104 protein-coding genes, 1 tRNA gene and 3 pseudogenes (2 of these 108 only partly in view) are annotated in these 113010 nt (G+C 71.5%); 49 read left to right on the forward strand and 59 right to left on the reverse strand.

The annotated features are described in order from the left end of the window. The 3 genes in view from AQJ58_RS00985 to AQJ58_RS00995 are tightly spaced (each overlapping or abutting the next) and all read right to left on the reverse strand, a layout consistent with a single transcriptional unit that may run on beyond the window. Positions 1-438, reverse strand: partial view of a hypothetical protein gene (locus tag AQJ58_RS00985; RefSeq protein WP_067243878.1) — the start only. It extends 1188 nt beyond the left edge of the window; 438 of the gene's 1626 nt are visible here — the first part of the coding sequence; its start codon is at positions 436-438; the stop codon falls past the left edge of the window. Next, positions 429-1562, reverse strand: coding sequence for a hypothetical protein (locus tag AQJ58_RS00990; protein WP_067243883.1), 1134 nt, complete (start codon positions 1560-1562; stop codon positions 429-431). The genes AQJ58_RS00985 and AQJ58_RS00990 overlap by 10 nt, the downstream gene beginning before the upstream one ends. After that, positions 1513-2547 carry a phosphatase PAP2 family protein gene (locus AQJ58_RS00995; protein ID WP_067243885.1) on the reverse strand — a complete coding sequence of 345 codons (1035 nt, stop codon included), beginning with the start codon at positions 2545-2547 and terminating at the stop codon, positions 1513-1515. Before AQJ58_RS00995 ends, AQJ58_RS00990 begins: the two co-directional genes overlap by 50 nt. A 234-nt stretch (positions 2548-2781) precedes the next feature. On the opposite strand from AQJ58_RS00995, the gene AQJ58_RS01000 reads away from it, so the two are divergent. Then, on the forward strand, positions 2782-3378 hold the full coding sequence (locus tag AQJ58_RS01000; RefSeq protein WP_067243887.1) for a histidine phosphatase family protein: 597 nt from the start codon (positions 2782-2784) through the stop codon (positions 3376-3378). Here AQJ58_RS01000 and AQJ58_RS01005 read toward each other — a convergent pair. After that, positions 3368-4906 carry an NsdA family TPR-like regulatory protein gene (locus AQJ58_RS01005; protein ID WP_067243891.1) on the reverse strand — a complete coding sequence of 513 codons (1539 nt, stop codon included), beginning with the start codon at positions 4904-4906 and terminating at the stop codon, positions 3368-3370. The genes AQJ58_RS01000 and AQJ58_RS01005 overlap by 11 nt on opposite strands. 267 nt (positions 4907-5173) lie before the next feature. On the opposite strand from AQJ58_RS01005, the gene AQJ58_RS01010 reads away from it, so the two are divergent. After that, positions 5174-5578, forward strand: coding sequence for a hypothetical protein (locus tag AQJ58_RS01010; protein WP_067245588.1), 405 nt, complete (start codon positions 5174-5176; stop codon positions 5576-5578). Positions 5579-5630: 52 nt separating this feature from the next. Next, positions 5631-6503 carry a spermidine synthase gene (locus AQJ58_RS01015; protein ID WP_067245590.1) on the forward strand — a complete coding sequence of 291 codons (873 nt, stop codon included), beginning with the start codon at positions 5631-5633 and terminating at the stop codon, positions 6501-6503. 91 nt (positions 6504-6594) lie between these two features. On the opposite strand, the gene AQJ58_RS01020 is transcribed toward AQJ58_RS01015, so the two are convergent. Further along, the gene (locus AQJ58_RS01020; protein WP_067243893.1) at positions 6595-7110 is read right to left on the reverse strand and encodes a hypothetical protein; all 516 of its coding nucleotides are present in this window, start codon (positions 7108-7110) and stop codon (positions 6595-6597) included. Between the two features lie 122 nt (positions 7111-7232). Here AQJ58_RS01020 and AQJ58_RS01025 point away from each other — a divergent pair, with 122 nt between their 5' ends. From AQJ58_RS01025 to AQJ58_RS01065, 10 genes are all read left to right on the forward strand, one after another. Then, positions 7233-7940 carry a response regulator transcription factor gene (locus tag AQJ58_RS01025; protein ID WP_067243896.1) on the forward strand — a complete coding sequence of 236 codons (708 nt, stop codon included), beginning with the start codon at positions 7233-7235 and terminating at the stop codon, positions 7938-7940. Then, positions 7937-9307 carry a HAMP domain-containing sensor histidine kinase gene (locus AQJ58_RS01030; protein WP_067243900.1) on the forward strand — a complete coding sequence of 457 codons (1371 nt, stop codon included), beginning with the start codon at positions 7937-7939 and terminating at the stop codon, positions 9305-9307. Before AQJ58_RS01025 ends, AQJ58_RS01030 begins: the two co-directional genes overlap by 4 nt. A gap of 936 nt (positions 9308-10243) precedes the next feature. Continuing rightward, positions 10244-10387, forward strand: a complete 144-nt coding sequence (locus AQJ58_RS45795; protein ID WP_420712125.1) for a hypothetical protein — start codon at positions 10244-10246, stop codon at positions 10385-10387. A gap of 5 nt (positions 10388-10392) precedes the next feature. Then, positions 10393-10566 (forward strand): hypothetical protein, encoded by a 174-nt coding sequence (locus AQJ58_RS45800; RefSeq protein WP_420712126.1) that lies wholly within the window; start codon positions 10393-10395, stop codon positions 10564-10566. A gap of 174 nt (positions 10567-10740) precedes the next feature. Beyond that, the gene (locus tag AQJ58_RS01040) at positions 10741-12057 is read left to right on the forward strand and encodes an ABC transporter substrate-binding protein (protein ID WP_067243904.1); all 1317 of its coding nucleotides are present in this window, start codon (positions 10741-10743) and stop codon (positions 12055-12057) included. A 20-nt stretch (positions 12058-12077) separates the two neighbouring features. After that, entirely contained in the window at positions 12078-13055 is a 978-nt protein-coding gene (locus tag AQJ58_RS01045; protein WP_067243905.1) for a carbohydrate ABC transporter permease, read from the forward strand. Continuing rightward, positions 13052-13939, forward strand: coding sequence for a carbohydrate ABC transporter permease (locus tag AQJ58_RS01050; protein ID WP_067243906.1), 888 nt, complete (start codon positions 13052-13054; stop codon positions 13937-13939). The genes AQJ58_RS01045 and AQJ58_RS01050 overlap by 4 nt, the downstream gene beginning before the upstream one ends. Positions 13940-13964: 25 nt before the next feature. After that, a complete protein-coding gene (locus tag AQJ58_RS01055; protein WP_067243908.1) occupies positions 13965-15239 on the forward strand; it encodes a TIM-barrel domain-containing protein in 1275 nt (424 codons plus the stop codon). Beyond that, entirely contained in the window at positions 15239-17254 is a 2016-nt protein-coding gene (locus tag AQJ58_RS01060; RefSeq protein ID WP_067243909.1) for a beta-galactosidase, read from the forward strand. Before AQJ58_RS01055 ends, AQJ58_RS01060 begins: the two co-directional genes overlap by 1 nt. 149 nt (positions 17255-17403) lie before the next feature. Continuing rightward, entirely contained in the window at positions 17404-17955 is a 552-nt protein-coding gene (locus AQJ58_RS01065) for a 2'-5' RNA ligase family protein (protein ID WP_234359961.1), read from the forward strand. On the opposite strand, the gene AQJ58_RS01070 is transcribed toward AQJ58_RS01065, so the two are convergent. Both AQJ58_RS01070 and AQJ58_RS01075 read right to left on the reverse strand, forming a co-directional pair. Further along, positions 17945-18136 carry a DUF397 domain-containing protein gene (locus tag AQJ58_RS01070; RefSeq protein WP_067243911.1) on the reverse strand — a complete coding sequence of 64 codons (192 nt, stop codon included), beginning with the start codon at positions 18134-18136 and terminating at the stop codon, positions 17945-17947. The genes AQJ58_RS01065 and AQJ58_RS01070 overlap by 11 nt on opposite strands. A gap of 9 nt (positions 18137-18145) precedes the next feature. After that, positions 18146-19084, reverse strand: a complete 939-nt coding sequence (locus AQJ58_RS01075; protein ID WP_234359923.1) for a helix-turn-helix domain-containing protein — start codon at positions 19082-19084, stop codon at positions 18146-18148. A gap of 165 nt (positions 19085-19249) precedes the next feature. Between AQJ58_RS01075 and AQJ58_RS01080 the strand changes: the two genes are divergently transcribed. Further along, positions 19250-19660, forward strand: coding sequence for an ATP-binding protein (locus AQJ58_RS01080; protein ID WP_067243917.1), 411 nt, complete (start codon positions 19250-19252; stop codon positions 19658-19660). A gap of 187 nt (positions 19661-19847) precedes the next feature. On the opposite strand, the gene AQJ58_RS01085 is transcribed toward AQJ58_RS01080, so the two are convergent. The 4 genes from AQJ58_RS01085 to AQJ58_RS01100 all read right to left on the reverse strand — a co-directional run bounded on the left by AQJ58_RS01085 (position 19848) and on the right by AQJ58_RS01100 (position 24665). Then, positions 19848-21281 (reverse strand): GH1 family beta-glucosidase, encoded by a 1434-nt coding sequence (locus AQJ58_RS01085; RefSeq protein WP_067243920.1) that lies wholly within the window; start codon positions 21279-21281, stop codon positions 19848-19850. Positions 21282-21391: 110 nt separating this feature from the next. After that, positions 21392-22285: a carbohydrate ABC transporter permease gene (locus AQJ58_RS01090; protein WP_067243922.1), complete on the reverse strand. Its 894-nt coding sequence runs from the start codon at positions 22283-22285 to the stop codon at positions 21392-21394. 35 nt (positions 22286-22320) lie between these two features. After that, positions 22321-23331 carry a carbohydrate ABC transporter permease gene (locus tag AQJ58_RS01095; protein ID WP_067243924.1) on the reverse strand — a complete coding sequence of 337 codons (1011 nt, stop codon included), beginning with the start codon at positions 23329-23331 and terminating at the stop codon, positions 22321-22323. 5 nt (positions 23332-23336) lie between these two features. Next, positions 23337-24665, reverse strand: coding sequence for an ABC transporter substrate-binding protein (locus AQJ58_RS01100; protein ID WP_067243926.1), 1329 nt, complete (start codon positions 24663-24665; stop codon positions 23337-23339). A 347-nt stretch (positions 24666-25012) separates the two neighbouring features. Here AQJ58_RS01100 and AQJ58_RS01105 point away from each other — a divergent pair, with 347 nt between their 5' ends. Next, positions 25013-26068, forward strand: coding sequence for a LacI family DNA-binding transcriptional regulator (locus AQJ58_RS01105; RefSeq protein ID WP_067243928.1), 1056 nt, complete (start codon positions 25013-25015; stop codon positions 26066-26068). Here the strand turns inward: AQJ58_RS01105 and AQJ58_RS01110 are convergent. From AQJ58_RS01110 to AQJ58_RS01120, 4 genes are all read right to left on the reverse strand, one after another. After that, positions 26065-26625 carry a GNAT family N-acetyltransferase gene (locus AQJ58_RS01110; protein ID WP_067243929.1) on the reverse strand — a complete coding sequence of 187 codons (561 nt, stop codon included), beginning with the start codon at positions 26623-26625 and terminating at the stop codon, positions 26065-26067. The two genes, AQJ58_RS01105 and AQJ58_RS01110, sit on opposite strands and share 4 nt — an antisense overlap. Before the next feature lie 619 nt (positions 26626-27244). Next, the gene (locus tag AQJ58_RS01115) at positions 27245-27634 is read right to left on the reverse strand and encodes a hypothetical protein (protein WP_067243931.1); all 390 of its coding nucleotides are present in this window, start codon (positions 27632-27634) and stop codon (positions 27245-27247) included. A 383-nt stretch (positions 27635-28017) separates the two neighbouring features. Further along, positions 28018-28185 carry a hypothetical protein gene (locus AQJ58_RS43700; protein ID WP_199844504.1) on the reverse strand — a complete coding sequence of 56 codons (168 nt, stop codon included), beginning with the start codon at positions 28183-28185 and terminating at the stop codon, positions 28018-28020. Further along, positions 28182-28397 carry a hypothetical protein gene (locus AQJ58_RS01120; protein ID WP_234359924.1) on the reverse strand — a complete coding sequence of 72 codons (216 nt, stop codon included), beginning with the start codon at positions 28395-28397 and terminating at the stop codon, positions 28182-28184. The genes AQJ58_RS43700 and AQJ58_RS01120 overlap by 4 nt, the downstream gene beginning before the upstream one ends. A gap of 112 nt (positions 28398-28509) precedes the next feature. Here AQJ58_RS01120 and AQJ58_RS01125 point away from each other — a divergent pair, with 112 nt between their 5' ends. Together AQJ58_RS01125 and AQJ58_RS01130 are read left to right on the forward strand one after the other, a co-directional pair. Beyond that, complete coding sequence (locus AQJ58_RS01125) at positions 28510-29754, forward strand: NsdA family TPR-like regulatory protein (protein ID WP_067243933.1); 1245 nt, start codon at positions 28510-28512, stop codon at positions 29752-29754. Position 29755: 1 nt separating this feature from the next. Next, entirely contained in the window at positions 29756-30076 is a 321-nt protein-coding gene (locus tag AQJ58_RS01130; RefSeq protein WP_234359925.1) for a 4a-hydroxytetrahydrobiopterin dehydratase, read from the forward strand. Positions 30077-30411: 335 nt separating this feature from the next. On the opposite strand, the gene AQJ58_RS01135 is transcribed toward AQJ58_RS01130, so the two are convergent. The 9 genes from AQJ58_RS01135 to AQJ58_RS01170 form a co-directional block, all read right to left on the reverse strand. Next, a complete protein-coding gene (locus AQJ58_RS01135) occupies positions 30412-30636 on the reverse strand; it encodes a hypothetical protein (protein WP_067243935.1) in 225 nt (74 codons plus the stop codon). Positions 30637-30648: 12 nt separating this feature from the next. Continuing rightward, complete coding sequence (locus tag AQJ58_RS01140) at positions 30649-31263, reverse strand: peptidoglycan recognition protein family protein (RefSeq protein WP_234359926.1); 615 nt, start codon at positions 31261-31263, stop codon at positions 30649-30651. Positions 31264-31424: 161 nt separating this feature from the next. Continuing rightward, positions 31425-31682 (reverse strand): hypothetical protein, encoded by a 258-nt coding sequence (locus tag AQJ58_RS01145; protein WP_067243937.1) that lies wholly within the window; start codon positions 31680-31682, stop codon positions 31425-31427. 12 nt (positions 31683-31694) lie between these two features. Next, positions 31695-31859 (reverse strand): hypothetical protein, encoded by a 165-nt coding sequence (locus tag AQJ58_RS43215; RefSeq protein WP_159056204.1) that lies wholly within the window; start codon positions 31857-31859, stop codon positions 31695-31697. A gap of 9 nt (positions 31860-31868) precedes the next feature. Next, the gene (locus AQJ58_RS01150; RefSeq protein WP_067243938.1) at positions 31869-32120 is read right to left on the reverse strand and encodes a hypothetical protein; all 252 of its coding nucleotides are present in this window, start codon (positions 32118-32120) and stop codon (positions 31869-31871) included. A 109-nt stretch (positions 32121-32229) separates the two neighbouring features. Then, positions 32230-32302: transfer RNA gene (locus tag AQJ58_RS01155), tRNA-His, on the reverse strand. Positions 32303-32418: 116 nt separating this feature from the next. Next, the gene (orn, locus tag AQJ58_RS01160; RefSeq protein ID WP_067243940.1) at positions 32419-33021 is read right to left on the reverse strand and encodes an oligoribonuclease; all 603 of its coding nucleotides are present in this window, start codon (positions 33019-33021) and stop codon (positions 32419-32421) included. A 255-nt stretch (positions 33022-33276) separates the two neighbouring features. Further along, positions 33277-34494, reverse strand: a complete 1218-nt coding sequence (locus AQJ58_RS01165; RefSeq protein WP_067243942.1) for a helix-turn-helix domain-containing protein — start codon at positions 34492-34494, stop codon at positions 33277-33279. A 377-nt stretch (positions 34495-34871) separates the two neighbouring features. Beyond that, on the reverse strand, positions 34872-35234 hold the full coding sequence (locus AQJ58_RS01170) for a hypothetical protein (RefSeq protein ID WP_067243944.1): 363 nt from the start codon (positions 35232-35234) through the stop codon (positions 34872-34874). A gap of 342 nt (positions 35235-35576) precedes the next feature. On the opposite strand from AQJ58_RS01170, the gene AQJ58_RS01175 reads away from it, so the two are divergent. Both AQJ58_RS01175 and AQJ58_RS01180 read left to right on the forward strand, forming a co-directional pair. Next, positions 35577-36104, forward strand: coding sequence for a universal stress protein (locus tag AQJ58_RS01175; RefSeq protein ID WP_067243946.1), 528 nt, complete (start codon positions 35577-35579; stop codon positions 36102-36104). A 152-nt stretch (positions 36105-36256) separates the two neighbouring features. Beyond that, positions 36257-36820: a GPR1/FUN34/YaaH family transporter gene (locus AQJ58_RS01180; protein WP_067243948.1), complete on the forward strand. Its 564-nt coding sequence runs from the start codon at positions 36257-36259 to the stop codon at positions 36818-36820. 104 nt (positions 36821-36924) lie between these two features. On the opposite strand, the gene glmS is transcribed toward AQJ58_RS01180, so the two are convergent. Both glmS and AQJ58_RS01190 read right to left on the reverse strand, forming a co-directional pair. After that, positions 36925-38742, reverse strand: coding sequence for a glutamine--fructose-6-phosphate transaminase (isomerizing) (glmS, locus tag AQJ58_RS01185; protein WP_067243950.1), 1818 nt, complete (start codon positions 38740-38742; stop codon positions 36925-36927). Between the two features lie 37 nt (positions 38743-38779). Next, positions 38780-39037, reverse strand: a complete 258-nt coding sequence (locus tag AQJ58_RS01190) for a hypothetical protein (protein WP_067243951.1) — start codon at positions 39035-39037, stop codon at positions 38780-38782. A gap of 186 nt (positions 39038-39223) precedes the next feature. Here AQJ58_RS01190 and AQJ58_RS01195 point away from each other — a divergent pair, with 186 nt between their 5' ends. Next, entirely contained in the window at positions 39224-40786 is a 1563-nt protein-coding gene (locus tag AQJ58_RS01195; RefSeq protein WP_067243953.1) for a purple acid phosphatase family protein, read from the forward strand. 30 nt (positions 40787-40816) lie between these two features. On the opposite strand, the gene AQJ58_RS01200 is transcribed toward AQJ58_RS01195, so the two are convergent. The 10 genes from AQJ58_RS01200 to AQJ58_RS01245 all read right to left on the reverse strand — a co-directional run bounded on the left by AQJ58_RS01200 (position 40817) and on the right by AQJ58_RS01245 (position 53781). After that, positions 40817-41713, reverse strand: coding sequence for a DUF4429 domain-containing protein (locus AQJ58_RS01200; protein WP_067243954.1), 897 nt, complete (start codon positions 41711-41713; stop codon positions 40817-40819). 53 nt (positions 41714-41766) lie between these two features. Continuing rightward, complete coding sequence (locus AQJ58_RS01205; protein ID WP_067243956.1) at positions 41767-43536, reverse strand: IucA/IucC family protein; 1770 nt, start codon at positions 43534-43536, stop codon at positions 41767-41769. Further along, entirely contained in the window at positions 43533-44066 is a 534-nt protein-coding gene (locus AQJ58_RS01210) for a GNAT family N-acetyltransferase (protein ID WP_067243957.1), read from the reverse strand. Before AQJ58_RS01210 ends, AQJ58_RS01205 begins: the two co-directional genes overlap by 4 nt. Next, positions 44063-45352, reverse strand: a complete 1290-nt coding sequence (locus AQJ58_RS01215; RefSeq protein ID WP_067243959.1) for a lysine N(6)-hydroxylase/L-ornithine N(5)-oxygenase family protein — start codon at positions 45350-45352, stop codon at positions 44063-44065. The genes AQJ58_RS01210 and AQJ58_RS01215 overlap by 4 nt, the downstream gene beginning before the upstream one ends. Then, on the reverse strand, positions 45336-46778 hold the full coding sequence (desA, locus tag AQJ58_RS01220; RefSeq protein ID WP_067243961.1) for a lysine decarboxylase DesA: 1443 nt from the start codon (positions 46776-46778) through the stop codon (positions 45336-45338). The genes AQJ58_RS01215 and desA overlap by 17 nt, the downstream gene beginning before the upstream one ends. A 130-nt stretch (positions 46779-46908) precedes the next feature. Further along, entirely contained in the window at positions 46909-47958 is a 1050-nt protein-coding gene (locus tag AQJ58_RS01225) for an ABC transporter substrate-binding protein (protein ID WP_067243963.1), read from the reverse strand. A gap of 87 nt (positions 47959-48045) precedes the next feature. Beyond that, positions 48046-49206, reverse strand: a complete 1161-nt coding sequence (locus AQJ58_RS01230) for an acyl-CoA dehydrogenase family protein (protein WP_067245599.1) — start codon at positions 49204-49206, stop codon at positions 48046-48048. A 5-nt stretch (positions 49207-49211) separates the two neighbouring features. Further along, positions 49212-50153 (reverse strand): hydroxymethylglutaryl-CoA lyase, encoded by a 942-nt coding sequence (locus tag AQJ58_RS01235; protein WP_067243965.1) that lies wholly within the window; start codon positions 50151-50153, stop codon positions 49212-49214. Continuing rightward, positions 50150-52150, reverse strand: a complete 2001-nt coding sequence (locus tag AQJ58_RS01240) for an acetyl/propionyl/methylcrotonyl-CoA carboxylase subunit alpha (protein WP_067243967.1) — start codon at positions 52148-52150, stop codon at positions 50150-50152. Before AQJ58_RS01240 ends, AQJ58_RS01235 begins: the two co-directional genes overlap by 4 nt. Before the next feature lie 14 nt (positions 52151-52164). Further along, positions 52165-53781 (reverse strand): carboxyl transferase domain-containing protein, encoded by a 1617-nt coding sequence (locus AQJ58_RS01245; protein WP_067243969.1) that lies wholly within the window; start codon positions 53779-53781, stop codon positions 52165-52167. A gap of 108 nt (positions 53782-53889) precedes the next feature. Between AQJ58_RS01245 and AQJ58_RS01250 the strand changes: the two genes are divergently transcribed. From AQJ58_RS01250 to tesB, 3 genes are all read left to right on the forward strand, one after another. After that, the gene (locus AQJ58_RS01250; protein ID WP_067243971.1) at positions 53890-54483 is read left to right on the forward strand and encodes an SACE_7040 family transcriptional regulator; all 594 of its coding nucleotides are present in this window, start codon (positions 53890-53892) and stop codon (positions 54481-54483) included. A 149-nt stretch (positions 54484-54632) separates the two neighbouring features. Next, a complete protein-coding gene (locus tag AQJ58_RS01255; RefSeq protein ID WP_067245601.1) occupies positions 54633-55790 on the forward strand; it encodes an acyl-CoA dehydrogenase family protein in 1158 nt (385 codons plus the stop codon). A gap of 36 nt (positions 55791-55826) precedes the next feature. After that, positions 55827-56720 carry an acyl-CoA thioesterase II gene (gene tesB / locus AQJ58_RS01260; protein ID WP_067243972.1) on the forward strand — a complete coding sequence of 298 codons (894 nt, stop codon included), beginning with the start codon at positions 55827-55829 and terminating at the stop codon, positions 56718-56720. On the opposite strand, the gene AQJ58_RS01265 is transcribed toward tesB, so the two are convergent. Together AQJ58_RS01265 and AQJ58_RS01270 are read right to left on the reverse strand one after the other, a co-directional pair. Beyond that, positions 56713-57501 (reverse strand): phosphatase, encoded by a 789-nt coding sequence (locus AQJ58_RS01265; RefSeq protein ID WP_067245604.1) that lies wholly within the window; start codon positions 57499-57501, stop codon positions 56713-56715. The genes tesB and AQJ58_RS01265 overlap by 8 nt on opposite strands. A gap of 62 nt (positions 57502-57563) precedes the next feature. Next, positions 57564-59057, reverse strand: coding sequence for a PucR family transcriptional regulator (locus AQJ58_RS01270; RefSeq protein ID WP_067243974.1), 1494 nt, complete (start codon positions 59055-59057; stop codon positions 57564-57566). 110 nt (positions 59058-59167) lie between these two features. Between AQJ58_RS01270 and speB the strand changes: the two genes are divergently transcribed. Together speB and AQJ58_RS01280 are read left to right on the forward strand one after the other, a co-directional pair. Beyond that, positions 59168-60136 carry an agmatinase gene (speB, locus tag AQJ58_RS01275; protein ID WP_067245606.1) on the forward strand — a complete coding sequence of 323 codons (969 nt, stop codon included), beginning with the start codon at positions 59168-59170 and terminating at the stop codon, positions 60134-60136. Then, positions 60133-61818 carry a thiamine pyrophosphate-binding protein gene (locus AQJ58_RS01280; protein WP_067243976.1) on the forward strand — a complete coding sequence of 562 codons (1686 nt, stop codon included), beginning with the start codon at positions 60133-60135 and terminating at the stop codon, positions 61816-61818. Before speB ends, AQJ58_RS01280 begins: the two co-directional genes overlap by 4 nt. A 142-nt stretch (positions 61819-61960) precedes the next feature. On the opposite strand, the gene AQJ58_RS01285 is transcribed toward AQJ58_RS01280, so the two are convergent. The 3 genes from AQJ58_RS01285 to AQJ58_RS01295 form a co-directional block, all read right to left on the reverse strand. Further along, positions 61961-62641, reverse strand: a complete 681-nt coding sequence (locus tag AQJ58_RS01285; RefSeq protein ID WP_420712133.1) for a DUF7691 family protein — start codon at positions 62639-62641, stop codon at positions 61961-61963. A 76-nt stretch (positions 62642-62717) separates the two neighbouring features. Beyond that, entirely contained in the window at positions 62718-63524 is an 807-nt protein-coding gene (locus AQJ58_RS01290) for an endonuclease I family protein (protein WP_067243980.1), read from the reverse strand. A gap of 212 nt (positions 63525-63736) precedes the next feature. Continuing rightward, on the reverse strand, positions 63737-65863 hold the full coding sequence (locus AQJ58_RS01295) for a glycosyltransferase family 39 protein (protein ID WP_067243982.1): 2127 nt from the start codon (positions 65861-65863) through the stop codon (positions 63737-63739). Positions 65864-66017: 154 nt separating this feature from the next. Here AQJ58_RS01295 and AQJ58_RS01300 point away from each other — a divergent pair, with 154 nt between their 5' ends. The 4 genes from AQJ58_RS01300 to AQJ58_RS01315 all read left to right on the forward strand — a co-directional run bounded on the left by AQJ58_RS01300 (position 66018) and on the right by AQJ58_RS01315 (position 72803). Then, a complete protein-coding gene (locus AQJ58_RS01300) occupies positions 66018-66872 on the forward strand; it encodes a serine hydrolase (RefSeq protein ID WP_067243984.1) in 855 nt (284 codons plus the stop codon). 179 nt (positions 66873-67051) lie between these two features. Beyond that, positions 67052-70771 (forward strand): ABC transporter ATP-binding protein, encoded by a 3720-nt coding sequence (locus tag AQJ58_RS01305; protein ID WP_067243986.1) that lies wholly within the window; start codon positions 67052-67054, stop codon positions 70769-70771. Between the two features lie 160 nt (positions 70772-70931). Then, positions 70932-71282 carry a hypothetical protein gene (locus AQJ58_RS01310; RefSeq protein WP_079078630.1) on the forward strand — a complete coding sequence of 117 codons (351 nt, stop codon included), beginning with the start codon at positions 70932-70934 and terminating at the stop codon, positions 71280-71282. Between the two features lie 102 nt (positions 71283-71384). Next, complete coding sequence (locus AQJ58_RS01315) at positions 71385-72803, forward strand: S28 family serine protease (RefSeq protein ID WP_067243988.1); 1419 nt, start codon at positions 71385-71387, stop codon at positions 72801-72803. Positions 72804-72813: 10 nt separating this feature from the next. On the opposite strand, the gene AQJ58_RS01320 is transcribed toward AQJ58_RS01315, so the two are convergent. Further along, positions 72814-74598: a glycoside hydrolase family 3 protein gene (locus tag AQJ58_RS01320; protein WP_067243989.1), complete on the reverse strand. Its 1785-nt coding sequence runs from the start codon at positions 74596-74598 to the stop codon at positions 72814-72816. A gap of 288 nt (positions 74599-74886) precedes the next feature. Continuing rightward, positions 74887-75804 (reverse strand): LysR family transcriptional regulator, encoded by a 918-nt coding sequence (locus AQJ58_RS01325; RefSeq protein WP_067243991.1) that lies wholly within the window; start codon positions 75802-75804, stop codon positions 74887-74889. Between the two features lie 88 nt (positions 75805-75892). Between AQJ58_RS01325 and AQJ58_RS01330 the strand changes: the two genes are divergently transcribed. Further along, on the forward strand, positions 75893-76834 hold the full coding sequence (locus AQJ58_RS01330) for an EamA family transporter (RefSeq protein ID WP_067243993.1): 942 nt from the start codon (positions 75893-75895) through the stop codon (positions 76832-76834). A gap of 4 nt (positions 76835-76838) precedes the next feature. After that, a complete protein-coding gene (aroA, locus tag AQJ58_RS01335) occupies positions 76839-78074 on the forward strand; it encodes a 3-phosphoshikimate 1-carboxyvinyltransferase (RefSeq protein WP_067243994.1) in 1236 nt (411 codons plus the stop codon). Between the two features lie 313 nt (positions 78075-78387). Here aroA and AQJ58_RS44155 read toward each other — a convergent pair whose 3' ends face one another. Continuing rightward, a complete protein-coding gene (locus AQJ58_RS44155) occupies positions 78388-78633 on the reverse strand; it encodes a LysR family transcriptional regulator (RefSeq protein WP_420712134.1) in 246 nt (81 codons plus the stop codon). Between AQJ58_RS44155 and AQJ58_RS01345 the strand changes: the two genes are divergently transcribed. Further along, a complete protein-coding gene (locus AQJ58_RS01345) occupies positions 78632-79249 on the forward strand; it encodes an RBBP9/YdeN family alpha/beta hydrolase (RefSeq protein WP_067243996.1) in 618 nt (205 codons plus the stop codon). The genes AQJ58_RS44155 and AQJ58_RS01345 overlap by 2 nt on opposite strands. A gap of 403 nt (positions 79250-79652) precedes the next feature. On the opposite strand, the gene AQJ58_RS01350 is transcribed toward AQJ58_RS01345, so the two are convergent. Continuing rightward, a complete protein-coding gene (locus AQJ58_RS01350) occupies positions 79653-80699 on the reverse strand; it encodes a LacI family DNA-binding transcriptional regulator (RefSeq protein ID WP_067243998.1) in 1047 nt (348 codons plus the stop codon). A gap of 293 nt (positions 80700-80992) precedes the next feature. Between AQJ58_RS01350 and AQJ58_RS01355 the strand changes: the two genes are divergently transcribed. The 7 genes from AQJ58_RS01355 to AQJ58_RS01385 all read left to right on the forward strand — a co-directional run bounded on the left by AQJ58_RS01355 (position 80993) and on the right by AQJ58_RS01385 (position 89431). Then, positions 80993-82144: a Gfo/Idh/MocA family protein gene (locus tag AQJ58_RS01355; RefSeq protein WP_067243999.1), complete on the forward strand. Its 1152-nt coding sequence runs from the start codon at positions 80993-80995 to the stop codon at positions 82142-82144. After that, entirely contained in the window at positions 82141-83295 is a 1155-nt protein-coding gene (locus tag AQJ58_RS01360; RefSeq protein WP_067244001.1) for a dihydrodipicolinate synthase family protein, read from the forward strand. Before AQJ58_RS01355 ends, AQJ58_RS01360 begins: the two co-directional genes overlap by 4 nt. Next, complete coding sequence (locus AQJ58_RS01365; protein ID WP_067244003.1) at positions 83292-84122, forward strand: sugar phosphate isomerase/epimerase family protein; 831 nt, start codon at positions 83292-83294, stop codon at positions 84120-84122. Before AQJ58_RS01360 ends, AQJ58_RS01365 begins: the two co-directional genes overlap by 4 nt. 133 nt (positions 84123-84255) lie before the next feature. Then, positions 84256-84630 (forward strand): DUF6507 family protein, encoded by a 375-nt coding sequence (locus AQJ58_RS01370; RefSeq protein ID WP_067244005.1) that lies wholly within the window; start codon positions 84256-84258, stop codon positions 84628-84630. Then, the gene (locus AQJ58_RS01375) at positions 84627-86954 is read left to right on the forward strand and encodes an ICP22 family protein (protein WP_067244007.1); all 2328 of its coding nucleotides are present in this window, start codon (positions 84627-84629) and stop codon (positions 86952-86954) included. Before AQJ58_RS01370 ends, AQJ58_RS01375 begins: the two co-directional genes overlap by 4 nt. Then, positions 86951-87964, forward strand: a complete 1014-nt coding sequence (locus AQJ58_RS01380) for a hypothetical protein (RefSeq protein WP_067244008.1) — start codon at positions 86951-86953, stop codon at positions 87962-87964. Before AQJ58_RS01375 ends, AQJ58_RS01380 begins: the two co-directional genes overlap by 4 nt. 51 nt (positions 87965-88015) lie before the next feature. Then, positions 88016-89431, forward strand: a complete 1416-nt coding sequence (locus AQJ58_RS01385) for a DUF6177 family protein (RefSeq protein ID WP_067244010.1) — start codon at positions 88016-88018, stop codon at positions 89429-89431. Positions 89432-89445: 14 nt separating this feature from the next. Here AQJ58_RS01385 and AQJ58_RS01390 read toward each other — a convergent pair whose 3' ends face one another. Both AQJ58_RS01390 and AQJ58_RS01395 read right to left on the reverse strand, forming a co-directional pair. After that, on the reverse strand, positions 89446-89709 hold the full coding sequence (locus AQJ58_RS01390; RefSeq protein WP_067244011.1) for a hypothetical protein: 264 nt from the start codon (positions 89707-89709) through the stop codon (positions 89446-89448). Next, on the reverse strand, positions 89706-89996 hold the full coding sequence (locus AQJ58_RS01395) for a hypothetical protein (RefSeq protein ID WP_067244013.1): 291 nt from the start codon (positions 89994-89996) through the stop codon (positions 89706-89708). Before AQJ58_RS01395 ends, AQJ58_RS01390 begins: the two co-directional genes overlap by 4 nt. Positions 89997-90164: 168 nt before the next feature. Here AQJ58_RS01395 and AQJ58_RS01400 point away from each other — a divergent pair, with 168 nt between their 5' ends. The 5 genes and pseudogenes from AQJ58_RS01400 (at position 90165) to AQJ58_RS01415 (ending at position 93859) form a co-directional block, all read left to right on the forward strand. Further along, positions 90165-90437 (forward strand): GntR family transcriptional regulator, encoded by a 273-nt coding sequence (locus AQJ58_RS01400; RefSeq protein ID WP_107121934.1) that lies wholly within the window; start codon positions 90165-90167, stop codon positions 90435-90437. A gap of 273 nt (positions 90438-90710) precedes the next feature. Then, positions 90711-91358 (forward strand): hypothetical protein, encoded by a 648-nt coding sequence (locus AQJ58_RS01405; protein WP_199844505.1) that lies wholly within the window; start codon positions 90711-90713, stop codon positions 91356-91358. Positions 91359-91445: 87 nt separating this feature from the next. Beyond that, positions 91446-91613: pseudogene (locus AQJ58_RS40285) on the forward strand (winged helix-turn-helix domain-containing protein); the annotation flags it as partial. Positions 91614-91703: 90 nt separating this feature from the next. Beyond that, the gene (locus tag AQJ58_RS01410; RefSeq protein WP_067244016.1) at positions 91704-93101 is read left to right on the forward strand and encodes an AAA family ATPase; all 1398 of its coding nucleotides are present in this window, start codon (positions 91704-91706) and stop codon (positions 93099-93101) included. Next, positions 93098-93859, forward strand: coding sequence for an HNH endonuclease family protein (locus tag AQJ58_RS01415; RefSeq protein ID WP_067244018.1), 762 nt, complete (start codon positions 93098-93100; stop codon positions 93857-93859). The genes AQJ58_RS01410 and AQJ58_RS01415 overlap by 4 nt, the downstream gene beginning before the upstream one ends. 135 nt (positions 93860-93994) lie before the next feature. Here the strand turns inward: AQJ58_RS01415 and AQJ58_RS01420 are convergent, their stop codons facing one another. From AQJ58_RS01420 to AQJ58_RS01445, 7 genes and pseudogenes are all read right to left on the reverse strand, one after another. Continuing rightward, entirely contained in the window at positions 93995-95218 is a 1224-nt protein-coding gene (locus AQJ58_RS01420; RefSeq protein WP_067244019.1) for an esterase/lipase family protein, read from the reverse strand. 276 nt (positions 95219-95494) lie between these two features. Further along, complete coding sequence (rbsD, locus tag AQJ58_RS01425; protein ID WP_067244021.1) at positions 95495-95884, reverse strand: D-ribose pyranase; 390 nt, start codon at positions 95882-95884, stop codon at positions 95495-95497. Then, a complete protein-coding gene (locus tag AQJ58_RS01430) occupies positions 95881-96780 on the reverse strand; it encodes a ribokinase (RefSeq protein ID WP_067244023.1) in 900 nt (299 codons plus the stop codon). The genes rbsD and AQJ58_RS01430 overlap by 4 nt, the downstream gene beginning before the upstream one ends. 67 nt (positions 96781-96847) lie before the next feature. After that, positions 96848-97711, reverse strand: a pseudogene (locus AQJ58_RS45805) (D-ribose ABC transporter substrate-binding protein); the annotation flags it as partial. A 166-nt stretch (positions 97712-97877) separates the two neighbouring features. Beyond that, positions 97878-98852, reverse strand: a pseudogene (locus AQJ58_RS45810) (ABC transporter permease); the annotation flags it as partial. After that, positions 98842-100410: a sugar ABC transporter ATP-binding protein gene (locus AQJ58_RS01440; protein WP_067244025.1), complete on the reverse strand. Its 1569-nt coding sequence runs from the start codon at positions 100408-100410 to the stop codon at positions 98842-98844. The gene AQJ58_RS01440 and the pseudogene AQJ58_RS45810, both read right to left, overlap by 11 nt. Then, positions 100407-101432 (reverse strand): LacI family DNA-binding transcriptional regulator, encoded by a 1026-nt coding sequence (locus AQJ58_RS01445; RefSeq protein WP_067244026.1) that lies wholly within the window; start codon positions 101430-101432, stop codon positions 100407-100409. Before AQJ58_RS01445 ends, AQJ58_RS01440 begins: the two co-directional genes overlap by 4 nt. 220 nt (positions 101433-101652) lie before the next feature. Between AQJ58_RS01445 and AQJ58_RS01450 the strand changes: the two genes are divergently transcribed. The 3 genes from AQJ58_RS01450 to AQJ58_RS01460 all read left to right on the forward strand — a co-directional run bounded on the left by AQJ58_RS01450 (position 101653) and on the right by AQJ58_RS01460 (position 105791). Continuing rightward, positions 101653-101976 (forward strand): hypothetical protein, encoded by a 324-nt coding sequence (locus AQJ58_RS01450; RefSeq protein WP_067244028.1) that lies wholly within the window; start codon positions 101653-101655, stop codon positions 101974-101976. Positions 101977-102017: 41 nt separating this feature from the next. After that, on the forward strand, positions 102018-104270 hold the full coding sequence (locus AQJ58_RS01455) for an SF1B family DNA helicase RecD2 (protein WP_067244030.1): 2253 nt from the start codon (positions 102018-102020) through the stop codon (positions 104268-104270). Positions 104271-104501: 231 nt separating this feature from the next. Beyond that, complete coding sequence (locus AQJ58_RS01460; protein ID WP_055637269.1) at positions 104502-105791, forward strand: citrate synthase; 1290 nt, start codon at positions 104502-104504, stop codon at positions 105789-105791. Between the two features lie 672 nt (positions 105792-106463). Here AQJ58_RS01460 and AQJ58_RS01465 read toward each other — a convergent pair. The 3 genes from AQJ58_RS01465 to AQJ58_RS01475 form a co-directional block, all read right to left on the reverse strand. Then, the gene (locus AQJ58_RS01465; protein ID WP_067244033.1) at positions 106464-108710 is read right to left on the reverse strand and encodes a heavy metal translocating P-type ATPase; all 2247 of its coding nucleotides are present in this window, start codon (positions 108708-108710) and stop codon (positions 106464-106466) included. 19 nt (positions 108711-108729) lie between these two features. Next, entirely contained in the window at positions 108730-108969 is a 240-nt protein-coding gene (locus AQJ58_RS01470) for a heavy-metal-associated domain-containing protein (protein WP_067244035.1), read from the reverse strand. Positions 108970-109043: 74 nt separating this feature from the next. Next, a complete protein-coding gene (locus AQJ58_RS01475; RefSeq protein ID WP_067244037.1) occupies positions 109044-109994 on the reverse strand; it encodes a PrsW family intramembrane metalloprotease in 951 nt (316 codons plus the stop codon). A gap of 249 nt (positions 109995-110243) precedes the next feature. Here AQJ58_RS01475 and AQJ58_RS01480 point away from each other — a divergent pair, with 249 nt between their 5' ends. After that, on the forward strand, positions 110244-111287 hold the full coding sequence (locus tag AQJ58_RS01480) for a zinc-dependent alcohol dehydrogenase family protein (protein WP_067244039.1): 1044 nt from the start codon (positions 110244-110246) through the stop codon (positions 111285-111287). 52 nt (positions 111288-111339) lie between these two features. Here the strand turns inward: AQJ58_RS01480 and AQJ58_RS01485 are convergent, their stop codons facing one another. Beyond that, the gene (locus tag AQJ58_RS01485; RefSeq protein WP_067244041.1) at positions 111340-111540 is read right to left on the reverse strand and encodes a helix-turn-helix transcriptional regulator; all 201 of its coding nucleotides are present in this window, start codon (positions 111538-111540) and stop codon (positions 111340-111342) included. Positions 111541-111868: 328 nt separating this feature from the next. After that, positions 111869-112795, reverse strand: a complete 927-nt coding sequence (locus AQJ58_RS01490; protein WP_067244042.1) for a sugar phosphate isomerase/epimerase family protein — start codon at positions 112793-112795, stop codon at positions 111869-111871. Positions 112796-112950: 155 nt separating this feature from the next. On the opposite strand from AQJ58_RS01490, the gene iolC reads away from it, so the two are divergent. Next, positions 112951-113010, forward strand: partial view of a 5-dehydro-2-deoxygluconokinase gene (gene iolC / locus AQJ58_RS01495; protein WP_067244044.1) — the 5' end (the start) only. Its footprint extends 891 nt past the window's final position; the window shows 60 of its 951 coding nt (coding positions 1-60); its start codon is at positions 112951-112953; its stop codon lies beyond the right edge, outside the window.

Below are 113010 nucleotides of genomic sequence, written 5' to 3' on the forward strand. Positions count from 1 at the left end.
CCGGAAACGCATCGAGCGGCCGAGGAGGCGGACGTACTCGACGCCGGCGCGGCTCGGGACGATCAGCTGGGGCGCGTCGGCGCACAGCTCGACCTCGACCTTGACGCGTTTGCCCGTCTCCGGGTCGGTCTCGCTCCGCTCGGCGGCCTCCACGGTGTCGGCGTAGGAGTCGAGGTACGGCAGGACGGCGTCGGCGAGTTCGGCGAGGAACGCGAATCGCAGGTCGCGGTCGCGGGGCTGCGGTACGACGAGCAGCCGGGGCGCGTCCCGGTCGGTGCCGACGAGCGCGCCGAGCGGGGCGCCGGCCTCACCCGCGGTGGTCAGCGGCACGAACACCAGCGGCCGGTCGGACAGATGGCGGTGCCGGACGGTGGCCATGGGCTGGGCGCGGCCGGTGGTGACGGCCTCGAGGCGGGCGAGGGCGGCGATCAGCGACATGTCGCCCCCCGGCCGGCGAGCGCCTCGGCGCGCAGCCGCGCGGCCCGGCGCAGGGCGGCCACGGCCGGGTCGTCCGGGTCCCCGGACGCGCCGCGGGCCGCGGCGAGGACGTCCTCGACGGTGCTCAGGCCGCCCAGTTCGGCGCGGAGCGAGCGGCCCAGGGTGGTGACCGCGCCGGCCGCGCGGGAGCGGGCACGGCAGTGGAACGCCAGCTCGCAGGCGGCCAGGCACTCGGGCGCGTAGGCCGCCGGGACCGCTTCGACGGCCGCCGTGAGCTGCTCGGCGGGCAGCTCGGGGGAGAAGCAGGTGCCGTCGGGGAGGGTGTCGGCGATGTCCTGGATGCGGGTGAGGCGGGCGAGCTGGCGGCTGGTGACCGCGCGCTGCTTGCGGATGTCCACGGCGGACGCGGTGGGCAGGTTGGAGAAGTCCTTGGGGCAGACGAGCAGGACCCGGTGGCGGACCCGGGGTGCCGGGTCGAGGCGGGCGGCGACCTCCTCCAGGGCCAGCACGTAGACGGCGGCCTGGCGGGCGGCGGCGCCCACCTTCGCCGGGTCGGCCGAACCGTCCAGCATCGGGAAGGACTTGATCTCCACGACCGTCCAGCCGCCGTCCGGGTGCACCACCACCGCGTCGGGCTCCAGGAAGGCGGTGGAGCCGGCGACGTCGAGGGCCAGCATCGGGTGGTCGAGGAACGTCCAGGTGCCGAGGGCCTGTTCGGTGGCCTCGCGCAGCGCCAGCGCGGTCCGCGCGGTGCGGCCCTCGGGGCCGGAGGCGGTGAGGTCGGGGGTGCTCCTGGTGGTGGGCGGTTCGGCGCCCGGGTCCAGTCGTTCGTGTACGAGCCGCAGCAGTTCCGCGCCGCCGTCCGCCTTCACCTTCGCCTCGAAGGCGTTGCCGCGGGTGAGGGCGAACTGGGACTGGCCGAAGGCCGACGGGGAGCCCAGGGCCCCGGCCAGCGCCGCCTTGTCCACCCCGGCGCCGTCGAGGATCGCGCGCCGCTTGCAGCCGGGGTTGGCGGCGAGGGCCGCGAGGGCACGCGCGTCCAGCGCCTTGGCCGGTACGTCGGGGCCGCGCAGCTCAGCGAGCCGCTGCCGGAGCGCCGTCCCCCGCGTCCGAGGGGGAGGCACCCGGTCCGGTTCCCGCCCCGAACCGTGACTCGCGCTGCCGTGGAATTCGTTCACCCGTCGAAGTCTGGCATCCGCCACTGACATTCGGGGCGCTGGTGTCCGGGGTGGCCGTCGGCGTGGTGTCCGCGGTGGCCGCCGGGGAGGGCGTGGCCGGGGCGGCCGCGGAGGCCGCCGCCGGGGCCGGGATCCGGGCCGCGGGTGACGGGACCCCGGCGGCGGCCGCGGTCCGCAGCCGGTCCGCGGTCCGCGTCACGAGCGGTGTCAGCAGCAGTCCGACGCCCATCACGGCCGCGCCGGCGACCGCGTCGAGGAAGTAGTGGTTGGCGGTGCCCATGACCACGATCGTCGTCAGCAGCGGGTAGAGCACGGCGGCCGTGCGCGCCGTGCGGGTGCGGCCGTGACGCCACAGCATGACACCGCACCACAGGGACCAGCCGACGTGCAGGCTCGGCATCGCCGCGTACTGGTTGGTCATCCCGCCGAGTCCGCGCGGCGCGCTGGCCTCGCCGCCCCACCAGCCCCACGAGCTGTACTGGGCCATGGTGTCCACGAAGCCGTGCTCCGCCGACAGCAGGCGGGGCGGGCAGGTGGGCAGCAGGGTGAAGCCGATCAGACCTATGAAGGTGGACGTCATCAGCCAGGTGCGGGCGGCCCGGTAGCGCAGGCTGCGGGAGCGGAACAGCCAGACCAGGATCGCCGGGGTCACCAGGTAGTGCAGCGACGCGTACCAGAAGTCGGCCGGGACGCCGAGCCAGGCCTCGCTGGTGAACAGCCGGTTCAGCGGGTGCTCGGCGTTGAGGTGGAGGTACTTCTCGATGCGCAGGATCGCCAGGCCGTGGTCGACGGCGGTCGTCACGTCCCCGCGCGCGAGCAGCCGGCCCGCCGAGTAGCAGGCGTACACCAGCAGGATCAGCGGCAGCTCCGTCCACCAGCGCAGCCGGATCCGGGGGGCCGCCTCGGTGCCTGGTGTCTCGGTCTGCGGCATCCGATCGCCTCCCCCTTCGTGTCGCTGATGCGTCGCTGCTGTGTCGCTGCGCCCGTGGTCGCGGGACGTGTCACTTTACGGCGTATGCGCGCGCCCCCCGCGGGGCGCCCCCGGCCCTCAAAGACGCCGGGATCGCCCGCCGGGTTGCCCCGTTTCAGGGTGAGCGATGATGGAGGGGTCCCGCCTCCGCTTTCTCCCCTGAGACGTCCCAGGGATTCCCCGGAAAGGTCCCTCATGGCACCGCGCATCCTGCTGGCCCGGCACGGACAGACCGAGTGGTCGCTGTCCGGCAAGCACACCGGCAGGACCGACGTACCGCTGCTGGAGGAGGGCCGCCGGGGCGCCAAGCTGCTCGGCGAACGGCTGCACCGGACGCCGTTCGACGGGCTGCGGGACGTCGAGATACGCACCAGTCCGCTGGCCCGCGCGCGGGAGACCTGCGACCTCGCGGGCTTCGGCGAGCGGGCGACGCGCTGGGACACCCTCATGGAGTGGGACTACGGCGCCTACGAGGGCATGACCCCGGCCGACATCCAGCAGGTCCGGCCCGGCTGGCTGATCTGGCGTGACGGTGTCCCGGAGGGGGAGTCGCTCGCCGAGGTCACCGCGCGCGCGGACGACGTCGTCGCCTGGGCGCGGTCGGCGGACCGGGACGTCCTGGTCTTCGCCCACGGTCACATCCTCCGCTCCATCGGCGCCCGGTGGCTGGGCCTCCCCCTGGACTTCGCCGCCCGCATCCGGCTGAACCCGACCTCGCTGTCGGTCCTGGGCTGGGCGTACGGCGAACCGGCGATCGAGAGCTGGAACGACCTCGGTCACCTCACGCCGTAGCGCCCGGCCTCGGGCCGGCCGACCGCGGTGTCGACGCGTGCCGGTCCAGGAACTCCTGCACCCCGTCGGCCCGCCGGTGCGGCAGCAGCACCCGCGCCGTGCCGGCCAGCATCCCCTGGATCCGCGAGGACTGGACCTGGCCCAGCAGATCCAGCACCCGCAGGCCCGCCACCGCCGCCTCGCCGGGCCGCCCGCCGCGGGCCAGATCGTCGGCCAGCTCGGCCGTGTACAGCGCGATGTTGCGGGTGAAGTGCGGGTCCTGGAGGTCCGCCGCGCGCCCCGCGTGCCGGGCCGCCCGGGTCCAGTCGCCGAGCGCGGACCAGCACTGCGCCTCCAGGCCGGCCAGCTCGGCCTCGCCGTAGAACGTCATCCACTCGGGGTCGGCGTCCGAGGGGCCCCGCTCGTAGAGGGCGTGGGCCCGGGCGAGGGACTGTTCGCAGCCGGCCCGGTCGGCGAGCCCGGCCCAGCCGCCCGCCTCGCGCAGCGCGAGCAGGGACATCAGCCGGGGGGACCCGAGGGGGCGTGCGACGCGCTGGGCGGCCTGCGCGGCCCGTACGGCCTCGCGGGGGCGCCCGGCGTCGCGCGCGAGGAACGCGGTGTTGCAGAAGGCGTGCGCCTCCAGCGCGTGGTCGCCGCTCATCCGGGCGGTGGCGAGGGCCTCCGCGTAGTGCGAGCGGGCGTCGTCGAAGCGGCCCGAGTCGTGTGCCAGCCAGCCCACGGAGATGGCGAGTTCCCCGGCGCCCGAGTGCAGCCGGTCGGCGGTCGTCTGCCGGGTGGTGCCGGCGTCGAGCAGTGCGTAGGCGGCGCGCAGGGGGGCGGCCGCGCGACGGTAGAGGCCGTCGGCGCCGTGCCGGTCGTCCAGCAGACGGATTCTGCGGACCGCGTCCTCGAGGACACCCGCCTCGCTCGACCCGACGCGGCGCACCCGGCGCCCGGCGGCCGGCGCGGCCGGGTCCCCGCCGTTCGGGCGGGGCCGTGAGGACGGGACGGCGAGGGCCAGGGGGCCCAGCGAGACGGAGGCCACGGTGGCGCCCCCGCCGGTCATGAATGCGCGACGCAGCACGTCGCTCTCCTCGTGGTTGTGGTGCGTGTCGTACGGGGTTTGCGTGTCATACGGCTCACGCGCCCCGCATGTCTCACCCGCCTCCCGCGTCTCACCCGCCTCCCGCGTCTCACTGGTGGTGAGCGCCGGGCTGGTGGGGTGCACGGGGGGCGCGTCCCCGGCGGCGCGCGCTCCTCGTCCGCGGACGGACGCCCGGGGCGCGAACCCCAGGTCGGTGAGCGTCCGGCCGGGGAACATGTGCAGGAAGACCCGCTCGTACGCGTAGTTGGGGCAGCGGATCTCCCCCGCCTCGACCCGCCCGACATAGCGTGCGTCGCAGCTGACCCGCTCGCCGATCTCGCGTGCCGCCCGCCGTACCAGTGCGGCGAACTCGGCCGGCGAGCGTTGTCCGCGCAGGTGCCGGAAGGCGAGGTTGGGCCGTGGTGGCCGGTCGGGCCGGGGTGGGGTCACCGTTGACGACGCCATGGCCGGGTCCTCTCATGCGAACCGTCGAACCATGCCGGAACCGGGGTGACGCAGCCGATGCCCGGCGGTGATCACCTGATGTCCAGCGAGCAAGAACGTACCTGCTGTGATGGGGCGGCCACGCGGTGTTTGGCCACAAACCGGATTTCTCCCCCACGATCTGCCATGAACTGCCATCCTTTGCGGCGGACTTCCGCCGTAGCCGTTGACGCGGTCGTGCGTTGAACGCTGTGGACTGCAGGAGCGGGCTGTGTGGTGGAGGCCGGGATGGAGACCAGCCGGAGCAACGATCCTTGTGCGCCGTCGTCGGCGTTCGGGCCCGCGGGCCCGGCGTGCGACCTGGTGACGGTGCCGACCCGGCAGGGACTGGAGGCGGTCGACATCCTGCGCCGGGGCGCGGCCGAGGCGGTGGGGCCCGTGCTGCACGACGACGGCGGCGACACCCTCGGCTTCCTGGTGCCCCGCGGCACCGCCGCCGCCTGGGACCTGCCGGGAAGCGTCTGCACGGCGACCGAGGGGCGCGGCCTCAGACGCGACCCCGAGCCGCCGGTGGAGGGCTCCGACTGGCTGCTGCCGCCCGGCGAGGCGGACCTCGCGACCGATCCCGCGGTGCTGCGCCGGGCCCTCGGCGAGGCGGCCCGGACCATCGAGGCGGCGGACAACTGCCGGTGAGGTGACCGCCGCGCCGGCGCGAGCCGACCGTGCCGCCTGCGAAGATGCCCTCATGGGGAAGTCCAGGAACACCCGGCGCGAGCGCGGCGCCGACCCGGCGGCCGTCGTCGAGGCCGTCGACGGGGGGCTCGCGGAGCTGCTGCCCGACCGGGACCGGGCGCGGGCCTGGACCCTGCTCATCGACGGGGCGCCGCAGTCGCACGTGGACCTCGACGACCCGGCGTACCTCTCCTTCGAGTACCAGCGCCGCTTCGGCCATGTCGTCGACCTCGCCGCGCCGCCCGGCCGCCCGGTCCACGTCGTGCACCTCGGCGGCGGCGCGTTCACCCTCGCCCGGTACGTGGCCGCGACCCGCCCCCGCTCCACCCAGCAGGTCGTCGAGCGCGACGCCGCCCTGGTCGCCCTGGTGCGCCGGGAGCTTCCGCTGGATCCGGGGGCCCGCATCAGGGTCAGGTCCGTGGACGCGCGGGACGGGCTCGGCAAGGTGCCGGACGGCTGGGCCGACCTCGTGGTCGCCGACGTCTTCAGCGGCGCCCGCACCCCCGCCCACCTCACCTCGACCGAGTTCCTCGACGAGGTGCGCAGGGCGCTGAAGCCGGGTGGTCGCTACGCCGCCAACATCGCCGACGGCCCGCCACTGGCCCATCTGCGCGGCCAGATCGCCACCGCCGCCGCCCGCTTCGCCGAGCTGGCCCTCGTCGCCGACCCCACGGTGCTCCGGGGGAAACGGTTCGGCAATGCCGTGCTCCTGGCCGCTGACCTCCCCCTGCCGATCGCCGAGCTGACCCGCCGCGCGGCCTCCGACCCGCATCCGGCCCGCGTCGAGCACGGCCGCCCGCTGCTCGACTTCACCGGCGGCGCGACCCCGGTGACGGACGCCGCGGCGGTCGCCTCCCCGGCCCCGCCGCCCTCGGTATTCCGCTAGACGATGGTGGTTTTTGTTGGTTCGTGCCGCAGAAGGCTGTCGCTCAGGACGTCTGGCGCTCAGAACATCTGGCGCTCGGGACGTCTGGCGCTCAGAACGTCTGTACGTCGACCCGTGGCGGCCCGTCGTGCCAGGTGCAGAAGACCGACACCCGGTCCGCGCCCGAGGCGAAGTCCACCCGGATCCAGGACTCCGTCTTCCACACCTGCACCGACCAGCCGGCGGCCGGGGTGGCGGACACGAGGGTCGCGTAGGTCCCGGTGAGGTCGAGGACGACCCGGCCGCCGTCGGTGTCGTAGCTCTTGACCGTCCCGGCGGGGCTTGTCTTCGCGGCCGCCGGGGTGCCGGCCGGGCTGCCGCTCCGGGTCGGGGACGCCGAAGGGCGCGCCGCGGAAGGGGTGGGCGAGGCGGACGTGCCGGTAGGGGAAGAGGGGCGGGGGCTCGGCTGCCGGGGGGTGGAGGTCACCTCGCCCACCGTCAGCGGCAGGGCGCGCGGGGGGTCGTAGGCCGTGCCCGCCATCACGGTGTGGACGCCCCACCACGACAGGGTGACCGCGGCGCCCGTGGCGAGCGTCCAGGCCAGTAGGTGTACGAGTCCGCTCCGCATAGCGGGCCATCTTGCCGCACCCTTCGCACGGGTGTCGCACGGACGGGACACCGGTTGTCCACAGAAGCGGAGTTGTCCACAGGCCCCGGCCGGGTTCGAGGGCATGGCGTACGGTGCGGCGCATGGCACGTGTGCTCGTGGTCGAGGACGACCAGTTCGTCCGCTCGGCGCTCATCCGGCATCTGACCGACGCCTCGCACCTGGTGCGCAGCGTCGGCACCGCGCTGGAGGCGCTGCGCGAGGTCGCGCATGTCCGCTTCGACGTGGTGATCCTGGACCTCGGACTGCCCGACCTGGACGGCTCCGAGGCCCTGAAGATGCTGCGCGGCGTCACAGACGTCCCGGTCATCATCGCCACCGCACGCGACGACGAGACGGAGATCGTCCGGCTGCTGAACGCGGGCGCGGACGACTACCTGACCAAGCCGTTCTCGGTGGAGCACCTGTCGGCGCGGATGGCGGCGGTCCTGCGCCGGGCCCGCTCCGGAGCCGGTGCGCCCCCGCCCTCCGGAGTCCTGCGCGTGGGCGGTCTGAGCGTCGATCCGCTGCGGCGCCAGGCCGAGTTGGACGGGGCACGCCTCGACCTCACCCGCCGTGAGTTCGACCTGCTGGCCTTCCTGGCCGGCCGGCCGGGTGTCGTCGTCCCGCGCAGGGAACTGCTCGCCGAGGTGTGGCAGCAGTCCTACGGCGACGACCAGACGATCGACGTCCATCTGTCCTGGCTGCGGCGGAAGTTGGGGGAGACGGCGGCCAGCCCGCGCTATCTGCACACGCTGCGCGGTGTCGGCGTGAAGCTCGAACCGCCGGAGGACGCGGGGGCCGTGGGATGAGGTGGGCACTGGTCAGGGTCTGTCTGGCGGTCACCACGATGGTCGTGGTCGCCTTCGCCGTCCCCCTCGGTCTCGTCGTCAGGGAGATGGCCCGCGACCGCGCCTTCTCCAACGCCGAGCGGGAGGCCGCGGTGGTGGTCCCGGCCCTGTCCATCACCACGGACCGGGAGGAGTTGGAGCGCGTCGTCGCCTCGGCCGGCTCGGACGACGGGATGGCCGTGCACCTGCCGGCCGGTGACGGCCGGGCCGCCGTGGACCTCGGCCGGCGGCGGGCCGCCGAGGCGGACGTCGTCGCCGTACGGAAGCTGGGCCGCGCCTCGACGGCGGATGTGCCGGGCGGCTCCGTGCTGCTCCAGCCGGTCGCGCTGGGCCTGGGCACGGTGGTGGTCGAGGTGTACGTCCCGGAGTCCGAGGTCACCAACGGCGTCGGCACGGCGTGGGCGGTGCTGGCCGGGGTCGGGACCGCGCTGGTCCTGGGCTCGGTCGCGGTCGCCGACCGGCTGGGTGTGCGCATGGTGCGGCCGGCCCGGCGGCTGGTGGAGGGGGCGCACGAACTGGGGGAGGGGAAGCTCGGGGCCCGGGTCCCGGAGGAGGGGCCGGACGAACTGCGCCGGGCGGCCGTGGCGTTCAACTCGATGGCCGACCAGGTGGTGCAGCTCCTGGCGAACGAACGCGAGTTGGCGGCCGACCTGTCCCACCGGTTGCGCACCCCGCTGACGGTGCTCCGGCTGAACGCGGCCTCCCTCGGCGACTCCCCGGCCGCCGAGCAGACCCGCACGGCGGTGGCCCAGCTGGAGCGCGAGGTCGACACGATCATCCGTACGGCCCGGGAGACCAAGCCGCAGACGACGGCGCCCGGTGCGGGGGCGGGGTGCGACGCGGCGGAGGTGGTCCGGGAGCGGATGGCGTTCTGGTCGGCGCTCGCCGAGGACGAGGGCCGCAAGGTCCGCACCGCCGGGGTCGACCGCCCGGTCCGCATACCCGTGGCCCGCGCCGACCTGGCCGCGGCCCTGGACGCCCTCCTCGGCAACGTCTTCCGGCACACCCCGGAGGGCACCGCCTTCGCGGTCGACGTCCACAACAGCGAGGACGCGGTGATCGTCCTGGTCTCGGACGCGGGCCCCGGCATACCCGACCCGGAGGCGGCGATGGCCCGCGGCCGTGGTTCCGGTGCCACCGGCTCCACCGGGCTGGGCCTGGACATCGTCCGCCGCCTCGCCGAGTCCACCGGCGGCGACGTCCGCATCGGCCGCTCGGTCCTCGGCGGCACGGAGATCCGCATCTGGCTCCAACTGGACGGCCGGGAACCCCTCCGCCGGGGCCACCGGGGAACGGTACGCAGACGACGCCGGGCGACGACCGTGTGACCCGGGCGGGGCCGCCGGGCCCCGCGCCGCTGGGCCGCGAGTCGCCGGGCCCTGCGCCGCCGAGCCCCGCCGGGCCGCCGAGCCCTGCGCCGCTGGGCCGCGAGTCGCCGGGCCCCGGGCCGCCGAGCCCCGCCGGGCCGCGAGCCGCCGAGCCCCGGGCCCCGGGCCTCGCGCCCCCCGGGCCGCGAGACGCCGAGCCCTGCGCCCCCGAGGCTTGCCGGGCCGCCGGGCCGCCGGGCCGCCGGGCCGCCGGGCCCCGCGCCCCCGGCCGCGAGACGCCGGGCCGCCGAGCCCCGCGCCCCCGGCCGCGAGACGCCGGGCCGCCGAGCCCCGCGCCCCCGGCCGCGAGACGCCGGGCCGCCGAGCCCCGCGCCCCCGGCCGCGAGACGCCGGGCCCCGGGCCGGGAGCCGCCGGGCCCCGCGCCCCCGGCCACCGAGCCCCGCGCCCCCGGGCCGCGAGTCGCCGAACCCCAGGACGACGACCGGGAACCGGGCCCGACCAGTGGCGTGAAGGACTTCAAAAGCCGGCCTTCCTGACCCGACGGCGGCGGCTGTACGCCGAAGTGGGGCGGGGTGACGGATCTCGCGGGCGACGCGGTGGCGGCCCGGATCGGGGCGCTCCGGGCGAAGGGCGGGGACGTCCGGGTCTCCTTCGGCGGGCGAGCGGCTCCTCGGGGGACGCCCCGGCGGCGGCGTACGGGAAGGTCGTGGACGCCTACCGGCTCACCCAGGTCGACTTCGACGTGGAGGGCGGGGCGCCGCCGAACGCGGCGGCGAACACCCGGCGCGCCCGGGCGGTCGCGAAGCTCCGGCGGCAGCACCCCGGACCGGACGTCTCCTCACCTCCCGGTGACGCCGGAGGGGCTCACCCGGGACGGCGTGACTTTGCTCTCGGACGCCAAGGCAAATGGTGTGAAAGTCGACACTGTGAATGTCATGGCGATGGGCTACGGTCCGGCGTACGGCGGTGACATGGGCACCTGCGCCGAACAGGCGGCCACCGCTGTCCAGGCACAGGTCAAGAGCGGGTTCGGCCTCGGCGACGGCGCGGCCGGAAGGCGGTGGCGGCCACTTCCGTGATCGGGGTGAACGACGTCGCCACGGAGGTCTTCACGGTCGAGGGCGCCACCCGGCTCGTCGCCTTCGCGAAGTCGAAGGGGCTGGCGTGGCTGTCGATGCGGTCGGCGGCGCGGGACTCCTCAAGGGCCTTCGCCGCCCTCGGGTGGCCGGAAATGATCATGGAATGGCCGAGAAGGTGATCAAGGTGTGTCGATTACGTTTCGACAAATGAAGGTGGCGGCTCTTGACGCATGAGTGGACATACGGCTGTTATTGCGCCACCCCGATGTTCGGTCAAGTTGATTTCTGGTCGATTAAGACCGGAAGTCTCAGCCAGACCTCCATGACCGAACCTTGCTGTCAGGAGCCGCTTCATGCACGACCTCTCCCCGTCCGGCCGCCTCCACCTCCCCTCCCCGAGCCGTCGCACCCTGCTGCGCGGCATAGGCGGCGCGGCCGTCCTCGGTGCCGGCATACCGCTGCTGTCGGCCTGTGGCGGCAGCGGCACCTCCTCCGACCCCAAGTCGGTCAGCCTCGGCTCCAACGCGTCGGACGCGGTGCCGAAGAAGGCGTTCGCCGAGATCTACGCGGCCTTCAAGAAGCAGTCCGGTATCGCGGTCGACGTGAACACCAAGGACCACAACACGTTCCAGGAGCAGATCAACTCCTACCTCCAGGGCACCCCGGACGACGTGTTCAACTGGTTCGCCGGCTACCGCATGCAGTTCTTCGCGGCCAAGGGCCTGGCGTCCCCGATCGACGACGTGTGGCAGAAGATCGGGGACAACTTCCCCGACGCCATGAAGAAGCTCAGCAAGGGCGCGGACGGCAAGTACTACTTCGTGCCGCTGTACACCTACCCCTGGGCGCTCTTCTACCGTAAGAGCGTCTTCCAGCAGCACGGCTACACCGTCCCGACGACGTGGGACCAGCTGGTCGCGCTCTGCAAGCAGATGAAGAAGGACGGGCTGACCCCGATCGCCTTCGGCGACAAGGACGCCTGGCCGGCCATGGGCACCTTCGACCAGATCAACTTCCGGCTCAACGGCTACGACTTCCACGTCGAGCTGATGGCGGGCAAGGTCGCCTGGACCGACGCGAAGGTCAAGGCCACCTTCGACCACTGGGCCGAGCTGCTGCCGTACCACCAGGAGGGCTCGCTGGGCCGTACCTGGCAGGACGCCGCCCAGACGCTGGTGTCGAAGAAGGCGGGCATGTACCTGCTCGGCTCCTTCGTCGCCCAGCAGTTCACCAACAAGGCGGACCTGGACGACCTCGACTTCTTCGCCTTCCCGGAGATCAACCCGCAGTTCGGGCAGGACACCGTCGAGGCGCCCACCGACGGCTTCATGGTCTCCAAGGCCCCGAAGAACAAGGAGGGCGTCAGCAAGCTCCTCCAGTTCCTCGGCACCCCCGAGGCCGAGCAGATCTACCTCAAGGCCGACGCCAGCGTGGTGGCCGCCTCCAGCAAGGCCGACACCTCCTCCTACACGCCGCTGCAGAAGAAGGCGTACGACATGATCTCGGGCGCCAAGAGCCTGACGCAGTTCATGGACCGCGACAGCCGCCCCGACTTCACCTCCACGGTCATGCAGCCGGCGCTGCAGAAGTTCGTCCGCGACCCGAAGGGGATCGACAGCCTGCTCACCTCGATCGAGCGCCAGAAGAAGACGATCTTCGCGTCCAACTGAGAGCCGGGCGCCCGATACCCATGAGCACCGACACCACCACGAAGTCCTCGCAGGCGGCCACCCGGCCGCCTCGGGGCGCGTCCCCCAAGAAGCGGGCTCCGCAGGGCCACCGCCGCCTGCTGACCCGCCGTGACCGGCTCACGCTCGGCCTGATGGCCGGCGTGCCGACGATCCTGCACGTCGCCCTCGTCTGGCTGACGGCCCTCGCCTCCATCGCGCTGGCCTTCACCACCTGGGACGGCATCGGCTTCGACTCCATCAAGTGGGTGGGGCTGGACAACTTCAAGGAGCTGTTCACCAACAACCCGCAGTTCTGGCCGGCCGTCCAGCACAACGTCATCTGGTTCGTCGTGCTGATCCTGATCCCGACCCCGCTCGGGCTCTTCCTCGCCGTCCAGCTCGACAAGAAGATCCGCTTCTCCCGCGTCTACCAGACCGCCTACTTCCTGCCCGTCGTGGTCTCCCTCGCGGTCACCGGATTCGTCTGGCAGCTGGTCTACAACCCCGACACCGGCCTGATCAACAGCATCATCGGGGCCAACAAGCCCGGCCACTACATCGACTGGATCGGCGACCCGCACCTCAACCTGTGGGCGATCCTCGTCGCGGCCTGCTGGCGCCACACCGGCTACATGATGATTCTCTACCTGGCCGGCCTCAAGGGCGTCGACCCGTCCCTGCGCGAGGCCTCCTCGCTGGACGGCGCGAACGAGTGGCAGACGTTCAAGAACGTCATCTTCCCCACCCTGCGCCCCACCAACACCGTCGTCCTCGTCGTGACGATCATCGAGGCCCTGCGCGCCTTCGACCTCGTCTTCGTCTTCAACAAGGGCGCCCAGGGCACCGAGCTGCTGTCGATCCTGGTCACCAACAACATCATCGGCGAGTCCAGCCGCATCGGATACGGCTCCGCCATCGCCGTCGTCCTGCTGCTGATCTCCCTCGCGGTGATCATCCCGTACCTGATCTCGACCTTCCGGAAGGAGCGGAGCGCATGAGCACCCCCGCCCTGCCCCTGAAGCAGCGCACCCCCGTGCGCCCCGCCCGGATCCTGCTGCACACGTTCCTCGTCGTCACCTCCCTGGCCTGGCTCGCGCCGCTGCTGTGGGCGCTGTTCGCGGCCCTGCGGCCCTACGCCGAGACCAGCGAGAAGGGCTACGTCTCCTGGCCCGACAAGCTGAGCCTGGACAACTTCACCAACGCCTTCACGCAGTCGGACATGGTCCACTACTTCGGGAACACCCTGCTCATCGCGGTCCCCGCGGTGCTGCTGACCCTGTTCCTGTCGTCCTGCGTCGCCTTCTACGTCAGCCGCTTCGACTTCCGGGTCAACCTCTTCCTGCTCCTGGTCTTCACCGCCGGCAACCTCCTCCCGCAGCAGGTGATCATCACCCCGCTGTACCGGCTGTACCTGCTGGTGGACCTGCCCGGCATCACCGTGAGCGGCAAGCTGTACGACTCGGCGCTGGGGCTCGTCCTCATCCACGTCGCGTTCCAGTCCGGCTTCTGCGCGTTCGTGCTCAGCAACTACATGCGCTCGCTGCCGCACGAGCTGACCGAGGCCGCCCTCGTCGACGGCGCGTCCGTGTGGCGTCTGTACTGGCAGATCGTGCTGCCGCTGTGCAAGCCCGCCATGGCCGCCCTCGCCACCCTGCTCTCCATCTGGATCTACAACGATTTCTTCTGGGCGATCGTGCTGATCTCCACCGGCGAGAACATGCCGATCACCTCGGCCCTGAACAACCTCTCCGGCCAGTACTTCACCGACCCCAACCTGGTCGCCGCCGGTGCCCTGCTCACCGCGATCCCCACGCTGATCGTGTACTTCGCGCTCCAGCGGCAGTTCGTCAGCGGCCTGACGCTCGGCGCCAACAAGGGCTGAGCCCTCCCGTCCGAAAGAGACCCCCGTGCACCACCCCTTCACCCCGGTGGCTGCCGTCCCCGTGGACCCACGGCGCGCCCGTGTCCACGAGGAGGGCCGGCAGTCCCGGAGTCCGAGCGGCGCCTACGCCCTCGACGCCCGCCCGCACCGCCCCGGGGGCGCCGGCCCCGGGGGGGTCTTCCAGGGCGAGGGCCTGCTCGCGCTCGACCCCGGCGACGGCTCGCCCGTCCGCCTGTGGGCCGCGCCGGACCCGGTCCGCGAGGTGCCCTCCATCCGCCTCGCCACGGCCGGGCCGGTGGCGGAGATCAGCGCCGACCGGCCGGTGAAGGAGTTCACGGGCACGGACATCCAGTCGGTGCTGGCCGAGTGGGCGTCCGGCCTCGGGGTCCCGGCGCCGCGCCCGGCCCCCACCGTCTGGTGCTCCGGGTACGCGTACGCCACCGAGGTCACCGAGGACGACATCCACGAGAACCTCCGCGCGATGGACACCCTGGACCTGCCGATCGACGTCGTCCAGATCGACGACGGCCACCAGAAGGCGCTCGGCGACCGGCTCACGCCCTCCGGCCGCTTCCGCTCCCGCCGGGGGATCGCGGAGGCCATCCGCGCCCGGGGCCGCCGTGCCGGCATCCGGATCGCGCCCTTCCTCGTCGACCCCGGCAGCGACCTCGCCGCCGGGCACCCCGACTGGCTGGTCCGCTCCACCGACGGCGGCCTCGCGCGCGCCGCCCACCACGGGGGCCACGACGTGTACGCCCTCGACACCACGCACCCCGGGGCGGCGGCCCACCTGAGCGAGGTCTTCGCCACCCTGCGGGCCGAGGGCTACGACTGCTTCCGGCTCGACTTCCTGGACGCGGGCGCCCTGGACGGCGTACGGCACGCACCCGTGGACCCGCTGACGGCGTACCGCGACGGGATCGCGCTGATCCGCGCCGCGGTCGGCCCCGAGGCCCACCTGCTGGGCGGCGGCGCGCCGATCCTGCCGTCGATCGGCCTGTTCGACGCGATGCGGGTCAGCCCGGACACGGCACCGCACCGCACCCCCGAGGGCGGCGACCTCAGCCGGCCCGGGCAGGCCGCGGCCGAGTTCACCGGCGCCGCCCGGCAGTGGCAGCACGGCCGGTTGTGGACCAACGACCCGGACTGCCTCCTGGCCCGTCCGGCGGTGGAGACGCGCGAGCGATGGGCCGCGCACCTGGAGGCGACGGGCGGCCTGAGGGCCTCGGGCGACCGTCTCCTCACCCTTGATCCGTGGGGCGTGGACACCACGCGCCGGCTGCTGTCGGGAGGCGAGTGATGGAACGAGAACTGAAGGTCCCCGGGATCGCGTACGGCGGTGACTACAACCCCGAGCAGTGGCCGGAGGAGGTCTGGGCCGAGGACGTGCGCCTCATGGCCGAGGCCGGGGTGAACATGGTCAGCGTCAACATCTTCTCCTGGGCGCTGCTGGAGCCGTCCGAGGGCGAGTACGACTTCGCGCGCCTCGACCGCGTCCTCGACCTGCTGTACTCCCACGGCATCGCGGCCGACCTCGCGACCCCGACGGCGGCCCCGCCGGCCTGGTTCTTCAAGGCCCACCCCGAGGCGCTGCCGGTGGACCGGGACGGCCGCGGGCTGGCGTACGGCAGCCGTCAGACGTTCTGCCCGTCGAGCCCGGCCTACCGCGAGGCCGCCCTGCGGATCGCGCGGGCGCTGGGGGAGCGGTACGCCGCGCATCCGGCGGTCGTCATGTGGCACGTGCACAACGAGTACGGCTGCCACAACGCCGAGTGCTACTGCGACACGAGCGCCGCGTCGTTCCGCCGCTGGCTGCGGGCGAAGTACGCCGACGACCTCGCGGCGCTCAACGACGCCTGGGGCACCACCTTCTGGAGCCAGTGGTACTACGACTGGGACGAGATCATCCCGCCGCGGGCCACGGGCGCGGTCCCCAACCCCACCCACCGGCTGGACTGGCGCCGCTTCTGCAGCGACGAGCTGCTGGCGCTGTGCGCGGCGGAGCGCGAGGTGCTGGCCGAGGCCGCTCCGGCGACCCCCGCCACCACCAACTTCATGGTGATGTACAACTTCGACGCGCTGGACTACTGGCGCTGGGCGCCGACGCTGGACATCGTCTCCAACGACCACTACCTGCGCTCCACCGACCCCGAGTCGCAGATCGACATCGCGATGAGCGGCGATCTCGTACGGTCGCTGGCGGGCGGTCCCTGGCTGCTGATGGAGCACTCCACGGGGGCGGTGAACTGGCAGCCCGTCAACCGGGCCAAGGGGCCGGGCGAGTTGCAGCGCAACGCCCTCGCGCACGTGGCGCGCGGCGCCGACGGCATCGCCTACTTCCAGTGGCGGGCCGCGAAGGCGGGCGCCGAGCAGTGGCACTCGGCGATGCTGCCGCACGCGGGCACGGACAGCGTGATCTGGCGGGACGTGGTGGCCCTCGGCGCGGACCTCAAGGCGCTCGCCGAGGTGCGCGGCAGCACCGGCACCGCCGAGACGGCGATCGTCTGGGACTGGGACGCCAAGTGGGCGCTGGCAATGCCCTCGCAGCCCAGTGAGGCGGTCCGCTTCCTGGAGGTCGTGCGTTCCTGGTACGAGCCGCTGTGGCGGGCGGGCGTCGCCGTGGACTTCGTACGGCCGGACGCGGACCTGTCGGCGTACCGGCTGGTCCTGGCCCCCAGCCTGTACCTCGTGGACGACGCGGGCGCCGCCAACCTCACCGGTTTCGCCGAGCGCGGCGGCACGCTGGTCGTCGGCTTCCACAGCGGGGCCGTGGACCAGAACTGCCATGTGCGGCTGGGCGGTTACCCGGGTGCGTTCCGGGAGGCGCTGGGCGTGCGGACGGACGAGCTGTTCCCGCTGCTGCCGGGCCAGGAGGTCGCCCTGGACTCCGGCGGGTCGGGGGCGCTGTGGTCCGAGCGGGTGCGGCTCGCCGGAGCGCAGGCCGTGGCCTCGTACGCCGACGGCCCGCTGGCCGGTGTCCCGGCGATCACCCGGCACGGCTACGGCGCCGGTACGGCCTGGTACGTGGCGACCCTGCCCGACGCCGGGACCCTGGCCGCGCTGCTGCTGCGGATCCGCGAGGAGACGGACGTACGGCCGGTGCTGGACGCGGTGCTGCCGCCGGGGGTGGAGGCGGTCCGGCGCCGGGGCGCCGAGGCCGACTATCTGTTCCTGATCGACCACGCGGGCTCGGGGGCGGAGATCGCCGTCGGCGCCGGGGCGGTGGAACTGCTGGGCGGCAAGCCGGTGCTGGGCGGTTCGGTGTCCGTGCCCCCGGGCGGGGTGGCGGTCGTACGGGAGCCGCGCGCGGTGTAGTCCCCGACCTGGAGGCCCCCTTGTCGTCGACTCGGGGGCCTCCTTACGCTGTCCCGCACCCTCGACGGCCTGGGCACCCTCATCGAGCGGCGGGGCGGGGGTGCGACGGACGATCCCGGAGCGGGGCCCGGTGAGGGACGGCGGCGATGATGGATGACGACGCGCGAGAAGTCCGGGCGGGCCGGTCGGGGCTGATCGTGAGGGTTCCGGAGGCGGAGCCTTTGGTGCGGGCATGGCGTGAACGGCTTGACCCCTCGGCCGCTGCCGGTGTTCCGGCTCATGTCACGGTTCTCTTCCCGTTTCTCGACGCGAGCCGCCTCGATGAGGGGGTCTGTGCCGCGATCGGTGAGGTGATGGGCCGGCACGCGTCCTTCGAGGCCCGGTTCGACCGCTGCGGACGGTTCCCCGGAGTGCTGTACCTCGCCCCAGAAACGGGCGCCGGATTCAGGAGCCTCACCGAGGCGATCGTGGAACGGTGGCCGGAGCACCCGCCGTTCGGCGGTCGGTTCGACGAGGTGGTCCCGCATCTGACGGTCGCCCAGGGCCAGGACGAGGCGGTCGTGGAGAAGGCCGAGGCCGACCTGCTCGCCGGTCTCCCCGTCGTCACGCGGGTCTCGGCGGTCGACTTGCTGGTCCACGACGGGACGCGGTGGCGCCGACGGGCCGCCTTCCCGCTGATGTACCCAGGCTTCAGCGGGTGAGGGTGCCGGACTTCAGGGCGCGCAGAAGTTCCGCGAGGGCGTCAGGGGCGACGGCGGCGATCTCGTGGGGGTGGTCGCTTTCGCGGAGGTGGAGACGGGAGGGGGCGGACTCGGCCAGTTCTATGCAGTTCCCCTCACCGCCCGAGCTGAACGACGACTTCTGCCAGGTGAGTTGGGGCATGTGTTCCTCTCACAAGGTGTACATCACGTGCTGGACGAGGCTCAGCGAGTCCCGGGACTCGTGCGACTCCGGTGCCGACTCGGGGTCGACCGGGGGCAGGGCCAGTTCCGAGAGTCGCTCGAACATCTTGGCGTACTCGTCGAGCTGCTTTCCATCCCGGAGGAAGAGCGACTGGGTCGGATGCTCCAGGTAGACCGTATCCAGCTCGGGAGCAGAAGCGCCGTAGAGGACGAACGACTGGGTGTGAGCGGCGTAGTTTCCGGCCTCGAACGGGAAGATCTGTACGGTCACATTCGGCAACCGAGACACCTCGATCAGCCGCAGGAGTTGCTTGCGCATGACTGCCGTTCCGCCCACGCGTGTGTGGAGCGCGGCCTCATGGATGACCGCGTGATACGTCAGGGGGGACGCGCCGGTCAGCACGCGTTGTCTCGCCAGGCGGAACTGGGCATAGCGGGAGGCCCGTTGGGGATCCGATTCGGTGGTCGCGAGGACGGCACGGGCGTACTCTTCGGTCTGCAGCATTCCCGGGACGAGCATCGGCTCGTGCGTCCGTAGCACGGTTGTACGGGATTCGAGCTCGGCCAGATCCCGAGCCGCCGGACCGATCGTGTCGCTGTACTCGCCCCACCAGCCCCTTCCACTCTCGTGGGCCATCTCCATCAGGCTCTCGAAGTAAGCGCCCTCAGGGCATCCATAAGCGCGGAGCAACCGGTAGAGGCCGTTGCGGGGCACGTCCACCCTGCCGCTCTCGATGTGGCTGATCCGGGTTCGTTCGGCCTCGATCACCTCGGCGGCGGCATCCCCTGACAGTCCGGCCCGTACACGGAGTCTGCGCAGTTCCACGCCCAGGCGTCGCTGGCGTTCGCTCGGGTTCGTCCTGGGTGGCATGCGGCGCAGTGTCTCTTGGCGTCCGTGGGATCGTCCACCCGCTTGGGCGGCCGTCACCCATGAGAGCGTAACTCGGCGTACACGGTTGTAACTTCACCAAGCGTGCTTCTACCGTCGACAACAAGCCCCACGAGGAAGTACCCCCGCCCTCACCCCACTTGTCGAGGCCCGGACCTGGTCACCGCGTGGAACCCCACGACATCCGCCGACCCGGGAGCCCCCATGGAAGACCCGCCCAGCGTCACCCTCACCTTCCCGCCGCACCCCGCCTGGGTCCGCGCCGCCCGCGACACCGTCCGTACCCTCCTCGTCAACTCCCCCCACCCCGAACTCACCGACACCGCGGTGCTCCTCACCTCCGAGGCCGTCACCAACGCCATCAACGCCTGTGCCGACAAGGGCTGTGCCGACCCCGTCACCCTCCACGTCGGCTGGGCCGACGCCGCCTGCCTGCGTGTGCTCGTCCAGGACGCCGCGCCGGGCCTGCCCGTCGTCCGCACGTCGGCCGCCGGTCCCGACGACGAAGGCGGCCGCGGCATACAGCTCATCTCCTACGGCGCCGATGCCTGGGGTGTCTGCACCCATGGGCCGGGGCCGGGCAAGTCGACCTGGTTCGAACTGGGAAACCGCTGAGCGGGGCCGGGTGGCGACACGCGAAGAAGCTTCGGATGTCCAGGAGGCCCTCATGCTCAAGATGCGCGCGCTCGCTCTGGCCCGGCTCGCGGCGCGAGCGGACGCCGGCGCCTTCGACCTGTTGCTGGAGAAACCACCGGGGCGCGGCACGCCCCCTCGACGTGCCGCGCCCCTCCCCTGCCCCCGGTCAGGTGGTTTCGGGTGACGGTGTCGGCAGGGTGCCCGTGCGGGCCGCCTCGCCGTACCAGTGCGCGCTCGACTTCGGGGTCCGGGTGAGCGTCGCGTAGTCCACGTAGACCGCCCCGAACCGCTTCCCGTAGCCGTACGCCCACTCGAAGTTGTCCAGCAGGGACCACAGGTAGTAGCCGCGCACGTCCGCGCCGTCGGCGATGGCCCGGCGCACCGCCGCGAGGTGGCCGTGCAGGTAGGCGATCCGCTCCGGGTCGTGTACCCGGCCGTCCGCGTCGGGCTTGTCGTCGTAGGCCGCGCCGTTCTCCGTGACGTAGAGCGGCAGGCCGGGGGCTTCCTTCGTGTACCGCATGATCAGCTCGTGCAGGCCCGACGGGTCGATGGTCCAGCCCATCTCCGTGCGGTCGCCCGGGGTCTGATGGAAGGCGACGTCGTCCGCCGCCGGCCAGGGGGAGTGCTCGCTCGCGCCGTGGCCGTCCGTGCGCGGGCCCTTCGGCTGTTCCCGCGTCGCCGAGACCAGCGTGGGTGTGTAGTAGTTCAGGCCCAGCGCGTCCAGCGGCTGGTTGATCGCCCGCAGATCGCCGTCGAGGACGTACGACCAGTCGGTGAGGGACGAGGTGGCCTCCAGCAGCGTCTCCGGGTACGCGCCCTTCAGGATCGGGCCGTGGAAGACGCCGTTGGCCAGGTCGTCGATCCTGCGGACCGCCGCCAGATCGGCGGGCGACTCCGAAAGAGGCCGTACGACCGAGGAGTTGAGGCTGAGCGCCACCGCGTTGCGGGCCGGCATCACCGAGCGGAGCGCCGTGGTGCCGAGGCCGTGGGCGAGGTTCAGGTGGTGGGCCGCGCGCAGGGACGCCGCCGGGTCGGTGCGGCCGGGCGCGTGCACCCCGGAGGCGTAGCCCAGGAACGCGCTGCACCAGGGCTCGTTCAGGGTGATCCAGTTCTCCACACGGTCGCCCAGCGCCTCGCCGACGATCTGCGCGTACTCGGCGAACCGGTACGCGGTGTCGCGCTCCGGCCAGCCGCCCGCGTCCTCCAGCTCCTGCGGCAGGTCCCAGTGGTAGAGGGTGACGGCGGGCTTGATGCCCTTCGCCAGCAGCTCGTCGACCAGCCGGCGGTAGAAGTCCAGGCCGCGCTGGACGGCCGGACCCCGGCCGGTCGGCTGCACCCGGGACCAGGAGATGGAGAAGCGGTAGGCGTTCAGGCCCAGCTCCGCCATCAGCGCGACGTCCTCGCGGTAGCGGTGGTAGTGGTCGACAGCGATGTCACCGTGCTCGCCGCCGAGGGTCTTGCCCGGCGTATGGCTGAAGGTGTCCCAGATCGAAGGGGTGCGGCCGTCCTCCCGCACCGCCCCCTCGATCTGGTACGCGGAGGTCGCCGCGCCCCAGAGGAAGGCGGGAGGAAAGGTCACAGGGGTGACGGGATCAGTCATGGAAGCGCTCCCATGGATGGTCGTCGAGACCGACTAGGCCGACGAGATTGGGGGGAAGTGGGGTGAGGAGGGGCGGGGCGGCGGTGACCCGGCCCCCGTATCGCGAGAGGTCAGCCCTTCACCGCGCCCTGCATGATGCCGCCCACGATCTGCTTGCCGAAGATCGCGAAGATCACCAGCAGCGGCAGCGTGCCCACCAGGGCGCCCGCCATGATCAGTGACTGGTCCGGAGTGTACCCGCGGCCGAGGCCCGCGAGGGCGACCTGCACGGTGGGGTTGCCGGTCTGGCTCAGCACCAGGAAGGGCCACAGGAAGTCGTTCCACGTCTGGACGAACGTCAGCATGCCCAGCACCGCCATCGCGGGGCGCGCCGCGGGGAACACCACGTGCCACACCACGCGCCAGCTGCTCGCGCCGTCCACCCGGGCCGCCTCGATGATCTCGTCGGGCAGCGCCTGGATCAGGTACTGCCGCATGAAGAACACACCGAACGCGCTCACCAGCGACGGCAGGATCACCGCCTGGAGCTGGTCGGTCCACTCCAGCTTGGCGACCATCATGTACAGCGGGATCACGCTCAGCTGCGGCGGCACCATCATCGTGCCGATCACGATCAGCATCAGCGCGCCCTTGCCCCTGAACCGCAGCTTGGCGAAGGCGAAACCGGCGACCGTGGAGAGGAACACGATCGTCGCCGCCGAAACCCCGGCCACGAACGTCGTGTTGACGAAGGCCTTGCCCAGGTTCGCGTCGTTCCAGGCCAGGTCCACGTTGTGGAAGAGGTTGGAGCCGAACACGAACGGCGGCGGGTTCTGCGCCAGCCGGTTGTTGTCGCGGGACGCGGCGATCGCCGTCCACACCAGCGGGAACAGCGAAACGAAGGTGAACACGCCCAGGACGAGGTAGGCGATCGGGCCGCCGTGCATCTGCCCGCCGGCCCGCGCGGACTTGGGCCGGCGCACCTTGCGGGCCGTCGGCACGGCGTCCTCGGGTTCCGCGGACATCGCGGTCGTTGTCGTCGTCGTCACGGCCGGTACTCCTAACTACTGGCGCGCAGCCGGCGCGAGATGACGTAGTTGACGATGCCGATCACGATCAGGATCAGGAACATCGTCCAGGCGATCGCCGAGGCCCGGCCCAGGTGCTGGTTCACCCAGCCCTGCTCGTACAGGTACAGGCCCAGCGTCTGGAACTGGTGCTCCGCGCCGCCCGAGGCGCCCTTGTTGGCGTCGAACAGCAGCGGCTCACCGAAGACCTGGCTGGCGCCGATCGTGGAGACGACGACCGTGAACAGGATCGTCGGCCGCAGCGACGGCAGCGTCACGTGCAGGAACTGCTGCCAGCGGCTGGCGCCGTCCAGCGCCGCCGACTCGTACAGGTCCTGCGGGATCGCCTGCATCGCGGCCAGGTAGATCAGCGCGTTGTAGCCGGTCCACCGCCAGATGATGATCGAGGAGACGGCGATCTGCGACGGCCACTTGTCGTTCTGCCAGTCGATCGCGTCGATCCCGACGAAGTGCAGCCCCCAGTTGATCATGCCGTAGTCGCGCCCGAAGAGGAGCACGAAGACCAGCGAGGCGGCCGCGATCGAGGTCGCGTACGGCGCGAGCATGGCGACCCGGTAGAAGGTCGAGGCGCGCAGCTTGTAATTGAGGATGTGGGCGAGGCCCATGGCCATCAGCAGCTGGGGAACGGTCGAGATGATCCCGATCGTCAGGGTGTTGCGCGCCGCGTTCCAGAAGAAGTCGTCGTCGAAGATGCGTGTGTAGTTGCGCATCCCCACCCACGTCATGTCGGTGGGCGCGGTCAGCTCCACCTGGTGCAGCGACGCCCAGCCGGTGTAGACGAGCGGGAACAGGCCGAACGCGAGGAACAGCAGGAAGAACGGCGAGACGAAGGCGTAGGGACTCCAGCGCTTGTCCCGCTGCCAACGGCGGGACAGCCGGGCCCGGCGCCGCTGCTCGGCCTCCGAGGCGACGGAGGGCGGGCGGCCCGGGGCCGCGCCCCCCTCCTTCGCGGGGGGCGCGGCGGTGTCGTGACGGGTGGCCATACGGGTCACTTGTCCAGGTTGTTGTCGATGGTCTTGGTGGCCGTGGCCCAGGCCTCCGCCGCCGACTTGCCCTTCGTGACGAGGAAGACGCCGTTGTCGGACAGGCCCTGCTGGATGATCTGGTCCTTCGGGCCGATCACCTGCACCGGGGCGGTCTTGGCGGCCTCGGAGAAGACCGTGCCGACCGGCGAGTCACCGGTCATCGCGTTCTTGGCGCCGGTGACCTCGGCCATCGTGTACGTGGCCGGCGCGCTCGGGAAGTTGCCCTGCACCTTGAAGAGCTTCGCCTGCTGCTCGGGCGCGGTCAGCCACTTGACGAGCTCCTCGGCCTCCTTCACGTGCTTGCCGCTCTTGGGCACGCCCAGGAAGGATCCGCCCCAGTTGCCGGACTTGGGCGCGACGGCCACGTCCCACTTGCCCGCGTCCTCGGCCTTGGCGTTGGCCTTGATGGTGCCGAGCATCCACGGCGGGCAGGCGATGGTGGCGAACTTGCTCTGGGCGATCGTCGTGTTCCAGGGCTGCGTGAACTGCGACTGGGCCTGGACCAGTTCCTCCTCGGCGGCCTTCGCGCTCAGGTTGAACGCGGCCCGCACGGCCGGGTTCGACTTGTAGATGATCTCGCCGGAGGAGTCGTAGAACTTCTCCTTCTCACTGCTGAGGATCGCGTTGAGGAGGCCGCCGGGGGAGTCCATGAAGAACGTGCCCGCCTTGGCCTTCTTCTTGTACTGCTCGCCGGCGGTGATGAACTTGTTCCAGTCGCCCGCCCACAGCGCGCCGACCTTCTCGCGGTCGGTGGGCAGACCGGCCGCCTGGAAGAGGTCCTTGCGGTAGCAGATGGCCATCGGGCCGACGTCGGTGCCGAGGCCGATCGTCTGGCCGTCCTTCGTGGTGGCCTGGGACCACTTCCAGTCCAGCCACTGGCTCTTGTCGACGCCCGAGACCTTCGACAGGTCCTCGAACTTGGCCGCCTGCGTGGCCACGACCTCCGCGATGTTGCCCACCTCGATGGCCTGGACGTCCATCAGGCCGCTGTTGGTGGTGAGGTGGTTGACGAGCGCCGGGTAGTAGTTCTCGTTCTTCTCCGTGACGTTCTCGGCGATCTTGATGTCGGGGTGGAGCTTCTCGTACTCCGTGTAGAGCCCGGCCTCCTTGAAGCCGAAGGTGCCGAAAAGCCCCAGGGTGATCGTGGTCTTGCCCTTGCCGCCGCCGGACGACGAACCGTCGGTCGCGTCGTCGCCGCCGTCGTCGGCACAGCCGGCCAGCAGCCCGGCGCCCAGCGACGCGACCGCCGCGAGGACCACCACCCGGCGGGCGGTTCGGGTACGTGCGCGCATTGCGTCCTCCTGTTGCCCTGACGTGCCGACCCCCCGGCCAACTGCATTGTTGGGCCCGTTGTCTCTCGCTGCGGCTCGGGCGGGGAACGTGCGGGATGTGTATGTGTCAGGTACCGTGGGAGCGCTCCCACAAGTGATGTGTTGAAGAGTCGTCGGTTCGGGCGGGGGTGTCAAGGGTGGGAACACGGAGAGGTGCGTTCAGTTATCCGCCCGTTAGCTAACCCCGGCGAGTGACGCAGAGGTGGTCCAGTTCAGGACAAACCGACCGATGGGCTCCGGAGGGGCCGAGCGGTCGGGACTGTTAGATTCCAGGCCAGCGCGATGACGACGGCGGGAAGGCGGAGCCCATGGCAAGCCACGGAGTGCGGGGCCGCAGCGGTGGCAGGCCCACCCTCGAAGAGGTGGCCGCCCGGGCCGGCGTGGGCCGCGGCACGGTCTCCCGGGTGATCAACGGGTCGCCCCGGGTCAGTGACGCGACCCGGGCGGCGGTGGAGGCGGCGGTCGCCGAACTCGGTTACGTCCCCAACACGGCCGCCCGCGCCCTCGCCGCGAACCGCACGGATGCGATCGCGCTCGTCGTGCCCGAGCCGGAGACCCGCTTCTTCACCGAGCCGTACTTCTCGGACATGCTGCGCGGTGTGGGTGCCGAACTCGCCGACACCGAGATGCAGTTGCTGCTGATCTTCGCGGGCAGCGACCGGGAGCGCCGGCGCCTGGCCCAGTACCTCGCGGCGCACCGGGTGGACGGCGTCCTGCTGGTCTCGGTCCACGCCGACGACCCGCTCCCGGACCTGCTGGCCCAGCTGGAGATCCCGGCGGTGATCAGCGGTCCGAGGTCCGCCGGGGAGACGCTGCCCTCCGTGGACAGCGACAACTACGGCGGCGGCCGCTCGGCCGTGGAACACCTGCTGGCCCGGGGCCGGACCCGGATCGCCCACATCACCGGCCGCCTCGACGTGTACGGCGCCCAGCGCCGCCTCGACGGCTACCGCGACGCCCTGCGCGACGCGGGGTACGCGGCGGACGCGGGGCTCGTCGAGCACGGTGACTTCACCGAGGAGGGCGGGCACCGGGCCATGGCCGCGCTGCTCTCCCGCCACCCGTCGCTGGACGCGGTGTTCGCCGGCTCGGACGTGATGGCGGCGGGCGCCCGCCAGGCCCTGCGGGAGGCGGGCCGCCGTATCCCCGAGGACGTGGCGCTGGTCGGGTACGACGACTCGGCCATCGCCCGCCACATGGATCCGCCCCTGACGAGTGTGCGCCAGCCGATCGAGGAGATGGGGCGGCGCATGCTGGACCTCCTCCTGACGGAGATCGCGGACCGCCGCCCGGCGGCCTCCCGCGGCCTGGAACGACGCCAGGTGGTCCTGGCGACGGACCTGGTGGGGCGGGCTTCGTCCTAGGGCCGGAGCACCGCCTCCGGCGGCGGGGTGTCGAGACGCCAGGTGGTCTCGCCGTCCTGCTGTTCCCCGGTGGGGGAGAGGCCCGCCGCGCGGGCCACGGCGGCCGAGGCGTGGTGGGCGGGGTGGATGTGGGCGGTGATCGTACGGACGCCCTGCTGCCGTAGGTGCCGTACAAGTCCCCGGGCCGCCTCGGAGGCGAGACCGTGGCCCTGCCAGGGGGTGCCGACCACCCAGGCGATCTCGGCGTCCTGCGTGCCGCTCAGCGTGGCCTGGACGGTGCCGGCCAGTCGCTTCTCCCCGGTGAGCAGCAGGACCCAGTTGTGCCAGGAGACGGCCGGGTCGGGGGAACCGGCGACGAGACGCTCGTAGCGGAGGCGCAGCTCCTCGGGGGTGCTGGGGGTGCCGCCGATGAAGGTGTGCAGGGCGGGGTCGGCGAGGACGGCGGCCATCTCCGTGGCATGCGTCACCTGGAGGGGGAGGAGGGTGAGACGGTGGGTGGAGATCGGTGCGGTGCGGATGGCGGTCCCCCGTGCTCCCGGTGCTGCCTGCAAACGCATCAGCCGGTGACCTCCCTCTCGGGAAGTCACCGGCTGATGACTCAGGGTGAGTGACGGGACTCGAACCCTTTTTTTGAACCAACCGTGACCTGCGCCGATGCGGGAAACCTGGACATTTGCGTGTCATTCGATGACGTTCGATGTCGCTGGGTGTAGCTCGATGCAGGGCCGTGTTCCCGTGGGAACACCGCCCCCGGCGGACAGTAGCAGGGCGGGCGAGGGCTGAGTAGAAACCCGCGTATCCGCGATCACGGGAAATGGCAGCGCCCCCGCACAAGGCCTTCGAATCCAAGCTGGGCACAGAAAGCGGCCCCGGCGGCGTCGGAGGGCGTCGGCCGGGGCCGATCTGGTGCTACTTCAGCCGTTCGCTACAGGGCGGGCGCTCCGCTGCCTGGACACGTCTCCGTGCCGGTGCCGTTCCGCTGGTGCATGGTTGTCGGAGTGCCAGGTGCCGAGCCGACCCCTGCGCCGCAGACGGGGCAGTTTCCTGCCACCTGGCCGGGATCGAAGCGATGGCCGCGTGACCGTTCACACATGATCAGTTCTCCCTTGCTCGCTGGGATGGTGCCGATGTGCGGTGCACTCCGCCGCGCACCCCGCGAGGGGCCGCAGGGAGGTCTCAGAACTTGCGGACGAAGGCGCGCTCGCCGTTGTGGAAGAACACGGTCAGTCCTTCGCTCGACTTGCCCTCGTGGGTCGACCAGACGTCGATGAGCTTGATCTCCGGCGAGTCCGCGGCGCCGATGACGGTGGCCAGCCACGCATCCGGCGCGCCGCCAGCGGGAGCGGCCTGCCAGGCGGCCGGCTGTCCGTGGACGGCGGGGGTGGGGATGTCGTGCTTGGCTCCCTCGGCGAGCTGCCCGATGATCTGCCACCGCTGCTCGCTGCCGCCGGCGGTCACGGTCAGGGCGTAGGGGTGCGGACCGCCTTCGATGGTGTCGACGCGCTGCACGTCGGGCGTGTTTTTCAGCAGGTCAACCAGGTAGTCACGGTATTCCAGGGGGCGCATTTGTGATCATTTCCTCTCTTGGCAGCCCGGTCAGTCTATGAGCCGCCCGGGCCTGAAGAGCCGGATGTTCAGTGAACGGATACGCATCCGAGAGGTCGCGCCGTCCTCGTTGGTGAGTGCGGCCCCGGTCGGCGACACGGGCCGTCGGCCGGGGCCGCGTTCCCGTCCGCCCCCGTGACGCCTGGGGTGCGGGGGCGGGCGGGAGAACGAGGGCTGTCAGTGTCTGCCGTGGGCGCGCAAGCCGATGTTGCAGTCGATGACTCGCGAGTGGTCCTCCGCGGCCTGAGCCGCACGCCGGGTACAGTCCAGGCGCGCGCAGACGGCGCACCCGGGTACGGGCTCGGGAGGCCGGGGCGGGAACAGGCGGTCGACGGCGTTGTTCGTCATCGGGTACTCCCGTGGCAGGTGCAGCGGCAGCGCGGCATCAGGACCACGCCAGAGGAGTGCGGCAGGTGGATGTCCCGGGTCTGGCGGCACTGGCCGTGCAGGTCTTTGTAGCCCGGGGTGCGGGCGACCGCGCACTCGGCGGACAGGGTGCCGGTGTCGGTCATGGCTGGTCCGCGATGGGGGTGAGGTCGTAGGCCTGTCGGCAGGACAGGCAGGCGAACAGCCGGGCCCCGCTGGAGTCCCGCACCGGCCTGGCTGTGTTGCTGTACGCCTCATGCCAGGCACACCAGGCGATGGCGGAGGGTTCCGCGACGGTGCCGTCAAGGGTCGGCTTACGCAGCGGATCCGTCGTCTTCGGCACACGTCCTGTACTCATGCCGCGATGATGGCCGTGCAGGAGAAAACGCAGCTAGGCCGTCGCGTGGCCATCCGTGGCCACGTGGCGGCCATGGCCGGGGGACGGACCGATGGCACCTCACACTGGACGCGTGGGCCGAAACGACGCACTCAGGGCCGCACGGCTGCGGGTGGGCTGGCGGACCATCGAGCAGGCCGCCGACCAGCTCACCCGGCAGGGGCGCCAACTCCTCGACGACGCGCACTTCAACGTGTCCGCGCGCACCTGGCGCCGCTGGGAGGGCGAGCACCCCGGCTGGCCCCCCGAGGAGACCGCGATCGTCCTGCACGACGCCCTCGGCCGCTGGCCCGAAGACCTCGGCTTCAGCACCCCGCCCGGCTGGATCCGCCCCGAGCACCACGAAGAGGCCGACATGCGCCGCCGAGCGTTCGTCTCCGTCACCGCCGCCGCGCTCGTCGCCGGACCGGTCGCACCCCAGCACGTCGACCCCGCCCTGATCGACTACTTTCAGCAGCAGCTGGAGGGGCATTACCGGGCGGACATGTTCCTCGGCCCGCACGACCTGATCGGCACGGTGTCCGCGCAGTACCAGCTGATCGACAAGCTGGTGCGTTCGGCGAAGGGCGAGACCCGCCGCGGCCTGCTGAGGGCCGGCGCCGCCTACGCCGCGCTCGTGGGCTGGCTCTACCAGGACGCCGGCGATATGGACGGCGCGGCGTTCTGGCGGGGCGTCACACAGGAGATCGCCATGCGGTCGAGGGATCCGCACCTGATCGGCTACTCCCTCGTCAACCAGGCGCAGGTGCGCACCGACCTCGGCGACGGGCCCGCGGTCATCGACCTGTGCGAGGCCGCCCTGGAGGACTCGGAGCGCCTGGTGCCGAAGGTGCGGATCATGGCCATGCAGCAGCAGGCGCACGGTGCGAGCCTGACCCGTGATCGCGGGGCCGTTGACCGGCTCCTCGACGATGCCGGCGTGCTGCTCGGCCGGGTCGACGACGACCTGCCGTGGGGCAACGCCTGCCGCCGGACGCCCGGATACCTCGAAGTGCAGCGCGCCACCTGCTACGGGCGGCTAGGCCTCGGCGCAGAGGCCGTCTCGCTGTGGTCGCAGGTCCTCGACGTCGTCCCGGAGACGGCCCGCCGGGACCGCGGCGTGTACCTGGCGCGGCACGCCACAGCGGCGGCGGGAGCGGGCGAGCCGGAACAGGCGGTGGAGATTGCCCGCACGGTCGCCGACATCGCCGTAGAGACCCGCTCAGCCCGTATGCGCAGGGAGCTGGCAACCCTTCAGCGGGCTATGGCTCCGTGGCACGATGCCCCGGTCGGCCGGGACCTCACGGAGGTTCTGGCGCCCGTGACTGAGGGGAGCTGACGTGGCAGAGGCACCCGTGCCGCTGACCGAGGACGAGATCGCCGTCGCGCTGCAGGAAGCGCCGGGGTGGCGGCGGGAGGGCGACGAGATCACCCGCACGTACTCGATCCGGTATCACGGCGGTGTGGCGATGATCGTGCACGTTGCTGACGTTGAGCGGCTGATCAGCCACCACGCGGACATTGATCTGCGGTGGGGGAAGGTCCGGTTCGCGATCACCACGCACGACGCCGGCCACCGGCTGACGGCCGCGGACTTCGACCTTGCCCGCCGGATCGACGCCATCGCTGCGGCCCACGACGCCGAGCCTCTGGACGAGTGAGAAGTGGGCACCAGCGCCCACCCTTGGACGCACGAAAGCGGCCCCGCCCTCCCGAAGGAGAGCGGGGCCGCGGTCATCGTGTGAAGAGGGAGAGCGCGCCCGTCGCGGCGCCGGCCAGACCGGCGAGGACGCCGATCGTGGGCAGCGGCCACCGGGCCCGCTCCAGGGTACGGAGGCGGGTCTCGTGGTCCGCGACGTCCTTGCCGAGGTCGGTGAGTCCCTGGCCGATGCCGTCGAGCTTGGTCCTACCCGGGTCAGGCCGTCGCTCAGGGATCTCAGCTCCTGGTCCATCTGGGCCGGGCTGATGTAGACGCCCGGGTCGGGGACCGGGGCGGTCACTCGCGGCCGCCGTCGTCGGTGCGCAGCCAGGAGGGCAGCAGCGCCTGCACGCCGGGGACGGCCATGACGCGGGTGACGCCGCCCGCGACGGCGAGCGCGCCGGCGACCCACGGCAGGGCTGCGGGGACGCCGGACGCGTCGACGACCGCGGGCAGGACGACGGCGATACCGAGTCCGGTCTGAAGGATGGTGCGCAGCGTGCGCTTGGCGTTGTCGGACAAAGGGGGGGCCCTTCAGACGCGGGCCCGGGGCGGGCCGGCGGCGGGCGCCGGCCCGTTCCGGACGCCCTCGGACCGGTGGTCCGCGAGCGCCTTCTCCACTCGGAGGACCTCCGCCTTGTAGGAGGTGTGGCCCTGCGCAGCGGGCGGGTCGTGGCGGGCCGCGTACACGATGTGCGCCAGCGACACCTTCGGCTTCGCCGGGGTCGGTTCGGTGGCGGTGCCCGCCGGGCGGGGCGCGCCCTTCTTCACCCAGGCGTACAGCGGGCCGCCGGGGCAGTCGGTGGCGTAGCTGTCGCGGTGGCCCTTGATCTCGTCCCCGGCGCCGTGCTGGCGCAGCAGCTCGATGCCGTCGCGGATCGCGCCGAGCATGGCGTCCGTCGGCTGGGTGAGGCCCTCGTCGCCGACCAGGCCGACGATGGCGTAGTGCGCGCGGTTGAGTTCCTGGTTGCCGTTGGCGCCGGTGCGCTTGCCGATGCCGCGGCCCTCGAGGAGGTAGCCGTGCGGGCAGGCCGCGTAGTTGTACGCGACGTCGGAGTAGTTCTCCTTGGTGTTCGCGAGGTGGCTGGCGCGGATGGCCTTCCACTCGGCGATGCAGGCGTCGTGGTCGGTGAGCAGCCTGGTGCTCACCGGCGTCCCCTCGTAGTGGACCTTCACGCCCAGGGTGGACGTCTGTATCGGCGCGGCCGAGGGGGCCAGCCGAGCTGTTCTCTCGTGACGAGCTTCAACGCGGGCTCCAGACATGACGAGCGCCCCGGCCATCGGCTCGGGGCGAAGAGGGTTGGGGGAGGTCAGACGACTTCGGTGATCGTGACGCTGATGGAGCAGTTGACGCCCTGGATCGTCTGGTTGGCGACGGGCGAGGCGACGAGCTTGAGGGTGTGCGAGCCTGCCGCGGCGAGGGTTCCGCTGTAGGTCTGGACCGCCATGAGCCGGTCGGTGGCGACCTCCTGGCCGAAGACGGCGAGTGGGCTCTGCGGGGTGCCGTCCGCGGCGAGACGGGCGGTGCCGGTGGACGTCGTGGCGCCGGTGAGGTCCACGTCCCACACGCACTTGGCTTCTTAGGTGGCGTTCGCGGCCTCGGTCGTGAAGGTGACCGTGGCGGAGGGGACGTCGGCGTTGGTGGCCGCGCCGGCGACCGTGCCGGAGCCGATGGCGTAGTACTGCTTCGGTTGCAGCCGGTTGGTGCGCCCGGCGGTCATCCGGTCGCCGGCGGCGTAGGCCATGGAGCCTCCCTAGAGTGCGATGTAGGCGGGCAGGGCGAGGCGGACATCAGCGGCCGCGGACTGGGCCTTGACCATGCCGTTGACCGCCCGGGTCATGCCGCTGAAGACCTGGGGGTTGAGGACCTCGAAGTCGTCGTAGCGGATGGACGGGGAGACGTTCGTGCTGGAGGCGTGGGCGATCGAGCGGCACCCCACGTAGTTCGACGTCGTGACCGAGGTGTCGGTGCCGGACTTCTGCGGTCGTTCCACGATGCTCGCCATGGCAGGAACATAGGCTGCGATTTCCATGATCGGTTCCCACGATGTTCCCATGGTGACGAGAAACACCAAGGGCTGACCTGTTTTACCAGGTCAGCCCTTGATCATTCAGGGTGAGTGACGGGACTCGAACCCGCGGCATCCTGGACCACAACCAGGTGCTCTACCAGCTGAGCTACACCCACCACGACCGGCTGTTGACTTTGTGTCGTCTCCGACCGGCCGAGAAAAAGTGTACAGGGTCCGAAGGGGTGCTCGCGCACACCTTTTCCCGGAGCCGTCCGGGCGCCGCCCGCGGCGCCTACTGGGCGGGCAGCACGTGCTTCGCGGCGATCGTCCGCGCGGTGTCGGAGTCGGGTCCGGGCTGCGGTACGAAGACGGCCTCGCGGTAGTAGCGCAGTTCCGCGATCGACTCGCGGATGTCGGCGAGGGCGCGGTGGTTGCCGTTCTTCTCGGGGCTGTTGAAGTACGCCCTCGGGTACCAGCGGCGGGCCAGCTCCTTGATGGAGGAGACGTCGACGATCCGGTAGTGGAGGTAGTCCTCCAGGGTCGCCATGTCCCGGGCGAGGAAGCCGCGGTCGGTGCCGACGGAGTTGCCGCACAGCGGGGCCTTGCCGGGTTCCTTCACGTGCTCGCGGACGTAGGAGAGGACCTGGGCCTCGGCCTCGGCGAGGGTCGTGCCGCCGGCCAGCTCGTCCAGCAGCCCGGACGCGGTGTGCATCTGGCGCACCACCTCCGGCATCGTCTCCAGCGCCTTGGCCGGCGGCCGGATGACGATGTCCACCCCCTCGCCGAGGATGTTCAGCTCGGAGTCGGTGACGAGGGCGGCAACCTCGATGAGCGCGTCGTCGGACAGCGAGAGGCCGGTCATCTCGCAGTCGATCCACACCATGCGATCGTTCATGCGACCACCCTAAAGCGGAGGTCCGCTTTTGTGGCGCCCCTGTGCTGCGGCGGGCCCGCACAGGGGGCTCCGCCTCGGGCCCCCGGCCCGTGCCGCACAGGGGGCTCCGCCTCAGGCCCCCGGCCCGTGCCGCAACGGGGGCTCCACCTCAGGCCCCCGGCCCGTGCCCGCCCATCAGCCGACTCGGTCGCAGGGCAGAAGAACGGGCAAGGCGGCGGGGCCGACATCATCGGCCCCGCCGCCCCGCTCACGCTGCTACATCCCGCTCCGCTGACCCGGCAGGCTCGCCCGCGACGTCGCGTACGCCTCGTGCGCGAGGCCGGACGCAGGGCCCAGCGCGCCCGAGGTCGCCGTGCGCCTGATCTGGGGCGGGACCGGGCCCGGGCCCTCCGGGTGCAGGGACGGGGGCGGACCCGCCGGTGACGGCGGTTCGGCCTCCAGTACCCGCTCGCCCTGCGGCCGGCGCGCCCGGTACGCCGCCCGGTAGGCGGCCGGGGACGAGCCGAGCTGGCGGCGGAAGTGGCCGCGCAGCGCCACCGGGGACCGGAAGCCGCAGCGGCCCGCGACCTCGTCCACCGAGTAGTCCGACGTCTCCAGCAGACGCTGCGCCTGGAGCACCCGCTGGGTGATCAGCCACTGGAGCGGCGCGCTGCCGGTCAGCGAGCGGAAGCGGCGGTCGAAGGTGCGGCGCGACATGTACGCCCGCGCGGCCAGCGTCTCCACGTCGAACTGCTCATGGAGGTGTTCCAGCGCCCAGGCGACGACCTCGGCGAGCGGGTCGGCGCCGATCTCCTCCGGTAAAGACCGGTCGAGGTAGCGCTCCTGGCCGCCCGACCGGCGCGGCGGGACCACCAGTCGGCGGGCCAGTGCCCCGGCCGCCTCGTTGCCGTGGTCCGTCCGCACGATGTGGAGACAGAGATCGATGCCGGCGGCCGTGCCCGCCGACGTCAGGACGTCGCCGTCGTCCACGAAGAGCTCTCGTGGGTCGACGTGCACCGACGGGTAGCGCTTGGCCAGCGTCGGTGCGTACATCCAGTGGGTGGTGGCCGGGCGGCCGTCCAGCAGGCCCGCGGCGGCCAGCACGAACGCGCCGGTGCACAGGCCCACGATGCGGGCACCCTCTTCATGCGCCCGCCGCAGTGCGTCGAGCGCGTCCTCCGGTGGCGGAGAAGTGATCGAACGCCAGGCCGGCACGACGACCGTGCCCGCCCGCGAGATCGCTTCCAGGCCATGCGGCGCGGTCAGTTCCAGGCCCCCTGTGGTCCGCAGTGGGCCTTCCTCGCCGCCGCACACCAGAAGGCGATATCGCGGCACGCCGGCGTCCTGGCGGTCAATCCCGAACACCGACAGCGGAATGGAACTTTCGAAAATGGGGCCGCCGCTGAACAGCAGCACCGCGACGATCTCCTTGCGGCGTCGCCCGGAAAGCTTCCGGGCCGCGGCTTCCGGCGCGGCAGTGGAGTCGTGGCTCATCCTGCTAAGCCCCCCTCGGTGGTCGCGGCTCCTCGGTTGTGTCGCTCCTGCACGTTTCCCCTCGGTCCTGCACGAGTCCCCCGCCGTAGACAGTCAAGATCGAATCTACTGTGTCGCGCGGCGCCGGAGTGGCCAGTTCAGCACCCGGCGGATTGTCGACTTGGCAACTTGGCGTGAAGCATTCGATCACGAAGCGTTGCACTCGGGGAGCGTGCAGGGAAGTGCGCCTCGTCGTAGTGGCCAATCCCCGTAGGGTGCGCAGGGCTCCCGAGGGGTTATACGCGCAGGTGGCACGGGGGGTGGGGGGTGGTTACGGCAAGAGATGCGCAGGGGGCGGAAGTTGGCTGAAAAGCACCGGTCCTGTGCGTGAAAACCGGTCAACCGGCCGGTGAGTTTCCCCCGGAGTGACGACGGCCACGGTGGGACCCCGTTCCGGTGCGCTGGTGGCGCCCCCGGTGGTGCGCCTGCGGCGCGTGTTCCGCGGCTCCGGCGCCCCGCGCATCCTCCTCCTCGGCGAGCAGCCGGGCCGCGCCCCGCTCGGACTGCCTCAGCAGCAGCCGGCAGACGGCCGTGACGGCGGCGAGGCCCGCGGCGGTCCCGGTGGCGCCGGCGAGGGAGGTGCCGTACCAGAGGAGGACCACCGGGACGAGGACGCAGGAGAAGGCGGCCCAGCGGATGAGGTCGGTGGTCGCGCGCTCGCCGCCGGGGCGGGGGGTGGACGGCGGGCGCGACGGGGGCATGGAGCGCGTTCCTCCCTGGGGCGGCGGTAGGGTGCGGCCGGGGCGACTCCCGGCGCACGGTGCTCAACGCCGGCGGGGCCGGTCGGTCACTCCGCGGTCCCCTCCGGTCGGCCACGGGTAAGTGAATCCTGTGCAAACCGCCTGTACGGGGCAGCAACCATTGCGTTACGGGCGCCCCCTCGTGCATGCTCCCTGGAACCCCCACCGAGGGTGCTCGGGGTCTGGGCGGAGGAGGAGTGGCGCCGTACCCTTGGGGGTATGGGGTGGGGAAGGCAATTCCCGGACACAGCTCCGACGCTCCAGCCGTCCAACCCATACAAGGATCGATACGCCGAGACAGCCATGGCCGGTCACGAATTCTTCGAACCCGCGGACCGCAAGCGGCCCGTCGCCGACCCCACGGCGGCCGAGCCCCTGGCGGCGGAAGAAGCACGCCCCACCTGCGATCCCGCCTTCAAGCACGGCGTGGTCGTCGGCTTCGACGGCTCCACCTCCAGTGAGCGCGCCCTCGCGTACGCCATCGGCATGGCAAACCGCTCCCGCGCGGGTCTGATCATCGTGCATGTCGCCAACCGGCTGCCCACGACCGTGTGGGCGGGCTGCGAGCCGCCGGTCTTCGTCGATGTGCCCGACCACCGCACCGAGGTGCTCGGACTGGAGCTGGCCTGCGCGGACTACCTCGCCGAGGTGCCGTGGATCCTGGTCGAGCGCGGCGGTGACATCTGCCACGAACTCGAAGAGGTGGGTCGCGAGTACGAGGCGGACGCGATCGTCGTGGGCTCCACGCACGGCATCGTGGGCCGGATCTTCGGCTCCGTCGCCGGGCGCCTCGCCAAGCGGGCGAAGCGGCCGGTCATCGTCATCCCGTAGCCCTCTCCAGGCCCTTGCGCCACTCTCCCGCGCCCCCTTCGTACGGTGCGCGCGCGCCCCCCGAATTGCCCTGCCCCCGCAGGTGTTTGTGCCCTTGTGAAGGGCATATATCGGTCACCGCGCATCGCACCACCGCATGAAGGGAGCCCGCCGTGGACAATGACGTCTCCGCGGGAAGCAGCACCACGATCGTCGGCCGACTCGCCCTGGGCATCACCCTGTTGGCGTTCGGACTCGGGAACACCGACCTGCTCGACGGCGTGACGGCGGCGGACGCCGTGACCATCGCTCACTACATCGGCGGCGTCGCCCTGTTCGTCGCCGGTCTGCTGGCTCTGCGTGACCGCGACACGGCGGGCGGCACGGCCTTCACCGTTCTCGGCGCGTTCTGGTTCACCTGGGCCGTCTCCGCCGGCTCCCGGGCCTCCGACAACGCCACCGGGCTCTTCCTGCTCCTGTTCGCCCTCGTCGTGCTCTCGCTGGCCGCGGCGGGCGGGGACCAACTCACCCGTGGGACCTATGGGTTGTTCCTGGTGGCGCTGGTGCTGATGGCCGTCGCCGCGTTCGCCGGCAACGACTCGCTCACGAAGGTGGGCGGTTGGTTCGCCGTCGCGGCCGGAGCGGTCGCCTGGTACGCCGCCACGGCGGCGTCGGCCCACTGGCCCACCGCGCTCCCGCGACGGGCTGCCGGCCGCGGTGTGACGGCCGCCGGCTGAAACGGCAGCCGACGCCGGGGAGTTCGGGCAGCCCCCCGGCCGATCGGGCGGACCCCCCGCGACCGACGAGGTCGCGCGGGGTCCGTTCCCGTTGTCGCCGACGGCTACTCGACCGTGACCGACTTCGCCAGGTTGCGCGGCTTGTCGATGTCCCGGCCCAGGGCCTTCGCCGTGTAGTAGGCGAGGAGCTGGAGCGGGATGCCCATCAGGATCGGGTCGAGCTCGTCCTCGTTCTTCGGCACGACGATCGTCTGGTCGGCCTTCTCCTGGTGGTCGTGGGCCACGGCGAGGATCCTGCCGCTGCGCGCCTTGATCTCCTCCAGGGCCGCGCGGTTTTTCTCCAGCAGGTCGTCGTTCGGGACGATCGCGACCGTCGGCAGGGCCGGCTCGATCAGGGCGAGCGGGCCGTGCTTCAGCTCGGAGGCAGGGTACGCCTCCGCGTGGATGTAGGAGACCTCCTTGAGCTTCAGGGAGGCCTCACGGGCCACCGGGTAGCCCCGGACGCGGCCGATGAAGAGCATCGAGCGGGCCTCGGCGAACTCGTCGGCCAGCTTCTTGATCTCGTCCTCGTGGGAGAGGATCTCCGCGATCTGCCCCGGCAGCTTGCGCAGGCCCTCGATGATCCGCTTGCCGTCGCGGACCGAGAGGTCGCGGGTGCGGCCGAGGTGCAGGGCGAGGAGGGCGAAGGCCACCGTGGTGTTGGTGAAGCACTTGGTGGAGACCACGCAGACCTCCGGGCCGGCGTGCACGTAGACGCCGCCGTCGGCCTCGCGGGCGATCGCCGAGCCGACCACGTTCACCACGCCGAGGACCCGCGCGCCCTTGCGCTTCAGCTCCTGCACGGCGGCGAGGACGTCGTACGTCTCACCGGACTGGGAGACGGCGATGTACAGGGTGTCGGGGTCGACGACCGCGTTGCGGTAGCGGAACTCGGACGCCGGCTCGGCGTCGGCGGGGATCCGGGCCAGCTCCTCGATCATCTGGGCGCCGATCATGCCCGCGTGGTACGAGGTGCCGCAGCCGAGGATCTTCACGCGGCGGATCTGCCGCGCCTCACGGGCGTCCAGATTGAGGCCGCCGAGGTGCACGGTGGAGAACCGGTCGTCGATGCGGCCGCGCAGCACGCGGTCCACGGCGTCGGCCTGCTCGTGGATCTCCTTGTGCATGTAGGTGTCGTGGCCGCCCATGTCGTAGGAGGCTGCCTCCCACTCCACGGTGGTGGGCTCGGCCGTGGTGCGGGTGCCCTCCGTGGTGTAGGTGCGGAAGTCGTCGGCCTTGAGGGTGGCCATCTCGCCGTCGTCCAGCGTGACTATCTGACGGGTGTGGGCGACCAGCGCGGCGATGTCCGAGGCGACGAACATCTCCTTCTCGCCGATGCCGAGGACGACCGGGGAGCCGTTGCGGGCGACGACGATGCGGTCCGAGAAGTCGGCGTGCATGACGGCGATGCCGTAGGTGCCCTCGACGACCCGCAGGGCCTGGCGGACCTTCTCCTCCAGGGTCTCCGCCTGGGAGCGGGCGATGAGGTGGGTGAGGACCTCGGTGTCGGTCTCGGAGAGGAACTCGACGCCGTCCGCCTCCAGCTTGCGGCGCAGGTCGGAGGCGTTGTCGATGATGCCGTTGTGGACGACGGCGACCTTGTTGTCGGCCGACATGTGCGGGTGGGCGTTCACGTCGGAGGGGGCGCCGTGGGTGGCCCAGCGGGTGTGGGCGATCCCGGTGGTGCCCTTGAAGCGCGCCGGGACCTTGGCCTCCAGGTCGCGGACCCGGCCCTTGGCCTTGACCATCTTCAGACCGGCCGTCTTCGGCGTGGTCACGACGATGCCGGCCGAGTCGTAGCCGCGGTACTCCAGCCGCTGGAGGCCTTCCAGCAGCAGCGGGGCCACGTCACGCTTCCCGATGTATCCGACGATTCCGCACATGTAAGAGGTGTCCCCAAGCTTTCTGTGGTGGTTGCTGTCACCCGTAGACGATGCGCCGCAGCTGCCGTACGGACAGCTCCGGCGGCGCGACGGCCCGGTACTGAAGGTCCGCCGCGATCCGTTCGAAGATCTCCGCGTTCACCAGGCCGTCGGCCTGGAGCTCGCGGTGGCGGCGACGGACGTAGTCCTCGGTCGTCTCGTCGAAGAAGGCGAGCACGTCCTGGATCACCCGCAGCGCCTCGCCCCGCTGGAGGGGCGTGGACCGCGTCAGATGATCAACCAGTTCGTCGTGCACCCGGTAGATCCTGAGGTACCGGAGCGGGTTTCGCAAGAATTCTGCCCGATTTCGGGCAGGGCCCTGTTAAGGGGCCTTGGGGGAACCTTGAATGTGTTATGAGCGCCTGTTCGCGAACCGTCCATTTGGCGTCTTGCGGTCCGTCGCCGGGGGCGACGACTTTCAGACGTCATGGACACTCCTCGCATGGGCGTACCCGACCGGCTCGCCGAACGCATGAGCATGGCCGAGCAGCACGAGTACCTGCGCGCAAGATTCTCCCGGCGCACGATGATCAGGGGTGGCGCGGTCACCCTGGGCGCCGTCACCGGTGGTGCGTTCGTGACCGGGGCCACGGCCCAGGCCGCCGTTCCCACCGAGCCCCTGTCGCACACCGAGGAGGTCGACGGCTCCCTCGTCGCCCCCTTCGGCCGTCACCTCGCCTGGGGCAACGACCCCCGCACGGAGATCACCGTCTCCTGGCAGGTCCCGGTCGCCGTGAAGAAGCCCTTCCTCCGCATCGGCGCCCACCCCTGGGACCTCTCCCGCAAGATCGAGGCAGAGGTACGCACCCTCCACACCCCGGCCGGGGTCGGCGCGTCCGGCGACCACACCCAGTACTACCTGCACGCCAAGCTGACCCATCTGCGCCCCGGCCGGACGTACTACTACGGCGTCGGCCACCAGGGCTTCGACCCGGCCGAGGCGCACCTGCTGGGCACCCTGGGCACCTTCACCACGGCCCCCGCCCACAAGGCGCCCTTCACCTTCACCGCCTTCGGCGACGAGGGCGTCAGCTACCACGGCCTGGCCAACAACAGCCTCCTCCTCGGCCAGAACCCGGCCTTCCACCTGCACGCCGGCGACATCGCCTACGCCGACCCGGCCGGCCAGGGCAAGACCGCCGACACCGGCTTCGACTCGCGGATCTGGGACCAGTTCCTCGCCCAGACCGAGTCCGTCGCCAAGTCGGTGCCGTGGATGGTGTCGTACGGCAACCACGACATGGAGGCCTGGTACTCGCCCAACGGCTACGGCGGCGAGGAAGCCCGCTGGAACCTCCCGGACAACGGCCCGGACCGCAAGAACCTCCCCGGCGTCTACTCCTTCGTCTACGGCAACACCGCGGTCATCTCGCTGGACCCCAACGACGTCTCCTTCGAGATCCCGGCCAACCTCGGCATCTCCGGCGGCACCCAGACCACGTGGTTCGAGGGCCGGCTGAAGACGTACCGCGCCGCCAAGGACATCGACTTCATCGTCGTCTTCTTCCACCACTGCGCGTACTGCACCTCCACCGCCCACGCCTCGGAGGGCGGTGTCCGCCAGGAGTGGGTGCCGCTGTTCGAGAAGTACCAGGTGGACCTGGTCATCAACGGCCACAACCACCAGTACGAGCGCACCGACGTGATCAAGAACAACACGGTCACCAAGAAGCTCCCGATCGGCGGCACGGCGTACCCCGAGACCGAGGGTGTCGTCTACGTCACGGCGGGCGCCGCGGGCCGCAGCCTGTACGCGTTCACCGCCCCCGACTCCTACGAGGGCCACGTCAACGAGGTCGACTCGGTGGCGTCCTTCGTCAACACCAAGGACGGCAAGGTCAACGAGACCGTCGCCTGGTCCCGGGTCCGCTACCTGAACTACTCCTTCCTGCGCGTGGACGTCACCCCCGCCCCGAAGGGCCACTTCACCACCCTGAAGGTCCAGGGCATCGCCGAGACCGGCGACCGCATCGACCACTTCACGGTGGCCCGCAAGGCCAAGTAGCAGCGCGGCCGCAGGCGGTCCTCCCCGGCGTCACAGGCGCCTGAGGACCGCCTGTTTGGCCAGGGCGAACTCCTCGTCCGTCAGCACCCCGTCCCGGTGCAGCGCGCCCAGCTCACGCAGCCGGCGCAGCAACGCGTCGTGGTCGTCGGCGGCGGCCCGCGCGGCGGGGACCTCCGGCTCCGGGCCGGACGGCGGTACGGCGGCCCGTACGGCGGTCCCGGGGGCCGCGGCCGGATGCGGCAGCCGGGCCTGTACGGCCGCCGCGACCAGCGCCATCAGCGGATCCTTCTTGAAGCCCCACAGCTCCACCGCGTTCGGGTCGTACTTGGGCGGCGCCTTCGTGGGAGCGTTGCGCACCGTGAACCGCAGATGCCCGTTCTCCAGACCGACCGCCGGCTGCCACTCCACGCCCACGATGTCCTCCACCCGGATCACGCGGGTCCCGGCGGCCGCCTTCGCGTCCTCCGTCTTCCAGTTCCACTCCAGCCGTACCCGCTCCCCGTCGAAGCTCGCGGTGGCGTCCCCGGCGGAGACGGACAGCGGCACGGCCGGGCCGGGCAGCAGGAACGCGTCCACCGGACCGGTGGGCACGCGGTCCAGCAGCAGTGCCTGCCGCACCTCCTCCACGACGTACTCGGCGACCCCGTACCGGTCGGCGTCCACGAGCAGCTGATACGGGTCGTGCGGTTCGCCCAGCCGGCCGCCCGTGGCGTGCAGCAGGGGATCGGCACCCTCCCGCAGGCGGAGCCTCAGCCGCCCGCTCCGCTTGCCCTGCTCGAACGAGACGCCCGCCAACGCCCCCAGCGGGACCACGAGTTCACCGAGCTCCTTGCGCAGCAGCCCGACGCCCTTGTCCCGGCCCGGCGTCAGCCGCAGTGCGTCGCCGTCGAAGACCCAGGTGCCGTCCTTCTGGAGTAATTCCGCCATGGGGTGATTCTGGCACCGGGCCGTCGGGGCCCCGACACCCGTCGGGGCCCCGATCAGTACCCTGTGACGGGATTCTTCAGGGTGCCGATCAGCTGGAGGGCGCCCGCGGGGTCGGCCAGGTCCACCATCTGCCGGTTGTCGCGCAGCTGGAGCCGGTTGAGGCAGGACAGGGCGAACTCGGGGGCGAAGATGTCGTACTGGCGGAACCTGTCGGCGAGTTCGGGGTTCGCCTCCTGGTAGGAGCGGGTGACCTCGGCGACCGTGCGCCAGAAGGCGTCCTCCTCCAGGACCCCCTCGGCGGCGAGGTTCGCCGCGAGGAAGCGGAAGAAGCAGTCGAAGACGTCCGTGAAGAGAGACAGCAGTTTCTGGTCCTCGGGCACGTCGACCCGGATGCGCCGCACCTCGGGCGGCAGCACCGCGTCCGGGTCCAGCACCGCGATCTCCTCGGCGATGTCCTTGTAGATCGCCCGCTGCACGACCCCGTCCCGCAGCACGAGGATCGTGTTCTCGCCGTGCGGCATGAAGACCAGGTCGTAGGCGTAGAAGCTGTGCAGCAGCGGGGTGTAGTACGCCTGGAGGTAGTGGCGCAGCCACTCGGCGGGCGCGAGCCCCGACCGGGCGACGAGCGCCCCCGCCACCGACTTCCCCTCGTGGTCCACATGGATCAGGGCGGCCATGGTCGCGAGCGACTCGCCGTCGCGCAGGGAGGGCACCGGGCTCTCGCGCCACAGCGCGGCGAGCATCTTGCGGTACGGCGAGGAGCGGTCCGTCGCCGCCTCGTACTCCAGGTGCCGGTAGCCGACGGCCGCCCGCTCCCGGATGATCGACAGACCGGTCGACCTCAGCACCGGGTCGTGGTCGATGAGCCGCGCCAGCCAGTCGTTGATGGCCGGGGTCGCCTCCATGTACGCGGCGGAGAGTCCGCGCATGAAGCCCATGTTGAGGACGGACAGCGCCGTCTTCACGTAGTGCTTGTGGGGGTGCGAGGAGTTGAAGAAGGTCCGGATGGACTGCTGGGCGAGGTACTCGTCGTCGCCCTCGCCCAGGCAGACCAGGTTCCGGCGGGCGATCTCGGCGGCGAAGGTGACCGAGAGCTTGTTCCACCACTGCCAGGGGTGGACGGGGACGAGAAGGTAGTCGGCCGGGTCGAGGTGCTGCGCGCGCAGGATCCCGTCGAACCGCTCGACGGTCGCCGCGCCCAGCTCCTCGCGCAAAAAGCTCTCGTACTCGATGCCGGCGCCCGCCGTGAAGGCCGCCCGCGACCGGTGCGCGGCCAGCCACACCAGGCGGACCGGGCTCGCGGTCTCGGGGGCGTACGCCAGGTACTCGTGGACGCCGAAGCCGAGCCGTCCGTTGTTGGCGACGAAGCAGGGGTGGCCCTCCGTCATGCCGGTCTCGATGGCCTGGAAGCCGGCCTGGACGAGTTCCGTGGAGGTGACCGGCGGTTTGGTGAGCTTGTAGCAGGTGCCGGAGAGGGTGGAGGAGATCTCCTCCAGATAGACCGGCAGGATCTCGTCGCTCAGGCCGAGGGTCTTGTGCAGCTCGATGAAGAAGTCCAGCGCGGCGAGGGGGAGTTCGGCGCCGTCGCGGGTGCGGGTGATCGAGTCGGCGTCCACCTGCCAGTGGTCGAGGGCGCGGCGGACGGCCGTGAAGCGGTAGGACGTCAGACCGTCGTCGCTGCGGACGACGTACCGCCCGTCCCGCTCCTCGGGGGTGATCAGCCGCTCGTGCGCGAACTCCGCGAGGGCCTTGCGCAGGAGCAGGCGGTTGGCCGTCTCCCAGCGTTCGGGGGAGAGGTGCGCCACGGCGTCGGAGAGGCTCACGCGGCGACCCCCGTCGCCGCCAGGAACCGCTCCCGGGTGCAGAAGCTCAGCAGCGCCCTTTTCTCCGGCTTCTCGATCTCGCGCGCGGCGGCGAAGCCGACGGCCTCGTTCAGGGCGTGGACGGCCGTGTTGGCGACGTCCGGCTCGACGACGACCCGGGAGGTGGCCGGGTCCTCGAAGAGGTGCGCCAGCACGGCGGTGATGACGGCGCGGGTGAAGCCGTGCACGGGCGTGTCGGTCGCCGGGGTGAGGAAGTGCATGCCGACGTCACCCGGCAACGGCTCGTACAGACCGACCAGTTCACGGTGGACGGGGTCGTACTTCTCCATCAGGAAGACCGGGGTGCCGTCCTCGTCGAGGCCGAGCAGCGCGTGGTGGTGCGGGTCGGTGGCGATGTCCGTGTAGACGCGCTCGACGTCCGCCGGCGAGGCGTCCTGCATCATCCAGTAGACCGCCTTGGGGTGGGTCACCCAGGAGTGCAGCAGCTCGGCGTCCCGCAGCGGGTCGAGCGGGCGGAAGGTGAAGGTCATACAGAGAACTCCTGGAACGCGATCGTCTTCTCGACCGGGTAGTACTCGCTGCCGAGCAGCTCACGGATGATGGTGCTGTTGCGGTACGGGCCCATGCCGAGGTCGGGGGACGTGACGGAGTGCGTGTGGACGCCGGCGTTCTGGAGGAACACGCCCCGGCCGGTGGTGTCGACGGCGTAGTTGCGGGCCACGTCGAAGCGGCCGTGCGCGTCGAAGCGGAGGCGGTCGCGGATCGGCTCCAGGAAGGCCGGCGGCTCGTAGTGGTAGCCGGTGGCCAGCACCAGGCCCTCGGTGGCGATCTCGTAGTCCTTGCCCTGCTCGTCCTGGCGGAAGCCGAGCCGGTACTCGCTGTCCTCCCAACGGGCGCTGGTCAGGCTGGAGTTGGTGAGCAGGCGGGTGGGGACGGGCCGGTCGCCGTATGCGACGTCCTTCTGGTAGAGCAGATCGAAGATCGAGTCGATGAGGTCCGAGTTGATGCCCTTGAAGAGACCCTTCTGCTGCTTCTCCAGCCGGTAGCGGGTCTCCTCGGGCAGCGCGCGGAAGTAGTCGATGTAGTCCGGGGACGTCATCTCCAGGGTCAGTTTGGTGTACTCCAGCGGGAAGAACCGCGGGGAGCGGGTGACCCAGTTGAGCCGGTAGCCGTACACGTCGATCTCGGAGAGCAGCTCGTGGTAGATCTCCGCGGCGCTCTGCCCGCTGCCGACGATCGTGATCGACTTCTTCGTCCGGAGCTCGGCCTTGCGCCGCATGTACTCGGCGTTGTGGAACAGCCCCCCGTCCAGGCCGCGGCAGGCCTGGGGGACGTACGGGGTGGTGCCGGTGCCGAGGACCAGCCGGCGGGCGCGGTAGACGTCACCGGCCGTGGTGCGCACGGCGTACAGCGCCTCGCTCTCGTCGTACGTCACCTCGGCGACGGTCGTCGAGAAGCGCACGCTGTTCAGCTTGCCGGCGGCCCAGCGGCAGTAGTCGTCGTACTCGACGCGCAGCGGGTAGAAGTTCTCGCGGATGTAGAACCGGTAGAGCCGCCCCTTCTCCTTCAGGTAGTTGAGGAAGGTGTACGGCGAGGTCGGGTCGGCCAGGGTGACCAGGTCCGACATGAACGGCGTCTGGAGGTGGGCACCGTCCAGGAACATCCCGGCGTGCCACTCGAAGTCGGGCTTGGACTCCAGGAAGACGCCGTCGAGCGTGTCGATCGGCTCGGTGAGGCAGGCGAGGCCGAGGTTGAAGGGGCCGAGCCCGATCCCCACGAAGTCATGGGTGCGGCTGGCTTCAGCAAGCGCGGTCAAGGGACTCTCCCAGGTACTGCTCGGCGTGGCCGGCGATCAGGTCGAGGACGGCGGCGATGTCGGCCGTGGTCGTCTCGGGGTTGAGCAGGGTGAACTTGAGGTAGTGGCGGCCCGCGACCTTGGTGCCCGCGACCACCGCGTCACCGGAGGCGAACAGGGCGCCTCGGGCGTGCAGGTTGGCGCGGTCGATCTCGGCCGGGTCGGTCACGGCCCGCGGGAGGTAACGGAAGACCAGGGTGGACAGCGAGGGCCGCACGACGACGTCGAAGCGCGGGTCGGCGGCCAGCAGGCCCCAGCCCTCGGCGGCCAGGTCGCACACCTCGTCGAAGAGCTGTCCGACGCCGTCGGCGCCCATGGTGCGCAGGGTCATCCACAGCTTGAGCGCGTCGAAGCGGCGGGTGGTCTGGAGGGACTTGTCCACCTGGTTGGGGATACGCTCCCGCACCATCCGGCGCGGGTTCAGGTACTCGGCGTGGTAGGTGGCGTGCCGCAGCGTGGCGGCGTCCCGGACCAGGACAGCGGACGAACTCACCGGCTGGAAGAAGGACTTGTGGTAGTCGACGGTGACGGAGTCGGCGCGCTCGATGCCGTCGATGCGGTGCCGGTACTTCAGAGAGGCGAGCAGCCCGCAGCCGTAGGCCGCGTCGACGTGCATCCAGGTGCCGTACTGGGCGCACAGCTCGGCGATCTCGGGCAGCGGGTCGATGGAGCCGAAGTCGGTGGTGCCGCCGGTGGCGACGACGGCCATGGGGACGAGACCGGCCTTCGTGCAGCGCTCCAGCTCATGGGCGAGCGCGACGGTCTGCATCCGCTTGTCGTGGTCGACGGGGATCGACACGACCGCGTCCTGGCCCAGTCCCAGCAGTTTCGCGGACTTCTTCACGCTGAAGTGGCTGACCTCGGAGGCGAAGATCCGCAGTTTCCCGAGCGAGTCGCTCTTGGCCTCCTCCCGGGCGAGCAGCAGCGCCTGGAGGTTGGACTGTGTACCGCCGGAGGTGAACACCCCGTCCGCGGCCGGGCCGAGGCCGATGCGCCCGGTCGTCCAGTCGATCAGTTTCCGCTCGATGAGCGTGCCGCCCGCCGACTGGTCCCAGGTGTCCAGGGAGGAGTTGACGGCGGAGAGCACGGCCTCGCCGAGCACGGCGGGGATGACCACCGGGCAGTTGAGGTGGGCGAGGTAGCGCGGGTGGTGGAAGTAGACCGCGTCGCGGAGGTAGACCTCCTCCAGCTCGTCGAGCACCGCGGCGGTGTCGTGCAGGGGCTGGTCGAGGTCGATGCCGTCGATGCGGGGGGCGAGGGTGTCGACCGTGACGCCGGTGAACGGACGGTCGGTGGCGGCGAGTTTGGCGGCCACCCGCTCGACTCCTTCGGTCACGGAACGGCGGTACTGCTCCGCGGTGGTGTCGTTGAGCAGGTGCGAGCGCATGGGAGGCCTTCCTGAGGTGGGGAATGGTCCACTGCGGGACGGACCGAGGGGCGGAGCCCCGGGTTCAACTTAGGTTAGCCTAACCTAAGTTTGATCCCCAGGGTTCCACCCCTCCGGTGAACCCCGTTCTTCAGCTGACCTTCTTCGCCTTCTCCAGCGCCTCGGCGAGGTTCTCCAGGAGCGGCACGCACTTGTCGTACGACAGGATCGGCTCCGGCGACCGGGCGATGACCTGACCCGCCTTCACCGCGGGCAGCTTCTTCCACGTCGCCTCCGTGATCGCCGCAGGCTGCAGCGCCGAGGTTCGGTCGTCCATCATGATGATGTCCGCCGCGTACTTGTCGACGTTCTCCCAGCTCAGCGACTCGTACCAGCCGCCGCCTTCCTTCTTCGCGCTCTCCGGCGGCTCCACGAAGTTCACGCCGAGCGCCTTGAAGTACTCGAGGTCGACGGAGAGGTTCGAACCGGAGACGTAGAACAGCTCGGCGCTGGCGGACCCGGCCATGACCTTGATGTCGGGCTTGGCCTTCGCCGCGGCGCGCAGCCGCGTCGCCGCCGCCTCGAACCGCTTCTTCGCGTCGGTCGCCTTCGCCGCGGTCAGGTCCGCGCCGAGCGACGCGGCCAGTTGCCACATCCGCTCCAGCGGGGCGGTGAGCTGACGGTCGTACACGGAGATGCCGACGCTCGGCGCGAGCTTGGCGATCTTGTCCTTGGACGCCTCGGGGACGTACCAGAGGGTGCCGGCGTCGTCGAACATCGTGGAGATGAGGACGTCGGGCGCGAGGGCGGCGAACTTCTCCACGTTGAACTCGTCCCAGACGTTGCCGAGGACCGTCACCTGGGAGAGGTCCATGTCGCCGGCCTGGACGTCGGCCTTGCCGTCGGTGGTCTTCGTCGGGCCGAACACACCCTTGACCTGGATGCCGTAGTCGTACAGGGCGGCGCCGACGCCGGTGAACGCGACGATGGCCGTCGGCGTCCCGTCGAGCTTCACGGTGGTGCCGCGGTCGTCCTTGAAGGTCCAGGGACCGGACGTGGCGGAGGTGCTCGCCGAGGAGTCCGACCCACTGCTCTTCGCGTCGTCGTCCCCGCAGGCCGCGAGCACGGCACCGAGGCCGAGGGCGCCACCGGCGGCGAGGATGCCGCGGCGGGTGGGGTGGTTGGCTCTGGCGTTGGGCATGGGAGTGGCTGCTTTCGAACGTGCGGATCACCGCCGGACAGGTTCGAAGGAAGGTTAGCCTAACCTCAGAACCTGTCCGTCGTCCGGTCAGCCGGCGAGCCCCAGCTCACGGGCGATCAGCATCCGCTGCACCTCGCTCGTGCCCTCCCCGATCTCCAGGATCTTGGAGTCGCGCCACATCCGGGCCACCGGATACTCGTTCATGAAGCCGTATCCGCCGTGCACCTGGGTGGCGTCCCGGGCGTTGTCCACCGCGACCGTCGACGAGTACAGCTTCGCCAGCGCCGCCTCCTTCTTGAACGGCTCGCCCGCCACCAGCCGCGAGGCCGCGTCCCGCCACGCCAGCCGGGCCGTGTGCGCCTTCATCTCCATGTCGGCGATCTTGAACTGGATGGCCTGGTTGGCGCCGATCGGCCGCCCGAACGCCTGCCGCTCCCGGGCGTACTTCACCGACTCGTCCACACAGCCCTGCGCCAGCCCGGTGGCCAGCGCGGCGATCGCGATCCGGCCCTCGTCCAGGATCCGCAGGAACTGCGCGTACCCGCGCCCCTCCTCGCCCAGCAGGTTCGCCGCCGGCACCCGCACGTCGGAGAAGGACAGCTCCCGGGTGTCCGAGGCGTTCCAGCCGACCTTGGAGTAGGGCTGGGCCACCGTGAAGCCCGCAGTGCCCGACGGGACGATGATCGCGGAGATCAGCGGCCGGCCGTCCGGCTTGCGTCCGGTGACCGCCGTGACCGTCACCAACCCGGTGATGTCCGTCCCCGAGTTGGTGATGAAACACTTGGTGCCGTTGATGACCCATTCATCCGTCTGCGGATCGAGGCGGGCCGTCGTCCGGGTCGCCCCCGCGTCGCTGCCGCCGTCGGGCTCGGTCAGCCCGAACGCGCCCAGGATCTCGCCCGAGCACAGTCGCGGCAGCCACTGGCGCTTCTGCTCCTCGGTACCGAACAGATGGAGCGGCATCGCGCCCAGCGAGACACCCGCCTCCAGGGTGATCGCCACGGACGAGTCGACCCGCGCCAGCTCCTCCAGGGCGATGCCGAGCGCCAGGTAGTCGCCGCCCATCCCGCCGTGCTCCTCGGGGAAGGGCAGTCCGAACAGGCCCATGCGGCCCATCTCGCGGACGATCTCGTAGGGGAACTCGTGCCGCTCGTAGAAGTCGCCGATCTTCGGCGCCACCACGTCGTGCGCGAACTCCTCTACCGTACGGCGGAGTTCCTCCAGCTCGGGGCTGAGACGGTGGTCCATGCTGATCACTGGTCCTTGTGGGAGAGGGCGCGGACGGTGCGGGACGGGCTGGGTCGGCCCAGGTGGTCGGCCATCCACACGCTGGTGGCGACGAGGCGGCCGAGATCGACCCCGGTGTCGATGCCGAGACCGTGCAGCATCCACACGAGGTCTTCGGTGGCGAGGTTGCCGGTGGCGGACTTGGCGTACGGGCAGCCGCCGAGGCCGCCCGCCGAGGCGTCGACGGTGGTGACGCCGTGTTCGAGGGCGGCGTAGGTGTTGGCCAGCGCCTGCCCGTAGGTGTCGTGGAAGTGCACGCCGAGCACGTTCGTCGGCACGCCCTCCTCGTTGAGCAGGGCGAGCAGTTCGAGGACGTGGCCGGGCGTCGCGACCCCGATGGTGTCGCCGAGGCTCAGCTCGTCGCAGCCCATGTCGCGCAGCGCCCGGCAGACCCGGACGACCTGGTGCAGCGGTACCGCGCCCTCCCAGGGGTCGCCGAAGCACATGGAGACATAGCCGCGCACGTGCACCCCCTCGTCCTTCGCGCGCCGCACGACGGGCTCGAACACCGCGAGGGACTCGTCGAGCGTGCGGTTGAGGTTGGCCTTGGCGAAGGACTCGGTGGCGCTCGCGAACACGGCGACCCGGCGGGCGCCGAGCGCGAGGGCGCGGTCCAGCCCGCGCTGGTTGGGCACCAGGACCGGCAGCGCCGCCGGCACGTCCGCGACCCGTGGGAACAGGTCCTCGGCGTCGGCGAGCTGGGGCACCCACTTCGGGTGCACGAAGCTGGTCGCCTCGATCGTGGTCAGGCCCGCGTCGGCGAGCCTGCGGATGAACTCGGCCTTCACCTCCGTCGGCACGGCCGACTTCTCGTTCTGCAACCCGTCGCGCGCGCCGACCTCGTGGATCCGCACCCGGACGGGCAGATCCTGGGCGGGCACGGTCATCGGGAGCCCTTCGGCGGTCATGGCGCTGCCTCCTCGTACGGGGTGACGACGGCCAGCACCTGGTCCATGGCGACCGTCGTGCCCGGGGTGACGTCCAGTTCGGCGACCGTGCCGGCGTGCGGGGCGGAGACGACGTGCTCCATCTTCATCGCCTCGACCACCAGCAGGCTCTGCCCCGCGGTGACCTCGTCCCCGACGGCGACCTTCACGACCGTCACCGTGCCGGGCATCGGCGCGGTGAGCGAGTCGGCACCGGCGTGCGCGGAGCCGGTGAGGGACGCGGCCACCGGGTCGTGGTCGCGCACGTGCCAGCAGTCGCCGTCGCGGCCCAGCCAGGTGCCGTCCGGCAGGGCGGCGAAGGGATGACGGACGCCGTCGAGTTCGCACGTGAACCGGTGCCCGGTGACGCGCCGCGGAGGCACGCCGGCCCCCCGGAGCGGGTGGTCCGCGCCGGGCAGGAGAACCTCCGCCGCGCCGCCCGGCGTGCTGCGCACGCGCACGGTCACCGGCTCGTGGCCCGGCACCCGCAGGTGGTGCGGGGTCCAGGCCCGCTCGCCGCCCATGCGCCAGCCGTCGGCGGCGTCGAACGGGTCGGTCCAGCCGGAGCCGTCGGCGGGGCCGAGCGCGCCGTGGCGCAGCAGCGCCGCCGCCGCGTAGACCTCGGGCGGCACCGCGTCCGGGACCAGCCCGGCCACCTCGCGCTCCACCAGGCCCGTGTCCAGCTCGCCCGCCACCACCGCCGGATGGCCCAGCAGCCGCCGCAGGAACCCCGCGTTGGTCTGCACGCCCAGCGTCACCGTCTCCGCGAGGGCCGCCCGCAGTCTCCTGAGCGCGGTCGCGCGGTCGGGGCCGTAGGCGATGACCTTGGACAGCATCGGGTCGTAGAGACTGCCGACCTCGGTGCCCTCGCTGAGCCCGGAGTCGGTGCGCACGCCGTCGCCCTGCGGTTCGTACAGCTTCAGCACGGTCCCGCCGGACGGCAGGAAGCCACGGGCCGGATCCTCCGCACACACGCGTGCCTCGATCGCGTGCCCGGTGAGCCGTACGTCCTCCTGCGCGAAGTCCAGCTCGGCGCCCGCCGCGACCCGCAGCTGCCACTCCACCAGGTCGAGGCCGGTGACCAGCTCGGTCACCGGATGCTCCACCTGGAGGCGGGTGTTCATCTCCATGAAGTAGTACGAGGAGGGGTCGCCGCCGGGGACGATGAACTCCACCGTGCCGGCGCCCCGGTACCCGCAGGAGCGCGCCGCCTGCACGGCCGCCGCGCCCATCGCGGCCCTGGTCCCCTCGTCGAGGAGCACGCTCGGCGCCTCCTCGATCACCTTCTGGTGCCGCCGTTGCAGCGAGCACTCGCGCTCGCCGAGGTGGACGACGTTGCCGTGGCCGTCGGCCAGGACCTGGATCTCGATGTGCCGGGGGCGGTCCACCCAGCGCTCGACGAGGAGCGTGTCGTCGCCGAAGGAGGCGCGGGCCTCACGGCGGGCGGCGGCGATCTCCTCCTCCAGCAGGGTCAGGTCCCGCACCAGCCGCATGCCCTTGCCGCCGCCGCCCGCGGACGGCTTGAGCAGGACCGGCGCGCCCAGCTCATGGGCCGCCGCGGCGAGGTCGGGGTCCCGGCCGCCGGGGACGACCGGCACCCCGGCCGCCCGCACGGTCTCCTTGGCACGGATCTTGTCGCCCATGAGGGAGATGGCGTCGGCGGGCGGCCCGACGAAGACCAGCCCCGCCTCCTCGCAGGCGCGCGCGAAGGCGGCGTTCTCCGCGAGGAAGCCGTACCCCGGGTGGACGGCCTGGGCTCCGGTGCGGGCGGCGGCCTCCAGCAGCCGCTCCGCCGACAGATAGCTCTCGGCGGCCGGCGCCGGGCCGATCCGTACGGCGGTGTCGGCCTCCCGGACGTGCCGGGCGTCGGCGTCGGCGTCGGAGAAGACCGCCACCGAGCGCACGCCCAGCGAGCGCAGCGTGCGGATGACCCGGACGGCGATCTCGCCGCGGTTGGCGACCAGTACTGTCTCGAACATCGGTGGCAAGCCCCTCACATCCGGAAGACGCCGAACTGGGGGTCACCCAGGGGCGCGTTGGCACAGGCGGTCAGGGCGAGGCCGAGCACCTGGCGGGTCTCCAACGGGTCGATGACCCCGTCGTCCCAGAGCCGGGCGGTGGCGTAGTAGGCGTTGCCCTGACGCTCGTACCGGTCGCGGATCGGGGCCTTGAAGGCCTCTTCCTCCGCCGCCGGCCAGCTCTCGCCGCCGGCCTCCAGCTGGTCCCGCTTGACGGTCGCGAGGACCGACGCGGCCTGCTCGCCGCCCATGACGGAGATCTTGGCGTTGGGCCACATCCACAGGAAACGGGGGGAGTAGGCCCGTCCGCACATCGAGTAGTTCCCGGCGCCGTACGACCCGCCGACCACGACCGTCAGCTTCGGCACGCGCGTGCAGGCGACGGCCGTCACCATCTTGGCGCCGTGCTTGGCGATGCCGCCGGCCTCGTAGTCCTTGCCGACCATGAACCCGGAGATGTTCTGAAGGAACACCAGCGGGATACCGCGCTGGTCGCACAGCTCGATGAAGTGGGCGCCCTTCTGGGCGGACTCGGAGAACAGGATGCCGTTGTTGGCGACGATCCCGACCGGGTGGCCGTGGATCCGGGCGAAGCCGGTGACCAGGGTCTGCCCGAACTCGGCCTTGAACTCGGCGAACCGCGAGCCGTCCACCACGCGCGCGATGACCTCCCGCACGTCGTAGGGGGTGCGGGAGTCCACCGGGACCGCGCCGTACAGCCCGAAGGGGTCGACCTTGGGCTCGACGACCGGCGTGGTCTCCCAGGGCAGCGGCCCGCGCGCGGGGAGCGTGGCGGCGATGGTGCGCACGATCCGCAGGGCGTGCGCGTCGTCCTCGGCGAGGTGGTCGGTGACCCCGGAGACCCGGGAGTGCACCTCGCCGCCGCCCAGCTCCTCGGCGGTGACGACCTCACCGGTGGCGGCCTTCACCAGCGGGGGACCGCCCAGGAAGATCGTGCCCTGGCCGCGCACGATCACGGCCTCGTCGCTCATCGCCGGGACGTACGCCCCGCCGGCCGTGCAGGAGCCGAGGACGGCCGCGATCTGCGGGATCCGGGCCGCCGACATCCGGGCCTGGTTGTAGAAGATCCGGCCGAAGTGCTCGCGGTCGGGGAAGACCTCGTCCTGCATCGGCAGGAAGGCGCCGCCCGAGTCCACCAGGTACAGGCAGGGCAGCCGGTTCTCCAGGGCCACCTCCTGCGCCCGCAGGTGCTTCTTCACGGTCATCGGGTAGTAGGTGCCGCCCTTGACCGTGGCGTCGTTGGCGACGATCACGCACTCGCGCCCGCTGACCCGCCCGATCCCGGCGATCACGCCCGCGGCCGGGGCCTGCCCCTCGTACATCCCGTCGGCCGCGAGCGGCGCGAGTTCGAGGAAGGGCGAGCCGGGGTCGAGCAGCCCGTCGACCCGGTCCCGCGGCAGCAGCTTGCCGCGCGCGGTGTGCCGCGCCCGCGCCCGCTCGCCGCCCCCGAGCCGGGCCGCGGCCAGCTTGCCGTGCAGTTCCCCGACGAGCTCGCGGTGCGCCCGCTCGTTGGCCCGCCAGGCCTGAGACGCGGGGTCCGCCGCGCTCGTCAGCTCCGGTGCCTGCTCCATCCTGCGGTTCCCCTCACCCGTCGTCCGTCACGAGGATCGTCTGTTAATGAGCGTTAACCATTTCCTTCAGGTTAACGAGCGCTAACCTCCCTGTCTAGAATTACTTCCATGGCCACCAGAACCGACGCCCCCACCCGCCGCGAGCAGATCCTCAAGGAGGCCGCGCGGCTCTTCGCCGAGCGCGGTTTCCACGGCGTCGGGGTGGACGAGATAGGGGCCGCGGTCGGCATCAGCGGCCCGGGGCTGTACCGGCACTTCCCGGGCAAGGACGCGATGCTCGCCGAGCTGCTGGTGGGGATCAGCGGCCAGCTCCTGACCGGCGCGAAGCGCCGTCTGGCGGAGGCCGACGGGGGCGGGGCGGAGGCGGTCCTCGACTCGCTCATCGAGGGGCACATCGACTTCGCGATCGACGACCGCCCCCTGATCACCCTGCACGACCGGGAGCTGGACCGCCTCCGCGACAGCGACCGCAAGCTGGTCCGCCAGCTCCAGCGGCAGTACGTCGAGCTGTGGGTGGAGGTGGTCCGCGAGATCTACCCGGCCCTCACCGAACCGGCGGCCCGCTCGGCCGTCCACTCGGTCTTCGGCCTGCTGAACTCCACCCCGCACCTGGCCCGCCCCGGCTCGGTCCCGGGCCGCACGGCCACGGCGGCGCTGCTGCACCGGATGGCGCGGGGGGCGTTCGCGGCGGCGGGCGCCTGACGGCGGCGCGGGTCCGCCCGGCGGCGTGACGAGCGTTACGGGCACCGCCCCCCCGAAGGCCCTGGACTCCTCTCCCTACCCACCGGTACGGTAATCATCTGAGCAAGCGCTTAGATTCGGACCCTTTGAGCCAGGTGGAGGTGGCGGCGGTGCGCCGTACGGTGTTCAACGAGGATCACGAGGCGTTCCGGGAGACCCTTCGCGCCTTCATCGAGGCCGAGGTCGTCCCGGTCTACGACGCCTGGCTCGAGGCCGGCCAGGCGCCGCGCGACTTCTACTACAAGCTCGCCGAGCTGGGCATCTTCGGCATCCGTGTCGACGAGGAGTACGGCGGCGCCGGCATCGAGTCCTACAAGTTCGAGGCCATCCTCTACGAGGAGACCGCCCGCGCCGGCATCACCTTCGGCGGCTCCGGCGTGCACGTCCTGCTCGGCCTCCCGTACATCAAGCTCCTCGCCACCGACGAGCAGAAGAAGCGCTACCTGCCGAAGTTCGTCTCCGGCGAGGAGATGTGGGCCATCGCGATGACCGAGCCGGGCACCGGCTCCGACCTCGCCGGCATGCGCACCACCGCCAAGCTCTCCGAGGACGGCACGCACTACGTCCTCAACGGCGCCAAGACCTTCATCACCGGCGGCGTGCACGCCGACCGCATGATCGTCTGCGCCCGCACCTCCGCGCCCTCCGCCGAGGACCGCCGCTTCGGCATCTCCCTCTTCGTCGTCGACACCAAGGCCGAGGGCTACTCCGTCGGCCGCAAGCTCGACAAGCTCGGCCTGAAGACCTCCGACACCGCCGAGCTGGCGTTCGTCGACGTCAAGGTGCCCGCCGAGGACCTCCTCGGCGAGGAGAACAAGGGCTTCTACTACCTCGGCCACAACCTCGCCTCCGAGCGCTGGGGCATCGCCTACGGCGCCTACGCGCAGGCCAAGGCCGCCGTCCGGTTCGCCAAGGACTACGTCAAGGAGCGCACCGTCTTCGGGCAGCCGGTCGCCGCCTTCCAGAACACCAAGTTCGAGCTGGCCGCCTGCCAGGCCGAGGTGGACGCCGCCGAGGCCGTCGTGGACCGCGCCACCGAGGCCCTCGACGCGGGCGAGCTGACCCCTGCCGAGGCCGCCTCCGCCAAGCTGTTCACCACCGAGGTCGCCCACCGCGTCATCGACCGCTGCCTCCAGCTGCACGGCGGCTACGGCTTCATGAACGAGTACCCGATCGCCCGTCTGTACGCCGACAACCGCGTCAACCGCATCTACGGCGGCACCAGCGAGATCATGAAGTCGATCATCGCCAAGGACATGGGCCTGTAAGGTCCCGGCAATCACTGCCCGGTACAACCAGACGCCATGAGCCAGGCACTTCAGGATCTCCTCGATCTGCTCGACCTCGAGCAGATCGAGGAGAACATCTTCCGCGGCCAGTCCCGCTCCGCCGTCGTCCCCCGGGTCTTCGGGGGACAGGTGGCGGCGCAGGCGCTGGTCGCCGCCGGGCGCACGGTCCCCGCCGACCGGCACGCCCACTCCCTGCACGCGTACTTCCTGCGCATGGGCGACCCGGGCGCCCCCATCGTCTACAACGTCGAGCGGATCCGCGACGGCCGTTCCTTCACCACCCGCCGCGCGGTCGCCGTCCAGCACGGCCGGCCGATCTTCACGCTGTCGGCGTCCTTCCAGGCGTACGAGGAGGGCCTCGACCACCAGGCCCCCATGCCGCCCGCCCCCGACCCCGAGTCGGTCCCCACCGGCCAGGAGCGGCTGCGCGGCTACGACCATCTCGACCCGGCGGTCGTCGAGCGGTTCCTCGAGGCCCGCGAGGCGATCGACCTGCGGTACGTCGACGACCCGCCCTACGGCAGGTTCGGCGAGCCGCGCGAGCCGCACAGCCAGGTCTGGTTCCGCACCAACGGCAAGCTCGCGGACGACCCGCTCCTGCACGTCGTCCTCGCCACCTACGTCTCCGACATGACCCTGCTCGACTCCATCCTGCTCGCGCACGGGCGCGGCGGCTGGGCCGTCGGGGACGTCGTCGGGGCCTCCCTGGACCACGCGATGTGGTTCCACCGCCCGTTCCGCGCCGACGAATGGCTGCTCTACGACCAGGAGTCGCCGTCCGCGTCCGGCGGGCGCGGCCTCGGCCAGGCCCGCATCTACACGCAGGACGGACGGCTCGCGGTCTCGGTGATCCAGGAGGGCGTGGTCCGCGTCCCACGGGCCCCGGAAACACCCCCCAGCGCTACCTGAGGCCGGCTTCCGCCAGCAGGTACGCGACCATCGGGTCGTAGTGCCGCGGGCTGGGCACGTGGTCGTCGAGGGGGACCGCCACCTGGACGGTCCCCTCCGCCTCCGCGAGGAACAGCGCCGGGTCGTTGCAGTCGGCGTACCCGACGGAGTCCACGCCGTGCTGTCCGGCGTACCCCGCCCAGCCGTGGTCGGCGACCACCAGGTCGGGCAGCGGGCGGCCCTCCCGCTCCAGCGCGGTCAGGATCGCCTTCATCGGCTCGCCCGAGTGGGTGTGCCACAGGGTCGCCCCGTGCTCCAGCACCGCCACCCCGGCGAGCTGCCAGACGTACCCCTCGTCCGTCTGGAGCCCCTCCGGGATCACCACGATCTCGCAGCCGGCCGCCCGCAGCGCGGCGGACGTCTCGTGGTGCACGTCCAGCAGACCGCCCGGGTGACCGGTCGCGAACAGCACCCGCTGCCGCCCCTCGGCGGCCTTGCGCAGCCGCGCCGCCATCCGGTCCAGACCGTCCACGGTCAGCTCCGGGTCGATGGTGTCCTGGCCGTAGCGGTGCTCGGCGTCGTCGTTGACCCCCACCCGCTCCGCCATCACCGCGAGCACGTCCTGCTCGTCCGTCCAGCGCTCGCCGAACTCCAGGCCGAACCAGAAGTTCCGGTTGCCGTTCGCGAGCTGACGGTAGTGGGAGAGGTTGTTCTCGCGCGGCGTGGCGACCTCCCCCGCGATGCGGGTTCTGACGAGGTGGTCGACGAGTTCGGCGCGGCTGGGGGTCCCGGGTATCGGCATGGTCCCCATTGTGGGGCAGCGGACTGTGGCCGTCGTCACCGTTCCGGGCGCTGGGACGTGCGTCACTGTTCGCTCGCGCGCAGGGCGAACCACAGCTCCATGCGGACGTCCGGGTCGTCCAGATCCGTCCCGAGGAGGGAGGCGCACCGGGCCATCCGCTGGCGGACCGTGTTGCGGTGCACGGAGAGCGCGACGGCGGTTCTGTCCCAGCTGCCGTGCAGCGAGAGCCAGGTGCGCAGGGTCTCCTTGAGGGCGGGGGCCGCGGCGAGCGGGGCGAGGAGGGCGCGGGCGTCCTCCGGGGGGAGCAGGGAGGCGAAGGCCCTGTGGGGGGTGTGACGGACGAGGGGGGTGCGGGTCGCCCGCGCGCGGGCCAGGGCGCGGGACGCCTGCCTGTCGGCTGCGGCGAGGTGGTGCGCGGGTACCTCGCCGCTCACGCCGAGGACCCACTGGGGCTGGGGTTCGGGGCTGCGGTCGGCCGGCACGAGGACGCGGACGACGTCGGGCGTGACGTCGACCAACGGGGAACCGAGGGCTGCGCCCAGCGCGTCGGCCGACAGCTGCTCCGGCGGGTGCGGGTGCGTCGTGGCTGCTCGCGCGGTCGGGTGGGGACGCTCCCGCCGGCCGGAGGGCGAGGCATGGACCACGAACCATCGTCCGCCGGGGTCCAGCAGGGGCGTCACCTCCTCGGGGGTCGCCCCCAGGAGCAGGCGCACCAGGGCCGAGGTGCGGGCCGTCGCCGAGCCCGTCTCCCGGGTGCTCGTGAGGAGCGTCAGGAGGACCGCTGCGACGGAGGCGATCGTGTGGTCGCCCGGTTCGTGGGCGGGGGTGGCGACGGCCAGGACGAAGCCGTGGCTCAGGGCGTAGGCCGTGAGGTGGGTGCCCGTGGGCGTGGTGTCGCTGGCGGTGGCGGAGCCGCGGGCGGTGAGCCGCCGGGCGAGGGCGGCCAGGGAGCCGTCGGTGTCCGCGGCCGGGCCCGCCGCCGCGATCTGCGCGCCCTCGGGGCCGTGGAGCACCGCCCTGCCCCCGGTCCGAGCGGCCAGGCGGCTCAGGACGGACGGGACCGGGTCGGGGCGGGCGGCGGCCGAGGCGAGGCTCTGCTGGGCCTCCGTCACACGGCGCAGCTCGGCCGTGCGGGCCCGCTCCATCAGCTGCCAGACCGCGCGGGCCACGGCCGCGAACGTCGTCCGGGGCGGGACCTCGACCAGGGGGAGCCCATGGGTGTCGCAGGCCGCGATCAGGGCCGACGGGACCGTGTCGTGCACCGGCGCCACCCCGAAGCCGAGGGCGGCCCCGCCCGCCGCCGTGATCCGGGAGACATAGCCGTCGAAGTAGGCGCCCGGGTCGGCCGCCTGCGGGACGTGGACGCCGGCCGTCAACAGCAGCTCCCCGCCCAGCAGATACGGGTACGGGTCGGCCATCTCCGAGGCGTGCGCCCCGTACAGGACCGTGCCGGGGGCGGCCGGCCCGGCGATCAGCCGCAGGCCCAGGTCCTCGCGGGCCAGCAGCGCGGCGAGCGGGACGGGCGGGGTGAGGGGGACCGCGGGCTGCTCGGACATGGTGTGCGTTCCCTCCATTTCCTGGCCGCCGTATGGAGGAAACGTACGCTTCGCAGCCGTCGGCCTGCCACCTACCGTGGAGACACCCCCCAGAAAGAAGGCCTGTGACCATGAGCGGCAACGACACGCCTCGCGGACCCGTCGACTCCTCCCGCATCCCGCGGTACGCCGGACCCGCGACCTTCGCCCGGCTGCCCCGCCTCGACGAGGTCGGCCGCGCCGACGTGGCCGTGGTCGGTGTGCCGTTCGACTCGGGGGTCTCCTACCGGCCGGGCGCCCGCTTCGGCGGCAACGCGATCCGTGAGGCCTCCCGGCTGCTGCGCCCCTACAACCCGGCGCAGGACGCCTCCCCCTTCGCCCTCGCGCAGGTCGCGGACGGCGGCGACATCGCGGTGAACCCGTTCAACATCAACGAGGCGGTCGAGACGGTCGAGGCCGCGGCCGACGAACTGCTCGGCACCGGCGCCCGGCTGATGACCCTCGGCGGCGACCACACCATCGCGCTGCCCCTGCTGCGGTCCGTGGCGAAGAAGCACGGCCCGGTCGCGCTGCTGCACTTCGACGCCCACCTGGACACCTGGGACACCTACTTCGGGGCCGAGTACACGCACGGCACCCCGTTCCGCCGGGCCGTCGAGGAGGGCATCCTCGACACCGAGGCCCTCTCGCACGTCGGCACCCGCGGCCCCCTCTACGGCAAGCAGGACCTCACCGACGACGAGAAGATGGGCTTCGGCATCGTCACCTCCGCCGACATCTACCGGCGCGGCGCCGACGAGGTCGCCGACCAGCTCCGCCAGCGCATCGGCGACCGGCCGCTGTACATCTCCATCGACATCGACTGCCTGGACCCGGCGCACGCCCCCGGCACCGGCACCCCGGAGGCCGGCGGCATGACCTCCCGCGAGCTGCTGGAGATCCTGCGCGGACTCGCCTCCTGCAACCTGGTCTCCGCCGACGTCGTCGAGGTGGCGCCCGCGTACGATCACGCGGAGATCACGTCGGTGGCCGCGTCCCACACGGCGTACGAACTGACGACCATCATGTCCCGGCAGATTGCGGAGGCCCGCGCGCAGTGACCCACGACCACGACCTGGTGCTCCGCCCGACCGCCGCGCAGACGGAGGCCGCGCTCAACCCGCCGCCCGGCCGGATCGGCGGAGACCTGGTCGTGGAGACCCTGGCCGCGCTCGGCGCGACCACGGTCTTCGGACTGCCCGGCCAGCACGCGCTGGGCGTGTTCGACGCGCTGCGCCGCTCCTCCCTGCGGTACGTCGGCCTGCGGGTGGAGAACAACGCGGGCTTCGCGGCGGACGGCTACGGCCGGATCACCGGGGAGGCCGCCCCGCTGCTGCTGTCGACCGGCCCGGGCGCGCTCACCTCGCTCGCCGCGCTGCACGAGGCGGCCTCCGCCTCCGCGCCCGTGCTGGCGATCAGCAGCCAGATCCCCACGGCGGGACTGGGCGGCGGCCGCCACGGCTATCTGCACGAACTCCCCGACCAGTCGGCGTCCTTCCGCGGGGTGGTGAAGTCGGTCCACACGGTCCGCAGCGCGTCACAGATCCCCTCGGCCGTCGCGGCGGCCTGGACGTCCGCGCTGACGGCCCCGCACGGGCCGGTGTGGGTGGAGATCCCCCAGGACGTCCTGCTCGCGCCGACGTCGATCCCCGTCGTCACCGGCGTCGACGCCTTCCCCGAGGACCTGCCGCCGCGCCCCGAACTGACGGCGGTGGCGGCCGACCTGCTCGCGCGCGCGACCCGGCCGGCGATCATCGCGGGCGGGGGAGTGGTGCGGGCGGACGCCTCCGGCAAGCTGAGGCAGCTGGCGGAACGGATCGACGCGCCGGTCGTCACCACCTTCGGCGGCAAGGGCGCCTTCCCCTGGGCGCACCCGCTGTCCCTGCGGTCCTGGATGGAGGACCGGCACACGACGGACTTCCTGGAGGACGCGGACGTCCTGCTGGTGATCGGCTCGGGCCTCGGCGAACTCTCCTCGAACTACCACACCTTCAGCCCGCGCGGCCGGGTGATCCAGATCGAGGCCGACCTCGGCAAACTGGAGTCCAACCACCCGGCCCTCGGCATCCACGCCGACGCCCGCCTCGCGCTCCAGGCCCTGCTGGAGACGGTGGACCGACGCGAGGACCCGCAGGCACCGGCCCGGGTACGGACCGTCCTGGCGCGGGTCGCGGAGCGCATCGCCGCCCAGGACCTCACCCTGGAACAGGACCTGCTGACCTCGGTCAGAAGGGCCCTGCCCGCCGACTCCCCGTCCTTCTGGGACATGACCATCCTGTCCTACTGGGCCTGGTCCGCCTTCGACCCCGCGGGCCCCAACACCATGCACTCCGCCCAGGGCGCGGGCGGTCTCGGCTATGCCTTCCCGGCGGCGCTCGGCGCGGCCGTCGCCGACCCCGGCCGCCCTGTCCTGGCGGTCTCCGGGGACGGCGGCGCCCTCTACTCGATCGCCGAACTGGCGACGGCGAAGCAGTACGACCTCCCCGTCACCTGGCTCGTCGTCGACGACGGCGGCTACGGCATCCTCCGCGAGTACATGACGGACGCCTTCGGCGCCACCACGGCGACGGAGCTGACCCGCCCGGACTACGCGGCTCTCGCGGAGTCGTTCGGCGTACCGGGCGTGCTGACGTCCCCGGAGACCCTGGAGCGGGATCTGGCCAAGGCCCTGGCCGCCCCCGGCCCCTCCGTGGTGGTCCTCCCGGCCCTGCTGCGGATGTTCGCCCCGACGCACCTCGGCTGAGCCGCCTTCGGGCGCCCGGCGGGGCACACCCCGCGCCCCGCCGGGAAGTTCAAGCTACGGCACCGGCGGCCCGGCCGCGGCCGGAGCCGAGGTGCCCCCGCCGGGCCCGGTGCGCGGCGGGGGCCTTTCGGGTTCCCGCCGGTCAGCCGAACCAGAAGAAGATCGAGTCGTCCCTGCGGCCGAGCCGGCGTGCCGTCTCCCACTCCTGCGCCTCGAACCGCATCAGCTCGGCGAGCCGCCTCGCCGGGCCGGCGAACTCCTCGTCCAGCAGGCTCAGTACCCGCTCGTACGTCTCCGCCAGCAGCGCCGCCCGCTCGGCCGGCAGCACCCCGATCTGCGGGACCGTGTCACCGGGGTGCGGCAGCCGCAGCGGTGGTCCGCTGAAGAGGAAGGTCGCGGGCAGGACCTCCCTCGGGACACCGTGCCGGGCCAGCTCGCTGTCCAGCGCGAAGAACCAGGACGGCCGCTGCCAGGTCCCGAGGGAGGTGACGTCGGAGAAGTACGGGGCCACGGCCTCGCGGAAGGCGTACGTGTACGCCGGACACAGCTCCGCGCTCGGCGGCCCGCCCTCGATGAGTTCCTCCAGCGCCCGCGCGACCGGCACCCGCAGGTCGCTGCCCGCCTCGCGCAGCCGTGCGTCGGCCTTCCGGCACCGCTCGCGCACGATGGCGAGCATCCGTTCCTGTTCCTGCGTCCGCTCCACCGCCGTGAGCAGCCGGATCACCCCTCGCATGTCACCGGTGCTCATCTCCAGGCAGTAGCCCACTGATTGGTCCTCCCCGCTCACACGCTCGCCCTGGCGATCATCATGACCATGATCCACCAAGACGCCCATGCCGCAGGGCCCTCCCGGGAACACTCCGGGAGGGCCCTGCGGCGGGGCTGTGCGACGCGGTGTCCTACCAGATCGCCTCGACCCACTCGGGGTGGTCGATGAACGGGTTGCGGTTGTGCTGGTAGGTGTCGTAGATGACCTGGTTGCGCTTCTCCTCGAAGGCGCTCGGCGGGTCCGCCTCGTTCCACGCCTTGAGGACGGAGAGCTTGCCCATGAACGGGTCGCTGCCGTTGTTGACCTTCTCGTTGGGCTCCAGGTCGGCGAAGCCGTCCCCGCCGTCGTAGCGGACGGCCATGTAGAGGATCATGCGGGCCACGTCGCCCTTGTCGGCGTCGCGCGGCTCGAAGGAGTCGGAGTCGACCTTGCTGCCGCCGCCGCCCGCGACCGCGCTGCCGCCGTTGTCGAAGTCGAGGTTGCCGCGGGTGCTGTTGACCTGGACGTCGCAGGCGCGCAGGTGGTGCAGGTCGGTGCCGGGGCCGGTCACCTCGCCGAAGTCGCCGTGGGACTTGGCCCAGGTGTGCTCGCGGTTCCAGTCGCCGACGTCCCCGCCGTTGAGGGACTTGCTGCGTGAGGCACCGCTGTACAGCAGGAGCACGTTGCTGCTGTTGTTCGGGTCCTGGTCGGTGACCTTCAGCGCGTTCCAGACCGCGGAGTACGAGATCTTCGAGACGCCGCTGCTGATGATCGTGTGGAGGGACGACTTCAGGCTCGTACCCGTCTTGCCCACGGCGTTCTTGTAGTACGTCGAGTCGTACGCCGTCGTCGTCGCCGCGGCGGGGGTCGCGGTGAGCGCGGGCACGGTGAGGCCGACCAGGACGGTCGCGGTGCCGAGCGCCACCGACTTCCATCGGTGGATGCGTGTCGCCAGCATGTGGGGTGTCCGATCTACGCGGGTTGATGGGGGCGGCACTCGGGAGCGTGACATGGACATGCGATCGTGTAAATGGACTGCGCGTGTCCATTCGGTGACCGGTAGCGGCAAATCGCCCCTTGTCTACGCGAGTTGACAGTGTGTGAACCTACGAAAACGGTCCCTGACGGGATGTCAGGGACCTTGGGGCCGTACCGGTCAGCCGGGTGGTGTCAGCTCACGTCGGACGGGTCGAGCCGGTAGATCGAGGAACCGGAGGAACCGGAGGAACCGGAGGAACCGGAGGAACTGGAAGAGCCGTACTCGCTCTCCTTCACCGCCGTCCCGTGCTTCTGCACCCACGTCGTCAGCTCCTGGTTCCGGCTGTCGCCGCCGCCCCTCCCCATGCCGCCGCCGAGCTGGATGTAGTGCAGCTCGCCCTGCTTCACCAGCTCCTTGAGCCTGGCGAGGGTCATCGCGTGGTCCGAGCCGGTGAAGCCGAACATCGAGATGACGGGCTTTCCGGTGCTCAGGATCATCTGGCCCGCGCTCTGCGAGTCGGACACCGCGATCAGCCAGGTGGCGCCGTCCTGATGCTTCTCCAGGTAGGAGACGAGCCCGCTGTCGGCACCGCCCATGCCGCCCCCGGCCATACCGCTCCCGCCGGGGCCGCCGCCGCCCGTCCGGCCGCCGCCGGGGAACTCACCGCTCGCCCGGTCGCCGCCCTGCTGGGTACCGCCCGGCGGCTGCCCGCCGGGACCGCCGTTGCCGCCGCCGAAGCCGCCCCGGCCGCCACCGCCGCCGGGACCGCCCATGCCGCCCCCGGTGGAGGGGCCCGCGGTGGGGTTGGTGCCGCCCATCATGCCGCTGGAGCCGCCGAGGGCGGGCGAGGCCGCGTAGGCCGTGGGACCGGCCAGGGCCGCCACGACCGCCGCGGCGACGGACGCGCCGAGCAGCCGCAGCCGGGTACCGGAGGCCGCGGAGCGCAGCAGGAACAGACCCGTGATCGCGAGGGCCATGAGCACACCGACGACGGGCCACAGCCAGGTGTTCCAGTCCGTGGCCCGGCGCAGCAGCACGATCGCCCAGACGCCGGTCACGGCCAGCCCCGCGGGCAGCACCCACGACCAGCGCACCTCACCGCCGCGGAAGGCGCGCCACAGCATGACCCCGCCGCCCCCGGTGAGCGCCGCGACGCCCGGGGCGAGCGCGGTCGTGTAGTAGGGGTGCATGGTGCCCTCGGCGAGGGCGAAGGTGACGTAGTGCAGCACGGTCCAGCCGCCCCACAGGACCAGTGCGGCACGCGTGGCATCGGTGCGCGGGGCGCGCCCGCACCGCACGAGACCGGCGACGAGCGCGATGCCGGAGAAGGGGATCAGCCAGGAGATCTGGCCGCCGAGGACGTCGTTGAACATCCGTCCGATGCCCGCCGTCCCGGCGAAGGTGACGCCGCCGCCCCCTCCGCCGCCGTTGCCCTCACCGCCGAGGACGCGGCCCAGGCCGTTGTAGCCCATGATCAGGTCCCAGGCGCTGCCGTCGGTCGAACCGCCGATGTACGGCCGGTCCTCGGCGGGTACGAGCGAGACCGCCGTCGCCCACCAGAAGCTGGAGACGGCCAGCGCCACCGCTGCGAGGGCGAGGTTGACGGCCTTCTTCCTCCAGCCGAGCCTCGACGCGTAGGCGTACACGGCGAAGACGGCCGGCAGGGCGATGTAGCCCTGGAGCATCTTGGTGTTGAAGGCGAGTCCGAAGCACACTGCCGAGCCGATGAGCGGCAGCAGCCGGTCCTCGCGCGTGGCGCGCAGCGCGAGGGCCGCGCCGGCCACCATCAGCAGCACGAGGATCGTGTCGGGGTTGTTGTCGCGGTTGATGGCGACGGTGATGGGCGTCAGCGCGAGCACCAGGGCGGCGATCGTGGCCGCGGCAGGCCCGAAGGCCCGCTTCACGCAGGCGTGCAGGATCCAGATCGTGGCGAGCGCCGCACCGATCTCCGGCGCCATCATCTGCCAGGTGCCGAATCCGAGGATCCGGCAGGACAGGCCCATGATCATGAGTGCGAACGGCGGCTTGTCGACGGTGATGAAGTTCCCGGCGTCGAGCGAGCCGAAGAACCATGCCTCCCAGCTCTTCGTACCGCTGTAGACGGCGGCGCTGTAGAAGCTGTTGAGGCTGTCGCCCGACAGGTTCCAGCCGTAGAGCACCGCCGCCAGGACCAGGATCGCGAGCAGCGCGGGCAGCGACCAGCGCGGCGCCTTCTCCGGCGGGGGTGCCGCGGGGGCCGCTCCGGACGGCGTCGGCGGCGGCCGGTCGGGGGACACGGTCGTCTCGTGCGGGGTCAGTGGATCGGTGGCAGATGTCACCCTTCGCATGCTGTAGGCCAGTTGTGGGCGGCGGCTGTGCCGGACCTGGCCGCAACCTGTGAAGATGTCAGGGGGCCGGTAACGGAATGCCCACGCTTTGCCCAATCCCCGCGACTCGTACAACCATTCGCCCGAACTGGTGCGTCAACAGGGCATGACACACCGGACTCCCAGACGCAGCAGGGTGCTGGCCGTCACCGCCCTCGGCACCGGCGTCCTGCTCGCGGGCGTGGCCACCGCCGCGCCGGCCTCGGCCGTCACACCCACCGTCAGCTGTACGTCCAGCAAGGCGGCGCTGGCCACCAAGCTGAAGACGGACATCACGGCGGCCCTCGCCAACCGCAGGGGCACCGTCGCGGTCGGCCTCTACGACCGCTCCACCAAGACGACCTGCACCCTGCGGGCCTCCACCGCCTACGACTCCGCCAGCGTCGTCAAGGTGACCGTGCTCGCGACCCTGCTGTGGGACGCGCAGAAGACCAACCGGGCGCTCACCAGCACCGAGAAGTCGCTCGCCACCAAGATGATCACCCAGTCGGACAACACCTCCACCTCCGCCCTGTGGCGGCAGCTCGGCATGACCAAGATCAAGGGGTTCCTGGCCGCCGCCGGGATGACCCAGACCAAGCCGGGCGCGAACGGCTACTGGGGCCTGACCCAGATCACGGTCACCGACGAGCAGAAGCTGCTCAAGCTGATCACCGCCTCGAACTCGGTCCTCACCACCGCCTCACGCACCTACATCAGCACGCTCATGGGCAAGGTCGTCTCCTCGCAGCGCTGGGGCACGCCCTACGGCCGGCCCTCGAACGTCACCTGGCACGTCAAGAACGGCTGGCTCTCCCGGGCCACGCACGGCTGGCGCGTCCACAGCGTCGGCACCTTCAACGGCGGCGGCCACGACTACATGATCACCGTCCTCACCCAGGACAACAGCACGATGGACTACGGCATCACGACCATCCAGGGCGTGGCCAAGGTCATCCACAAGGACCTGGCCGCCTCCTAGTCGGGTAGTCCGGCTCCTGGGCGGCTCGCACCCCGCCGGGGCGCGGGGAACCGCGCGACCAGCCCATACGGCGCCGCACCCGCCACACCACCGCACCGGGCAATTGTTAAGGCGGGATGAAATCCGCCCCCGCCGGCGTTGGTGCCTTCCGGTAGATCGGCGAAGCGGAAGGCACCGGCGTGAGCGGAAAACAGGGTTGGGCGCGGCGGCTGGCCGGATACGCCTGGCGGTATCCGAAGGACGTCGTGCTCGCCCTCGGCTCCTCCCTCGCGGGCATGGCCGTCATGGCCCTCGTCCCCCTGGTCACCAAGGTGATCATCGACGACGTCATCGGTGCCCACACCCGGGACATGGCACCCTGGGCGGGCCTGCTGATCGTCGCCGCGCTGCTCGTCTACGTCTTCACCTACGTCCGCCGCTACTACGGCGGCCGCCTCGCCCTCGACGTCCAGCACGACCTCCGCACGGAGATGTTCGCGACGATCACCCGCCTCGACGGCCGCCGCCAGGACGAGCTGTCCACGGGCCAGGTCGTCGGCCGGGCCACCAGCGACCTCCAGCTGATCCAGGGCCTGCTCTTCATGCTCCCGATGACCGTCGGGAACCTCGCCCTCTTCGTGATCTCCCTCGTGGTGATGGCCTGGCTGTCCCTGCCCCTGACCCTGGTCGCCCTCGCGGTCGCCCCGGCCCTGTGGTGGATCGCCAAGCGCAGCCGCAGCCGTCTGCACCCCGCGACCTGGTACGCCCAGGCCCAGGCCGCGGCGGTCGCGGGTGTGGTGGACGGGGCCGTCAGCGGCGTACGCGTGGTGAAGGGCTTCGGGCAGGAGGAGCAGGAGACCGGCAAGCTCCGCGAGGTCGGCCGCCGGCTGTTCGCGGGCCGCCTGCGCACCATCCGGCTGAACTCGCGCTACACCCCCGCCCTCCAGGCCGTCCCCGCCCTCGGCCAGGTCGCGATGCTGGCGCTCGGCGGCTGGCTCGCCGTACGCGGGCACATCACGCTCGGCACGTTCGTCGCCTTCTCCACCTACCTCGCCCAGCTCGTCGGCCCGGTCCGCATGCTGGCGATGGTCCTCACCGTCGGCCAGCAGGCCCGCGCCGGCACCGAGCGCGTCCTGGAGCTCATCGACACCGAGCCGTCGATGACGGACGGCACCAAGGAACTGCCCGCCGACGCGCCCGCCACCGTCGAGTTCGACGACGTCTCCTTCGGCTACGACGCCGCCCGCCCCGTCCTCGACGGCCTCAGCTTCGAGATCCGCCCGGGGGAGACCCTCGCCGTCGTCGGCTCCTCCGGCTCCGGCAAGTCGACGGTCTCCCTGCTCCTGCCGCGCTTCTACGACGTGACGCGCGGCGCCGTCCTGATCGGCGGCCACGACGTCCGCGAACTGACCCAGGACTCGCTGCGGGCCGCGATCGGCCTGGTCCCGGAGGACTCCTTCCTCTTCTCCGACACGGTCCGCGCCAACATCGCCTACGGCCGCCCCGACGCGACCGACGAGCAGATCGAGGCCGCCGCCCGCGCCGCCCAGGCCGACCGTTTCATCGCCGAGCTGCCCGACGGCTACGCCACCAGGGTCGGCGAGCACGGACTGACCCTGTCCGGCGGCCAGCGCCAGCGCGTCGCCCTCGCCCGCGCCATCCTCACCGACCCCCGGCTGCTCGTCCTCGACGACGCGACCTCGGCGGTGGACGCGGCCGTCGAGCACGAGATCCACGAAGCGCTCAAGCAGGTCATGCAGGGCCGCACGACCCTCCTGATAGCCCACCGCCGCTCCACCCTCAACCTCGCCGACCGCATCGCCGTCCTCGACGCCGGCCGGCTCGCCGACCTCGGCACCCACGAGGAGCTCCAGGAGCGCTCGGCGCTGTACCGGCGCCTGCTGACCGACCCGGACGAGCTGGGCGGCGTCTCACCCGGCCACGTCCAGCGGGGCGAGAGCGCCGAGGACACCTCCGTACGTCAGGAGCTGGACGCCGAGTTCGACGCCGAGCGCGGGGTGACGCCCCGGCTGTGGACCGCCGACCGCCAGCCGAAGGACACCGCGCTGGCGGGCATGCCGGCCACGCCCGAGCTGCTCGCCCAGGTGGAGGCGCTGCCGCCCGCCACCGACACCCCGGACGTGGACGAGTCCCGCGCGGTCACCCCCGAGGAGTCGTACGGCCTGCGCCGGCTGCTCCGCGGCTTCGGCGTCCCGCTGCTGATCAGCCTCGCTCTGGTCGCCGTGGACGCCGGGATGAGCCTGCTGCTGCCGATCATGATCCGGCACGGCATCGACGACGGCGTGACGCGGCTCGCGCTCGGCGCGGTCTGGACGGCGTCGTTGCTCGCCCTGCTCGCGGTGGCCGTGCAGTGGGCGGCCCAGACCGGTGAGACCCGGATGACCGGCCGCACCGGCGAACGCGTCCTGTACAGCCTCCGGCTGAAGATCTTCGCCCAGCTCCAGCGCCTCGGGCTCGACTACTACGAGCGCGAGCTGACCGGCCGGATCATGACGCGGATGACGACGGACGTCGACGCCCTCTCCACCTTCCTGCAGACGGGCCTGGTCACCGCCTTCGTCTCGGTCGTCACCTTCTTCGGGATCATGGTCGCCCTGCTGGTGATCGACGTCCAGCTGGCCCTGGTCGTCTTCGCGACGCTGCCGCCGCTGATCGTCGCCACGTACTTCTTCCGCAAGGCGAGCGTGAAGGCGTACGAGCTGGCCCGGGAGCGGGTGTCGGTGGTCAACGCCGACCTCCAGGAGTCGGTGTCCGGGCTGCGGATCGTGCAGGCCTTCCGGCGCGAGCGGGACGGCGGGGCGCGGTTCGCCGAGCGCAGCGACAGCTACCGTCAGGCCCGCATCCGGGGCCAGTGGCTGATCTCGATCTACTTCCCGTTCGTCCAGCTGCTGTCCTCCGTGGCCGCCGCGGCCGTGCTGATCGCGGGCGCGGGCCGGGTGGACGCGGCGACGCTGACGACCGGCGCCCTGGTCGCGTACCTGCTCTACATCGACCTGTTCTTCGCCCCCGTGCAGCAGCTCTCCCAGGTCTTCGACGGCTACCAGCAGGCGACCGTCTCCCTGGGCCGGATCCAGGAGCTGCTGCGCGAGCCGACCTCCACCCGGTCGGCCGACGTGCCGCTGGAGGTCCCCGCCCTGCGCGGCGAGATCGCCTTCGAGGGCGTGCGCTTCGCCTACGGCACGGAGGAGGAGGCGCTCGCCGGCATCGACCTGCGCGTCCCCGCCGGGCAGACGGTCGCCTTCGTCGGCGAGACCGGCGCCGGGAAGTCGACCCTGGTCAAACTGGTGGCCCGGTTCTACGACCCGACGTCGGGCCGGGTGACGGTCGACGGCACGGATCTGCGCACGCTCGACATCACGGCGTACCGCCACCGTCTGGGGGTCGTCCCGCAGGAGGCGTACCTCTTCCCCGGCACCGTCCGCGACGCGATCGCCTACGGCCGCCCGGACGCCACGGACGCCGAGGTCGAGGCGGCCGCGCGGGCGGTCGGCGCCCACGAGATGATCGCCACCCTCGACGGCGGCTACCTCCACGAGGTCGCCGAACGCGGCCGCAACCTCTCCGCCGGGCAGCGCCAGCTCATCGCCCTGGCCCGCGCGGAGCTGGTCGACCCGGACATCCTGCTCCTCGACGAGGCCACCGCCGCCCTGGACCTGGCGACCGAGGCCCAGGTCAACCAGGCCACCGACCGTCTGGCCGGCCGCCGTACCACGCTGGTCGTCGCCCACCGGCTGACCACCGCCGCCCGCGCGGACCGCGTGGTCGTCATGGACCACGGCCGGGTCGTCGAGGACGGCACCCACGACGAGCTGCTCGCCCTCGACGGACGGTACGCCCACCTGTGGCGGACCTTCGTCGGCACGTCCGAACCGGAGGAGCCCGTCGGCGCGACCCGGTGACGGCCGTGCAACCTCCGGCGCGTCTCGGGCGTCCGTACATCAGTACGGCAAGCGCGTGTGCGGCACGTGTGTGCGGCATCGCGTACGGCGAACGTGGGAGGGGTCGGGGACCGTGGGCAAAGACGCGCGGGGTGGGCTGGGACGACGCCTGGCGGTCGGCATGGCGCTGCTGAGCGCTTCCGGGCTGCTCGCGCTCGCGGCGCCGGCCGAGGCCGGGGCCGCGGCCGCGCACTGCGGGGGGCACAAGGTGCGGACCCTGACCTTCGCCACCGGCTATGTGAACGTCTACAAGCGCAACGGCACGGTCTGCGCCATGACCTTCCAGAAGAACCCCGGCAGGGGCCGCAGCATGACGGTCAGCGTGCAGGCCCGCGGCCTCTTCCCGGTGCCCGCCGCGGGAGTGGACCCCCGCAGCATCGGCCCGGTACAGACCCACGCGGGACACCGCTGCGTACGGGTGAAGGGCTCGGTCGGCCCCGGCTCGATCAGCACCGGCTGGATCCTCTGCTGACCCCGACACTCACCCCCTGAGCCCCAACGCCCCCTGGTGCGACGGGTGTTGACCCGGATAGCTTCCGGATCACATCTGTCTCACAGGGAAGGGTGCACGCGCATGCGCAAGGCGCTCAGATGGCTGCTGGCCCTCACCGTGCTCATAGGCACGCTGAGCACGGCGGGGGCGGCCACCGCCGCCGAGCCGGACCCCGGCGGCACGGACATCAAGGACCGGCTCCTCTCCGTCCCGGGCATGAGCCTGATCCAGGAGAAGCCGTATCCGGGCTACCGCTACTTCGTCCTGAACTTCACCCAGCCGACCGACCACCGGCACCCGTCCGCCGGCACCTTCCAGCAGCGGATCACGGTGCTGCACAAGGACGTCAGCCGCCCCACGGTCTTCTACACCGGCGGCTACAACGTCTCCACCACCCCCAGCCGCCGTGAGCCGACCCAGATCGTCGACGGCAACCAGGTCTCCATGGAGTACCGCTTCTTCACCCCGTCCCGCCCCGACCCGGCCGACTGGTCCAAGCTGGACATCTGGCAGGCGGCGAGCGACCAGCACCGCATCTTCGAGGCGCTGAAGAAGATCTATCCCGCGAACTGGATCTCCACGGGCGGCTCCAAGGGCGGCATGACCGCGACGTACTACGAGCGCTTCTACCCCCGCGACATGGACGGCGTGGTGGCCTACGTCGCCCCCAACGACGTCGTGAACGACGAGGACTCGGCCTACGACCGCTTCTTCGACACGGTCGGCACCAAGGAGTGCCGCGACCGGCTGAACGCGGTGCAGCGCGAGGCACTCGTGCGCCGCGCGCCGCTGGAGACGAAGTACGAGGCCTACGCCGCGGAGAACGGCTACACGTTCACCACCATCGGCGGTCTGGACCGCGCCTACGAGGCCGTCGTCCTGGACTACGTCTGGGGCTTCTGGCAGTACAGCCTGCTCGCGGACTGCGCCACGATCCCCGCGGACGCGGCCACCGCCACCGACGACGAGATCTGGACGTCCATCGACACGATCTCCGGCTTCTCGTTCTACACGGACCAGGGCCTGGAGCCGTACACCCCGTACTACTACCAGGCGGGCACCCAACTCGGCGCGCCCACCATCCACTTCCCGCACATCGAGAAGAAGTACGTCCGCTACGGCTACCAGCCCCCGCGCAACTTCGTCCCGCGCGACATCCCGATGCGCTTTTGGCCCCGAGCCATGCGCGACGTCGACACCTGGGTGCGGCACCACGCCCAGCACATGCTCTTCGTCTACGGCCAGAACGACCCCTGGGGCGCCGAACGTTTCCGCCTCGGCAAGGGCGCCCAGGACTCCTACGTCTTCACGGCCCCCGGCATGAACCACGGCGCGAACGTGGCGGGCCTGACGGCGGACGAGAAGACCCTCGCCACCGCCCGCATCCTGTCCTGGGCGGGCGTTGCGACCCCCGCGGTCACCGCGGCCAGGCCGCTGGCGAAGTTCGACGCGAAGCTGGACGTCCGGGACGCGGAACGGGAGCCGGCCCTGCGCCCCTGACCTGACGCGTTCAGTACGTCAGCCCGTGGCCCAGGGGATACAGCACCCGTGCCGGGTCGTCCGCCCGTGGCACCGGCACCGGGAGCCTTCCCCGCGGCCCGGCCGCCCCCGCGATCACCCGGGCCGCGGCGCGCAGTTCGACGTCGGTCCAGGAGTAGGCGGCCAGGAAGGCCGGTACGGACGGCAGTAGGGCGACGTCGTACGGGTTGCGCACGGCGACCACCACCACCGGGCGGCCGGTCGCCGTCAGCCGTTCGACCAGGGTGCGCTGGGGGCTCGCGGCGGTGACGTTGTACGTCGCGACGACCACCGCGTCCGCCGCGCCCGCCGCCGTCACCGCCCGCTCGATCGTCCCGGCGGACGGGTCCGTCCCGGTGGACAGCGCCGACGCCGTGAAACCGAGGGCGGTGAGGGCGTCGGCCAGGACCGTGGTGGGCGGGCCCGTGGTGCCGGAGGGGGAGGCCGGGTCGGCACCCAGGACGAGGAGCCGGGGGTACGCGCGGGGCGAGAGGGGCAGCAGCGGACCCTCGTTGACCAGCAGGGTCGTCGTCCGTGCGGCGATCCGGTCGGCCTCCGCCGCATGACCGGGGCGGCCCACCACCCGGCCGACGGCGCCCGGATCGGCGTACGGCTCGGCCAGCAGCCCCAGCTTCTCCTTCAGCCGCAGGATGCGCAGCACCGACGCGTCGAGCCGCTCCTCGGTGAGTTCCCCGTCCGCCACGGCCTTCAGGACCGCGCCGTGCGCGAGCGCGAGGTCCGGCGGGTCGAGGAGCTGGTCGACGCCGGCCTTCAGGGCGAGCACCGGCACCCGGTCGTCCCCGTACCTGGTGCGGACGCCCGCCATCCCGAGCGCGTCGGTGACCACGACCCCGTCGTAGCCGAGGCGCTCGCGCAGGATGCCGGTGATGACGGGGCGGGAGAGGGTGGCCGGGTCACCGGAGTCATCCAGCGCGGGGACCAGGAGATGGCCCGTCATGATCGCGTCGACGCCCGCCGCGATCGCCGCGCGGAAGGGGGCCGCGTCCAGCCGCTCCCAGACCTCGCGGGTGTGCGTGATCACCGGGAAGCCGGTGTGGCTGTCGACGGCGGTGTCCCCGTGCCCCGGGAAGTGCTTGGCGGTGGCCGCGACCCCGGCCTCCTGATAGCCCCGCACCTCCTCGGCGACCAGGGCGGCCACCGCCTCCGGGTCCGAGCCGAAGGAACGGACGCCGATCACCGGGTTGGCCGGGTTCACGTTCACGTCGGCCACGGGGGAGTAGTTCTGCCGGACGCCCATCGCCCGCAGTTCGAGCCCGGCGATCCGGCCGAGGGCGCGGGCGTCGGCCGGATCGCCGCCTGCCCCGAGGGCCATCGCGCCGGGGAACAGGGTGGCCGGTCCGCCGATCCGGCAGACGATGCCGTGCTCCTGGTCGGTCGAGATCAGCACGGGCACACCGCCCGGCTGCCCGAGCGCGGCGCGCTGGATGCCGTCGGACAGCTCGGCGATCTGGCGCGGGTCGCGGGTGTTGTGCGCCCAGCTGAAGTAGATGATCCCGCCCACCCGGTACTTCGCGACCAGCTCGGCGGCGGTGCGGACGCCGAGTTCCGCCCGGTTGGCGTCCGCGTCGGCCCGGTCGGGCTCGGTCGCCGAGTGGCCGTACACCCGGGCCACGAAGAGCTGGCCGACCTTCTCCGCCGGCGTCATCCGGGACAGCAGCGCGGCCGGGCGGCCGTCGTCCGCCCGGGCCGTACCGCCGACGGCGAGCGCGGCGGTGACGCCCGCGCCGGCGGCGAGGACGGAACGTCGGGAGGGCATGGGCGCGCTCCTTCACGGGGTGGGGGAGGTGCGGGCGGGCGAGGGCGGCGAGGGGGGGAGGGCGGCGTGGGGGAGGGCGGCGGGGGAGGGCTGGGGCGTACGCCGCACGCTACCCGCGCCGGCACCGCCCTCGGCGCATTGACCGCCCACGGATGCCGCTCACGGCGGTACGCGCAGAGGGTGCTGACAGCTGGGCATGGGGAGAATGGTGACGGCCGTTCGAGCGGGTGCCGTTCACGGTCGGCCGTCCACGCGGGTGGTGGTGACGGCCGTTCGAGCGGGTGCCGTTCACGGCTGCCCATGCGCCGACACCCTCGGCCACCACTCCCGCAGCACGCGTACCGTCTCCGCGATCGCCGGCCGCCGGGCCGCCCCCGTGCGCCACACCGCGTACAGCCGGCGTACCGGCATCGGGTCGAGCGGCACCTCCGCCACCCCCGCCGGCAGCGGGCCGCGCCCGAGCCGGGGGATCAGGGCGACCCCGAGGCCGGCCGCGACGAGCGCCACGAGGGTCGGGTTCTCCTCGGCGGTGTGCACCAGGTCCGGTTCGTGCCCCGCCGCGCGCATCGTGCGCACCAGCCAGTCGTGGCACACCCGGCCGGGCGGCTGGCCGACCCACCGCTCGCCGCCCAGCTCCTCGCGCCGTACGGCCGTACGTCCCGCGAAGGGATGGCCCTCGGGGACCAGCAGATCGCACAGGTCGTCCCCGATCACCGCGTGCTCCACACCGGCCGGCGCGGGCAGCGGGGCGATGTCCCAGTCGTGGGTGACGGCGAGGTCCACCACGCCCCTGGCGACCAGGTCCACCGACAGATGCGGATCGATCTCGGCGAGCCGGGCGTCCAGGGCCGGGTGGTCGCGGGCGAGGTCCGCGAGGACCGACGGCATCAGCCCGCGCGCCGCCGAGGCGAACGCCGCGACGGCGAGCTGCCCGGCCGGCACCCCGCGCCGCTCCTCCAGCTCCGTCTCGGCCCGTTCGACGATCGCCAGCAACTCCTGTGCCGTGGCCGCGAGGTGAAGCGCCTCGTCGGTGAGGCGGATACCCCGGCCCTCCCGCTCCAGCAGGACCGTCCGGGTCTCCCGCTCCAGCTTGGCGATCTGCTGGGAGACGGCGGACGGGGTGTAGCCGAGCGCGGCGGCCGCGGCGCCGACGGTGCCGTGGACCGAGACGGCGTGCAGGGCGCGCAGTCGCTGGAGATCGAGCACCAGACCCTCCGAACATTAGCGTTGCTTCATCCGATCGTGCAGCAATCATCGCTGGTGCTTAACGATCCCGGCGGGTGATCCTCGACGCATGCGACCCGCCCACTTCGCCCTCGCCGTGCTCGTCGCCGCCGTATGGGGCGCGAACTTCACCGTCGTCGAGATCGGCCTCGGACACTTCCCGCCGCTGCTCTTCTCGGCGCTGCGCTTCCTGACGGCCGCCCTGCCCGCCGTGTTCCTCGTGGGCCGCCCCACGGTGGCCTGGACGTGGATCGTGGCGGTCGGGCTGGTCCTCGGCGTCGCCAAGTTCGGCCTGCTCTTCGTCGGTATGGACGCGGGCATGCCGGCCGGCCTGTCCTCCCTCGTCCTCCAGATACAGGCGGTGTTCACGGCGGTCATCGCCTTCGCCGTCCTCGGCGAACGCCCGGGCCGGCTGCGGCTGTTCGGCATGGCCGTCGCGCTCGCCGGCATCGGGGTTGCGGCGGTGGACGAGGGGACCTCCGGCCCGCTCGGCGCCTTCGCGCTGGTTGTCGCCGCGGCCGTCTGCTTCGGCGCCTCCAACGTCCTCACCCGCAAGGCCGCCCCGCCCGACTCCCTGAACTTCATGGTGTGGGTGAGCACGGTCCCGGTGCTGCCCCTGCTGGCCCTCTCCCTCCTCACGGAGGGCCCGAGCCGGGACTACGACGCCCTGCGCGCCCTCGACTGGCAGGGCGCCGGCACCGTCCTCTACGTCGCCTGGGTCACCACCGTCCTCGGCTTCGGCGCCTGGGGCCGGCTGCTGCACCGCTATCCCGCCTCCACCGTCGCCCCCTTCGCGCTGCTGGTCCCCGTCTTCGGCATGTCGTCGGCGGCCCTGTTCCTCGGCGAGCCGATCAGCGGCCTGCGCTGGTGCGCGGCGGCCCTCCTGGTGGGCGGGGTGGCCCTGACCTCACTGGCACCGGCCCGGGCGGCGGCCGCGTCCCCGCCGCCCGCCGCGTCCCCGGTCCATCCCGTGGACTCGGCCCCGTCGCAGCCGGTACGCACGGGATCATGAGGGCATGGCCCTCGTCGACATCCCCGGTTCCAAGTCCATCACCGCCCGTGCCCTGTTCCTCGCGGCCGCCGCCGACGGTGTCACCACCCTTCAGCGGCCCCTGCGCTCGGACGACACGGAGGGCTTCGCCGAAGGGCTGGCCCGGCTCGGCTACCGCGTCGGCCGCACCCCGGACAGCTGGCAGATCGACGGCCGCCCCCAGGGCCCCGCCGTCACCGAGGCCGACGTCTACTGCCGCGACGGCGCGACGACCGCCCGCTTCCTGCCCACCCTCGCCGCCGCCGGCCACGGCACCTTCCGCTTCGATGCCTCGCCCCAGATGCGCCGCCGCCCCCTCCTGCCGCTCACCCGCGCCCTGCGCGACCTCGGCGTGGACCTGCGGCACGAGGAGGCCGAGGGCCACCACCCGCTCACGGTCGCCGCGCACGGCGTTGAGGGCGGCGAGGTGGTGCTGGACGCCGGCCAGTCCTCCCAGTACCTGACCGCCCTCCTCCTGCTCGGCCCGCTCACCCGCACCGGGCTGCGCATCACCGTCACCGACCTGGTCTCCGCGCCGTACGTGGAGATCACGATCGCGATGATGCGCTCCTTCGGCGTGGAGGTCGCCCGCGAGGGCGACACCTATGTCGTCCCGCCGGGCGGCTACCGCGCCACCACCTACCCGATCGAACCCGACGCCTCCACCTCCAGCTACTTCTTCGCGGCGGCCGCGCTCACCGGCGGCGAGGTCACCGTGGCGGGCCTCGGCGAGGGCGCGCTCCAGGGCGACCTGGGCTTCGTGGAGGTGCTGCGCCGGATGGGCGCGCGGGTGGAGACCGGCGCGGACCGCACCACCGTCACGGGCACCGGCGTACTCCACGGCGTCACCGTCACCATGCGGGACATCTCCGACACCATGCCGACCCTCGCCGCGATCGCCCCCTTCGCCTCGGGCCCGGTGCGCATCGAGGACGTCGCCAACACCCGGGTGAAGGAGTGCGACCGCCTCGACGCCTGCGCCGAGAACCTGCGCAGGCTCGGCGTGGACGTGGCGACCGGCGAGGACTGGATCGAGATCCGGCCGGGGGCGCCGAGCGGCGCGGAGATCAAGACGTACGGCGACCACCGCATCGTCATGTCCTTCGCGGTGACCGGCCTGCGCACCCCCGGGATCTCGTTCGACGACCCGGGCTGCGTCCGCAAGACGTTCCCGGGTTTCCACGAGGCGTTCGCGCGGTTGAAGGAGGAGATCGTCGGCTGAGTTCCGTCCTGCGGGGGCCGGTGCTCCGGGGCACGCTGGTGTGGCTGGTGTGGCTGGTGCAGCTGGTGTGGCTGGTGTGGCTGGTGCGCTGTGGCGGCCGGAGCCGCCGGAGCCGCTGGGGAGGCGGCATGCTCGGCGAAGTCGACCGCCACGGCGCCATCGAGCTGCCCGGCGTCGAGCGCGGTGGCCAGATCCGGCGGCTGGGCCTCGACGACGTCGCCCCGCAGCCGCGGCAGCCGCGGCAGCCGCTCGCGCAGCCCGCGCAGCGCGGTGGGTGGCAGCCCCAGGATGGGGCTGGAGAAACAGCCGACGGTCACCGTGCCCGGCCGCCGTCGGCGTGCGCCGCGAGAGCGGCGCGGGCCCGCTCCAACTGGGCGGCGATGACGTCGGCGTGGGCGAGCAGGACCCGGGCCTGTCCGGTGAGCCGTACGCCTCTGCCGTCGCGTTCGGTGAGGGGGACCCCCAGGTCACGGGCGAGGGCGGCGAGCTGCTGGGCGACCGCCGAAGGGGTCAGCCTGCCGCTGGACCTGGCTGACGGGGCAGGAAATGATCCCAGCATGCCCACCACGCCCTCACCCACCTCCTCCGCCTCCCCTGCCTTCCTCGTCCTCCACGGCTGGCAGAACCGCCGCCCCGAGGCCCACTGGCAGCACTGGCTGGCCGACCGTCTCACCGCCCTCGGCCACTCCGTCACGTACCCCCAGCTCCCCGACCCGGACACCCCGTCCCTGGAGGCCTGGCTGACCGAACTGGAGGGCCTACTGGCCGACTTCGGCCCCGCCGCCTCCGAACGGGTCGTGATCGCCCACAGCCTCTCCGCGGTCCTCTGGCTGCACGCCGCCGCCCGCGACCTGCCCGGCGTCACCGCGCCCGACCGCGTCCTCCTGGTGGCCCCACCCTCCGCCTCCGTGGTCCGAAGCCACCCGGAGATCGCGGAATTCGCACCCCCGCCCCTGCCCGGCCTCCGTCTCCCCACCCCCACCCACCTGGTGGCGGGCGACGACGACCCCTACCTCCCCGAGGGCGCCCAGGCCGCGTACGGCACTCCGCTGGGCCTCACCGCCGACCTCCTCCCCGGAGCGGCCCACCTCGACCTGGACGCGGGCTACGGCCCCTGGCCGTCCGTACTGGAGTGGTGCCTGGACCGGACGGCACGATTGCGGGTACGCCCTTAGGGCAGCGGGGCCAGGCGCCGAAGGTGCGTGCGGCGGGGGTCGCTGGTAAGTATCCGTCCGGCGGGGGCGCGGGTGTTCCGGCGGGGGTGCGGGAGAGGGTTCGGGTCTTGCGTGGCCGCGGGTTCGGGTCTTGGTTTGCTGCGGCTGCGGCTGCGGCTGCGGCTGCGGGTGTGGGTGCAGGTGCAGGTGCAGGTGCCGGTGCGGGCGTGGGTGTGGGTGCGGGTCTGGCGTGGCCGCAAGTGTGTGTCCGTGCGGGACCGGCACCTTCGCAGCCCACGTCGGCTCGATCAGCCCGTCCGGCGCTTGAGGACGAGGCCCGTTCAGGGCCGAAGCGGGGCCCCGGGGGCGGCAGCCCCCGGAGACGGCCGCTCCAGCACCGGGCCCCCGAACAAGCGAACGGTGCCTAGACCCGCGGCCCCCCGGAGGACCCCCGCACCATCAGTTCCCCCCGCACCGTAGCGATCCCCCCGGGCGGCGGCTCCTCCCGCCCCATCGCGATCCGCCCCGCCCGCGCCCCCGCCTCCGCCAACGGCAACCGCACCGTCGTCAGGGCAGGCACCGCGTCGATGCTGAACGGCAGATCGTCGAACCCGGCCACCGACACGTCCTCGGGAATCCGCAGCCCCGAGTCCCGCAGCGCCGCGCACGCCCCCAGCGCGACGGAGTCGTTCGCGGCGACCACCGCGGTCAGGGTCGGGTCCCGCCGCAGCAGCTCCAGCGTGGCCTCGTACCCCGCCCGCCGGTCGTACCGCCCGTGCACGGTCCACCGGGGGTCCTCCTCGATCCCCGCGGCCTCCAGTGCCGCCCGGTGCCCCTCCAGCCGGTGCCGGGTCGTCGTGCGCTCCTCGGGACCGGCGATGTACCCCAGCCGGCGGTGCCCGAGCCCGATCAGGTGCTCGGTCAGCTCCCGCCCGCCGCCCCGGTTGTCGAAGGTGAGCGCGATCGCCGAGGTGTCCGGTGCCGGCGGCCGCCCGCACAGCACGATCCGCGTCCCCGCCTCGCCCAGCTTGCGCAGCTTCGCCGCCATCGCCGCCGCGTGCGGCTCGTTCTCCATGGCCCCGCCGGTCAACACCACGGCCGCGGCCCGCTGCCGCTGCAACAGGGTCAGATAGGTCAGCTCGCGCTCCGGCGAGCCCCCGGTGTTGCAGACCACCGCCAGCCGCTCGCCCCCGGCGCGCCCGCCGGGTCCCCCGATCTCCCCCTGGATCGCACTGGCCATGATCCCGAAGAAGGGGTCGGCGATGTCGTTGACCAGGATTCCCACCAGGTCGGAGGTCGCCGCCGCGAGCGCGCTCGCGGGTCCGTTCAGCACATAGTCCAGCTCGTCCACAGCCCGCAGCACCCGCTCACGGGTGGATGCGGCGACGGGATAGTTCCCGTTCAGCACGCGCGACACCGTCGCGGGCGAGACCTGCGCGCGGGCCGCCACGTCCGCCAGGGTCACCGTCATCTCGTCGTCCTCCGGTCACGCATCTCGTCGTACGTCCCCATACGTCCACGTACTCATACGTCCACGTAAGACAGGCCGGCCGCGGTCGCGGTTCCGGGCGTGTCCGAGCAGACCCTACGGCCACAACCCCCTCTTGTTCGCCCCCTCGAACAACTCGGGATGGACACGGTCTTGTCCGGACCACCGGTCAGAGGCTAGCTTCTTCTTGTATAGAAAGCGCTTGCTGTAACGCTGATCAGGAAGAGGCGTACGCGGCGCACATCACCGCGTACTACGCCTACGAAAGGACCGACGTGACACGCAAGACGGTGCGTATCGCCATGAACGGCGTGACCGGACGCATGGGCTACCGACAGCACCTCGTCCGCTCCCTCCTCGCCCTGCGCGACCAGGGAGGACTCGACCTCGGCGACGGCACCGTGCTGTGGCCGGAACCGATCCTCGTCGGCCGCCGCGAGCACGCCCTGAAGGCGCTCGCCGAGCGGCACGGCCTGGAGCACTGGGCGACGGACGTCGACGAGGTCCTCGCCGACCCGACCGTGGACATCTACTTCGACGCCCAGGTCACCTCCGCCCGCGAGGAGGCGCTCAAGAAGGCGATCGCCGCGGGCAAGCACGTCTACACCGAGAAGCCCACGGCCACCGGCCTCGACGGCGCCCTGGAGCTGGCCCGCCTCGCGAACGCGGCCGGCATCAAGCACGGCGTCGTCCAGGACAAGCTGTTCCTGCCCGGCCTGCTCAAGCTGAAGCGCCTGATCGACGGCGGCTTCTTCGGCCGCATCCTGTCCATCCGCGGCGAGTTCGGCTACTGGGTCTTCGAGGGCGACTGGCAGACCGCCCAGCGCCCCTCCTGGAACTACCGCACCGAGGACGGCGGCGGCATCGTCGTCGACATGTTCCCGCACTGGGAGTACGTCCTGCACGAGCTGTTCGGCCGGGTGAAGTCCGTCCAGGCCCTCACCGCCACCCACATCCCGCAGCGCTGGGACGAGAGCGACAAGCCCTACGACGCGACGGCCGACGACGCCGCGTACGGCATCTTCGAGCTCGACGGCGGCGCCATCGCCCAGATCAACTCCTCCTGGGCGGTCCGCGTCAACCGCGACGAACTCGTCGAGTTCCAGGTCGACGGCACCGAGGGCTCCGCCGTCGCGGGCCTGCGCAACTGCCGCGTCCAGCACCGCTCGCTCACCCCCAAGCCGGTCTGGAACCCCGACATCCCGGCCACCTACTCCTTCCGCGACCAGTGGCAGGAGGTCCCGGACAACGGCGACTTCGACAACGGCTTCAAGGCGCAGTGGGAGCTGTTCCTCAAGCACGTCTACGCCGACGCCCCCTACCACTGGGACCTGCTCGCCGGCGCCCGCGGCGTCCAGCTCGCCGAGCTGGGCCTGAAGTCCTCGGCCGAGGGCCGACGCCTCGACGTCCCGGAGATCGCGCTGTGACCCTCCAGCTCCCCGCCCCCGACGGCACGCTGCGGACGTACGACCCCCGCACCGAGCCGCTCCTCCTCACCCCCGGCACCCCTTTCACCTCCCGGACGGTCTACTCGGCGGCGCACGTCGTCGCCGACCCCTTCGCGGACACCACCCCCGATTCCCCCGCCGCCGTCGACTGGGACGCCACCCTCGCCTTCCGCCGCCACCTGTGGTCGCACGGGCTCGGTGTCGCCGAGGCGATGGACACCGCCCAGCGCGGCATGGGCCTGGACTGGGCGGGCGCCGCCGAGCTGATCCGCCGCAGCGCCGCCGAGGCGAAGGCGGTCGGCGGCAGCATCGCCTGCGGCGTCGGCACCGACCAGCTCACCGGCCCGGCGTCCCTCGCGGAGGTCCGAACGGCGTACGAGGAGCAGCTCGCGCTCGTCGAGGCCGCCGGCGCCCGGACGATCCTGATGGCCTCCCGCGCCCTGGCCGCGGCGGCCTCCGGCCCCGAGGACTACCTCGAGGTCTACGGCCACCTCCTGCGCCAGGCCTCCGAGCCGGTGATCCTGCACTGGCTCGGCCCGATGTTCGACCCGGCGCTGGAGGGCTACTGGGGCTCGTCCGACCTGGACGCGGCGACCGACACCTTCCTGGAGGTCATCGCCGCGCACCCCGACAAGGTCGACGGCATCAAGGTCTCGCTCCTGGACGCCGCGCGCGAGATCGACATCCGCCGCCGCCTCCCGCAGGGCGTGCGCTGCTACACGGGTGACGACTTCAACTACCCCGAGCTGATCGCGGGCGACGAGCAGGGCTTCAGCCACGCCCTGCTCGGCATCTTCGACCCGCTGGGCCCGCTGGCGGCCGAGGCGGTACGGCGCCTGGACACGGGCGACAAGGCCGGCTTCCGTGCCCTGCTCGACCCCACGGTCGCCCTCTCCCGCCACCTCTTCCAGACCCCCACCCGCTTCTACAAGACGGGCGTGGTGTTCCTGGCCTGGCTGGCCGGCCACCAGTCGCACTTCACGATGGTCGGCGGCCTTCAGTCGGCGCGCAGCCTCCCGCACTTCGCGCGTGCCTACGAACTCGCCGACGGCCTGGGCCTGTTCCCCGACCCGAAGCTGGCCGAGGACCGTATGAAGACCCTCCTCGCCCTGTACGGGGTGAACCAGTGAGCGATCTCGCGCGTTTCAGCATCAACCAGATGACGGTGAAGCAGCTGTCGATGCCGGAACTGGTGGATGCCTGCCTGGAGTTGGGCGTCCCCGGGGTGGGCCTGTGGCGCGAGCCGGTCCAGACGTACGGCCTGGAGGCGACGGCCAAACTGATCCGCGACGCGGGCCTGACGGTCACCACCCTCTGCCGCGGCGGCTTTTTCACGGCGATCGACCCGGCCGAACGCACGAAGGCCCTGGACGACAACCGCCGGGCGGTCGAGGAGGCGGCCACCCTCGGCACCGAGGTCCTGGTCCTGGTCTCCGGCGGCCTCCCGGCCGGCTCCAAGGACCTGCACGGGGCGCGGGAGCGGATCGCCGACGCCCTGGGCGAACTGGGTCCCCATGCCGAACGGCACGGAGTGAAGCTGGCCATCGAACCCCTCCACCCCATGTACGCCGCCGACCGCTGCGTGGTCTCCACCCTCGCCCAGGCCCTGGACCTCGCGGAGCGCTTCCCGGCCCACCAGGTCGGCGTGACGGTCGACACGTACCACATCTGGTGGGACGACCGGGCCCCCGCCCAGATCGCCCGCGCGGGCGCCTCGGGCCGTATCCACACCTTCCAGCTGGCCGACTGGACGACCCCCCTCCCCGAGGGCGTCCTCACCGGCCGCGGCCAGATCGGCGACGGCGCGATCGACATGCGCGAGTGGCTGGCGTACGTCGAACAGGCCGGCTACACGGGACCCGTCGAGGTCGAACTCTTCAACGACGGCCTGTGGGCCAGGGACGGCCGCGAGGTACTGGCGGAGACGGCGGAGAGGTTCGCCCGGCACGTCCTCTGACCACCTCGGATCCACCGAACCCGCAGACGGCCGCCGGATGTCGAAAAACACTCCGGCGGCCGTCTGACGGCACGTCGCTTTGCAACTGCTCATGCGATAATACGTTCGACGGATTGCCGGTGGGGGGAGCGGTGTGACGGGCTGGGACATAGACGTCGCCGGGGTGCGCGGAGTTCTGCGGAACACCGGCACGGCGGCGAAGTCACTGTCGGACACGGGCCGGGCGATGCAGGGCAACCTGGAGGAGGCGGCCTCGGCGGCGGGGACGATCACCAGCCAGTACGGCCCGTACAGCAGCACGGCCGGACTGGTGGGCGCGGCGCTGGCGGAGTTCCTCGACCAGTGGGCGCGTGATCTGGTGTACATCGCCGAGCGCACGTCGAAGTCGCTGAACGGCGCGGCCGAGGCCACGGGCCACTATGCCCAGGGCGACCTGACGATGGCGGCCACGGCACAGCGGGAGGCGGCCAAGGAGCCGAAGGTCGATCTGCCGGGGGCGGCCAAGTGAGCGACGGGGCAACCCTGATCGACCCGTCCGGCATCCCGCACTTCATCGGCGACCTGTCCACCCTGGACACGGACGTGATGTTGCTGACCGCGAACGCGGCCCAGTTCCGGGCGTCGGGCGCGAACGTCCACACCACCTTCCAGAACCTCTCCGCCGTCTACCGCACCCCCGACGCGGCCGAACTGCTCTCCTCCACCCTGCCGGTGAAGACGAAGGCGGACGGCTTCGCGGACGACCTGGAGAAGGTCGCGTCGGCGCTGTCGGACTACAGCGCCGAGGTGCAACCCCTGGTGGAGCGGCTGGCGACCCTGAAGACGGAGGCCACCGCCTTCGTGGACTCGCTCTCCGGGGACGACGACTGGCGCAAGGATCAGGACAAGGTCGACCGCAACAACCAGCTCTGGCGGGACGTCAACCACACGGTCGCGGCCTTCCAGGCGGCCGAGCGGACCTGCCACAACAAGATCACCGCGCTGGTCGGGGGCTCGAGGACCACCGTCGACGACGGCTCGCACGGCAAGCACATGTACGGCTACCGCGCCGAGGACCTCGACCACGCGCCGGCGACCCCGTGGGGCGCCCCGGCCGAGCGGGAGTACGAGGGCTGGGACTGGCTGACCCACCAGGCGGGCCAGGTCTGGGACGGCATCTGGACCGACGGCGTGATGGCCACCATCCACGGCGTGGGGACCCTCTTCGGCGCCGACGGCGCGGACGCGGCGGGCCAGGCGTGGAAGGGCCTGGCCCAACTCGCCACGGCCTCGGCCCTGACCAGCGCCACCCTCGGCACCTGGTGGCTGGTCCCGGAGGACGAACTCCCGTCCTGGCTGCGCGAATCCCGTACGGCCTACAAGGAGACCGTCAAGGGCCTCGTCGCCTGGGACACCTGGAAGACCAACCCGTCCCGCGCGGCGGGGGCGGTGGGCTTCAACGTGCTGACGCTCCTGGGCACGGAGGGCACGGGCGCCGCGGCCTCCGGAGCCGCCAAGTCCTCCGCGGCGGCCCGCGCCCTGTCGACGGCCGGCAAGATCGGCCGCGCCATCGACCCGATGACGTACGCGGGCAAGGCGGGCACGTTCGCCTTCACCAAGGTCGGCGACACCTTCCGCACCCTGAGGAACCTCCACACCGGCACCACCTTCAACCTCCTGGACCACGCGGACGCCCTCCGCTCCCCGAAGATCCCGGACAACGCGATCCCGTACGTCGACGCCAGGGGTGACATCGTCTACCTGACCGAGGACGGCCATGTCCTGAACGCCGACGGGGGGCTGCGCCAGCACGCAGATGAGGCGGCGAGGGAACTCGGGTCCCATGACCGCGGTCTTCTGGATTCGACCACCTCGATGCCTGCGTCGCGGATGCAGCAGCCCGAGCTCGTTTCGGCGTCCGGTGGCGCCGATCCGGTGCACGGTGCATCCGCGAGTCACGACTCACCCGCTGCCTCGGGCGGTGGCCACGCCGACGGTTCGGGAGCCGGTGGTGATCATGCTGTGCCCGGACACGAGATCGCCCCGCCCGGCGACCACGGGGGTTCCTGGCCGGACACCGGCGGTCACGGTGAGGCAATGCCGCCGGGCGGTCACGGTGAGGCAATGCCGCCGGGCGGTCACGAACCGGCCGACGGAGCTTCGCCGCCCGAGCAGCCGCCCGGCCATGAGCCCATGGTGCGAGGAGGCGAGACGGAGCAGCAACTCCGAGACGCCATCAAACAGATCCCGGGCGACAAGCGACCCAAGCCCGACGTCCTGGACAGGGCGCTCCAACGCCTGGCCACCGTCCCGAACGGCCAGCAGGTGGCGGAGATCATCGCTTCAGGGCGTTTCGGCCGAAGTGACGGCTTCGGGCAAGTGGTGTCGTCGTTGGGTGCCCGTAAGGAAGCGATGTTCCAGCCCGGCGTCGACCAGATCGTCTTTGCCGAAGATCTGGCCCGAAGCGGGGTTCCGGCGCAGAACATCGAATTCGAGTACAAGATTCCGGTGGGTGCGGATGCGGACATTCGCATCACCGATGAATCCGGATCTGTTTACACCTATCAAATGAAACACCTCAATAATCCCATTGATCAGGTCTCCGAGATCACCAGGGGCAAATATCTCCTCCAACTGGCGGTGACCGAGGCTGAGCACCGCGTCATGCTGGTGGATGGCGGTAGGGGCACACGGGCTGAGTGGATGGCGAACGGCTCCTACGAAGCTCTCCTGGACATCCATAACGGCGGACGTGGTCGAAAAGGCCAAGGCATTACATTCGTCGTGCGCTTGGAGGATGGCACACTGGTGATTCCGCCTGGCGCTAAGACCGACCCCAAGGACATGTTGTGATCACCACCGACTCGATCGGCGACTGGCTCTGGGAGATCGCCCCGCGCCACGAGGTCAAGCCCTCACGCGCCATCGACCACGCAGTAGCCGTGTGGAACATCCTGGCCGCGGCGGGTGTGGCTATCCCCGTTGCTGAGGTCAGTGTCGGCGTTCGTGCCGGTGACGACATGCGCGGGGTTCGCTTCGAAGCGTCTGGTCTCCCCCTGGAATCGGTGCCGCTCGTGCCGGGGAGCGCCCTCGCCAGTGCCGCGGAGCAGGTCGATGCAGTGCAGGGCGACACCGTCGTCAGAGTTCGAATGCGTTGCCCTGGCGAATGGCGGGAGGCAGGGGTCCGGCACCGGGTGGAACAGCTCTTCACGCTCCAGGTCGATATCTGGGACCGGAGCCTACTGACGGTGCTGCTGGAGACCTACTCCGACGCATGGCTGACCATGGACACGCGTGGGCGTGAACAGCTCGCCGTGCACGAGGAAAACGCCCCTCGGCTCGAGTTCGCCCTGACGGAGATCTCAAAGTATTTCGGATGTTCCCCAACGCCCGGGGATGAGAACCGTTACGCCATTCCGACCGAGACCGGATTCGAAGACGTGAGGATCGAGGGGCCCGCGTACATTGACGCGTGGCGGACTTTCGAGGTGCTCGACCGGTCCCGGCGGCTCCGGTCCTCGCTGCCGGATTCGGAGCAGGAGTATTCAGCGACGACGGAACAACCCGTCCGGTACTACACCGTTCAGGAAGGAGGACAGGTCCTGGGCTATGTGTGGGCCGCGCAAGGGGACGACGCGGCAGGTTTCGAACCGCGGACTGCCGCGGGGGAACCGGCTTTCGAGGCCGGGCGGGCATGGCTCCTGCGACTGCGTCAGGCTCGTCGACAAGGCATCTCTGCCTCCCAAGTCCTGCATTGGCTCAATGAGCAGGGAACTCCCGCCGGCATCGGCCACTTGGTCGAGGACGAACCCCGGAACTGCCCTTCGCTCGAAGAGCTGGAAGATCTGTCAGGCCGCTGGTAGCCAGGGCGCCTTGATCGCAAGCCCATCGTCCTGAGCTTACGGAGACTCAAGATGACCGTAGACGTCATCGCCCTTACCCCGAAAACGCCCGACCAGGCGTCCCTGCTGGCCGCTCTCCACGCCGGTGGCCCCGATCTCGAACTGACCGCGACCGACGACGGTGCGGTCCTCCAGCTGTGCACCGCCGCGGGCCGCCCGCTGGTGGCCGTAGAGGCTCCGCTGCTCGTCCACGTGCCGGGTGAGGCAGAACGTCTCCTGGGCGCCGCGACCACCCCTCCCGAGCCGCCGTACTGGTGGACCGAGGTACGCGCCACCACGACCGCTCCCGAGGCGGAGCGGCTCGCCAAATCCGTGTGCGGGCGCCTGACCATGCTCCTCGGCGGCACCACCTGGCCGCCGGGGGCGGCTCGCACCTCCCGTGTCACCGTCCCGGACGAACCCCCCGGTACCCAGGACTTCCCGACCGTCGACGCGCTGACCGACTCGACCGCCGTCGTCCTCTCCGACCGTCCGCTCCTCCCGCTCACCGCCTGGCTCTCGGACACGCTCCGAGCCGCGGCGCAGTCGAACCGCGCCCTCCACCTCGTCACGCCACCGCACGTCCGCCTCACCCTGCCCCTGCGCACCGCACTCGGCGGGGCACCCAACCGCTGGGTCGTCCAGGACCCGCAGGGCGGTTATTACGACGGCCTGTCCGGGGCGCGTCTGGCCTGGCAGAGCGGCAGCGGCACCTTCACCCCCGTCGACGGCACCCTCGCCGACGCCTTCACCGCCGGGGCCGCGCCCACCGAGCACCGGCAGCTCACCCTCACTTTCCGTGCGGTGCACGTACCCGACGAGCGGCTCGTGCTCGGCCGCGCGCTGGAGACTGCCTGGCGCCACCTCACCGGCTCCCCGCCCCTCGGCTGGGGCACGGCTGAGCCAGCCAATCTCCCCTGGTCGCCGCACCAGTTGACCGACCTCGCCCGGGACCGGGCCCCGGCCCCCACCCACCTCGTCGCCGTCGGCGCCCCCTTCCATCCGGCGTCCATCGCCACCCAGCGCGTCGCCCGTACGACGGCGGGCGTCGCCGAAGAGGTCACCCTCACCCTCGGCTACGAGCGCCCTGAGGACATGCCGCTCGGCACCTTGGAATCCCTCGCCGCGACCCTCGTCACGGAACACGCCCTGACGACGATGCTCGTCACCGTCCGCGCGGCCCGCGCCGACCTCACCCTGCCGCCACGGGTGGAGGGACCACCCCTGCCGGTCTCGTTCACCCTGGGGCCACGCGACGTGAAGAGCATCGGCCTTCCCCGCGCCGAGCGCCCACCGATCCCCGCCCAGCCGCACCGACTCGGCTCACCGGCGTCCCCGGCCCTCCACTATCCCCTGGGCGACGGCACCGACCCGAGGGCCTGGAAAGCTCTCCAGACCCTCGGCGCCCACCTCAAGACCGCTGCGGGAGGACCAGCTTCCCGTCCCTGACGCCCGTCACGCAGTCACTGCCCCCTCCCCGCCGCCATGATGCCGACGCATTCTTCGAGCGCCGCGTGCAATGCCGGTACGAAGGCTGCGAGTTCGGCATCCGTGGATCTGCCTGCCTCCAGTACGGCGCCGACGACCGTCACCAGTACGGCGGACGCCTTCAGGGCGTGCGCGTCGGCCAGCTCCTCCAGGAAACCGCCGGGGCGCGCCATCACGAACGCCTCTTTGCCGGTGCCGGGGTCGACGCCGACGCTGCGGAATCTCCTCGCGCTGCTCATGCGGCGGCCTCCAAGGGGACGTAGTCCTGGCCGAGCGTCGCGAGAACCGCCGCGCGGCGCCGCTCCTGCTGGAGGTGCCTGCGGTCTCGTTCGTCCCGCTCGCGCTCCCATACGGCGAGGTACGGCCGGACGAGGGGCAGACCGTCGGCCGGGATGGTGTCCGGGCGGCACGCCCGCGTCCGACGCAGAGGCGGAGAGGCGGTGGAGAAAGGGGCCACTGCAAGGGCCCGGTGCGCCCCGCGAGGCGGCAGGAAGAGGCTCAGGATCGCGGCCAGTAGGCTGCGCATAGGTCGACTCCTATCTCAGTCGGCTCAGCCCCGGCACGGAAGCTCTCACCCTTCCCGCCGGGGCGCTTTCATTTCGCCCTAGCTTACCCGTATAGCGGTAGTGGTAGGTAGTAGTTGGTAGTAGTACTAAGTGATGCGTGGTTGCAGGCAGCGGCATACGTTCAACGAGTGGACGAGATCAGCCCTGATTCACCGCAGTACGTGTACGAACAGCTCGCCGCGATCATCGAACGCAGGATTCGCACCGGCGTGCATCCGCCGGGCACTCGACTACCCGGCGAACTGACCATGACGCACGAGTACAAAGTCGGTCCCGGCACAGTCCGGCGCGCCCTCGACATCCTTCGCGACCGGGGCTTGGTGGTGACCGTGCGGGCCCGTGGGTCGTTCGTGGCCGATCCTCTGCCGCCCGCCCCCGACGCCGCCGTACGCCCGTCATAGAGAAGCGCGTGCGCCAGAATTCTGCGGCGGGACTGCGTCACCGGTCGCCGCAAGCGGAGTCAACCACTGGGGTATTGCCCCGATGTTGTCCGTGACTCGACGCAGGAGTACGGCCGGACCAGGAGGCGCGTGAGGCGTCCCCTGGTCCGGTCGTACCGTCAGATCGCCGCAGAATTCCGGGCGAGGAATGCCGGGATGACAGTCCTCCTTCGTGTCACCGACAGATCCCTCACCATTCCCCCGAACGGCCCGACGCTCCCGTAAGGAAACACCGTGTCGACATTGATGCGTGCGCCTCGGGAGTGTGCCTCCTGGTTCTGGGATCTTTACGACTTCGGCTCGCCGGGCCTGGAGTCGGCTCTCTCGCTCGCCGCTCGGACGAGTGAGGTGCTGAGCCGGCATGCGCTCCTCGTCCCGGTTCGCCTGGAATACGTCTGGGGCGTCGCAGGTGTGGGGACCACGGGCATCACGACCTCGCTTGATCTGGCGGTGAGGCCACTTGGCGATCCGGGCCTCCCGGCGCAGGTGAGAGGCAGCCGCCCCGCAGCGCACCCCACCGCCGATATCGCCGACTTCAGCGTGCTCGGTACGGGGACCTGGATCGACGCGGACGATCAGCCCGGGAACGAATACCGACTGGTGGACCTCTCCTTCTCCACGGCTCCCACGGGATTGTCGGCCGAGCTCTCCGTGCACCATGACATCTGGGCCCGCTATGACTTCTCAGGACGTCCCCATCCGGAGATCCAGCGGAGAAACGCACCACGGCTGACTGCCGCTCTGAAAGACCTCACCAGCTTGTTCGGAACCCCACCGGAGCCGGGCGAGCGGACGTATTTCGGAATGGCGACCGTGGAGGGGCTTGCTGAGCCGGAAGCGGATGAGAACGGCATGGGCCCTGACCTGACCGGCCGACTGTGAAGCCAGGAAGGCCGCCGTCCCAAGGGACTGACACCTGCGGCGGCCTCCGCGGGAACGTAGTCCTGGCCCGGGGGGCGCGGCGACTGGCAGCCTGGCCGGATGCTGCCAAGTGAGGCCCAGCTCGTGCAGCGCTACGGAATCGCGCGGACGACCGTGCGGCGAGGGCTCGGCCTGCTGGCCGACGAAGGCTGGGTGTATGCGGTTCCTCAACGGGGTTGGTTCGTCTCCGACCCCTTGCCGCCCGCCCTCGCCTGACACCGCTCTGCCGGCCCTTCGCGCCTCCGTGCGGGCGGGTGACAGCCGTAGGATCGGGCGCGACTCGCGAACGAACGGATGCCGACACCCATGTACGTCAGCCGGATCATCGTCAAGGACATCAAGTCCTTCCACGGCCCGCGCCAGGTCGATCTGACCCTGACCCGTCCCGATGGCGGCCACGCCGGCTGGACGGTGCTCGCCGGGCGCAACGGGTCCGGGAAGACGACGTTGCTCCGGGCGGTGGCTCTGGCGCTCAGCGGACCCGTGGTGGCCCGCAGTCTGGTTCCGGGGTTCGAGAACTGGGTCGCCCAGGGCGCCGCTGAAGGCCGGGTCGAGATCGAGATCGCGTGGGACACGAAGGAGGATCGGTTCTCGCAGGGGCGGCGACCCGCCGGTGCCGTCCGGGCCGGGCTCCTGTGGACAGCGCCCCACGACGTCTCGGGCGCCAGAGCGTCGGTCCGTAGGGGGACCCAGCCCGCGCTGGACGAGATCAAGTACACGAAGGCGCAGAACAGCGTGGCCCGCCGGGGCCCCTGGGCCGACAATCCGGCCGGGTGGTTCTGTGCGGCGTACGGGCCCTTCCGACGCATGGCCGGAGGTTCCGGCGAGGTGCAGCGGCTGATGCTGGCATCCGGTCCGGTGGCACGGCAGGCGAGTCTCTTCCACGAGGACGCCTCGCTCGCCGAGGGCGTCGCCTGGCTGGTGGAGCAGCACCTGAGGGCGCTCGAGAAGAGGCCGGGCGCCGCCGAACTCAAGCGAACCGCACTGGCGATCCTCCAGGACGGGCTTCTGCCGGACGGGTACCGGATCATCGACGTCGACTCCGAGGGCCTGTGGGTCGAGCGTGACGGCCGGCGCTTTCCCCTGCGGGAGATGAGCGACGGATTCCGCACGGTGGCGGCTCTGGTCGTTGACATCCTCAAGCAGATGCACGACGCGTCCGGGCTGTCCGTCCGGGATGCGGAGGGGCAGCCGCTCTTCAACCGTCTGCCCGGCGTCGTCATCATCGACGAGATCGACGCCCACCTGCACGTCTCCTGGCAGCGCCGGATCGGCCCCTGGCTGACCGATCACTTCCCCCACATCCAGTTCATCGTCACCACGCACAGCCCGTACATCTGCCAAGCCGCCGACCCCGGCGGCCTGATCCGGCTGCCGGGGGTGGACGAGGCCCGGCCGCCCGAGGTCATCGGCCCGGACCTGTACGACCGAGTGGTGTACGGCAGTGGCGACGACGCCGTGCTCTCCGATCTCTTCGGTCTCGACACGCCCTACTCCGAGCGGGCCGAACATCTGAGGGCCGAGTTCGTGGAGCTGGAGGCGGAGATCTACGACGGGGCCTCGTCACGGGAGGTGCTCGCCCGCTACCGGGAACTGAAGGAGCGGCTTGCCAGTTCGCCGTCGGCCCGTCTGGACGAGATGAGCGCGCACCTTCACCGCAGGACACGGGAGATGGCCCGGCGCCCGCGGGACGGAGAAGAGTGATCCGCCTCCGGCGCGCCGTCCTGTCGCCGGCTACGAAGGAACGACTGACGGCCTACACCGACGACATCCGGCAGCAGGCCACGGAGAAGGAACGCAAGGACAGGGCCAAGAAGCTCTGGGCGAACAGCCGACAGGTCCGTCCGGCGCTCCGGGCGGGGCTCGTGGAGATGGCCCCCGGCCACGAACGCTGCATGTACTGCGGCGACGGCCAGGGCACCGACATCGACCACTTCGAGCCGAAGAGCCTCGCTCCCCTGCGGACCTTCGACTGGCTCAACCATCTGCTTGCCTGCTCTTTCTGCAACAGCAACCAGAAACGGAGCCTCTTTCCCACCGCACCCGACGGCAGCCCCCTGCTCGTCGACCCGACCACCGAGGACCCCTTGGACCACCTGCGGCTGGTGCTCCCGCTCGGAACGTACCGGGGGCTGACCGACCGAGGACGGGCCTGTATCGAGGTGTTCGGGCTCAACGACAGAGCGGTCCTGGTCAAGGGACGTGTGGACGCCTATGAGCGGGCCGGGATCTTCATGCGGCAGTGGCGCATCACCATGGACGACGGGGAGTGCGACGAGGCGAGGAAGATCGTCCGGATCGCCTGGGACCACCCCCTCATCGATGTGCTGGTCAACATGTTCCACCAGTCCGCACATCCGGCGGCCGATGCCCTTTTCGCGGGGGAGGAGAAGATCCTCGACCTCCTCCGCGACCCCGAACTGCGGACCGCGTTCCTGCACTTCCGGGGAGTCCGCTACTGACGAGCCCGTCTCGCACGGCCCCACCGAACGCGTCCCGGCCGCTCGCCGACTTCGCCGTACCCGCCGCCATGTCGGCGGCTGCGCCCCCGCACCGGAGAAGCGGTGCGAGGGCGCAGCTTTACGGTGCCGGTGAGGTCAGAACCGCTCCAGCAGCCACGCGCACAGCTCCTCCGTCGGAAGCGTGTGCGGGGTCGTCGTGGACGAGCAGCGGAACTCGTCGACGCCGCTCTGGGACGGGTCCAGGCCGTCGACCGGCGCGTACAGGTCTCCCTGCTGTGCGAAGTCCGCGATGTCGACCGCGCTGACCGACGGGACGAAGCACACGTGCGGCTGGCGCAGGTCCGCCTCGCCGCCGGCCTCGATCATCGAGTGGGCGAGGATCTCGTACGTCGCGAGTGTCCCGCCCGGTGCGCCGTCCAGCTCGGGGAAGTCGCTGGTCGTGATGGTCCGCTCGGTCGGCGGGAGCAACCGGTGCAGGTAGGCGACCGTCACGTCGTCGCCCTGCGCCTGGGCGTAGAAGGTGGTGCCGGGGTAGCGGACGTCGAGCCGCAGCGTGACCTCGCCGGGCTGGACGTCGGGCAGCCCGATGCCGTCGCCGCGGCCGTTGGCGACGGCCAGCTTGCGCGGGATCCGCGGCCACTGCCCGACCCGGTCCAACTCATTGAGCAGCGCGCTGCGTTCGGGGGCCACGCCGATCTTCTGGGTGGTCTTGTCGTAGTGCTGCCACAGCATCTGCCGTGCCGCCGGGCTGTTCATCTGCTGCGCGAAGGGGTGCGGCTTGAGGTCCAGGCCGTACGGGAGCAGGTACGCGAAGGCCTGGACGCCGACGGGGATGGTCGCGCCGCGGTGCGGGGTGTCGAACGAGAAGTACACGGCGGTCTGGTGCTCGTCCTCGTGGAAGTCGGTCTCCATCCGGGCGAGGGTGTAGCGGGTGATGAGGCCGCCCATGCTGAAGCCGCCGACGATCAGCCGCTCGGAGCCCTCGCGGAGCTCGATGGCCTTGCGGATGGTGGCCTCGGCCGCCTTGGAGTTCTCCAGGATGGACGCGGTGCGGTTGTCGAAGCCGAGCAGGATCACGTCCCGGCCGCCGCGGCGGAGTTCGCTGATGAAGGGGTAGTCCTCGCCTTCCAGGAACTGGTAGAGCTTGTCGAGCTCGCTCCTGCCGTGGTTGAAGCCGTCGGCGATGATCACCGGCTGGGTGAGGCGGCGGTCGTCACCGGCGTGGAAGACCCAGGCGAAGCCCTTGTCGATGTCGGCGTCCCACACCTCGTGATCGGGTACGTCGATCGATCGGGTGGGTGCGTCGAGCGGGTCGCCGATCCTGATCGGGCCGACCTGGGGCTCGGTCTTCTCGGACATGGCCGTACTCCTCGTGGGAGGGGGGAGGGGGACGACATCATCATGTGGCATATTTCGGGCAAATCGCCTGTTGGGAAATTTCTGGAAACCCCTGCGGCAGCCGTACAACCCTTCCCGTCACCGGCGTGTCGTACAGGGCGTCGGGACCTCTGGAGGGGGATCTGGGGGGATCGCGGGGGGTTTCGACAGCTGGAGGGGGAAAGCCGAGGGGCCCGGTCGACGGACCGGGCCCTTCGAAGGGTTTCGCGGCGTTTCACCGCCGAGTGGTCCGGCGGCTCAGAAGAACACTCCGCAGCGCAGCAGCACGTTCGCGTACGGCCGCGCCTCGCCCGTGCGGATCACCAGCCGGGCCCCAGCCGACAGCTTCTTCAGTTCCTCGTGCGGGACGTACGCCAGTCGGGTGAAGTGCCCCGTCAGAAGGCTCGCGGCGGCCGGATTCGCCTCCCGTACCTCCGAGGCCGCCGTGGCGCCCTCCACGACCAGCTCCTCCAGCAGGCCCTCCAGCACCTCCGCGAAGGACGGCACCCCCGCCCGGAAGGCGAGGTCGACCACCCGGGGGCCGTCCGGGATCGGCATCCCGGCGTCGCACACCAGCACTCCGTCCCCGTGCCCCAACTCGGCCAGTGCCCCTGACAGGTGACGGTTCAGGATCCCGGTCCTCTTCACAGGGCGTCGACCTCCTCGGCGGTGGGGAAGGACACCTGGGCGCCCTCCTTGGTGACCGCGGCCGCCCCGACCCGGGCGGCGTACGCGGCGGCGACGGCGAGTGGCTCGGCGAGACCGAGCCGCCAGGCCAGCGCCGCGGTGAACGCGTCGCCCGCCCCGGTCGTGTCCACGGCCGCGACCCGCACGGCCGGGATCCTCGCGGTCCCGTCCGCGTCCGCGACCAGCGCGCCCCGCGCGCCCAGCGTGACGACCACCGAGCGCGGGCCGAGGGCGAGCAGCTCCCGCGCCCGGTCCTCGGGCTCGGGGCCCACGAGGTCCCCGAGCAGCACCCGTGCCTCGTGCTCGTTCACGATCAGCGGGTCGCAGGCCGCCAGCACCTCGGCCGGCAGCGGCCGGGGCGGCGACGGGTTGAGGACGAAACGGTGGCCGGGAGCCAGATTCCGTACCACCTCCACGACCGTCTCCAGCGGGATCTCCAGCTGCGCCGAGACCACCCGCGCGGACCGGAACAGGTCCCCGGCCGCCCGGACGTCGGCCGGGGTCAGCCGGCTGTTGGCACCCGGTGAGACCACGATGCTGTTGTCTCCGGACGGGTCCACCGTGATCAGCGCGACCCCGGTGGGAGCCCCGCCGGTGAGGATGCCGGCGGTGTCGACGTCGGCCGCTCGCAGGGAGTCGCCGAGCAGCCGGCCGTGCGCGTCGTCGCCGACCCGGGCCAGCAGCGCCGTACGGGCCCCCAGCCGGGCGGCCGCGACGGCCTGGTTGGCGCCCTTGCCGCCCGGGTGGACGGCCAGGTCGGAGCCGAGGACCGTCTCGCCGGCCGCCGGGCGGCGGTCGACGCCGATCACCAGGTCGGCGTTGGCCGACCCTACGACCAGCAGGTCGTAGCCGTGCATCGTTGTGTTTCCTTACGTCGGTTCGGCGTCCCCGTGCGGGACGACGTCAACTGGTGCGCGGACGACGTCAGGAGGAGAACTCGGCGACGTTGGCCGCGGTGACCACCTTGACAGGCACCTTCACGGTCGTGTCGACCTTCTTGCCCTTGGCGGCCTTCACGGCGTTCTCGACGGCCAACTGGCCCAGCAGCTTGGGCTGCTGCGCCACCGAGGCGAACAGCGTGCCCCCCTTGACCGCGGTCAGACCGTCCGGCGTGCCGTCGAAGCCGACGACCTTGACCGTCTTGCCCGCCTTGCTGCCCAGGGCCTTGATCGCGCCGAGCGCCATCTCGTCGTTCTGCGCGAAGACACCGGTGACGTCCGGGTGGGCCTGCAGCAGGTTGGTGGTGACGTCCAGGCCCTTGGTGCGGTCGAAGTCGGCCGGCTGCGAGGCGACGACCTTGATGCCCGGGTAGGCCTTGAGCCCCTCGGTGAAGCCCTGGCCGCGCTCGTTGGCGGCGGAGGTGCCGGCGGTGCCCTGGAGGACCAGGATGGTGCCCTTGCCGCCGAGGGCCTCGGCGATCGTCTTGGCGGCGAGCTTGCCGCCCTCGACGTTGTCCGAGGCGACGGTGGCGGCGACGGTGGCCTTGTTGACCGTGCGGTCCGCGGCGATGACCGGGATGCCGGCGTTGTCGGCGGCCTTGACGGACGGGCCGGCCGCGTCGGAGTCCACCGGGTTGATGATGATCGACTTCACGCTCTGGCTGGTGAAGTTGTCGATCTGGTTGGCCTGCTGGGAGGCGTCGTTCTGGGCGTCGGTGACGGTGAGCTTGACGCCCTCCTTCTCCGCCTCGGCCTGGGCGCCCTCCTTCAGCTGCACGAAGAAGGGGTTGTTGAGGGTGGAGAGCGACAGGCCCACCTTGAGGTCCGAGGAGCCGGACGACCCGTCGTTGCAGGCGGTGGCGGTGAGGGCGAGGGAGGCTATGACGGCGGTGGCGACGGAGATCTGCTTGATGCGCATGACGGTTCCTTGCGGGTGAGGGTGGGTGCGGGTGCGGGGGGACCGTGGGGACGGGGGGACCGTGGGGACGGGGGGGCGGAGAGGCGGCGGACGGCTACGAGCGCCGGCGCAGCGTGTCCAGCAGCACGGCGAGCGCGATCACGACGCCGATGACGACCTGCTGCCAGAAGGCGGAGACCGACAGCAGGTTGAGGCCGTTGCGGAGCACCGCGAGGATCAGCGCGCCGATGAGGGTGCCCGACGCCTTGCCGACACCACCGGAGAGGCTGGCGCCGCCGATCACGACCGCGGCGATGGCGTCGAGTTCGTAGCCGTACGCCGCCTGCGGCTGGGCGGAGGCGAGCCGGGAGGCGAGGACGATGCCCGCGACGGCCGCGAAGGCGCCGGCCAGGGCGTAGATGACCAGCTTCTGGCGCTTGACGCGGATACCGGAGAGCCGGGCGGCCTCCTCGTTGCCGCCGATCGCGTACATGGCGCGGCCGATGTACGTGCGGTTCAGGACCACGGCGGTGACCAGGCCCATCGCGATCATCACCAGGACCGGTACCGGCAGCCAGCCGCCGATGGTGGTGCCCAGCTCGGACACGGAGTCGGGGAAGGCGATCGGGCTGCCCTGCGAGATGACCAGGGCGAGGCCGCGGCCCACCGACAGCATGGCCAGGGTCGCGATGAACGGCGGCAGCTTGCCGAAGGAGATGAGCGCGCCGCTGATCAGGCCGCTGCCGACGCCGGTGGCGAGGGCGAGCAGGACCGCGATCCACACCGGGACGCCCTGGTCGGTGGCGGCCCAGGCCAGCACGGTGGCGGAGAGCGCGGCGACCGAGCCCACCGACAGGTCGATGCCCGCGGAGACGATCACGAACGTGACACCGAACGCCAGGATCGCGGTGACGGCCGCCTGGACGCCGACGTTGAGGAGGTTCTGGGTGGCCAGGAAGTCGCCCGACAGGAACGACATCGCCACGGCCAGGACGACCAGCGCGGTGAGGGCGCCGTTGTCGAGGAGCATCCGGCGCAGTGCGGGGGCACCACCCGTGTGCGTACTACTGCTCTTGAGCGTGTCAGTGGCCACGGGAGACCTCCACATCCTTTGCTGCTGAGTTCGTTGTCGCTGAGTTCGTTGTCGCGGTGTCCGTCGCCGCGGTCGCGCTGACGGCCAGCGCCATGACGGCGTCCTGTGTCGCTTCCTGGGCGGAGAGTTCGCCCGCGATCCGGCCCTGGGACATCACCAGGACGCGGTCGCTCATGCCCAGCACCTCGGGGAGGTCGCTGGAGATCATCAGAACCGCGTGCCCGGAGGCGGTCAGTTCGTTGATCAGCTGGTAGATCTCGACCTTGGCGCCCACGTCGATGCCGCGGGTCGGCTCGTCGAGGATCAGCACCTTGGTGTCGGCCAGCAGCCACTTGCCGATGACGACCTTCTGCTGGTTTCCGCCGGACAGCGTCCGTACCTGCTGGTGCAGTCCGGCCATCCGGACCTTGAGCTGCCCGGAGATCCGGTCGGCGGCCCGCCGCTGCCCGGCCCGGTCCACGAAGCCCGCGCGGGTGGAGCGGCCCAGGGTGACCAGGCCGAGGTTCTCCTGCACGGTGGCGTCCAGCACCAGGCCCTGTCCCTTGCGGTCCTCGGGCACCAGGCCGAGTCCGGCGTCCATGGCCGCGTTGACGTCCTGCCGCCGCAGCGGGTGACCCTGCACCTCGACGCTGCCCAAGTCGTACGGGTCGGCGCCGAAGACGGCCCGGACGACCTCGGTGCGGCCGGCGCCGACCAGGCCCGCCAGTCCGACGACCTCGCCGGCCCGGACCTCGAAGTCGATGTCGTGGAAGACACCGGCCCGGGTGAGGCCGCTGACCCTGAGCAGCGGCGCCCCGGCAGCGGCGCGTTCGCGCGGGTACTGCTGCTCGATGCTCCGGCCGACCATGAGCCGTACGAGGTGGTCCTCGGGGGTGTTCGCCGGGACCTGGTCGACGCTGCGGCCGTCGCGCAGGACGGTGACGCGGTCGCCGAGGGCGGCGATCTCCTCCAGGTGGTGGGTGATGAAGACGATGCCGACGCCGTCGTCCCGCAGCCTGCGCACGATCCGGAAGAGCTTCTCGACCTCTTCGGTGGTCAGGACGGCGGTCGGCTCGTCCATGATCAGGACGCGGGCGTCGAGGCTCAGCGCCTTGGCGATCTCGACCATCTGGAGCCGGGCGATGCCCAGGTCGCGCACCCGGGTGCGGGGGTCGACGTCGACACCGACGCGGGCGAGGAGCTCGGCCGCGTCCGCGTTCATCCGCTTCCGGTCGAGGAGGCCGAAGCGGCGCGGCTGGCGGCCCAGGAAGATGTTCTCGGCGACCGTGAGGTCGGGAACGAGGTTGAACTCCTGGTAGATCGTGGCGATGCCGAGCCGTTCGGCGTCCTGTGCGCCCTGGATGCGGGTCTCGGCGCCGTCGACGAGGATGCGGCCCTCGTCGGGGCGGTAGGCGCCCGAGAGCATCTTGATGAGGGTGCTCTTGCCGGCTCCGTTCTCGCCGAGCAGCACGTGCACCTCGCCGCGGCGCAGAGCGAAGTCCACGCTGTCGAGCGCGACGACACCGGGAAAGGTCTTGCGTATTCCTTCGATACGCAGCAGTTCGTCGGGGTGGCTCACGTGATGCTCCTCGGGTCCTTCGGGGAAGAGGCGGCCTCGCCGCACGAGCGGCGCACGACGAGACGGGCGGGGAGGGCGACGGACCGGGAGGGCCGCCCCTCGATGCGGTCGACCAGGGCGCGTACGGCGGCCCGGCCCAGTTCCCCCGTCGGCTGGGCGATCGCTGTGATCGGCGGATCGGTGTGCACGAACCACCGGATGTCGTCGAAGGCCGCCAGCGCGATGTCGTCCGGAACGCGCAGCCCGCGCGCGCGGACGGCGTCCAGCGCGCCCAGGGCCATCAGGTTGTCGGTGGCGAACACGGCCTCGGGCGGCTCGGGCAGGTCGAGGAAGCCGTCGGTGACGCGTCGTCCGCTCTCGGCCTTGAAGTCGCCCTGCCCTATGTAGGCGTCCGGCAGGGGGAGCCCGTATTCGGCCATCGCGGCCCGGAAGGCCTCGATGCGCTCGCTGCCGGTGGTGGTGGCGGCCGGGCCCGCGATGATGGCGAGCCTGCGGTGCCCGAGCCCGTGCAGATGCGCGACGAGGTCCCGTACCGCCGCCCGTCCGTCGGCCCGTACGACGGGCACGTCGACGCCGGGGATCCAGCGGTCGACGAACACCATCGGGGTGCCCGCGCGCGCGGCGTCGAGCATCAGCGGCGAGCCGCCGTCGGTGGGGGAGACCAGCAGACCGTCGATCCGGCGGTCCAGCAGGGTCCGTACGTGGTGGTCCTGGAGGTCGGGCCGTTCGTCGGCGTTGCCGATGATCACGCTGTAGCCGAGCGCGCGGGCCTCCTCCTCCACGGAGCGGGCCAGCTCGGTGAAGTAGGGGTTCATCACGTCGCTGATGACCAGGCCGAGGGTGCGGGTCTGATCGGTGCGCAGCGACCGGGCGACGGCGTTCGGGCGGTAGCCCAGCGCCTCGACGGCGGCCAGCACGCGGGTGCGTGCGTCCTCGCTGACCGACGGATGGTCGTTCAGGACGCGCGACACCGTGGCGACGGAGACCCCCGCCTCGGCGGCCACGTCCTTGATGCTCGCCATCGCCGCTCCACCTCCTCGTGGACTCGGTACCGGAAGCGCGTGGAATCGATTACATCCGCGCGCAGAAAGGATTGGAATCGATTACATGGGCGTAAAGCAAGCCCTCGGAGTGGCTGAAATCGATTTGTGATGAACCCCGGACCGGGGCGATCTAGGCTTCCCCTGTCCCGGCGCGGGTGGCATGCCCGTGCCAATGAAGTCCGACAGGGGAGAAAGAGACATGCGCGCACCTCGGATACTCGGAGCGTCCCTGGGGGCGGCCGCCCTGGTGGGGGCCGGAGTCGTCCTCGCGAGCCCGGCGGCCGCGGCGTCCTGCACGGCGACCGCCCTGGAGACGGTCGTCATCCGTTCCACCACCAGCACCAGCGGTACGGCCCTCGCGCAGGTCAACAAGGGACAGAGCGCGTCGGCGTCCTGTGTGTCGTACTACGGCACCTCCACGTACGAGAAGTGCGGCATCGTCAGCAAGCGCTGGGTGAAGGTCACCCGCAGCGGCGTCACCGGCTATGTGGTCGGCACCTGTGTGACGCTCGCCGAGAACTGACGCCCGACGGGAATGTCGGTGCCGGGCGGTACCGTCGGATCATGACCGATCAGGCGGGGGCCTCCCCGGCGGGGGAGCGGCGACTGGCCACCCTGGAAGGCGTACTGGAGCGCATCACGTACGCCAACGAGGAGAACGGCTACACGGTCGCCCGGGTGGACACCGGCAGAGGCGCCGGCGACCTTCTCACAGTCGTCGGCGCGCTGCTCGGCGCCCAGGTCGGCGAGTCGCTGCGGATGGAGGGCCGCTGGGGCTCGCACCCCCAGTACGGCAAGCAGTTCACCGTGGAGAACTACACGACCGTGCTGCCGGCCACCGTCCAGGGCATCCGGCGCTATCTGGGATCCGGCCTGGTCAAGGGCATCGGCCCGGTCTTCGCCGACCGCATCACGCAGCACTTCGGCGTGGACACCCTGACGATCATCGAGGAGGAGCCGAAGCGCCTGATCGAGGTGCCCGGCCTCGGTCCCAAGCGCACGAAGAAGATCGCCGACGCCTGGGAGGAACAGAAGGCGATCAAGGAGGTCATGCTGTTCCTCCAGACCGTCGAGGTGTCCACCTCCATCGCGGTGCGGATCTACAAGAAGTACGGCGACGCGTCGATCTCCGTCGTCAGGAACCAGCCCTACCGGCTGGCCGCCGACGTCTGGGGCATCGGCTTCCTCACCGCCGACCGGATCGCCCGGTCCGTCGGCATCCCGCACGACAGCCCGGAGCGCGTCAAGGCGGGCCTGCAGTACGCGCTCTCCCAGTCCACCGACCAGGGCCACTGCTATCTGCCCGAGGAGCGGCTGATCGCCGACGCGGTCAAGCTCCTCCAGGTCGACACCGGCCTGGTCATCGAGTGCCTGGCCGAGCTGGCCGAGCCGGACGAGGACTCCGGCGAGCCGGGTGTCGTACGGGAGAAGGTCCCCGGTGCGGACGGCGAGGAGGTCACCGCGGTCTACCTGGTCCCCTTCCACCGCGCCGAACTCTCCCTCTCCGCCCAGGTGCTGCGTCTGCTGCGCACCGAGGAGGACCGGCTGCCGGGGTTCCGCGAGGTGGCCTGGGACAAGGCGCTGGCCTGGCTGAAGGGCCGTACCGGCACAGAGCTCGCGCCCGAGCAGGAGGCGGCCGTGCGGCTCGCGCTGACCGAGAAGGTCGCGGTGCTCACCGGCGGCCCGGGGTGCGGCAAGTCCTTCACCGTGCGCTCGATCGTGGAGCTGGCCCGCGCCAGGAAGGCCAAGGTCGTGCTGGCCGCGCCCACCGGCCGCGCCGCCAAGCGGCTGGCCGAGCTGACCGGCGCCGAGGCCTCGACCGTCCACCGGCTGCTGGAGCTCAAGCCGGGCGGCGACGCGGCGTACGACCGGGACCGCCCGCTCGACGCCGACCTCGTGGTGGTCGACGAGGCGTCGATGCTGGACCTGCTCCTGGCCAACAAGCTGGTGAAGGCCGTACCGCCGGGCGCGCGGCTGCTGTTCGTCGGGGACGTCGACCAGCTCCCGAGCGTCGGCGCGGGCGAGGTCCTGCGCGACCTCCTCGCCGACGGCAGCCCGGTGCCCGCCGTGCGGCTCACCCGGGTGTTCCGCCAGGCCCAGCAGTCCGGTGTGGTGACGAACGCCCACCGGATCAACGCCGGGCAGCACCCGGTCACCGACGGCATGAAGGACTTCTTCCTGTTCGTCGAGGACGACACCGAGGAGGCCGGCCGGCTCACCGTGGACGTGGCGGCCCGCCGGATCCCGGCGAAGTTCGGCCTGGACCCGCGCCGGGACGTGCAGGTGCTGGCGCCCATGCACCGCGGGCCCGCCGGCGCCGGCACGCTCAACGGACTGCTCCAGCAGGCCATCACCCCCGGCCGCCCGGATCTGGCGGAGAAGCGGTTCGGCGGGCGGGTGTTCCGTGTCGGCGACAAGGTCACCCAGATCCGCAACAATTACGAGAAGGGGAAGAACGGTGTCTTCAACGGCACGGTGGGCGTGGTCACCTCGCTCGACCCGGTGGACCAGCGCCTGACGGTACTGACGGACGAGGACGAGGAGGTCCCGTACGAGTTCGACGAACTGGACGAACTGGCCCACGCGTACGCGGTGACGATCCACCGTTCACAGGGAAGTGAATATCCCGCCGTCGTGATCCCCGTCACCACGGGAGCATGGATGATGTTGCAGCGGAACCTGCTGTATACGGCCGTCACCCGTGCGAAGCGCCTCGTCGTCCTGGTCGGCTCACGCAAGGCGATCGGCCAGGCGGTGCGCACGGTCTCGGCGGGCCGGCGCTGTACCGCCCTCGATTTCCGCCTCTCGGGCCGTTGAGCACGCGGTTCTCGAACCCAGCACAAAAAATGATCGATCAAATGAGTCGCAAAGGTCACACAGCACTTCCCCAACCGTGACCAAGGCGGCAGTATGTGCAAGTTGGCGGCACTGAGTGCCGTCGATGAGCCCAGTGGTCGACCCCGAGTGCACTCTCCTGCGCCAAATGGGGGAGGGTGGAGACAGTCAGGGCAACCTCGAAGAAGAGGCACAACGTCGGTGAGGGATGACGTGAGCGACAACTCTGTAGTACTGCGGTACGGCGACGGCGAGTACACCTACCCGGTGATCGACAGCACCGTCGGCGACAAGGGCTTCGACATCGGGAAGCTCCGCGCCCAGACCGGTCTGGTGACCCTGGACAGCGGCTACGGCAACACCGCCGCCTATAAATCCGCCATCACGTACCTCGACGGCGAGCAGGGGATCCTCCGGTACCGCGGCTACCCGATCGAGCAGCTCGCGGAGCGGTCGACCTTCCTGGAGGTCGCCTACCTGCTGATCAACGGCGAGCTGCCGACGGTCGACGAGCTGAGCGTCTTCAAGAACGACATCACGCAGCACACCCTGCTGCACGAGGACGTCAAGAACTTCTACAAGGGCTTCCCGCGCGACGCCCACCCGATGGCCATGCTGTCCTCGGTGGTCTCCGCGCTGTCCACCTTCTACCAGGACAGCCACAACCCGTTCGACGAGAAGCAGCGCAACCTCTCCACGATCCGTCTGCTCGCCAAGCTCCCGACGATCGCGGCGTACGCGTACAAGAAGTCGATCGGTCACCCGTTCGTCTACCCGCGCAACGACCTCGGTTACGTCGAGAACTTCCTGCGCATGACCTTCTCGGTCCCCGCCCAGGAGTACGACCTCGACCCGGTCGTGGTCTCCGCCCTGGACAAGCTCCTCATCCTGCACGCGGACCACGAGCAGAACTGTTCGACCTCCACGGTCCGCCTCGTCGGCTCCTCGCAGGCGAACATGTTCGCCTCGATCTCGGCCGGCATCAACGCGCTCTGGGGCCCGCTGCACGGCGGTGCCAACCAGTCCGTCCTGGAGATGCTGGAAGGCATCCAGGCGGGCGGCGGCGATGTCGACTCCTTCATCTCCAAGGTGAAGAACAAGGAGGACGGCGTCCGCCTGATGGGCTTCGGCCACCGGGTGTACAAGTCCTTCGACCCTCGCGCCAAGATCATCAAGGCCGCGGCGCACGATGTCCTCTCGGCCCTCGGCAAGTCCGACGAGCTGCTGGACATCGCCCTCAAGCTCGAGGAGCACGCGCTCTCCGACGAGTACTTCGTCCAGCGCAACCTGTACCCGAACGTCGACTTCTACACGGGTCTGATCTACCGCGCGATGGGCTTCCCGACCGAGATGTTCACGGTCCTCTTCGCCCTCGGCCGCCTTCCGGGCTGGATCGCCCAGTGGCACGAGATGATCAAGGAGCCGGGTTCCCGCATCGGCCGTCCCCGGCAGATCTACACGGGCGTGGTCGAGCGCGACTTCGTTCCGGTCGAGGAGCGCTAGAGCCTTAGGCGGGGGAGCCGAACGGGTGCCCCCGCCACCGGTGCGTTGTCGGGCACGGGTGAGTGGGGGCGTTCGCGCAGGTTCCGCGCCCCTTCGGGTGGGGCCGGCCCGCCCCCGTGACCATGCACCCTCGCTGCCTGCGACAAGGAAAAGCGGAAGGCGCCCCGGCGTCAGTCCCCCCACGGGCCGACGACCAGGGCGCCTTCCCATGTCCCGGTGCGGATTCCCCCCACGGGATCCGGCCGGGCGTTATGAGGACAGCGCCTGAATTCGCTGTGTCGATATGCGGTTGTCCTGCGGTTGTCGTGCCTGCGGTTGAGCACCGCGGGGGGAACCCGCCGTACTACCGCGTGTGCGGTCTGCCGGGACGCGCACGCTGGGAGGGCCGCTCAAAGCTTCCCGGTGTACGTGCCCCGGCAACGCATCTCTGAGGAAGTCCCCCAAGACATCCCCAGATGCCGGTCCGCGCCCCCCAAGACGCTTTCCGACACCGTCAACTTAGACCGTCGAACCCCTTCGGTGGTTACGTTCACGTCACTGTGATCTGTGTCTCTTGCATATGTCCGTTAGATGCGCAAGAGCCCGGATACAGCGAGCGAGGCCCAAGCGTAAGGATGATGCGCGAGCCTTGTGAAGAGCTTATGTGAGGCTCGCGCAGGACTCCAGGGGGTCTCAGTCAAAGGTGCGCAACCTGAGACTGTTCGTCACCACGAAGACCGACGAGAAGGCCATCGTGGCCCCGGCGATCATCGGGTTGAGCAGTCCGGCGGCGGCCAGCGGCAGCGCGGCCACGTTGTACCCGAAGGCCCACACCAGATTGCCCTTGATCGTGGACAGGGTCCGCCGGGACAGCCTGATGGCGTCCGCCGCCACCCGCAGGTCCCCCCGTACCAGCGTCAGATCGCTCGCCTCGATCGCCGCGTCCGTTCCGGTGCCCATGGCCAGCCCCAGATCGGCGGTGGCGAGCGCGGCCGCGTCGTTGACGCCGTCGCCGACCATCGCGACGACCCGCCCCTCGTCCCTCAGCCGCCGGACGACGTCGACCTTCTCCTCGGGCAGCACCTCGGCGATCACCTCGTCGATCCCGACCGCCGCCGCGACCGCCTCCGCGACGGCCCGGTTGTCCCCGGTCAGCAGCACCGGGGTGAGCCCCAGCGCGCGCAGCTCCTTGACCGCCTCGGCGCTGGTCTCCTTGACCGCGTCGGCGACCGTGAGCACCCCGCGCGCGCTGCCGTCCCAGCCGACGACGACGGCCGTACGACCGCCCCGCTCGGCCTCGTCCTTGGCGCGGGCCAGCTCGCGCGGAAGCTCCTCGAAGAGCCGCCCCACGGCCACCTCGCGTCCCTCCACCCGCCCCCGTACGCCCCGCCCGGGCACGTTCTCGAAGTGCTCGGCCGCCGGCAGGTGCCCGGCGCGCTCCTGCGCGCCCGCGGCCACCGCGCGGGCGACCGGGTGCTCGGAGGCGTGCTCCAGGGCGCCCGCGAGCCGCAGCAGCTCGGTCTCGTCGGTGCCGTCCGCGACGTACACGTCCTGGAGGGTCATCCGGCCGGTGGTGACGGTGCCCGTCTTGTCGAGGACGACGGTGTCGACGCGGCGGGTGGACTCCAGGACCTCGGGCCCCTTGATGAGGATGCCGAGCTGGGCGCCGCGCCCGGTGCCGACCAGCAGGGCCGTGGGGGTGGCCAGGCCGAGCGCGCACGGGCAGGCGATGATCAGCACGGCGACGGCCGCGGTGAACGCGGCGACGGTGTCCCCGGTCGCGCCGAGCCAGCCGCCGAAGGTGGCGGTCGCGATCACCAGGACCACGGGCACGAACACCCCCGCGATCCGGTCGGCGAGCCGCTGCACCTCGGCCTTGCCGTTCTGCGCGTCCTCCACGAGCCGCGCCATCCGGGCGAGCCGGGTGTCGGCGCCGATCCGGGTGGCCTCGACGACGAGCCGCCCGCCGGCGTTCACGGTCGCGCCGGTGACGGCGTCGCCCGGCCCGACGTCCACCGGCACCGACTCACCCGTCAGCATCGAGACGTCGACCGCGGAGACGCCCTCGACGACCGTGCCGTCGGTGGCGATCTTCTCTCCGGGCCGTACGACGAACCGGTCGCCCACGGCGAGCCGGTCGGCCGGGATCCGGGTCTCCCGCCCGTCGCGCAGCACGGAGACGTCCTTGGCGCCCAGCTCCATCAGGGCCCGGAGCGCCGCCCCCGCGCTCCGCTTGGAGCGGGCCTCGAGGTAGCGGCCGAGGAGGATGAAGGCGGTGACCCCGGCGGCGACCTCCAGATAGATCGCGGAGGCGCCGTCGGTGCGGGAGACGGTGAGTTCGAACGGGTGCCGCATGCCGGGCATGCCCGCGTCGCCCAGGAACAGCGCCCACACCGACCAGCCGAAGGCGGCCAGCGTGCCGATGGACACCAGGGTGTCCATGGTGGCGGTGCCGTGCCGCAGGTTCGTCCAGGCGGCCCGGTGCAGCGGCGCGCCGCCCCAGACGACGGCGGGCGCGGCGAGCGTCAGCGAGAGCCACTGCCAGAAGTCGAACTGGAGGGACGGGACCATCGCGAGCAGGACGACGGGCGCCGCGAGGAGGACGGTGACCAGGAGTCGGTGGCGCAGAGCCGAGAGCTCGGGGTCGCTCCCGGCCGTGTTCCCCGCGCCTTCCCCGGCGGGCTCCTCGCGGACGGGTTCCTCGGCGGTGTACCCCGTCTTCACCACGGTCGCGATGAGGTCGGCGACCCCGGTCCCGGGCGGGTAGCTGATCTTCGCCTTCTCGGTGGCGTAGTTGACCGTCGCGGTCACCCCGTCCATCCGGTTCAGCTTCTTCTCCACGCGGGACGCGCAGGTCGCGCAGGTCATTCCGCCGATCAGCAGTTCGACCTCGGCGGTCGGGGCGGCTATCGGCGCGCCGGTGGCGGTGCTCGTCGTCATGGCCGTGGGGGCGATCGGGTCAGGCCCGGCCGGCCAGCTCGAATCCGGCCTCGTCGACCGCGGCGCGCACGGCCTCGTCGTCGAGCGGGGTGGCGGAGACGACGGTGACCTCGCCGGTGGCGGCGACGGCCTTGACGGAGACGACCCCGGCCAGTTCGGAGATCTCGCCGGAGACGGCGCCCTCGCAGTGGCCGCAGCTCATGCCGCTCACCCGGTAGACGGTGGTGACGGAGCCGGCGGTGTCGGTCGATGCGGTCATGTCGTTCTCCTGGGGGGAGGCGGATGGGGTCGGCGGAGACCTGAGAGGTCTCCCAGTAACCCCACACTATACCCCTAGGGGGTATTTCTCCAAGAAGGGTCCTGGCGTGCCAGCGAGCGCACCCAGGCCACCCCGAGCAGGGCCACGCACACCGTCGCGCCGACCGAGAACAGCGTGAGCAGATGCTGCTGCTCGGTGGTCGGCCGCGGGATGTACCCCTCGGCGAAGAGCCGTCGGTCAAGGCCGCCGGCGGTCAGCCGGGCCACCAGCCAGATCGCGATCCCGTGGGTGGAGTCCCACAGAGCGTGCAGCAGCGCGACCCCGACGCAGGTGCCGAGGACGGGCGCGGCGAACGGGAAACGCCCGTTCGGACGGCGGTACTCCAGCAGGACCCCGCCCGCGACCGCCGTCCACAGCCCGTGACCGAAGGGCGCGAGCACCCCGCGCAGGATCTCGGTCTCCAGCAGCGCGCCGAGGTCGATGCCGACCGTGGAGACGGCCGCCTCGAAGGCGTACCCGGCGCTCTCCAGGGCCGCGAAGCCGAAGCCGACGGCCGCGCCCAGCACCACCCCGGCGCGCAGGCCCCGCAGCCGGGTCTGCCGGCGCAGTACGAACATCAGCGCGCCGAGCTTCGCCGCCTCCTCGATCAGCCCGACCCCGACGAACATCCACAGCGAGGGGTGCAGCAGGTAGGACTCCATCACCGACGCGCCGAGCACACCCAGCGTGCCGCCGGTCAGGAAGCAGCCGAGGATCAGGCCGATGCCCAGGTCACGGCCGTGCCGCTCGTACGCCCACAGCACGAAGCAGACCGGGACGAGGAAGCTGCCGAGCAGGATCAGGGTCGGCAGCAGGGTGGGGTTCGCGGTGGCGTACGTGACGAGCGCGGTCAGCGCCCACAGGAGCAGCCCGCCGCCCAGGCAGCGCTTCCACAGTCCGGCCGGGATCCGCGGGGCCGACGGAGGGGGCTGCTGCGGTCCGGGGATGCGGGCCCGGGGCGCGCCGGGCGGCGGGGAGTGGGTCACGGCAGATCCCCTCGTCGTCCAGGGTCGTCCGGGCGGGAGCGAGCACCCGGAGCGGATTTACCGGCACTTTATGTAGGTACGTCCTGAAGCGCAGTCCGGGACGGTCGTCCGGAGGAGGGCCGTCCGGGTGCTCGCCGACCGGAGCCTGCGGATAGCGTTCCAGTCCCGCCCTGTCAGCGACCGGCCACGACGGACCGCGGACGACAGGTGCGGACGAAAGCGGCGACGACACAGGCGACGGGAGCCCAGATGCGAGCGGTGGTCTTCGAGAAGTACGGCGCACCGGCTGAGATACGCGAGGTCCCCGACCCCCGCCCGGCCCCGCACGGAGTCGTCGTCCGGGTCGAGGCCACCGGTCTGTGCCGCAGCGACTGGCACGGCTGGATGGGCCACGACCCCGACATCGTCCTGCCGCACGTCCCCGGCCACGAACTGGCCGGCACCGTCGAGGCGATCGGGGCCGGCGTCACCCGCTGGCGCCCCGGCGACCGGGTCACCGTCCCCTTCGTGTGCGGCTGCGGAAGCTGCCCGTCCTGCGCGGCCGGCGACCACCAGGTGTGCGAGCGCCAGACCCAGCCCGGGTTCACGCACTGGGGTTCCTTCGCCGAGTTCGTGGCCCTGGACCACGCCGACGTGAACCTGGTCGCGGTCCCGGACGACCTGTCCTACGGCACCGCGGCCGCCCTCGGCTGCCGGTTCGCCACCGCGTTCCGGGCGGTCGTGCAGCGGGGGCGGGTCGCGGCGGGGGAGTGGGCCGCGGTGCACGGCTGCGGCGGGGTCGGCCTGTCCGCGGTGATGATCGCCGCGGCGAGCGGGGCCCGGGTGGTCGCGGTGGACGTGTCGCCGCGGGCGCTGGAGCTGGCGCGGACGTTCGGCGCGGCGGAGTGCGTGGACGCCCGGGGCGTGGCGGACACGGCGGCGGCGGTCCGTGACCTCACCGGCGGCGGCGCCCATCTCTCCCTGGACGCCCTCGGCTCCCCGGCCACCTGCGCCGCCTCGGTGAACGGACTGCGGCGCCGGGGCAGGCACCTCCAGGTCGGCCTGCTGCCCTCGCCCGAGGGCACCACCCCCGTCCCGCTCGCCCGCGCGATCGCCCTCGAACTGGAGATCCTCGGCAGCCACGGCATGGCCGCCCACACCTACCCCGCGATGCTGGAGGCGGTACGGGCCGGGGTCCTGCGGCCCGACCTCCTGGTGACCTCGACGATCACCCTGGACGCCGTACCGCGAGCGCTGGCGGAGATGGGGACGGCGCCGGGGGCCGGGGTCACCGTCATCGAGCCGTGGAGCTGAGAGCCGCCGGGCCGGACGGCCCCGTGTCCCGCACGAGGCGCGGGGAGTGAGGTCAGCCGGATCTGCGGCCGCGGTTGCCCGGCCGGGCGGCGGCCCAGTCCTGGACGGTGGCGGCGAACCAGTAGGGCTTGCCGCCGTCGACGCGGTCGGGCGGGGGGAGGAGCCCGTGCTTGCGGTAGGACCGTACGGTGTCCGGCTGCACGTTGATGTGCGCCGCGATCTCCTTGTAGGACCAGAGCCTTCGGTCGGTCATGCGTTGCACCTCCCTGCGCGCGCGGGGGTGGCGGCCGGGAGGCCGCCAGGGGGAGCCCGGCGCTGCGCTGGCGATCACCAAGCCTGTGCCCGGCGAACGACGCAGAGTGACGGCACGACCGCGGATGTCGTCCGTGCGTGACCGAAAACCCGCGTAGGCGGGACATGGGTGACAGGGAGGGGGTATTTGTGACGAAGGTGGTGCGAAGGCACGCGAGGGACGCGTGGGAGTGGCGCCTTGACAAGTCCGCGCGTACATCCCCGTCGTCGGCACGGGGCTCCGTCGCGTGGGCGCGGCGGGCCCCCGCAGCCCGCACACCACCTACGGCCTACGCCCCGCACGACCTCAGGAACGCCCGCGTCCGCTGAGCGATCGGCAGCGGCTTGTCCTGCTCGCAGGGGTACATGTCCTGCTCCACGATCGCGAACAGGTCCACGTCCAGCTTGCCCGCAGCCTCCAGGACGGGGCCGAGCGCCGGCACGCCCGCGGGTGGCTCGCACATCACGCCCTGGGCCACGGCCGGCCCGAACGGCGTTCCCTTGGCCTTCACGTCGGCGAGGATCTCCGGGTCCACCTGCTTGAGGTGGAGGTACCCGATCCGCGACCCGTATGTCTCGATCAGCTTCACGCTGTCGCCGCCGCAGTAGGCGTAGTGCCCGGTGTCCAGGCACAGCGACACGAGGTCGGAGTCGGTGCCGTCCAGGAAGCGGACGACGTTCTCCTCGCTGTCGATGTGGGTGTCGGCGTGCGGGTGGACGACGATCCGGAGCCCGTACCGCTCGCGCACCTCCTTGCCGAGCCGCTCGGTCAGCGTGGTGAGGTTGCGCCACTGCTCGGGTGTGAGGGTGTCGGACTCCAGCACCTCGCCGGTCTTGTCGTCCCGCCAGAAGGACGGGATGACGACGAGATGCTTCGCCCCCATGGCCTGGGCGAGCACCGCGTTGTCCGCGACATGCGCCCAGGTCTTCTCCCACACGGCCTCGCCGTGGTGGAGGCCGGTGAAGACCGTGCCGGCGGACACCTTCAGACCGCGCTTGGCGGTCTCCTCGGTGAGCACGGCCGGGTCGGTCGGCAGATAGCCGTAGGGGCCGAGTTCGATCCACTCGTAGCCGGACTGCGCGACCTCGTCGAGGAAGCGCTGCCAGGGGACCTGTACGGGGTCGTCCGGGAACCAGACGCCCCAGCTGTCGGGGGCCGATCCGATCCGGATGCGCGAGAGTGAAGCCTGCGGGGGCTGAGGTGACAACGACGTCATGGGCGCCAGCGTGCGGGCTCTCCCCAGGGGTGTCAAGGCCTGGTCCGAATGTCTGGACAAACTATTGACAGGGTGCCCGGAGCCGGACTACAAAGCCGTGGAGAGCCGACACGGGACCGATCCCGACGGGACCGGGCCGACACGAAGGGAACTCGATGGCGTACGACCTGATCACCATGGGGCGGATCGGGGTGGACCTCTATCCGCTGCAGACG

Source organism: Streptomyces sp. DSM 15324, assembly GCF_001514285.1.
Classification (GTDB): domain Bacteria; phylum Actinomycetota; class Actinomycetes; order Streptomycetales; family Streptomycetaceae; genus Streptomyces.

Bases quoted from the DNA above. Each gene is read 5' to 3' on its own strand.
- AQJ58_RS00995 (WP_067243885.1), bottom strand. From the start codon at position 2,547: ATGCCGCAGACCGAGACACCAGGCACCGAGGCGGCCCCCCGGATCCGG.
- AQJ58_RS01000 (WP_067243887.1), top strand. From the start codon at position 2,782: ATGGCACCGCGCATCCTGCTGGCCCGGCACGGACAGACCGAGTGGTCG.
- AQJ58_RS01005 (WP_067243891.1), bottom strand. From the start codon at position 4,906: ATGGCGTCGTCAACGGTGACCCCACCCCGGCCCGACCGGCCACCACGG.
- AQJ58_RS01010 (WP_067245588.1), top strand. From the start codon at position 5,174: ATGGAGACCAGCCGGAGCAACGATCCTTGTGCGCCGTCGTCGGCGTTC.
- AQJ58_RS01015 (WP_067245590.1), top strand. From the start codon at position 5,631: ATGGGGAAGTCCAGGAACACCCGGCGCGAGCGCGGCGCCGACCCGGCG.
- AQJ58_RS01020 (WP_067243893.1), bottom strand. From the start codon at position 7,110: ATGCGGAGCGGACTCGTACACCTACTGGCCTGGACGCTCGCCACGGGC.
- AQJ58_RS01025 (WP_067243896.1), top strand. From the start codon at position 7,233: ATGGCACGTGTGCTCGTGGTCGAGGACGACCAGTTCGTCCGCTCGGCG.
- AQJ58_RS01030 (WP_067243900.1), top strand. From the start codon at position 7,937: ATGAGGTGGGCACTGGTCAGGGTCTGTCTGGCGGTCACCACGATGGTC.
- AQJ58_RS45795 (WP_420712125.1), top strand. From the start codon at position 10,244: ATGGCGATGGGCTACGGTCCGGCGTACGGCGGTGACATGGGCACCTGC.
- AQJ58_RS01040 (WP_067243904.1), top strand. From the start codon at position 10,741: ATGCACGACCTCTCCCCGTCCGGCCGCCTCCACCTCCCCTCCCCGAGC.
- AQJ58_RS01045 (WP_067243905.1), top strand. From the start codon at position 12,078: ATGAGCACCGACACCACCACGAAGTCCTCGCAGGCGGCCACCCGGCCG.
- AQJ58_RS01050 (WP_067243906.1), top strand. From the start codon at position 13,052: ATGAGCACCCCCGCCCTGCCCCTGAAGCAGCGCACCCCCGTGCGCCCC.
- AQJ58_RS01060 (WP_067243909.1), top strand. From the start codon at position 15,239: ATGGAACGAGAACTGAAGGTCCCCGGGATCGCGTACGGCGGTGACTAC.
- AQJ58_RS01065 (WP_234359961.1), top strand. From the start codon at position 17,404: ATGGATGACGACGCGCGAGAAGTCCGGGCGGGCCGGTCGGGGCTGATC.
- AQJ58_RS01070 (WP_067243911.1), bottom strand. From the start codon at position 18,136: ATGCCCCAACTCACCTGGCAGAAGTCGTCGTTCAGCTCGGGCGGTGAG.
- AQJ58_RS01080 (WP_067243917.1), top strand. From the start codon at position 19,250: ATGGAAGACCCGCCCAGCGTCACCCTCACCTTCCCGCCGCACCCCGCC.
- AQJ58_RS01085 (WP_067243920.1), bottom strand. From the start codon at position 21,281: ATGACTGATCCCGTCACCCCTGTGACCTTTCCTCCCGCCTTCCTCTGG.
- AQJ58_RS01090 (WP_067243922.1), bottom strand. From the start codon at position 22,285: ATGTCCGCGGAACCCGAGGACGCCGTGCCGACGGCCCGCAAGGTGCGC.
- AQJ58_RS01095 (WP_067243924.1), bottom strand. From the start codon at position 23,331: ATGGCCACCCGTCACGACACCGCCGCGCCCCCCGCGAAGGAGGGGGGC.
- AQJ58_RS01100 (WP_067243926.1), bottom strand. From the start codon at position 24,665: ATGCGCGCACGTACCCGAACCGCCCGCCGGGTGGTGGTCCTCGCGGCG.
- AQJ58_RS01105 (WP_067243928.1), top strand. From the start codon at position 25,013: ATGGCAAGCCACGGAGTGCGGGGCCGCAGCGGTGGCAGGCCCACCCTC.
- AQJ58_RS01110 (WP_067243929.1), bottom strand. From the start codon at position 26,625: ATGCGTTTGCAGGCAGCACCGGGAGCACGGGGGACCGCCATCCGCACC.
- AQJ58_RS01115 (WP_067243931.1), bottom strand. From the start codon at position 27,634: ATGCGCCCCCTGGAATACCGTGACTACCTGGTTGACCTGCTGAAAAAC.
- AQJ58_RS43700 (WP_199844504.1), bottom strand. From the start codon at position 28,185: ATGACCGACACCGGCACCCTGTCCGCCGAGTGCGCGGTCGCCCGCACC.
- AQJ58_RS01120 (WP_234359924.1), bottom strand. From the start codon at position 28,397: ATGAGTACAGGACGTGTGCCGAAGACGACGGATCCGCTGCGTAAGCCG.
- AQJ58_RS43215 (WP_159056204.1), bottom strand. From the start codon at position 31,859: ATGGCCTACGCCGCCGGCGACCGGATGACCGCCGGGCGCACCAACCGG.
- AQJ58_RS01150 (WP_067243938.1), bottom strand. From the start codon at position 32,120: ATGGCGAGCATCGTGGAACGACCGCAGAAGTCCGGCACCGACACCTCG.
- orn (WP_067243940.1), bottom strand. From the start codon at position 33,021: ATGAACGATCGCATGGTGTGGATCGACTGCGAGATGACCGGCCTCTCG.
- AQJ58_RS01165 (WP_067243942.1), bottom strand. From the start codon at position 34,494: ATGAGCCACGACTCCACTGCCGCGCCGGAAGCCGCGGCCCGGAAGCTT.
- AQJ58_RS01170 (WP_067243944.1), bottom strand. From the start codon at position 35,234: ATGCCCCCGTCGCGCCCGCCGTCCACCCCCCGCCCCGGCGGCGAGCGC.
- AQJ58_RS01175 (WP_067243946.1), top strand. From the start codon at position 35,577: ATGGCCGGTCACGAATTCTTCGAACCCGCGGACCGCAAGCGGCCCGTC.
- glmS (WP_067243950.1), bottom strand. From the start codon at position 38,742: ATGTGCGGAATCGTCGGATACATCGGGAAGCGTGACGTGGCCCCGCTG.
- AQJ58_RS01195 (WP_067243953.1), top strand. From the start codon at position 39,224: ATGGGCGTACCCGACCGGCTCGCCGAACGCATGAGCATGGCCGAGCAG.
- AQJ58_RS01200 (WP_067243954.1), bottom strand. From the start codon at position 41,713: ATGGCGGAATTACTCCAGAAGGACGGCACCTGGGTCTTCGACGGCGAC.
- AQJ58_RS01210 (WP_067243957.1), bottom strand. From the start codon at position 44,066: ATGACCTTCACCTTCCGCCCGCTCGACCCGCTGCGGGACGCCGAGCTG.
- desA (WP_067243961.1), bottom strand. From the start codon at position 46,778: ATGCGCTCGCACCTGCTCAACGACACCACCGCGGAGCAGTACCGCCGT.
- AQJ58_RS01225 (WP_067243963.1), bottom strand. From the start codon at position 47,958: ATGCCCAACGCCAGAGCCAACCACCCCACCCGCCGCGGCATCCTCGCC.
- AQJ58_RS01230 (WP_067245599.1), bottom strand. From the start codon at position 49,206: ATGGACCACCGTCTCAGCCCCGAGCTGGAGGAACTCCGCCGTACGGTA.
- AQJ58_RS01235 (WP_067243965.1), bottom strand. From the start codon at position 50,153: ATGACCGCCGAAGGGCTCCCGATGACCGTGCCCGCCCAGGATCTGCCC.
- AQJ58_RS01240 (WP_067243967.1), bottom strand. From the start codon at position 52,150: ATGTTCGAGACAGTACTGGTCGCCAACCGCGGCGAGATCGCCGTCCGG.
- AQJ58_RS01245 (WP_067243969.1), bottom strand. From the start codon at position 53,781: ATGGAGCAGGCACCGGAGCTGACGAGCGCGGCGGACCCCGCGTCTCAG.
- AQJ58_RS01250 (WP_067243971.1), top strand. From the start codon at position 53,890: ATGGCCACCAGAACCGACGCCCCCACCCGCCGCGAGCAGATCCTCAAG.
- tesB (WP_067243972.1), top strand. From the start codon at position 55,827: ATGAGCCAGGCACTTCAGGATCTCCTCGATCTGCTCGACCTCGAGCAG.
- AQJ58_RS01265 (WP_067245604.1), bottom strand. From the start codon at position 57,501: ATGCCGATACCCGGGACCCCCAGCCGCGCCGAACTCGTCGACCACCTC.
- AQJ58_RS01270 (WP_067243974.1), bottom strand. From the start codon at position 59,057: ATGTCCGAGCAGCCCGCGGTCCCCCTCACCCCGCCCGTCCCGCTCGCC.
- speB (WP_067245606.1), top strand. From the start codon at position 59,168: ATGAGCGGCAACGACACGCCTCGCGGACCCGTCGACTCCTCCCGCATC.
- AQJ58_RS01290 (WP_067243980.1), bottom strand. From the start codon at position 63,524: ATGCTGGCGACACGCATCCACCGATGGAAGTCGGTGGCGCTCGGCACC.
- AQJ58_RS01300 (WP_067243984.1), top strand. From the start codon at position 66,018: ATGACACACCGGACTCCCAGACGCAGCAGGGTGCTGGCCGTCACCGCC.
- AQJ58_RS01310 (WP_079078630.1), top strand. From the start codon at position 70,932: ATGGCGCTGCTGAGCGCTTCCGGGCTGCTCGCGCTCGCGGCGCCGGCC.
- AQJ58_RS01315 (WP_067243988.1), top strand. From the start codon at position 71,385: ATGCGCAAGGCGCTCAGATGGCTGCTGGCCCTCACCGTGCTCATAGGC.
- AQJ58_RS01320 (WP_067243989.1), bottom strand. From the start codon at position 74,598: ATGCCCTCCCGACGTTCCGTCCTCGCCGCCGGCGCGGGCGTCACCGCC.
- AQJ58_RS01330 (WP_067243993.1), top strand. From the start codon at position 75,893: ATGCGACCCGCCCACTTCGCCCTCGCCGTGCTCGTCGCCGCCGTATGG.
- aroA (WP_067243994.1), top strand. From the start codon at position 76,839: ATGGCCCTCGTCGACATCCCCGGTTCCAAGTCCATCACCGCCCGTGCC.
- AQJ58_RS01345 (WP_067243996.1), top strand. From the start codon at position 78,632: ATGCCCACCACGCCCTCACCCACCTCCTCCGCCTCCCCTGCCTTCCTC.
- AQJ58_RS44155 (WP_420712134.1), bottom strand. From the start codon at position 78,633: ATGCTGGGATCATTTCCTGCCCCGTCAGCCAGGTCCAGCGGCAGGCTG.
- AQJ58_RS01350 (WP_067243998.1), bottom strand. From the start codon at position 80,699: ATGACGGTGACCCTGGCGGACGTGGCGGCCCGCGCGCAGGTCTCGCCC.
- AQJ58_RS01385 (WP_067244010.1), top strand. From the start codon at position 88,016: ATGACCGTAGACGTCATCGCCCTTACCCCGAAAACGCCCGACCAGGCG.
- AQJ58_RS01390 (WP_067244011.1), bottom strand. From the start codon at position 89,709: ATGAGCAGCGCGAGGAGATTCCGCAGCGTCGGCGTCGACCCCGGCACC.
- AQJ58_RS01395 (WP_067244013.1), bottom strand. From the start codon at position 89,996: ATGCGCAGCCTACTGGCCGCGATCCTGAGCCTCTTCCTGCCGCCTCGC.
- AQJ58_RS01410 (WP_067244016.1), top strand. From the start codon at position 91,704: ATGTACGTCAGCCGGATCATCGTCAAGGACATCAAGTCCTTCCACGGC.
- AQJ58_RS01420 (WP_067244019.1), bottom strand. From the start codon at position 95,218: ATGTCCGAGAAGACCGAGCCCCAGGTCGGCCCGATCAGGATCGGCGAC.
- AQJ58_RS01430 (WP_067244023.1), bottom strand. From the start codon at position 96,780: ATGCACGGCTACGACCTGCTGGTCGTAGGGTCGGCCAACGCCGACCTG.
- AQJ58_RS01445 (WP_067244026.1), bottom strand. From the start codon at position 101,432: ATGGCGAGCATCAAGGACGTGGCCGCCGAGGCGGGGGTCTCCGTCGCC.
- AQJ58_RS01450 (WP_067244028.1), top strand. From the start codon at position 101,653: ATGCGCGCACCTCGGATACTCGGAGCGTCCCTGGGGGCGGCCGCCCTG.
- AQJ58_RS01455 (WP_067244030.1), top strand. From the start codon at position 102,018: ATGACCGATCAGGCGGGGGCCTCCCCGGCGGGGGAGCGGCGACTGGCC.
- AQJ58_RS01465 (WP_067244033.1), bottom strand. From the start codon at position 108,710: ATGACGACGAGCACCGCCACCGGCGCGCCGATAGCCGCCCCGACCGCC.
- AQJ58_RS01470 (WP_067244035.1), bottom strand. From the start codon at position 108,969: ATGACCGCATCGACCGACACCGCCGGCTCCGTCACCACCGTCTACCGG.
- AQJ58_RS01480 (WP_067244039.1), top strand. From the start codon at position 110,244: ATGCGAGCGGTGGTCTTCGAGAAGTACGGCGCACCGGCTGAGATACGC.
- AQJ58_RS01485 (WP_067244041.1), bottom strand. From the start codon at position 111,540: ATGACCGACCGAAGGCTCTGGTCCTACAAGGAGATCGCGGCGCACATC.
- AQJ58_RS01490 (WP_067244042.1), bottom strand. From the start codon at position 112,795: ATGACGTCGTTGTCACCTCAGCCCCCGCAGGCTTCACTCTCGCGCATC.